At 71.2% G+C, this 111,560-nt stretch carries 86 protein-coding genes, 1 tRNA gene and 3 pseudogenes; 33 read left to right on the top strand and 57 right to left on the bottom strand.

What is annotated here, in order from left to right; genetic code table 11:
• Positions 1–171: 171 nt before the first annotated feature.
• Positions 172–1,275 (bottom strand): pentapeptide repeat-containing protein, encoded by a 1,104-nt coding sequence (locus ACIRPU_RS38610; protein ID WP_403876095.1) that lies wholly within the window; start codon positions 1,273–1,275, stop codon positions 172–174.
• A 328-nt stretch (positions 1,276–1,603) separates the two neighbouring features.
• On the opposite strand from ACIRPU_RS38610, the gene ACIRPU_RS38605 reads away from it, so the two are divergent.
• Positions 1,604–2,254, top strand: coding sequence for a tetratricopeptide repeat protein (locus ACIRPU_RS38605; RefSeq protein ID WP_403876092.1), 651 nt, complete (start codon positions 1,604–1,606; stop codon positions 2,252–2,254).
• Positions 2,255–2,410: 156 nt separating this feature from the next.
• On the opposite strand, the gene ACIRPU_RS38600 is transcribed toward ACIRPU_RS38605, so the two are convergent.
• Both ACIRPU_RS38600 and ACIRPU_RS38595 read right to left on the bottom strand, forming a co-directional pair.
• The gene (locus tag ACIRPU_RS38600; RefSeq protein WP_403876089.1) at positions 2,411–3,706 is read right to left on the bottom strand and encodes an MFS transporter; all 1,296 of its coding nucleotides are present in this window, start codon (positions 3,704–3,706) and stop codon (positions 2,411–2,413) included.
• Positions 3,703–4,242 carry an ArsR/SmtB family transcription factor gene (locus tag ACIRPU_RS38595; protein ID WP_403876086.1) on the bottom strand — a complete coding sequence of 180 codons (540 nt, stop codon included), beginning with the start codon at positions 4,240–4,242 and terminating at the stop codon, positions 3,703–3,705. Before ACIRPU_RS38595 ends, ACIRPU_RS38600 begins: the two co-directional genes overlap by 4 nt.
• Before the next feature lie 540 nt (positions 4,243–4,782).
• Here ACIRPU_RS38595 and ACIRPU_RS38590 point away from each other — a divergent pair.
• From ACIRPU_RS38590 to ACIRPU_RS38575, 4 genes and pseudogenes are all read left to right on the top strand, one after another.
• Positions 4,783–7,095: a beta-L-arabinofuranosidase domain-containing protein gene (locus ACIRPU_RS38590; protein ID WP_403876084.1), complete on the top strand. Its 2,313-nt coding sequence runs from the start codon at positions 4,783–4,785 to the stop codon at positions 7,093–7,095.
• Between the two features lie 168 nt (positions 7,096–7,263).
• Positions 7,264–7,584, top strand: a pseudogene (locus tag ACIRPU_RS38585) (DNA alkylation repair protein); the annotation flags it as partial.
• 275 nt (positions 7,585–7,859) lie between these two features.
• Positions 7,860–9,281, top strand: coding sequence for a lamin tail domain-containing protein (locus ACIRPU_RS38580; protein ID WP_403876081.1), 1,422 nt, complete (start codon positions 7,860–7,862; stop codon positions 9,279–9,281).
• Between the two features lie 315 nt (positions 9,282–9,596).
• On the top strand, positions 9,597–11,231 hold the full coding sequence (locus ACIRPU_RS38575; RefSeq protein ID WP_403876078.1) for an alpha/beta hydrolase: 1,635 nt from the start codon (positions 9,597–9,599) through the stop codon (positions 11,229–11,231).
• A gap of 312 nt (positions 11,232–11,543) precedes the next feature.
• On the opposite strand, the pseudogene ACIRPU_RS38570 reads toward ACIRPU_RS38575, so the two are convergent.
• Positions 11,544–13,146: pseudogene (locus ACIRPU_RS38570) on the bottom strand (FAD-binding oxidoreductase).
• A gap of 59 nt (positions 13,147–13,205) precedes the next feature.
• Between ACIRPU_RS38570 and ACIRPU_RS38565 the strand changes: the two are divergent.
• Both ACIRPU_RS38565 and ACIRPU_RS38560 read left to right on the top strand, forming a co-directional pair.
• Positions 13,206–13,952 carry a TetR/AcrR family transcriptional regulator gene (locus ACIRPU_RS38565; RefSeq protein ID WP_403876075.1) on the top strand — a complete coding sequence of 249 codons (747 nt, stop codon included), beginning with the start codon at positions 13,206–13,208 and terminating at the stop codon, positions 13,950–13,952.
• A gap of 262 nt (positions 13,953–14,214) precedes the next feature.
• Positions 14,215–15,726 carry an MFS transporter gene (locus ACIRPU_RS38560; protein WP_403876072.1) on the top strand — a complete coding sequence of 504 codons (1,512 nt, stop codon included), beginning with the start codon at positions 14,215–14,217 and terminating at the stop codon, positions 15,724–15,726.
• 163 nt (positions 15,727–15,889) lie between these two features.
• On the opposite strand, the gene ACIRPU_RS38555 is transcribed toward ACIRPU_RS38560, so the two are convergent.
• The 7 genes from ACIRPU_RS38555 to ACIRPU_RS38525 form a co-directional block, all read right to left on the bottom strand.
• Positions 15,890–16,390, bottom strand: coding sequence for a nucleotidyltransferase domain-containing protein (locus tag ACIRPU_RS38555; protein WP_403876069.1), 501 nt, complete (start codon positions 16,388–16,390; stop codon positions 15,890–15,892).
• Between the two features lie 103 nt (positions 16,391–16,493).
• Positions 16,494–18,110 (bottom strand): glycoside hydrolase family 13 protein, encoded by a 1,617-nt coding sequence (locus tag ACIRPU_RS38550; protein ID WP_403876066.1) that lies wholly within the window; start codon positions 18,108–18,110, stop codon positions 16,494–16,496.
• Between the two features lie 172 nt (positions 18,111–18,282).
• Complete coding sequence (locus tag ACIRPU_RS38545; RefSeq protein WP_403876063.1) at positions 18,283–19,158, bottom strand: carbohydrate ABC transporter permease; 876 nt, start codon at positions 19,156–19,158, stop codon at positions 18,283–18,285.
• Between the two features lie 19 nt (positions 19,159–19,177).
• Positions 19,178–20,140, bottom strand: coding sequence for a carbohydrate ABC transporter permease (locus ACIRPU_RS38540; protein WP_403876060.1), 963 nt, complete (start codon positions 20,138–20,140; stop codon positions 19,178–19,180).
• Positions 20,141–20,288: 148 nt separating this feature from the next.
• Positions 20,289–21,707: an ABC transporter substrate-binding protein gene (locus ACIRPU_RS38535; RefSeq protein ID WP_403876057.1), complete on the bottom strand. Its 1,419-nt coding sequence runs from the start codon at positions 21,705–21,707 to the stop codon at positions 20,289–20,291.
• A 371-nt stretch (positions 21,708–22,078) separates the two neighbouring features.
• Positions 22,079–23,089: a LacI family DNA-binding transcriptional regulator gene (locus tag ACIRPU_RS38530; protein WP_403876054.1), complete on the bottom strand. Its 1,011-nt coding sequence runs from the start codon at positions 23,087–23,089 to the stop codon at positions 22,079–22,081.
• A gap of 99 nt (positions 23,090–23,188) precedes the next feature.
• Positions 23,189–27,472, bottom strand: a complete 4,284-nt coding sequence (locus tag ACIRPU_RS38525; RefSeq protein ID WP_403876051.1) for a discoidin domain-containing protein — start codon at positions 27,470–27,472, stop codon at positions 23,189–23,191.
• Between the two features lie 548 nt (positions 27,473–28,020).
• On the opposite strand from ACIRPU_RS38525, the gene ACIRPU_RS38520 reads away from it, so the two are divergent.
• Both ACIRPU_RS38520 and ACIRPU_RS38515 read left to right on the top strand, forming a co-directional pair.
• Positions 28,021–31,449, top strand: coding sequence for a CARDB domain-containing protein (locus tag ACIRPU_RS38520; RefSeq protein WP_403876048.1), 3,429 nt, complete (start codon positions 28,021–28,023; stop codon positions 31,447–31,449).
• A gap of 375 nt (positions 31,450–31,824) precedes the next feature.
• A complete protein-coding gene (locus ACIRPU_RS38515; protein ID WP_403876045.1) occupies positions 31,825–35,100 on the top strand; it encodes a LamG-like jellyroll fold domain-containing protein in 3,276 nt (1,091 codons plus the stop codon).
• 98 nt (positions 35,101–35,198) lie between these two features.
• On the opposite strand, the gene ACIRPU_RS38510 is transcribed toward ACIRPU_RS38515, so the two are convergent.
• From ACIRPU_RS38510 to ACIRPU_RS38485, 6 genes are all read right to left on the bottom strand, one after another.
• Positions 35,199–37,562 (bottom strand): AbfB domain-containing protein, encoded by a 2,364-nt coding sequence (locus ACIRPU_RS38510; protein ID WP_403876042.1) that lies wholly within the window; start codon positions 37,560–37,562, stop codon positions 35,199–35,201.
• 123 nt (positions 37,563–37,685) lie between these two features.
• On the bottom strand, positions 37,686–38,720 hold the full coding sequence (locus ACIRPU_RS38505; protein WP_403876039.1) for an ABC transporter permease: 1,035 nt from the start codon (positions 38,718–38,720) through the stop codon (positions 37,686–37,688).
• Positions 38,717–39,679 carry an ABC transporter permease gene (locus tag ACIRPU_RS38500; RefSeq protein WP_403876036.1) on the bottom strand — a complete coding sequence of 321 codons (963 nt, stop codon included), beginning with the start codon at positions 39,677–39,679 and terminating at the stop codon, positions 38,717–38,719. The genes ACIRPU_RS38505 and ACIRPU_RS38500 overlap by 4 nt, the downstream gene beginning before the upstream one ends.
• Positions 39,672–41,231 (bottom strand): sugar ABC transporter ATP-binding protein, encoded by a 1,560-nt coding sequence (locus tag ACIRPU_RS38495; RefSeq protein ID WP_403876033.1) that lies wholly within the window; start codon positions 41,229–41,231, stop codon positions 39,672–39,674. The genes ACIRPU_RS38500 and ACIRPU_RS38495 overlap by 8 nt, the downstream gene beginning before the upstream one ends.
• A 76-nt stretch (positions 41,232–41,307) precedes the next feature.
• Positions 41,308–42,402, bottom strand: coding sequence for an ABC transporter substrate-binding protein (locus ACIRPU_RS38490; protein WP_403876030.1), 1,095 nt, complete (start codon positions 42,400–42,402; stop codon positions 41,308–41,310).
• Between the two features lie 607 nt (positions 42,403–43,009).
• Complete coding sequence (locus tag ACIRPU_RS38485) at positions 43,010–44,044, bottom strand: LacI family DNA-binding transcriptional regulator (RefSeq protein WP_403876026.1); 1,035 nt, start codon at positions 44,042–44,044, stop codon at positions 43,010–43,012.
• Between the two features lie 419 nt (positions 44,045–44,463).
• Between ACIRPU_RS38485 and ACIRPU_RS38480 the strand changes: the two genes are divergently transcribed.
• Positions 44,464–45,291 (top strand): alpha/beta fold hydrolase, encoded by an 828-nt coding sequence (locus tag ACIRPU_RS38480; RefSeq protein ID WP_403876023.1) that lies wholly within the window; start codon positions 44,464–44,466, stop codon positions 45,289–45,291.
• Positions 45,292–45,352: 61 nt separating this feature from the next.
• Here ACIRPU_RS38480 and ACIRPU_RS38475 read toward each other — a convergent pair whose 3' ends face one another.
• On the bottom strand, positions 45,353–45,814 hold the full coding sequence (locus ACIRPU_RS38475; RefSeq protein WP_403876020.1) for a GNAT family N-acetyltransferase: 462 nt from the start codon (positions 45,812–45,814) through the stop codon (positions 45,353–45,355).
• Positions 45,815–45,889: 75 nt separating this feature from the next.
• The gene (locus ACIRPU_RS38470; RefSeq protein WP_403876017.1) at positions 45,890–46,561 is read right to left on the bottom strand and encodes a hypothetical protein; all 672 of its coding nucleotides are present in this window, start codon (positions 46,559–46,561) and stop codon (positions 45,890–45,892) included.
• Positions 46,562–46,820: 259 nt separating this feature from the next.
• Here ACIRPU_RS38470 and ACIRPU_RS38465 point away from each other — a divergent pair, with 259 nt between their 5' ends.
• The 4 genes from ACIRPU_RS38465 (at position 46,821) to ACIRPU_RS38450 (ending at position 51,565) form a co-directional block, all read left to right on the top strand.
• On the top strand, positions 46,821–47,549 hold the full coding sequence (locus ACIRPU_RS38465; RefSeq protein WP_403876014.1) for an esterase/lipase family protein: 729 nt from the start codon (positions 46,821–46,823) through the stop codon (positions 47,547–47,549).
• 339 nt (positions 47,550–47,888) lie between these two features.
• Complete coding sequence (locus ACIRPU_RS38460; RefSeq protein WP_403876012.1) at positions 47,889–48,674, top strand: DUF5995 family protein; 786 nt, start codon at positions 47,889–47,891, stop codon at positions 48,672–48,674.
• A 618-nt stretch (positions 48,675–49,292) separates the two neighbouring features.
• On the top strand, positions 49,293–50,903 hold the full coding sequence (locus ACIRPU_RS38455) for a cation acetate symporter (RefSeq protein WP_403876009.1): 1,611 nt from the start codon (positions 49,293–49,295) through the stop codon (positions 50,901–50,903).
• A gap of 221 nt (positions 50,904–51,124) precedes the next feature.
• Positions 51,125–51,565 carry a hypothetical protein gene (locus ACIRPU_RS38450; RefSeq protein ID WP_403876006.1) on the top strand — a complete coding sequence of 147 codons (441 nt, stop codon included), beginning with the start codon at positions 51,125–51,127 and terminating at the stop codon, positions 51,563–51,565.
• A gap of 169 nt (positions 51,566–51,734) precedes the next feature.
• Here the strand turns inward: ACIRPU_RS38450 and ACIRPU_RS38445 are convergent, their stop codons facing one another.
• The 3 genes from ACIRPU_RS38445 to ACIRPU_RS38435 all read right to left on the bottom strand — a co-directional run bounded on the left by ACIRPU_RS38445 (position 51,735) and on the right by ACIRPU_RS38435 (position 54,802).
• Positions 51,735–52,775, bottom strand: coding sequence for a terpene cyclase (locus ACIRPU_RS38445; RefSeq protein ID WP_403876003.1), 1,041 nt, complete (start codon positions 52,773–52,775; stop codon positions 51,735–51,737).
• A gap of 119 nt (positions 52,776–52,894) precedes the next feature.
• Positions 52,895–53,902 carry an SDR family NAD(P)-dependent oxidoreductase gene (locus ACIRPU_RS38440; RefSeq protein ID WP_403876000.1) on the bottom strand — a complete coding sequence of 336 codons (1,008 nt, stop codon included), beginning with the start codon at positions 53,900–53,902 and terminating at the stop codon, positions 52,895–52,897.
• A 333-nt stretch (positions 53,903–54,235) separates the two neighbouring features.
• On the bottom strand, positions 54,236–54,802 hold the full coding sequence (locus ACIRPU_RS38435) for a hypothetical protein (protein WP_403875997.1): 567 nt from the start codon (positions 54,800–54,802) through the stop codon (positions 54,236–54,238).
• A 367-nt stretch (positions 54,803–55,169) separates the two neighbouring features.
• Here ACIRPU_RS38435 and ACIRPU_RS38430 point away from each other — a divergent pair, with 367 nt between their 5' ends.
• Together ACIRPU_RS38430 and ACIRPU_RS38425 are read left to right on the top strand one after the other, a co-directional pair.
• Entirely contained in the window at positions 55,170–55,598 is a 429-nt protein-coding gene (locus tag ACIRPU_RS38430) for a VOC family protein (RefSeq protein ID WP_403875994.1), read from the top strand.
• A gap of 308 nt (positions 55,599–55,906) precedes the next feature.
• On the top strand, positions 55,907–56,698 hold the full coding sequence (locus ACIRPU_RS38425; protein ID WP_403875991.1) for a VOC family protein: 792 nt from the start codon (positions 55,907–55,909) through the stop codon (positions 56,696–56,698).
• A gap of 310 nt (positions 56,699–57,008) precedes the next feature.
• Here ACIRPU_RS38425 and ACIRPU_RS38420 read toward each other — a convergent pair whose 3' ends face one another.
• On the bottom strand, positions 57,009–57,446 hold the full coding sequence (locus ACIRPU_RS38420) for an Lrp/AsnC family transcriptional regulator (protein WP_403876104.1): 438 nt from the start codon (positions 57,444–57,446) through the stop codon (positions 57,009–57,011).
• An 86-nt stretch (positions 57,447–57,532) separates the two neighbouring features.
• Here ACIRPU_RS38420 and ACIRPU_RS38415 point away from each other — a divergent pair, with 86 nt between their 5' ends.
• Both ACIRPU_RS38415 and nadE read left to right on the top strand, forming a co-directional pair.
• The gene (locus ACIRPU_RS38415; protein WP_403875988.1) at positions 57,533–58,441 is read left to right on the top strand and encodes an SMP-30/gluconolactonase/LRE family protein; all 909 of its coding nucleotides are present in this window, start codon (positions 57,533–57,535) and stop codon (positions 58,439–58,441) included.
• Between the two features lie 83 nt (positions 58,442–58,524).
• On the top strand, positions 58,525–59,355 hold the full coding sequence (gene nadE / locus ACIRPU_RS38410) for an ammonia-dependent NAD(+) synthetase (protein ID WP_403875985.1): 831 nt from the start codon (positions 58,525–58,527) through the stop codon (positions 59,353–59,355).
• 86 nt (positions 59,356–59,441) lie between these two features.
• Here nadE and ACIRPU_RS38405 read toward each other — a convergent pair whose 3' ends face one another.
• From ACIRPU_RS38405 to ACIRPU_RS38380, 6 genes are all read right to left on the bottom strand, one after another.
• Positions 59,442–60,362 carry an amidohydrolase family protein gene (locus ACIRPU_RS38405; protein ID WP_403875982.1) on the bottom strand — a complete coding sequence of 307 codons (921 nt, stop codon included), beginning with the start codon at positions 60,360–60,362 and terminating at the stop codon, positions 59,442–59,444.
• Between the two features lie 259 nt (positions 60,363–60,621).
• Entirely contained in the window at positions 60,622–63,831 is a 3,210-nt protein-coding gene (locus ACIRPU_RS38400; RefSeq protein ID WP_403875979.1) for a glycosyl hydrolase family 95 catalytic domain-containing protein, read from the bottom strand.
• 127 nt (positions 63,832–63,958) lie between these two features.
• A complete protein-coding gene (locus ACIRPU_RS38395; protein ID WP_403875976.1) occupies positions 63,959–64,660 on the bottom strand; it encodes a FadR/GntR family transcriptional regulator in 702 nt (233 codons plus the stop codon).
• 85 nt (positions 64,661–64,745) lie between these two features.
• Positions 64,746–65,786 carry an ABC transporter permease gene (locus ACIRPU_RS38390; protein ID WP_384120320.1) on the bottom strand — a complete coding sequence of 347 codons (1,041 nt, stop codon included), beginning with the start codon at positions 65,784–65,786 and terminating at the stop codon, positions 64,746–64,748.
• Positions 65,787–65,788: 2 nt separating this feature from the next.
• Positions 65,789–67,363, bottom strand: a complete 1,575-nt coding sequence (locus ACIRPU_RS38385) for a sugar ABC transporter ATP-binding protein (protein WP_403875973.1) — start codon at positions 67,361–67,363, stop codon at positions 65,789–65,791.
• A gap of 131 nt (positions 67,364–67,494) precedes the next feature.
• Positions 67,495–68,547: a sugar ABC transporter substrate-binding protein gene (locus ACIRPU_RS38380; RefSeq protein ID WP_403875970.1), complete on the bottom strand. Its 1,053-nt coding sequence runs from the start codon at positions 68,545–68,547 to the stop codon at positions 67,495–67,497.
• Between the two features lie 917 nt (positions 68,548–69,464).
• Here ACIRPU_RS38380 and ACIRPU_RS38375 point away from each other — a divergent pair.
• Together ACIRPU_RS38375 and ACIRPU_RS38370 are read left to right on the top strand one after the other, a co-directional pair.
• A complete protein-coding gene (locus ACIRPU_RS38375) occupies positions 69,465–70,316 on the top strand; it encodes a fumarylacetoacetate hydrolase family protein (RefSeq protein ID WP_403875966.1) in 852 nt (283 codons plus the stop codon).
• Between the two features lie 11 nt (positions 70,317–70,327).
• Positions 70,328–71,665 (top strand): L-fuconate dehydratase, encoded by a 1,338-nt coding sequence (locus tag ACIRPU_RS38370; RefSeq protein WP_403875963.1) that lies wholly within the window; start codon positions 70,328–70,330, stop codon positions 71,663–71,665.
• 163 nt (positions 71,666–71,828) lie between these two features.
• Here the strand turns inward: ACIRPU_RS38370 and ACIRPU_RS38365 are convergent, their stop codons facing one another.
• From ACIRPU_RS38365 to ACIRPU_RS38335, 7 genes are all read right to left on the bottom strand, one after another.
• Complete coding sequence (locus tag ACIRPU_RS38365) at positions 71,829–72,122, bottom strand: DUF1330 domain-containing protein (protein ID WP_403875960.1); 294 nt, start codon at positions 72,120–72,122, stop codon at positions 71,829–71,831.
• Between the two features lie 33 nt (positions 72,123–72,155).
• Positions 72,156–73,589 (bottom strand): MFS transporter, encoded by a 1,434-nt coding sequence (locus tag ACIRPU_RS38360; protein ID WP_403875957.1) that lies wholly within the window; start codon positions 73,587–73,589, stop codon positions 72,156–72,158.
• Complete coding sequence (locus ACIRPU_RS38355; protein ID WP_403876101.1) at positions 73,586–73,948, bottom strand: MarR family winged helix-turn-helix transcriptional regulator; 363 nt, start codon at positions 73,946–73,948, stop codon at positions 73,586–73,588. Before ACIRPU_RS38355 ends, ACIRPU_RS38360 begins: the two co-directional genes overlap by 4 nt.
• A 120-nt stretch (positions 73,949–74,068) precedes the next feature.
• Positions 74,069–75,151, bottom strand: a complete 1,083-nt coding sequence (locus ACIRPU_RS38350; RefSeq protein WP_403875954.1) for a DMT family transporter — start codon at positions 75,149–75,151, stop codon at positions 74,069–74,071.
• Complete coding sequence (locus ACIRPU_RS38345; protein WP_403875951.1) at positions 75,148–75,792, bottom strand: TetR/AcrR family transcriptional regulator; 645 nt, start codon at positions 75,790–75,792, stop codon at positions 75,148–75,150. Before ACIRPU_RS38345 ends, ACIRPU_RS38350 begins: the two co-directional genes overlap by 4 nt.
• Before the next feature lie 110 nt (positions 75,793–75,902).
• Positions 75,903–76,349, bottom strand: a complete 447-nt coding sequence (locus ACIRPU_RS38340; RefSeq protein ID WP_403875948.1) for a DUF6003 family protein — start codon at positions 76,347–76,349, stop codon at positions 75,903–75,905.
• A gap of 143 nt (positions 76,350–76,492) precedes the next feature.
• Positions 76,493–77,164 (bottom strand): beta-glucanase, encoded by a 672-nt coding sequence (locus ACIRPU_RS38335; RefSeq protein ID WP_403875945.1) that lies wholly within the window; start codon positions 77,162–77,164, stop codon positions 76,493–76,495.
• Positions 77,165–77,380: 216 nt separating this feature from the next.
• Here ACIRPU_RS38335 and ACIRPU_RS38330 point away from each other — a divergent pair, with 216 nt between their 5' ends.
• A complete protein-coding gene (locus tag ACIRPU_RS38330; RefSeq protein WP_403875942.1) occupies positions 77,381–77,611 on the top strand; it encodes a hypothetical protein in 231 nt (76 codons plus the stop codon).
• 89 nt (positions 77,612–77,700) lie between these two features.
• Here the strand turns inward: ACIRPU_RS38330 and ACIRPU_RS38325 are convergent, their stop codons facing one another.
• Together ACIRPU_RS38325 and ACIRPU_RS38320 are read right to left on the bottom strand one after the other, a co-directional pair.
• Entirely contained in the window at positions 77,701–78,072 is a 372-nt protein-coding gene (locus ACIRPU_RS38325; protein ID WP_403875939.1) for an STAS domain-containing protein, read from the bottom strand.
• Complete coding sequence (locus ACIRPU_RS38320; protein ID WP_403876098.1) at positions 78,069–79,334, bottom strand: PP2C family protein-serine/threonine phosphatase; 1,266 nt, start codon at positions 79,332–79,334, stop codon at positions 78,069–78,071. Before ACIRPU_RS38320 ends, ACIRPU_RS38325 begins: the two co-directional genes overlap by 4 nt.
• Positions 79,335–79,610: 276 nt before the next feature.
• Between ACIRPU_RS38320 and ACIRPU_RS38315 the strand changes: the two genes are divergently transcribed.
• Both ACIRPU_RS38315 and ACIRPU_RS38310 read left to right on the top strand, forming a co-directional pair.
• Positions 79,611–79,967 carry a PRC-barrel domain-containing protein gene (locus ACIRPU_RS38315; protein WP_384120278.1) on the top strand — a complete coding sequence of 119 codons (357 nt, stop codon included), beginning with the start codon at positions 79,611–79,613 and terminating at the stop codon, positions 79,965–79,967.
• Positions 79,968–79,992: 25 nt separating this feature from the next.
• The gene (locus ACIRPU_RS38310) at positions 79,993–80,166 is read left to right on the top strand and encodes a hypothetical protein (protein WP_355706427.1); all 174 of its coding nucleotides are present in this window, start codon (positions 79,993–79,995) and stop codon (positions 80,164–80,166) included.
• 62 nt (positions 80,167–80,228) lie between these two features.
• On the opposite strand, the gene ACIRPU_RS38305 is transcribed toward ACIRPU_RS38310, so the two are convergent.
• The 5 genes from ACIRPU_RS38305 to ACIRPU_RS38285 form a co-directional block, all read right to left on the bottom strand.
• The gene (locus tag ACIRPU_RS38305) at positions 80,229–80,687 is read right to left on the bottom strand and encodes an SRPBCC family protein (RefSeq protein ID WP_403875934.1); all 459 of its coding nucleotides are present in this window, start codon (positions 80,685–80,687) and stop codon (positions 80,229–80,231) included.
• A gap of 239 nt (positions 80,688–80,926) precedes the next feature.
• The gene (locus tag ACIRPU_RS38300; protein WP_403875931.1) at positions 80,927–82,063 is read right to left on the bottom strand and encodes a lactonase family protein; all 1,137 of its coding nucleotides are present in this window, start codon (positions 82,061–82,063) and stop codon (positions 80,927–80,929) included.
• Positions 82,064–82,321: 258 nt separating this feature from the next.
• Positions 82,322–82,395: transfer RNA gene (locus ACIRPU_RS38295), tRNA-Met, on the bottom strand.
• Between the two features lie 52 nt (positions 82,396–82,447).
• Entirely contained in the window at positions 82,448–82,741 is a 294-nt protein-coding gene (locus tag ACIRPU_RS38290) for a hypothetical protein (RefSeq protein WP_403875928.1), read from the bottom strand.
• Positions 82,742–83,009: 268 nt separating this feature from the next.
• Complete coding sequence (locus ACIRPU_RS38285; protein WP_403875925.1) at positions 83,010–84,509, bottom strand: long-chain fatty acid--CoA ligase; 1,500 nt, start codon at positions 84,507–84,509, stop codon at positions 83,010–83,012.
• A 150-nt stretch (positions 84,510–84,659) separates the two neighbouring features.
• Here ACIRPU_RS38285 and ACIRPU_RS38280 point away from each other — a divergent pair, with 150 nt between their 5' ends.
• Positions 84,660–85,859 carry a PucR family transcriptional regulator gene (locus ACIRPU_RS38280; RefSeq protein WP_384119198.1) on the top strand — a complete coding sequence of 400 codons (1,200 nt, stop codon included), beginning with the start codon at positions 84,660–84,662 and terminating at the stop codon, positions 85,857–85,859.
• A 328-nt stretch (positions 85,860–86,187) separates the two neighbouring features.
• Positions 86,188–87,417, top strand: a complete 1,230-nt coding sequence (locus ACIRPU_RS38275; protein ID WP_403875922.1) for a PP2C family protein-serine/threonine phosphatase — start codon at positions 86,188–86,190, stop codon at positions 87,415–87,417.
• 56 nt (positions 87,418–87,473) lie between these two features.
• Here the strand turns inward: ACIRPU_RS38275 and ACIRPU_RS38270 are convergent, their stop codons facing one another.
• The 5 genes from ACIRPU_RS38270 to mscL all read right to left on the bottom strand — a co-directional run bounded on the left by ACIRPU_RS38270 (position 87,474) and on the right by mscL (position 90,409).
• Entirely contained in the window at positions 87,474–87,947 is a 474-nt protein-coding gene (locus ACIRPU_RS38270; RefSeq protein WP_403875919.1) for a hypothetical protein, read from the bottom strand.
• 120 nt (positions 87,948–88,067) lie between these two features.
• Positions 88,068–88,925 (bottom strand): DMT family transporter, encoded by an 858-nt coding sequence (locus ACIRPU_RS38265; protein ID WP_403875916.1) that lies wholly within the window; start codon positions 88,923–88,925, stop codon positions 88,068–88,070.
• 86 nt (positions 88,926–89,011) lie between these two features.
• Positions 89,012–89,440, bottom strand: a complete 429-nt coding sequence (locus ACIRPU_RS38260) for a DUF3618 domain-containing protein (RefSeq protein ID WP_403875913.1) — start codon at positions 89,438–89,440, stop codon at positions 89,012–89,014.
• The gene (locus tag ACIRPU_RS38255) at positions 89,437–89,877 is read right to left on the bottom strand and encodes a phage holin family protein (protein ID WP_384119205.1); all 441 of its coding nucleotides are present in this window, start codon (positions 89,875–89,877) and stop codon (positions 89,437–89,439) included. The genes ACIRPU_RS38260 and ACIRPU_RS38255 overlap by 4 nt, the downstream gene beginning before the upstream one ends.
• An 82-nt stretch (positions 89,878–89,959) precedes the next feature.
• The gene (gene mscL, locus ACIRPU_RS38250; RefSeq protein WP_355706491.1) at positions 89,960–90,409 is read right to left on the bottom strand and encodes a large conductance mechanosensitive channel protein MscL; all 450 of its coding nucleotides are present in this window, start codon (positions 90,407–90,409) and stop codon (positions 89,960–89,962) included.
• Between the two features lie 222 nt (positions 90,410–90,631).
• Here mscL and ACIRPU_RS38245 point away from each other — a divergent pair, with 222 nt between their 5' ends.
• The gene (locus ACIRPU_RS38245) at positions 90,632–91,078 is read left to right on the top strand and encodes an excalibur calcium-binding protein (protein ID WP_403875910.1); all 447 of its coding nucleotides are present in this window, start codon (positions 90,632–90,634) and stop codon (positions 91,076–91,078) included.
• Positions 91,079–91,144: 66 nt separating this feature from the next.
• Here the strand turns inward: ACIRPU_RS38245 and ppk2 are convergent, their stop codons facing one another.
• Positions 91,145–92,110 (bottom strand): polyphosphate kinase 2, encoded by a 966-nt coding sequence (gene ppk2, locus ACIRPU_RS38240; protein WP_403875907.1) that lies wholly within the window; start codon positions 92,108–92,110, stop codon positions 91,145–91,147.
• 283 nt (positions 92,111–92,393) lie between these two features.
• On the opposite strand from ppk2, the gene ACIRPU_RS38235 reads away from it, so the two are divergent.
• Together ACIRPU_RS38235 and ACIRPU_RS38230 are read left to right on the top strand one after the other, a co-directional pair.
• A complete protein-coding gene (locus ACIRPU_RS38235) occupies positions 92,394–94,670 on the top strand; it encodes a catalase (RefSeq protein ID WP_403875904.1) in 2,277 nt (758 codons plus the stop codon).
• 85 nt (positions 94,671–94,755) lie between these two features.
• The gene (locus tag ACIRPU_RS38230; RefSeq protein WP_403875901.1) at positions 94,756–95,229 is read left to right on the top strand and encodes an MSMEG_6728 family protein; all 474 of its coding nucleotides are present in this window, start codon (positions 94,756–94,758) and stop codon (positions 95,227–95,229) included.
• A 270-nt stretch (positions 95,230–95,499) separates the two neighbouring features.
• On the opposite strand, the gene ACIRPU_RS38225 is transcribed toward ACIRPU_RS38230, so the two are convergent.
• The 5 genes from ACIRPU_RS38225 to ACIRPU_RS38205 form a co-directional block, all read right to left on the bottom strand.
• Positions 95,500–96,486 (bottom strand): CU044_5270 family protein, encoded by a 987-nt coding sequence (locus ACIRPU_RS38225; RefSeq protein ID WP_403875898.1) that lies wholly within the window; start codon positions 96,484–96,486, stop codon positions 95,500–95,502.
• Positions 96,479–97,096, bottom strand: coding sequence for an RNA polymerase sigma factor (locus ACIRPU_RS38220; RefSeq protein ID WP_403875896.1), 618 nt, complete (start codon positions 97,094–97,096; stop codon positions 96,479–96,481). Before ACIRPU_RS38220 ends, ACIRPU_RS38225 begins: the two co-directional genes overlap by 8 nt.
• A gap of 339 nt (positions 97,097–97,435) precedes the next feature.
• Entirely contained in the window at positions 97,436–99,904 is a 2,469-nt protein-coding gene (gene uvrA, locus ACIRPU_RS38215; protein WP_403875893.1) for an excinuclease ABC subunit UvrA, read from the bottom strand.
• Positions 99,905–100,149: 245 nt separating this feature from the next.
• Positions 100,150–100,293 (bottom strand): hypothetical protein, encoded by a 144-nt coding sequence (locus ACIRPU_RS38210; protein WP_171401420.1) that lies wholly within the window; start codon positions 100,291–100,293, stop codon positions 100,150–100,152.
• A gap of 194 nt (positions 100,294–100,487) precedes the next feature.
• A complete protein-coding gene (locus ACIRPU_RS38205) occupies positions 100,488–101,081 on the bottom strand; it encodes a cell envelope biogenesis protein OmpA (RefSeq protein ID WP_403875891.1) in 594 nt (197 codons plus the stop codon).
• 199 nt (positions 101,082–101,280) lie between these two features.
• Here ACIRPU_RS38205 and ACIRPU_RS38200 point away from each other — a divergent pair, with 199 nt between their 5' ends.
• From ACIRPU_RS38200 to ACIRPU_RS38190, 3 genes are read left to right on the top strand one after another with little or no spacing between them, the layout of a single operon-like run.
• Positions 101,281–101,790 (top strand): SRPBCC family protein, encoded by a 510-nt coding sequence (locus ACIRPU_RS38200; RefSeq protein ID WP_403875888.1) that lies wholly within the window; start codon positions 101,281–101,283, stop codon positions 101,788–101,790.
• On the top strand, positions 101,783–103,414 hold the full coding sequence (locus ACIRPU_RS38195; protein ID WP_403875886.1) for a phytoene desaturase family protein: 1,632 nt from the start codon (positions 101,783–101,785) through the stop codon (positions 103,412–103,414). Before ACIRPU_RS38200 ends, ACIRPU_RS38195 begins: the two co-directional genes overlap by 8 nt.
• Before the next feature lie 47 nt (positions 103,415–103,461).
• A complete protein-coding gene (locus ACIRPU_RS38190) occupies positions 103,462–104,361 on the top strand; it encodes an SDR family oxidoreductase (RefSeq protein ID WP_403875883.1) in 900 nt (299 codons plus the stop codon).
• Between the two features lie 10 nt (positions 104,362–104,371).
• Here ACIRPU_RS38190 and ACIRPU_RS38185 read toward each other — a convergent pair whose 3' ends face one another.
• Together ACIRPU_RS38185 and ACIRPU_RS38180 are read right to left on the bottom strand one after the other, a co-directional pair.
• A complete protein-coding gene (locus tag ACIRPU_RS38185; RefSeq protein WP_403875880.1) occupies positions 104,372–105,601 on the bottom strand; it encodes an aminotransferase class V-fold PLP-dependent enzyme in 1,230 nt (409 codons plus the stop codon).
• Positions 105,602–105,771: 170 nt separating this feature from the next.
• A complete protein-coding gene (locus tag ACIRPU_RS38180) occupies positions 105,772–107,130 on the bottom strand; it encodes a hypothetical protein (RefSeq protein WP_403875877.1) in 1,359 nt (452 codons plus the stop codon).
• Positions 107,131–108,135: 1,005 nt separating this feature from the next.
• On the opposite strand from ACIRPU_RS38180, the gene tap reads away from it, so the two are divergent.
• Both tap and tpg read left to right on the top strand, forming a co-directional pair.
• Positions 108,136–110,235, top strand: coding sequence for a telomere-associated protein Tap (gene tap, locus ACIRPU_RS38175; RefSeq protein WP_403875874.1), 2,100 nt, complete (start codon positions 108,136–108,138; stop codon positions 110,233–110,235).
• A gap of 4 nt (positions 110,236–110,239) precedes the next feature.
• Positions 110,240–110,798, top strand: a pseudogene (gene tpg / locus ACIRPU_RS38170) (telomere-protecting terminal protein Tpg).
• Between the two features lie 65 nt (positions 110,799–110,863).
• Here tpg and ACIRPU_RS38165 read toward each other — a convergent pair.
• Positions 110,864–111,166, bottom strand: a complete 303-nt coding sequence (locus tag ACIRPU_RS38165) for a hypothetical protein (protein WP_403875871.1) — start codon at positions 111,164–111,166, stop codon at positions 110,864–110,866.
• Positions 111,167–111,560: the final 394 nt, after the last annotated feature.

Here is a 111,560-nt window from a genome sequence, read left to right as displayed (position 1 = left end):
ACTCCAACGCATGCACCAGGCCATCCTCACCGTCGACCCCCGCCTCGACATCATCGCCGACCCCCACCACACCCCCACCTACGACCTCTACACCACCTGACACCAGGCCATAGAAACCTCACCGGACACCGGACACCGGACACCGGACACACCCGCGTCCGTGCGTCGGAGTCACGGCATGGACCGCAGTCGCGGGTGCTGCGTCGTTATCCCTGAGGGCTGGAGCAGCGGCGGAGGTTCGGGGCCGGGATCCTCGGTGACGACGACGCCCGCGGCCGAGTGGTCGAAACCAGCCGGCCAGCGCGTGTGCTCGCTGGCCAGCGCGCCGTTCAGACGTGCCTGGTGCAGGTCGGCCGTGCTCAGGTCGGAGCCGCGCAGGTCGGCCAGGCGCAGATCGGCGCGGCGGAAGACAGCGCCCCCCGCATCGGCCTTGCGCACGTTCGCCTCGCGCAGGTCGGCCTCGGTGAAGTCCGCGTCACGCAGGTCCGTTTCGACGAGTCGTGCGCCCCGCAGGTCGGCCAGTACGCAGCGGGCCCGGCGCAGGATCGCCGCCTTGAGGTCGGCGTGCCGCAGGTTGACCGCGACGAGGGACGCCTGGGTCAGGTTGGCGTGGTACAGACCCGCCGCCTCCATGCAGGATCGGTCGAGGTTGACCTCGTGCAGCCACAGCCCGTCGCAGTCGGCCCGGCGCAAGTCCGTGACGCCGAGGTTGACCCAGGACTGCTCCCGGGGTTGCAGCAAGAGCACGCCGAGCCCGGTCAACGCCACCTGGGCGTCGGCGGCCCGGACCTCCAGCGGCACGACGTCGTTGATGGGCACGTCCGCCGCTGGGGCTTCCCGTCCGGCGGGCGGCCAGGGCAGATGGGTACGCAGGTAGGCGGCCTGGATGGAGATGACGGCCTCGCGGTCGCGGGCGGAGTGCTCCGCGATCCGCCACAGCGCGTGGAGTCCGCCGATGCGCGTTTCCAGCTTGTCGCTGCCGAGTTGATCGACGGCCGTGCTGAACCGGTCGGTGACATAGCCCTCCTGGGTGGCGCGCAAGCCGTCCTGACTGACGCGCAGTTGCCGCCAGGTGGCGTAGGCGCCGAACAGCAGGACCAGGCCGCCGACGGCCTGGAGAAGTGTCGTTCGGACGTCGTTCACCGCTTTCAGCCGGTCCTGCGCGGCGACGCTCGCCCCGGCGAGATCGTGGTCGACCACCACACCCGGCAGGAGCACCAGCACCGCGCCCAGAACGGCAAGCCCCGCCGTCCCGGTCAGCAGAGTCGCGGTCACCCGATGCCTGACCAGCCGGGCGTGCCACGGCCCGCGCCCACGGTCCGGCTCCCTCATCCCCATCCCCACCCTCATCCCCATCCCCATCCCCATGGGCATGAAAGCGTAGGCGCAGCCCAGAAAACGATCAAGAAGCACGGATCGGCTCGGCGGCACCCCACTCCCTGGCGGCCCGACGAGCGATCACCCATGGCCGCCGGAAATCACCTCCGTCCCTGCCTTCGAGCTGCCCGCCGAGCCCATCGATGCGTTCCTGCCGCACCGGCACAGCGCCGACGCACAGCGCACAACAACGGCCCCCGCTTCGAACAACGCCTACGATCACGGCATGACTGCTGACGAGCGCATCGGGCAAGCCCAACTCCTATACGAGCGTGCCGTGTTCGGCGGCGACAGCGGTGCGCTGCCGTCCGCCGACCGGAGCCTCGACGAGGTGGAGGCGGACCTCGCACTCGCTCGCGGCCAGGTGATCCACGCCCGCTTCCTGGAGGAGCGGGTCGAGAATGCGCGGGAGCTCGAGCTCTTCGAGCGTGCGGCGGAGTTGTACGGGCGGCTCGGTGACGTGCGCGGCGAGGGCGAGGCGGTGTTCTGGGTCGGCGCTTTCCACCAAGTGGTCCGCGACGACGCCGACATCGCCGTGCCTTCCTTCGAACGCGCCCTCGACCTCGCCACCCGGGTCGGCGACCGGCTGACGACGTCGTACGCGTTGCGGCACCTCGCTTTCGCCGACCACATGCTCGGCAGCTTGGACGAGGCTCGTGCGCGCTTCGAGGAGTCCACCCGCCTGCGCCGGGAGCTGGGGTTCCTGCCGGGGGTTGCGGCGAACCTGATCGGGCTGGCCTATCTCGCCGCCCAGCAGGATCGGCGGGATGACGCGGCGGCGCTGCTCGATGAGGCGACGGAGTTGGCCGAGAGCACCGATTCCCACGGTGTGCTGCGCTGGGTGGCGGGAGCCCGCGAGGAGCTCAGCCTGCCGTGAGGGTCGGCATCGAGGACGCGTCGTACGTGCAGCTTCCGGGACCCGGATGCCGAGGACGACGAGGATCGACGGCCGGCACACCCGACTGACCTGGCCACTCGTCGTGCTCTGCGGGGGCCTGGGACCCGACTTGTCGTGATGGCTTCGCGGTAGGCGTCACGACAGGTGGGGTGCACTCTTCCGGGCGGGATCCTGGGATGCCGGGTGGTCCGGACCGTGGGCCGGGGCGGCGGCACGCAGCGCCGCTTCGACCCGGCGGTTGCTGGTCATGGTCGCCGTGACGGCGGTCATCGTGAGGAGGAGGCCGGCGGCGGCGTAGAGCGGGGTGCGTACGTCGTAGGTGGTGGCCAGCCAGCCGCCGAGGAACGCGCCGAACGGGGCGGCGCACATGGCGAGCATGCGGGAGGTGGAGGCGACCCGGCCCATCAGGTGGGCGGGGACGATCGTCTGTCGGAGGGAGGGGCCGAGCACCATCGTGGCGCCCATGCCCGCTCCGCAGACGGCGAGCGCGAGGCCGGCGACGTACGGGTTCGGAGCGGCGGCCAGGCCCAGGATGGCGAGTCCTTCGATGGCGGCCGTGCAGGTCAGTGCGGTGCCGGTGCCGAGTCGTCGGCCGAGGGAGGAAGCGATGCCCGCGCCGAGCAGGCCACCGGTGGCTTCCGCCGTGAGGAGCAGGCCGAAGCCGTAGGTGTCGATGCCGAGGCGGTCGTGCGCGAAGAGGGCGAGGACGGTCTCCACGGCGAGGAAGGCGATGTTCCCGACCGCCGGGCGGAGCGCGAGCCCGAGCAGCAGCCGGTCCCGGAAGACGTACGAGGCGCCGGCCCGCGCCTGCCGCAGCAGCGACTCGCGGGCCTGCGGTACGGGCCGGGGAGCGGTGGGCAGCGACCGTACGAGCAGTGCGGAGAGCGCGAACGACACCGCGTCGGCGAGCAGCGGAAACGCCCGCCCGAGCGCGAGCAGGGCACTGCCCGCAGGCGGTCCCGCGAAGCCGGACATGGCGGTCTGGGTGCCGCGCAGGCGGGAGTTGGCGCGCTCCAGCAGCGCGGGGTCGCGGCCGAGCAGGTCCGGCAGATAGGCCGTGGCGGCCGTGTCGAAGAAGAGTCCGCCGAGGCCGAGCAGGAAGGCGACGGCCGCGAGCAGTGCGATGCTCAGCACGTTGAGCGCGGCCGCTGCCGCCGGTATCGCGAGCAGCGCCGCACGCGCCGCGTCCGTGACCCACATCGTGCGCCGACGGTCCCAGCGGTCCACCAGCGCACCGCCGAGCACTCCGAAGAGCAGCCACGGCAGCGTCCCCGCGGCCGTGACGACGGCGAGCGCCATCGGATCGCGCGTCAACGTCAACGCGAGCAGCGGCAGCGCGGCATGCGACACCCCGTCACCGAGCGAGGACACCGTCTGCGCGGTCCACAGCCGCCCGAACCCGGTCGGCAACTTCCGAACGTCTGCGGTCACTTGGCGTCTCCTTCGGCCTGCCGGCGCGGCGCCGGGTGGAACAGTGCGAAGACGAGCGACGCGTCCGGCAGCGCCGGATCGGACAGCTCCCGGTATTCGTCCGCGAGTGCCTCCAGCCGCGCCCCCAGCTGTGCGAACTGCTCCTCGGTGAGCCGCAGATGCGCCATCCGCACGTGCCGCTCGCCGTCCGCCGGCGCCGCCTCCAGGTCCGCCACCGCATGCCGCATCAGCACATCCGGCCCTCCCTCGCCCGGATCCGGCAGCACGATCGCCCGCGCGGCCATGGCGTAGTACCGCTCGGTGACCCCCCGCACCTTCCGCGTGCGTACCACCTTCACCAGGCCGGCCCGCTCCAGCAGCCGCACGTGATAGCTGGAACTCCCCTTCGCGAGGCCCACCCGCTCGGCGATCTGCGTGATCGTCGCGGGCTCGAAGCGGAGCACGGCCATGATCCGGTGCCGCGTGAGACTGGAGACGGCGCGCAGCTGCTCGTCCGTGGTGACGTGGAACGTCTCGGGAAGATCATCGGTAGGCATGACTCCAATGGTCAACGTTTCTTGACCATTGCGCAAGGGGATTCCGTCCGAGCCTCCGAAATTGACTGTCCGGCAGGCGAGGCCTCCGCTCCCGCGTCTCCTTCTCGACCGCGCCCGACCCCGCACGCGGGCGACACGTTTGCCGCCGTGACGGCGATCCGCCGAAATCGCCGCACGAAGGGTGTTGACCGACTCGGTCGGGCGTCTATCATCCGTGCTGGCCGAAGAGTCGACCATCGTTCGATACCACGAACACGGCAGCACTGATGCGGTCGAGCCGCCCGCACCAGAACCGGAATCCGTGTCTGCGCCGCGCGTGCCTCGAAGTCGGGCGCGACCGGCCGGCACCTGTCCGGGCGACCAGGTGGCCGCCCGCGGGCCCGGGTTCGAGCACCAACGCCCCGAGAACGCGCACGCCAGCACGGCCCCGTCCATCAGGGAACGCTTCGAAACCCGCCGGCGGCCGCTTCCCGTGCGGACGCCCCGACCCGGGCGCCGATCGGGAGCCGGACGCTCCCTCGATCAAGGAACAGGTGAACGATGTCCTCCTCACTGAGCAGACGGCACCTCCTGCAAGCGGCCGGAGCCACGCTCGCCGCCTCCGCGGCCGGACCCCTCGTCGGCGTCTCTCCCGCCCGTGCGGCCGTCCCTCCCGCCCGCGCCGACATCGGGGTCTCCGCGTACTCCTTCGACTTCGGCCAGGTGCGGCTGACCGCGAGCCGGTGGCTGGACAACCAGAACCGCACCGCCGCCTATCTGCGGTTCGTGGACGTGGACCGGCTGCTGTACACCTTCCGCGCCAACCACAAGCTCTCCACGGCCGGCGCCGCCGCCGACGGCGGCTGGGACGCGCCCGACTTCCCCTTCCGCAGCCACGTCCAGGGACACTTCCTCACCGCCTGGGCGCAGCTGTACGCCGTCACCGGGGACACCGTCGCCCGTGCCAAGGCGGTCTACATGGTGGCGGAGCTGGCCAAGTGTCAGGCCAACGACAGCGCCGCCGGATTCGCCGGCGGCTACCTCTCCGGCTATCCCGAGTCCGACTTCACCGCCCTCGAACAGGGCACACTGAGCAACGGCAACGTGCCCTACTACACGATCCACAAGACGCTCGCCGGGCTGCTGGACGTGTGGCGCCTGATCGGCAGCACGCAGGCCCGGGACGTCCTGCTGGCTCTGGCGGGCTGGGTCGACACCCGCACCGGCCGGCTCACCGGCCAGCAGATGCAGGCGATGCTGGGCGTGGAGTTCGGCGGCATGAACGACGTGCTGTGCGACCTCTACCAGCAGACGGGCGACACGCGGTGGCTCACCGCCGCCCAGCGCTTCGACCACGCCGCCGTGTTCGACCCGCTGGCCGCCAACCTGGACCAGTTGGGCGGGCTGCACGCCAACACCCAGGTCCCCAAGTGGATCGGCGCCCTGCGCGAGTACAAGGCCACCGGCACCACCCGGTACCGGGACATCGCCACCAACGCGTGGAACATCGCCGTCGGCACCCACACCTACGCCATCGGCGGCAACAGCCAGGCGGAGCACTTCCGCGCGCCGAAAGCGATCGCCGCCTACCTGAAACAGGACACCTGCGAGAGCTGCAACACGTACAACATGCTCAAGCTCACCCGCGACCTGTACGCGCTGACCCCGGACCGGGCCGCGCTGTTCGACTTCTACGAGCAGGCGTGGCTGAACCACATGATCGGCCAGCAGAACCCGGCGGACGCCCACGGCCACGTCACCTATTTCACCCCGCTCAACCCGGGCGGGCGGCGCGGTGTGGGCCCGGCCTGGGGCGGAGGCACCTGGAGCACCGACTACGGCACCTTCTGGTGCTGCCAGGGCACCGGCCTGGAGATGCACACCCGGCTGATGGACTCCATCTACTTCCGCAACGACACCACGCTCACCGTGAACCTGTTCGTGCCGTCCGTGCTCACCTGGTCCCAGCGCGGAATCACCGTCACCCAGACCACCTCGTACCCGACCAGCGACACGACCACGTTGACCGTCACCGGCAGCGCCGCCGGATCGTGGGCGATGCGCATCCGCATTCCCGGCTGGACCACCGGCGCCACGATCAGCGTCAACGGAGTGGCGCAGAACATCGCGACCACCCCCGGCTCTTATGCCACCCTGACCCGCACCTGGGCGTCCGGCGACACCGTCACCGTCCGCCTGCCCATGCGGGTCGTGCTGCGGCCCGCCCCCGCCAACGCGAACACCGCCGCGGTCACCTACGGACCGGTCGTCCTGGCCGGCCACTACGGAGACAGCGCGCTCAGCACGCTCCCGCTGCTCGACACCGCCACCATCACGCGCACCAGCAGCACTGCGCTCGCCTTCACCGCGACCGCGAACGGCTCCGCCGTCGGCCTGGGCCCGTTCCACGACGCGCACGGCTTCAACTACACCGTCTACTGGAACACCGGCGGCATCGCCCCGGTACACCTCGTCAACGTGGGCAGCAACCTGGTGCTGGGCGTCAAGGACATGTCCACCGCCGACGGCGGTCTCGCCCTTCAGTGGACCGACAGCGGCACCGCCGACCACGACTGGGAGATGATCGACGACGGGACGGCGGTCCGTCTGCGGAACGTCAACAGCGGCAAGGTCCTCGGTGTGCTGAACATGTCCACCGCGGACAACGCGAGCGTGCTCCAGTGGACGGACAACGGCACCGCGGACCACCAGTGGACGTTGCTCGACCAGGGCGACGGCACCTACAAGATCCGCAATGTGCACAGCGGCAAGCTGCTCGCCATCGCGGGCAACTCCACCGCCGTCGGGGCCTTCGCGGTCCAGACGTCCGACGACGGCACCGCCGACAACCGGTGGCGCGTCGTGAGCGCCTGAGGGCGGGCCGCGGGATCCGTACGGCTGTCCGGCGCCGGGCCCGGACAGCCACGGCCGTCGTGCGTCCCGACGGCTCCCGACCGGCGGGCACGACCCCGGCGGGCACGACCGGGACCGGCTTCCCTCGTGGGTCGCGGGTCGTGGATCGTCGGCCTAGGCTGAGTCTCGACCACCGAACGCGTGGCGAAGAAGCCGGAGGGCCTCGACCTCGGAGGGCTGCTCGACGTCGTCGAGGCGGAGATGAAGGACGCCCCGGATCGTCTGGAGTGGGCGATGAACCACTGCCTGGCGCAGATCGGGATCGAGCACGCCGAGCTCCGCAGCCGTGCCATCGACATCGGTGAGCGCCTCGGGGTGCTCAAGGACTCCCCGACTCCCCCGGGCTGTACCCCGCCGTTCGCGCCCGTCTGGATCGACGAGAGGGTGCGCTCCCGGCACAGCGGTCAGCGGAGTGGGCGCCGGGCGGATCCACGGTCCTGTGACACGTGAGGCACAGCAGCGCGGCCTGGGTTCCCGTGGCCATGGCGGTCGGCGGCGGACGGGGCCTACCGGGCGACGCCCGCTGACGTGACGTCCGACGGCACGCAGGACCTCGTGGTGGCGAGCAACGGCAGCGACCAGGCGGACTTCGTCACCGGCTCCTGCGGCTGAGCTCAACCTTCGCCCGTCGTTCACCGGCCGTCCGACCCCACGGAGCGGTGCTGTTCGGCCTGCACCGGGACCGTCATGCCGCCTTGCCCATGACAACCTCGGGATGGAACTTCGTGACTGCACCGATCGCCCGCCGCCGGCGCCGTGGTCTCACCCACCTCGTCGTCGCCGGAGCGCTGCTGACCGTCGGCGCCCTGACCGGCGTCCCGGCGGCCCACGCCGCCGCCGCCGACGACATCCGCATCAACGAGGTCGTGACCACCGGCGACGTCAACGACTCGATCGAGCTGTACAACAAGGGCACCACCACGATCGACGTCTCGGGCTGGATCCTCAAGGACGACGACAACAGCTCCAAGTACAAGATCGCCTCCGGAACGTCGCTGGCACCGGGGGCGTACCGGGCGTTCGACGTCCACGACAAGTTCGGTCTGGGCTCCGGCGACAAGGCCCGCCTGTACCTCGCGAACGGCACGACCCTGGTCGACAGCTTCTCCTGGAGCGAGCACTCCGACCCTTCCTGGTCGCGCTGCCCCGACGGCACCGGCGCGTTCGGGAAGGCGGCCCTGACCCTCGGAGCGCCCAATGCCTGCGGCACCGGCGGCGGGAGCACGACCCCGGTGGCATGGCCCGGCAGCGGCACCGTGGCGACCGCGGACGCCTCCAACGTGTTCGGAGAGGACCTCAGCGGCCTCTACCAGGAGGGCAACGTGCTGTGGGGAGCGCAGAACAGCGGCAAGCTGTGGCGCCTGGTCCGTGACGGATCGGGCGGCTGGACCCCGGACCCGACCGGTGGCTGGTCCTCCGGCAAGTCCCTGCGCTTCCCGGGCGGTTCGGGAAGTCCCGACAGCGAGGGCGTCACCCTCACCGGCTCCGGTTCCGCCAACGGGGTGTACGTCGCGAGCGAGCGCGACGGCGATGCCTCCGGCACCAGCCGCCTGTCGGTGCTGAAGTACGACGTCGCCGCCAGTGGCTCCACGCTGACCTCCGGCAGGGAATGGAACCTCACCGCCGACCTGCCCTCGACCGGCTCCAACCTCGGCCTCGAAGGGATCACCTGGATCCCCGACACCTATCTGACCGGCGCCGGCTTCAAGGACGCCACCACGGGCACGGCCTACGACCCGGCCCGTTACGGCACGCACGGTGGCGGCGTGTTCTTCGTCGGCGTCGAGGGCACCGGCATGATCTACGGCTACGTCCTCGCCGACTCCGGCGCCTTCACCCGCGTCGCCTCTCTCGGCAGCGGCCTGTCCGGGGTGATGGAACTCCAGTGGGAGCCGCAGGCCGCTCGCCTGTGGGCCGTCTGCGACGACACCTGCGACGGCCGGCACCGCACCCTGACGGTCGACGCCTCCGGCACGTTCACCACCGCCGCCGTCTACGACCGGCCCAGCGGCATGCCCGACTACAACAACGAGGGCTTCGCCCTGGCCGGCGCCGACGAGTGCGTCTCCGGCTCCAAGCCCGTCTACTGGTCCGACGACACCAACGACGGCGGCCACGCCCTACGCAGGGGCGCCATCACCTGCTGAACCCCTCACTCACGTGGCCCCGACCCCGTCCCGGGCCGGGGCCACACCCCTGCCCCGCGTGGGGCGAGGAGGCCCGAGGCGGCCGCCCGACCGGGCGGGTCGCCGGGCGTCGGCGCGGTGCGCGCGATCCCGCGATCCGCCGTACGGCGACACCGCGCGCCTCGGAGACGACAACTTCCGCCGGGTGAGAGGAATTTCCGCGGAAAACCGGTCACGGCGGCACCTGTCGCGCCTTTTTCCCCTCTGTTCAGCTAGCCGGACTCACCTCGACCCGTGAGCACTCGGCTGTCGGCGAAACCCAGGGGGAAGGACACCATGACCACTCCACACCACATACCGAGACGCTTCGGGCGGCTCACCGTGCTCGGAGCCGCGTTGACGGCACTCGTGCTCGCCGGGACGGGGACGGCGACTCTCGCGACGGCCGCGTCGAAGACACCCGAGGCCCCGCCCGTGCCGTCGCTCACCTGGACCGACTGCCAGGGCGGCTTCGAATGCGCGAACGCCGACGTGCCGCTCGACTACCGCAGTCCGCGGGGCAAGACCATCACCCTCGCGGTGGTCCGGAAGAAGGCCGCGGACCAGACGAAGCGCAAGGGCACGCTGTTCATGCAGCCGGGCGGGCCCGGCAACTCCGGCGTGGACTTCGTGCGCAACAACTACGCGGACCTGCCGACCGCGCTCCGCGACTCGTTCGACGTCTTCGGTTACGACGTACGCGGTGTCGGGCGCAGCTCAGCGCTGACGTGCTTCGACGACGCGCGGTACACCCGGGCCGTCACGGAGGCGAAGGGCGTGCCCGGACCGGACGCCTACGGGCCGGCGCTGCGGGAGGCCGCCGAGTTCGACCAGGCCTGTGAGGACAACGCGGGCGAGCTGCTGCCGTACATCGGCACCGAGTACGTCGCCCGGGACATCGACCTGCTGCGTCAGGCCCTCGGCGAGCAGCAACTCACCTACTACGGGCGGTCGTTCGGGTCGTACATCGGGACGGTCTACGCGGCCATGTTCCCGAAGCGGGTGCGGGCCCTGACGCTCGACGGCGCCTACGACCCGGTCCACTACGCGAACCGCCCGTACGCCTACGACCGGCCGCAGTACCTGGCGCTGGACGGTGCGATGGGCCGCTTCCTGGACTGGTGCGCCGCCGATCAGGCCACCTGCGGGTTCGGCGACGGCGATCCGCGCGCGGCGTTCGAGAAGCTGAAGGCCGACCTGGACGCCAATCCCGTTCCGACCGCGAACGGCGGTCTGGCAAACGGTTACACACTGGTCTACCGGCTGATGTTCAACATCAACGAGGGCAAGGTCATCTGGCCTTCGTTCGGCGAGGCGCTGCGCAAGGCCCAACTGCGGGACAACACCTCCTTCCTGCTGCGGCCGCCGTCCCCGGCGAGCTTCGACTTCCTCGGTCCGAACGTGGCCGTCGAGTGCGTCGACCGGGACTACCCGCGCGACCTGCGCCTGCTGAAGCGCAACGTCACGGCGTACGCCAAGGCCGCGCCGCTGCTCGGCCCGGCGATGGCGTACGGCCCGCCGACGTACGACCACCAGCACGCCACCGCCTGCGTCCAGTGGCCGGGCGAGCGGGTCAGCCGCTACGACGGCTCCTACCGGGCCAAGGGCTCGGCGCCGATCCTGGTCCTCGGCACCACCGGCGACCCGGACACCCCGTACCAGGACGCGGTGGCGCTGTCGCGACGGCTCGACAACGCCTCGCTGCTGACGTTTGAGGCGGAGGGGCACACCGCGTTCGGGCGGAGCGCCTGCGCGACGGACGCGGTCATCGCCTACCTGGTCGACCTGAAGGTCCCGGCCACGGGCAAGACCTGCGCGGACGAGACCCAGCCGCCTTCCTCGACGCCGAAGGTGGCCCCGCCCGGCACGACGCTCGGTGAACTCCGCAACGGCGTCGACGAGCGCGTCGAACGCATCGGCGCAATGCGCTGACGGTGACGGGGCCGAGGTGCCGGCCGTTCGCGGTCGGCGCCTCGGCCCCGGCGGGACAACTGCCCCGCCTGGCTTGCTGAGTTGTGCAGAGATCAGAGTCGGCAACGGAAACGTAGGTGTCCTGGGCCGCTGGACGACACCGACCGAAGCCGGCGACGGGATTCGAACCCGCGTTTCCCGCTGAAGAGGCGAAGTATCCGGTGCCTGCGCACCTGCACGAACGCGACACTACCGAACCTCCCCGCCCCTGGCATCCGGGTTTCGGTCGCGGCCCAGGGGGGTGGCCACGACGGCCCGCCGCTCACCTGATGGTCAATCGCCCACGAGGACACCGGGGTTGAGGATGCCCTGTGGGTCGAGGCTCTGCTTCACCGCGTGCAGGGCCCGGGCGAAGGGCTCCGGGCGTTGCAGGTCGTAGTGGGGGCGGTGGTCGCGGCCGACCGCGTGGTGGTGGGTGATGGTGGCGCGGTGACGATGCAGAACGTCGCTCGCGACGGCCTTGAGATCGTCCCAGACCGCCACTTCGTCGCCGGGGCGGCCACCGGCGATCACGGTGAAGTAGGGGGCAGCGCCGTCGGGATAGGCGTGCGTGAGACGGCAGTTGACCATCGCGGGGTGCCCTGTCGCCTTCAGCGCCGCGGCGCCGACCTCGTTCCGGACGGCGTCGACCAGAGCGGGCAGCCGGTCCCATGTGGTGGCCGTCTCGAAGGTCTCGGCGACGGCGCCCATGCGGGCGAGCCCGTCCCGCAGGTACGGCATGCGCAGGAAGGCCGAGCGCCACGCGCCGACGGCCGTGTCCTTGGGCTCGCCCGAGCCGACGGGGTCGGGGCCCGTCCGCCCGGCGTGGGCGCGGGCCAGGTCCAGGGCCTGGCCGAGGCGGTCTTCCACAGGCGCCGTCGAGGACTCGAAGCCGAGGACGAGCACGGCGCGGCCGTCCCGCGCCGCACCGGACAGAGCGGCCTCGCCGGAGTCCAGCAGACGACAGTTGGCGGGCGCGAGGTCGGACTGGGCGAGTGCGCGCACCGCCGGCAGCGCGGCGTGGAAGTCGGTGAAGGACACCGAGGCGGAGGCCTTGTGACAGGGCCGTTCCTGCAAGCGCATCCAAGCCTCGGTGATGACGCCCAGGGCGCCTTCGGAGCCGAGGAAGAGGCGGTCGGGCGAGGGGCCGGCGCCGGAGGCGGGAAGCCGCCAGGACGTACTGGTACCGGCGGGGGTGACCACGTTCAGGGACTGGGTGAAGTCGTCGATGTGGGTGCGCACCGTGGCGTAGTGTCCGCCCGCGCGGGTCGCGAGCCATCCGCCCAGGGTGGAGAACTCGAAGCTCTGCGGGAAGTGACGCAGGGTCAGCCCGTGCGGGCGGAGCCGGCCTTCCAGCGCGGGGCCGAGGATTCCGGCCTGGACGCGGGCGGCGCGACCGACGGTGTCGATCTCCAGGATCCGGTCCATGGCCGACAGATCCAGTGACAGTACGGCGTGGTGGGCCTCGCCCCGGTATTCCACCCCGCCGACGACCGACGAGCCGCCGCCGTAGGGGACGACGGCGACACCGCGCTCACCGGCCCATTCGAGCAGGTCGGCCACGTGCTGGTCGCGGGTCGGGTGGGCAACGAGGTCGGGGATCCGGCCCGGTCGGCCGCGCAGGGCGCGCGACATCGCGGTAGGCCTTGCCCATGGCGTGGGCGGCACGGGGTTCCGGATCGTACGTCACGAGGGGGGCGAGGCTGCGCGGCACCTCGGCGGCGGGTCTGCCGATGCGCAGATCGGCCACCTCGGGCAGGGGCAGCGGCCGCGGCAGGGTGCCGGGGACCAGGGCTCCCAGCGCGCCGCATTCGGCGTCGTCCGGGTGGGCGTCGGCCCAGCCCCATCCCCACCAGGATCGGCTGCGGGTGGCGCGCGGTGCGGCGGCTCCGGACATGGGCGGGCTCCCTCATCGAACTTACCGGCAGGTAAATTACCTTATGGTAAATTCGGTCCGTGACAACCCCCCCTGCGACAACCCTCTCTGCGCGAGCAGGCACCAAAGGCGTCCCGCGAGCTGAGCGCGAGCGGCAGATCCTCGCCGCCGCGACACAGGAGTTCGGCCGCACCGGCTACGAGGGCAGTTCCCTCGCCGCCGTCGCGGCGCGCGTCGGCGTGACCAAGACGCTGCTGCACCAGTACTTCGGCACCAAGCAGGACCTGTACCTCGCCTGCCTCGTCCCGGCCGGCGACCGGATCCTGTCAGCCATCCAGGCCGCGATGCGGGCCACGCCGACGGCGGACACGGCCGTGCAGGAAACGGCCGCCGAGGGGCCCGCCGAGCGGGAACGCGCCAGTGACCGGCGCGCCGATGCGCCGGAGCCTGCGGCCGGCTCGGCCGCGCCGATCGCACGGTCCACACCTCTCCGGGTCATGCACGGCGTCTTCACTGCCCTCGAAGGACGGCGAGAGGCCTGGTTCGTCCTCTACGACACCTCGCTCCCCGCGGAGAGCGAGGCGGCCCGCCGTGCGCGGCACTACCGTGCCGCCATCGACGACTGCGCGGCCGTCGGCACCGCCGACGTGCTCCTGTCGGCCGAGTCCTTCGACTCCCTGGACGCCGACGCTCTCAGCCATGCCTGGCGGGGTATGGCCACCGCCCTGATCCGCTGGTGGATCAACCACCCCGACGAGTCCGCGGACGCCATGACCGAGCGCTGCGCCCGTCTGTTCACCGCCGCACGCGACGTACTCGGCCCCTAGGTCGGGTCCGGGTCAGGGCCGTGCATCCGTGGTCGGGTCCGCGTCGGAGTCGGGACGGAAACGCCCCTCGCCGGTGCACCGCAGGCGATCGGGGGCACTAGCTCCGGTATGCGCCGAAGGATCGATGCGGCTCAGAATTCACTCAGGCGAACAGCCGGGCGAACAGGGCGCCGGACGACGGCGCAGGCGTACCGGGTGCGCAGCGTGGCGCTTCCACCACCTGACCAGGTGCTCTCGGACGCGCCCGACGAGAGGAGGCCCTGTGACGGCGTCGGCGGCGGAGAGCCGGAACCCTGACGCTCAGGAGAGCGGGTCCGAGCGGGATCCGAACCGGTGGCGGGCTCTGTGGGTCACCCTGGTGGCCGGTTTCATGAGCCTGCTGGACGTGACGATCGTGGCGGTCGCCCTGCCCACGGTCCAGCGCGAGCTGCACGCCTCCGCCGCCCAGGTGCAGTGGGTGGTCTCCGGGTACGCCCTCACCTTCGCCCTCGCCCTGGTCACCGCCGGGCGCCTCGGTGACGCCCTGGACCGGCGCCGCATCTTCCTGCTGGCCCTGAGCAGCTTCGTGATCTTCAGCGCGGTCTGCGGCGCCGCCCCCGACATCACCTGGCTGGTGGTGGCGCGGCTCGCCCAGGGGCTGGCGGCCGGCTTCATGGCACCGCAGAACTCCGCGCTCATCCAGCAGATGTTCCGCGGCGCCGAAAGGGGACGGGCCTTCGGATTCTTCGGCGCCACCGTCGGCATCTCCTCCGCCGTCGGCCCGCTCACCGGCGGGGTCATCCTCGCCCTGGCCTCCGGTTCCGAGGGCTGGCGCTGGATCTTCTACGTCAACGTCCCCATCGGCGTCCTCGCCGTCCTGCTCGGCCGCCGGCTGCTGCCCCGCACCCAGCCGTCCGGGCGGGGACACGTGGACGTGCCCGGCGTCCTGCTCCTCGGCCTCGGCGTCCTCGCGCTCATGTACCCGCTGGTCCAGGCCGAATCCGGCGGGCTGGGCCGCCTGTGGTGGCTGTTCCTCCTCGGCGCCTCGCTGCTCGGCGTCTTCGTCCGGCGGCAGCGCCGCCTCGTCGCCCGTGACGCCCAGCCGCTGCTCGATCCTCGGCTGTTCACCACGGTGCGCGGCTACGCCGTCGGCGCCGGGGTCGGCACCCTGTACTTCATCGGCCTCAGCGGGGTCTGGCTGGTCTTCGCCCTCTTCTACCAGCGCGGGCTCGACTACTCGCCGCTGCGGTCCGGCCTCGCGGTGACCCCCTTCGCCATCGGATCGGCGAGCGCGGCCGTCGTCGCCGGCCGACTGGTGGACCGGTTCGGCCGGCTGCTCACGGTATGCGGCCTCACGGGTGTGATCGCCGGCCTGGGCGGCGCCGCGCTGGTGCTCCGCTTCGCGCCCCTCGGCATCGCCCCCTGGGCAACCGCCCCGCTCCTGTTCCTCGGCGGTGTCGGCGGCGGCTTCGTGGTCTCACCGAACATCACCATGACCCTGCGGGACGTGCCCGTGCGGATGGCGGGCGCGGCGGGCGGCGCCCTCCAGACCGGTCAGCGCCTCGGCGCAGCGGTGGGCACCGCGGCGCTGCCCGGCCTGTACTACCTGGTGCTCGGAACCGGCGACGACTACCGCGGCGCCCTCACCACCGCGCTGGTCGCCGCCTTGGCGGGCATGGGCGCGTCGCTGGCCCTCGCGACCGTCGACTGGCGGCGCGACGGGCGGACCCGCCGACCCCACGAGAAGTGTCCGGACGAGGTCGCCCACGATCCGTTGCACTCCCGCCAGTCCTGATCTGCGGGCCGCGTCGTCGTGGAGCGGGGCGAAGCGTCGCGCACATGACCGAGGTCGAGCCTCTCCAATGGCGCTCCGCCGCTGTGCTGGAGTCCTGCCGTCCTGCCGTCCTGCCGTCCTGCCGTCCTGCCGTCCTGCCGTGCTGCCGTGCTGCCGTGCTGCCTCAAGGGTCGAAGTGGGTGGCGATGCCGAACGTCCGGCGCAGGAGCTCCATGTCGTGCAAGTCGCGTCCGGTCGGCTCGTAGCCCTGGTGGAAGTGGACCTGTTGGTCGGCGGAGAGGCACGGGACCGTGCTCGTGCCGATGGTGCCGGTCACGAAGCAGGAGGCCGGGTAGCCGAACGGCCGCTCGGGGTCGAAGGAGGCCTGGGTGGCGGAGCCGTCGGCTGCGAACACCAGCGGGTGGAGGTCGATCTCCCGTCCGGTGGCGTCCGTGACGACGAACCGCACGGGCCGCCGGTCCAGGGTCTCGGCGAATCCCGCGGCCGCCAGGGCGGTCACCACGTCGGGCTCCTGGTCCAGACGGTGCATCAGGTCCAGGTCCCGGTGGTCGCGGGTCTGCTCGCCCACCAGGGCGTCGATGCCCCAGCCGCCCCCGATCCAGGCGTCCGCGCCCGCGCGCCGCAGCAGCGCCAGCACGGACAGCACGTCCTCGGCCGTCATCATCGCGGCAGCCTCGCGGCCCGGCGCGCGCGACGGCGGGTCCCCTCCCCCGAGCTGCGGGGGCGGGAAGGCACCGCCCCCGGCCCGGCGAGGGCGTGCGTCTCGCTCATGCGCGCAGCCAGATCGCGGTGTCGCCCGGCAGTCGGCCCGCCGCGTCCAGGGGGCCGCTGGCGAGCAGGACGTGCTCGTGCTCGGGGAGGGCGGCCGGGGCGGCGGCCAGGTTGACCACACAGACCAGGCCGGGCGCGCGGCGGAACGCGAGGACCCCGGCAGGGGCGGGCAGCCACTCCAGTGGACCGTCGCCGAGGCCCGCCTCGGTACGGCGCAGCCGCAGCGCGGTGCGGTAGAGGACCAGCATCGAGCCGGGGTCGGCGGCCTGGAGGTCGGCCGCGTACGCGGACCAGCCCGCGGGTTGCGGCAGCCAGGGTTCGGTGCGCGAGCCGAAGCCCGCGTACGGGGCGTCGGCGGTCCACGGCAACGGGACCCGGCAGCCGTCGCGGCCGGGGTCGGCGCCGCCGGAGCGGAAGTGCATCGGGTCCTGGATGCGCTCGCGCGGGATGTCCGCCTCGGGCAGGCCCAGTTCCTCGCCCTGGTAGAGGTAGACGGAGCCGGGCAGCGCGAGGGTGAGGAGGGCGGCGGCGCGGGCCCGGCGGGTGCCGAGCGCCAGGTCGGTCGGGGTGTCGTACGCCTTGGTCGCGAAGTCGAATCCGGTGTCCGCACGGCCGTAGCGGGTGACCGTGCGCGTCACGTCGTGGTTGCACAGCACCCAGGTGGCGGGCGCGCCGACCGGGGCGTGCTCGGCCAGGGTGTCGTCGATGGCCGCGCGCAGCCGCTCGGCGTCCCAGGGGCAGGCCAGGAAGTTGAAGTTGAAGGCGGTGTGCAGTTCGTCGGGGCGCAGGTAGCGGGCGAAGCGCTCGGCGTCCGGCAGCCAGACCTCTCCGACGAAGACACCGCCGTGGGCGTCGGCGACGCTCCGCCAGGAGCGGTAGATCTCGTGCAGTTCGTCGCGGTCGATGTACGGGTGGGGGTCGCGGCCCTCGACGAAGTCCGGCAGGTCGGGGTCCTTGGCCGGCAGGGCCGCCGAGTCGATGCGGACGCCGGCCACGCCGCGCTCGAACCAGAAGCGCAGGACGTCCTCGTGCTCCTCGCGGACCGCCGGGTGGGCCCAGTTGAGGTCGGGCTGCTGGGGGGTGAACAGGTGCAGGTACCACTCGCCGTCCGCGACCCGGGTCCAGGTCCGGCCGGCGAACTGCGACGGCCAGTCGTTGGGCGGCAGTTCGCCGTCCTCGCCGCGTCCGGGACGGAAGTGGAACAGCTTGCGTTCGGGGCTGCCGGGCCCGGCGGCGAGCGCGGCCCGGAACCAGGGGTGCTGGTCGGAGACGTGGTTGGGGACGATGTCGACGATGGTGCGGATGCCGAGGGCCCGGGCCTCTCCGATCAGCTTCTCGGCCTCGTCGAGGGTGCCGAAGGCGGGGTCGATGGTGCGGTAGTCGGCGACGTCGTAGCCGCCGTCGGCGAGCGGGGAGAGGTACCAGGGGGTGAACCAGATGGCGTCGACGCCGAGTTCGGCGAGGTAGGGCAGTCTCGCCCGTACGCCCGCCAGGTCCCCGGTGCCGTCGCCGTCGCCGTCGGCGAAACTGCGGGGATACACCTGGTAGATGGCAGCGCCACGCCACCAGTCGTCCGAGGGTGCGGGGGTCTTGTCGGGGTGCGGGGCTGCCACGTGACGGTCCTTTCGGGGCAGGGGTGGTTCTCCGCCGCCGCCCCGGACGGCGGGGCGTCGAGGACGGGGCGGCGGCGGAGGATCGGAAGGGGTGCCGACGGGCCGGGCGGGCGCGGCGCCCACGGCCGGCGGAGGAGCCGGGGGACGCCGGTGCCGGGAGGAGAGGTCGGGTTCAGCCCTTGAGGCCGCCCGCGGTCAGTCCGCTCATGATGTTGCGCTGGAAGAGCAGGAACAACAGCAGGGTCGGCAGGGACGCGATGGTGAGGGCGGCGATCAGCACGTTCTCGGGCACGCTGGTGGCGAGCGAGTAGATGCCGACGGCGAGGGTCTGGCCGGTGGGGTCGGGCAGCACCAGCATCGGCCAGAGGAAGTCCTTCCAGACGCCGACGACCGCGAAGATGGACACCACGCCGAGGATGGGCCGGGAGATCGGCAGGACGACTGACCACAGGACGCGCAGCGGGCCCGCGCCGTCGATCGAGGCGGCGTCCAGGAGTTCCTTGGGGATGGAGTCGAAGAACCGCTTCAGCAGGAGGATGTTGAAGGCGTTGGTCACCGAGGGCAGCCAGATCGCCCAGGGCGAGTTGAGCAGGTTGCGCTCGACGATCGGCATGTCCAGCACGGTGAGGTACTGCGGGACGACGAGGACGGTCGCCGGGATCATCAGGGTGACGAGCATCAGGCCGAGGATCGCCTTGCCGAGGACGGGCCGCAGCTTGGACAGGGAGTAGGCGGCGGCGACGTCCAGCACCAGTTGGAAGGCGAGCGCGCCGAACGCGTAGTACAGGGTGTTGAGGAGCAGGCGGGCGAGGTCCATCACCTCCCAGGCCCGCTGGTAGTTCTCCGGGTGGACGGAGCCGGGCACCCAGGTCGGGGGTGTCTGGACGGCTTCCTGGGTGGTCTTGAGCCCGCCGGACACCATCCAGTACAGCGGGCCGAGGAAGGCCAGCGTGAACAGGGCGACGACGAGCGCGAAGCCCAGCCAGTACAGCAGTCTGCCGCGTGGGCGGGCGAGGGCGGCGGGCGAGATGAGCGTGCGTGTGGACATGTCCGTGACTCCCCCGGTCCTACTCTTCCGCGGCACGGTTGAGCCTGGCGTACACGGCCGAGAAGACGGCCAGCGTGACGAGCAGGATCAGGCCGAGCGCCGCCGCGGCACCGTAGTTGTTGAAGTTGAAGGCGTACTGGTAGATCAGATAGACGACGGTCGTGGTGGACCCCTCGGGTCCGGCGCCGCCGGTCAGCAGGAACGGCTCGATGAAGACCTGCATGGTGGCGATGATCTGCATGAGCAGCATCAGCGCCAGGATCAGCCGGGTCTGCGGGATCGTCACGTGCCACACCTTGCGCAGCAGGCCGGCCCCGTCGAGTTCGGCGGCCTCGTACAGTTCGCCCGGGACGCTCTGGAGCGCGGCCAGGTAGATGAGGGTCGCGCCGCCCATGTTCATCCAGGTGGAGGCGACGACGACGGAGAGCATCGCGGTGTCGGGGTCCTGGAGCCACTGCTGGGCGGGTACGCCGAAGACGTCCAGCACCTCGTTGAACATGCCGTACCCGGGGTCGTACAGGTACTTGAAGAGCAGTACGGACGCGGTGGGCGGCAGCATGACGGGCAGGTAGACCAGGAGCCGCAGATAGCCCTGCCCGTGCCGGAACTCGTTGATGACGAGGGCCGTGACGAAGGGGACGGCGAAGCCCAGGACGAGTGCGAGGGCCGTGAACCAGAGGGTGTTGCGCCAGGCCTGGCCGAAGGCGGGGTCGTTCCAGATGGTGACGAAGTTGTCCCAGCCGGTCCAGCTGACCTGGCCGTCCTCGGTCTTCTGGAAGGCCAGCAGGAACTCGCGGACGATCGGGTACCAGGAGAAGAAGGCGAAGCAGAGCACCGCGCCGATGAGGAATCCGTGGGCGGTGACGTTGCGGCGCAGGGCCTTGCCGAGGCCGCCGGCCGGGGGCCGGACGGCGCCGGCGCGCGGCCGGCGGGGACGGCGTTCCTTGGCCGCCGGGTCCTGGGTGAGGGTGAGGGCCGACATGGGTGCTCCTCGGTCGGACTGCGGTGTCGCCTGACGGGACGGTCCGGATGCGTGACGTGGGCGGACGGGCGCCGGGCCCGCCGGGCGGGGGCGTGCCGTGGGCGCGCTCGCGAGCCGGGCGGCGGGCGACCGCCCGGCCCCGCGGGGGTCACTGGTTGGCGAGGACCTGGTTCACCTGGGTCTCCGCCGTCGACAGGAGCTTGTCGATGTCGGCGTCCTTGTCGGTGAGGATGCCGGACATCACGTTGTCGAGGACCTTGTAGATCTCCTGCGCCTTCGGGGGCTCGGCCTTGCCCGGGACCGGGTTGTCCATGAAGGCCTTGAAGTTCCGCACCGGCATGGTGGCGAACTGCTGACGGGCGGCGTCGTCCTTGGTCTTGCTGTCGTTCAGCCACAGGTTGGGCTGCGGGAGCCCGACGGGGAGGCTGTCGGCCTTGGTGCGCTCCCAGTCGTACTGTCCCTTGCCGACGGTGGTGAACTTGAAGTTGAGCCAGGCGATGGCGGCCTTGACCTTGTCGGGCGAGATGCCCTTCTTGATCATGTAGTTGTTGCCGCCGGCGAGGGTGTTCTTGCCGCCGGGGATCGGGCCCATGCCGAAGTTCTCGTACTTGGCGCCGAGTTGCTGCACCATGTAGGTCACGTCGTCGGGCGCGGCGAGGAACATGCCGAGCTTGTCGGTGGCGATCTGCTTCTGGAGGTCGCCCCACTTCAGCAGCTGGGTCTTGCCCATGGCGTCGTCGTCCCAGCGCATCGCGTGCAGGTTCCGGGCGACCTGCTTGCCGATCGCGTCGTTGAACGCGGCCTTGGTGCCGGAGGTGTCGACGACCTCACCGCCGAGGCTGTACATCTGCGCGGTGAAGTGCCAGCCGCCGGTGTTGCCGGCGCTGTACTCGCCGAAGCCGGCCACGCCGCCGCCGAGTCCGGCGATCTTCTTGGCCGCCGTCCGGACGTCCTCCCAGGTGGCGGGCGGGGTGTCGGGGTCGAGGCCGGCCCGCTCGAAGAGCGAGCGGTTGATGAGCAGGCCCATCCGGTAGTTGCTGGTGGGCAGGCCGTAGAGCTTGCCGTCCTTCTTGAGGGAGCCGAGGACGTCCGGGTCGACGTCCTTCAGCAGCGGCACGGTCTTGTCGTTGACGTAGGCGCTGATGTCCTGGGCGCCGTCGTTGTCGAGGACCTGGTCGAGGTCGGTGAAGTAGGTGTAGAACACGTCGGGTTGGGACTTGGCCTTGAGCATCGCGGTGAAGCGCGGTGGTTCCAGGCACTGGCCCGGGGTGGAGCGGCCCCGCACGGTGACGTGGGGGTACGTCTTGTTGAACTCCTTGACGTCCTCGTTCCACTCCTTGAGCTCGGCCTTCTTGGCCGCCGGCGGCATGCAGTCGATGGTGATGGTCACCTTGGTCCTGGGGTCCAGCGGCGCGGCGGGGTTGGCGTTCGCGCTGTTCCCGTCGCCGTCGTCTCCGTCGTCGCCGCTGCTGCTCGTGCCGCAGGCGGCGAGCGCCGTCAGCGTGAGAGCGCAGACGAGGGTGACCGCGCCGGCGCGGCGGGTGCGGCGGAACCGAGCTCTTCTCATGGGTGGTCCCCTTCGGGCATGAACGTGGAAGGCGCCCCCTCACCCGTACGAGGTGGGGCGCCGCACACTCAATCACCGCCAACAAGACTGCGCAATATCCCGCGCTGATTTCGTAATTGCTTGACAGAGCAACGCAGATGGACCGGCCCGCACCCGGCGATTCGCCGCAAGTCGATGTCGAATACGGAACATTGCGTACCGCTTCCCGGACCGGCGCCGCCGGATCGGCATCTCCGGATCGGCATCTCCGGACCGGCGCCTTGGGACCGGCGGTGACATGACGCGGCCGGCCCACGAAGATCCGTGGGCCGGCCGATGACGCCAGGGGCGCGGCTTGCGCGAGGGGCGCGCGCTGTACGGGACGGGTCCCGTCAGTCGCGCGGCGCCTGGGCCGTCGAGCCGCGAACGACCAGCTCGGGCTCGAACAACAGCTCGCCGGGCGGAACCTCGCCGCCCTGGATCTGGGTGCACAGCAGGTCCACGGCGGCGCGCCCCATGGCCTCGATGGGCTGACGCACGGTGGACAGCGGCGGTTCCGTGCAGTTCATGAAGGCGGAGTCGTCGAAGCCGACGACGGACACCCGCTCGGGCACCGCGAGGCCGCGCCGCCGGGCGGCCCTGATGGCCCCGAGGGCCAGTGGGTCGCTGGCGCAGATGATGCCGGTGACTCCGCGGTCCAGCAGGCGCGAGGTGGCCGCCTGGCCGCCTTCCAGGGAGAACATCGAGCGCTCCACCCGGTCGTCGGAGAGCGGGGAGCCGGCCGCCTCTGCCACGGCCTGCGCGGCGGCGAGCTTGCGCCGGGAGGGCATGTGGTCGCGGGGCCCGAGGACGACCCCGATGCGCTCGTGGCCCAGCAGGGAGAGGTGCCGCCAGGCCTGTTCCACCGCGACGGCGTCGTCGCAGGAGACGCAGGGGAAGTCCAGTTCCTCCACGGGCGCGTTGATCAGGACCACCGGGATGCGCCGTTCGGCGAGCTGCCGGTAGTGGTCGTGCGGGGCGTCGGCCTGCGCGAACAGCCCTCCGGCGAAGACCACGCCGGAGACGTGCTGCTGAAGGAGGAGATCGACGTAGTCCGCCTCGGAGACGCCGCCCTTGGTCTGGGTGCACAGGACGGGGGTCAGTCCCTGCTGGGCCAGCGCGCCGCCGATGACCTCGGCGAGCAGCGGGAAGATCGGGTTCTGGAGCTCCGGGAGGACGAGTCCCACCAGGCGGGCGCGTTCGCCGCGCAGTTGGGTGGGGCGCTCGTAGCCGAGCACGTCCAGCGCGGTCAGTACCGACTGACGGGTGGTCTCGGAGACCCCCGGCTTGCCGTTGAGCACCCGGCTGACCGTGGCCTCGCTGACCCCTACCTTCTTGGCAACCTGAGCAAGTCGTCGCGTCATGGGCGCAAGGTTAGCGCAAGCCACGCAAGCGGCTTGCGCCAACCAAGGCCTCAATGTTCAGTTTCCGTCAGGATTCATTAACCTCTTGCAGGTCGGTGATCAGGGATTGATGTTGATCTTGAAAGTGGAGGTGGTGTTCCGGATGTCCACGGCGTTGCCGTTCAGGCGCAGCCCGTTGAACGTGACCTCGCCGACCGCCGGACCCTGCTCGGGCTCGGGCAGCTCGTTCGCCCACAGCCCGAAGCCCGACTTGGCGTCGTAGGTGTCACCGCTCTTGCGGGCGCCGCTGATCGAGATGTCGGTGAGCACGGTGTCCTTGATCGGGTTCACCGGCCGGCCGCCGACGTACTGCGTCTGGAACATGATTCCGGAGTACGTCGGGTCGACGATGTCCACGTCGTTGATCCGGATGCCCTGGAACACCTTGGACGCGGAGAACAGCCAGATGCCGGGGAAGGTCTGGGAGCCCCAGAAGTGCCCGCCGGAGCGGACCACGGAGACGTTCTCCACCGTCGTCGGGTCGGTGCCGAAGCCGTTCATCGGGTAGCCGAAGTCCAGCGAGCTGACGGTGATGCCGGAGTAGACCAGGGTGTCGGCGATGTGGATGTTGCGGAAGGTGTTGTGGTACCCGCCGTACACGGCGATGCCCGCGGCCCGCCAGGTGAGCAGCGAGGTCAGGTTCTCGTAGAGGTTGTCCTTCATGTCGGCGCCGCCCGCGTCGATCGCGGAGAACAGCGCGAAGCTGTCGTCGCCGGAGGCTCGGGACTCGTTGTTGACGACGTGGTTGTCCGTGGACCCGTTGGTCATGTTGACGCCGTCGGCGAAGGTGTCGCGGATACGCGCGTTGCTGACCGTCATCCGGTCGGTGTTGGCGCCCCAGTACAGGCAGACCATGTGCTCGGTCCAGGTGTCGTCGATGACGATGTCCGACACGTTGGCGAAGTCGAACACCTTGCCCGGCCCGTCGATGCGCGAGGTGTAGTTGCCGAAGTAGGCGAAGCCGCGGAACGCGGAGCCCTTGGCGCTCGCCTCGGCCCGGAAGCCGACGTCGGTGTTCTCCTGGCCGACCGGGGCGTGGAACTGGGTGTACCAGGGTCCGGCGCCGACGACCTGCACTGCCTTGCCGTACACCTGGAACTTGGCGGACGTCTGGTAGTCGCCCGGCGGCAGGTAGACGCCGGTGAGTGTGCCGGTGGTGTCCATGCGGACCCGGTCGAGGGCGTTCTGCACGTCCTGGTGGGTGAGGCCGGCCGGGACGGCGTACGCCGCCGGGTCGGGGTTGGCGACGGGCGCGACCTGCTCCAGGCTGACGAAGTCGATCGCGTAGCGCGAGGTGTTGGCGGCGTCCTTCTGAAGCCGGATCTTCGCACCGGCCGGGACCGTCTCGCCCAGCATCAGGTGCGCCTCGTCGTAGATGTGCCGCGGGGCGCCCGCGGACGGCGCGTTGCCGGGCGAGGCCTCGGCGCCGTACAGCCAGGCGTACCGCGAGGTGAGCGGCAGGGACTTGCGGAAGGTGCCGTCGACGTAGACGTTCAAGGTGGCGTCGGTGCCGCCGCCGCCCGGGGCGTCGGGAAGGGAGAAGCGGGTCACCAGGGTGTTGGTGGCCGCCCGGGTGGTGAACTCCACGTACTCGCCGGTGCCGTTGAGGGTGACGGCCCTGCGACCGGACGCCTCGCCCGCGAGGTCGCCGACGGTGCGGTTGGGGCCGACGGTGGTGGCGCCGCCGCCCGTGGCGCCGTCCTCCGCCTCGTACAGGTCGTACGGCATGTCGGCGCCGCGTCCGACGAACAGGGACTGCTCGACGGTGTTGTTCTCCCGCTTCACCGGGAGTTCGTTGCCGTCGGCCGCGACCGTCGCGCGCACCGTGTAGGTGCCGTCGGCGGCGGTCCAGGCGCCGAGGGTGACCGGCGCGGTGGTGGCACCGGCGGCGATCGCCCCGTCATGGGAGCCGGTCAGGGTGCGGACGGTCGCCCCCTTGGAGTCGACCAGGGCGAGGGTGAGGGCGTGGCCGCCGCCCGCCGAGGCGACGGTGCCCTGGTTGCGCACGGCGACCCGGAAGGTGACGGTGTCGCCCGCGGCCGGACCGGACGGGGACGTGCTGACCACCGGGACCAGGTCGGAGCTGCTGACCGGGCGCACGGTGAGCGCGGCGGGCGCCGTGTAGGTGTTGTTGGACTCGTTCTGCTCGATCACCGCGCCGCCCTCGTCGGCGACGGCGCTGAGCTGGTACGTCCCGGTCTCACGGGCGCCTATCGAAGCGCTGACGGTGGTCTGCGCGCCGGCGGCCAGGGGGCCCACGGCGGCGGTGGCGACCTTGGTGCCGTTCAGCCGCAGCGCGAGGCCGCTGGCGGGCGCGGCGGTCTCGCCGCTGTTGCGGACGGTGGCGGACAGGGTGATGGCGTCCGACTCGACGGGCGAGACCGGCGAGGCGGTCAGCGAGGTGACCTCCAGATCCGGGTTGGGCGCGGCGGTGCCGATCACCTGGAACTCGGCGATCTGCCCGGCGGGGGCACCGGAGTTGGCGGTGAAGCGCAACTGGACGTCGGCGACGCGTGCGGCGACCGGGACGGTCACCGTGTTGCCGCTCGCCGGGCTGAAGGCGTAGTCCTTGGCGGCGACCAACGAGGTGTAGCCACTCGCGGACTGCTCACGCCCGAGCACCTGGACGGTCTGGGTGCGCGGGCCCCAGGAGCTGTCCGGGTTGAGGCGCAGGACCAGCGAGGTGACGTCGGCGTTGGCGCCGAGCTGCACGGTCAGCGTGGCGGGGTGCCCGGAGCCCTCCCAGTAGGTGGCGGTGGAGTTGTCGTTGGCGTTCTCGGCCACGAAGGTGTGCACGGTCGATGAGGCGGTGACGGGCCTGCCGACCGCGAGGTTGGAGCCGGGGCCGGAAGTGCCGGTCCGGGTGACGGAGTTGCTGTTCCCGGAGACGTTCCCGGCGGCGTCCTTCGCCCGCACCACGTAGGACACGGTCACGGTGGCGGGGCGGTTGTCGGTGTACGTGGTGACGTTGCCCGCGACCGTGGCCAGCAGGCTGCTGTTCGCGTACACCTCGTAGCCGGTGACGGCGGTGTCGTCGGCGGAGGCGTTCCAGGTCAGCCGGATCTGCCCGGCGGCGGGCTCGGTGAACGCCAGGTTCGCCGGAGCGGTGGGCGCCTGGGTGTCGCCGGTCGCGCCGCGGCGGGTGACGGTGTTGCTGTTCCCGGAGACGTTCCCGGCGGCGTCCTTGGCGCGGACGAAGTAGGAGACCGTGGCGCTCGCGGGCCGGTTGTCGGTGTACGTGGTGGTGTTGCCCGCGACCGAGGTCAGCAGCTCGTTGTCGGCGTAGACGTCATAGCCGGTGACGGCGGTGTCGTCGGTGGAGGCGTTCCAGGTCAGCCGGATCTGCCCGGTGGCGGGCTCGGTGAACGCCAGGTTCGCCGGAGCGGTGGGCGCCCGGGTGTCGCCGGTCGCCGGGCCGTAGACCTCCAGCTCGGACAACTGGGCGGCGGGCCTGCCGGTGTTGGCGGTGACCAGGACCCGGACGTGGCGGGTGGTGGCGGTGTCGAAAGTGATCGTCACCGTGTTCCCGTCGGCCGGGGCGAACTGGTAGGCCCGCGAGGCCGTGAGGTCGGTGAAGTCGGTCCCGTCGGCGCTGCCCTGGATCTTCAGGGTCTGGGTGCGGGCGCCCCAGCCGTCGGGCAGTTTCAGCACCACCCGGTTGACGCCGAGGGAGGAGCCGAGATCAACCCGGATCCACTGCGGGAGTTCGTTGTTGCGGCTCTCCCAGTAGCTGGCCTTGTCGCCGTCCGCGGCGTTGGCCGGCACGTAGGTCTCGGTGTGGCTGCTCGCGGTGAGGGTGTGGCCGCGGGCGAGGTCGGTGGAGGACTCGCCCGCCGCGTGCACCACCAGTTCCGAGAGCTGGGCGGCCTGCCAGCCGGTGTTGGCGGTGATCTCGACCCGCACATAGCGGGTCTGGCCGGCCGGGAAGGCCACCGTGACGGTGTTGGCCGAGCCGAGGCTGAAGGTGTAGGCGGCGGACGCTTTCAGGGTGGTGAAGCTCGTGCCGTCGGCGCTGCCCTGCACGGACAGGGTCTGGCTGCGGTTCTCCCAGGACGCGGGCAGCTTCAGCACGACCTCGTCGACGCGGGCGGTGGAGCCGAGGTCGGCCTGGACCCATTGCGGCAGGTTGCCGTCCGCGCTCTGCCAGTAGGAGCCCTGGTCCCCGTCGGTGATGTTGCGGGCGGCGTATGCGGAGTGCGAGCTGCTGGCCGCGGTGGGCCGTCCGGCAGCGAGGTCGGGGCCGCCGGCCGCCGAGGCGGTGGTCAGTGACGACACGCCCAGCATCAGCAGGCTGGTCGTGAGGACGGCGGCCATGGCCCGCCATCCCCTGCGCTTGGGTCTCATCTCTCCCCGATCTCCGTCCCGTCCGCCGTGGCGCGGCGGGACACGGTTGGTGGATGGGTGGTTCGACGGCGCACCGGACACGCCTCAATGTGCGGGACAGGGCACCGCTTTTGCGTGAATCGCTCAGAGAGTTGCAGACGGACAGGGGTTCGTCCACCGTCGGGACAGGGGCCGACTCCACCCGTTCGACCCCGGGTAGCCCTGCACAGGGGCCGGGGCAGCGACTTTCGTGCGGGCTTTCGCGATAACGCAAGCGGATCCGCAAGGAACGCAAGCCGCTTGCGTGTCAACTCCCGCTACTGCCAGGACCGTTGACAAAGTGGAGACACGCTAGAAACCTGTGGGCGTACTTTCCGCAAAGAATCGACTGTTCAACTCAATTCGCGTGCACGGCTGGCTTCCCCCATCTCGGGCCGGCCCTCTCGGGGCCGGTCCCGCCCTCTCCGCCCCGCACCTCGCACTCTCCCGCGCCTCCCCGCACCTCCCCGCACCTCCGGGGCCGACCCGCCGTGCCCTCCCCCGTGTTCATCGACCGAACAGAGGACCTCATGAGTTGGAGACCACCGGGCCGTCGGCCCGTGACCGGCGCGGTCGTCGCCGCGCTCCTGTCGACCGGCCTGCTTCCGCTGGCCTTCGCATCCCCCGCCCAGGCGGCTCCCGCCGCGGGCGACGTCAACCTCTCCCTCGGCCGCCCCGCCACGGCGGGCGGCGCGCACGCCGAGTACCCCGCCCGCAACCTCACCGACGGCGTCCAGGCCTCCTACTGGGAGGGCCCGGCGGGGTCCTTCCCGCAGTGGGCGCAGGTCGACCTCGGCGCGGCCCGGGAGGTGGACCGGGTGGTGCTCAAGCTCCCCACCGGGTGGGGCAGCCGTAACGAGACCCTGTCGTTGCAGGGCAGCGCCGACGGCTCCGGCTTCAGCACGCTCGCGGCCTCGGCGGTCCGCGTGTTCGACCCCGCCCAGGCCAACACGGTGTCCCTCGCCCTCGCCGCCCCGGCGGACGTGCGGTACGTCCGCGTCAACGTCTCCGGCAACACCGGCTGGAACGCCGCGCAACTCTCCGAGCTGGAGGTGTACGGCGAGGACGGCGGCACGGACCCGGGCGACCCGCCGCCGGCCGGCACCAACCTGGCCCGCAACAAGCCGGCCGAGGCCACCTCCACCGCGCAGACCTATGTGGCCGCCAACGCCACCGACGACTCCGTCGCCACGTACTGGGAGGCGGCCGGTCATCCCTCGGACCTCACCGTCAAGCTGGGCGCCGACGCCGACGTGAGCGGTGTGGTCGTCAAGCTCAACCCCGACCCGGTGTGGGCGGCCCGCACCCAGACGATCCAGGTCCTCGGCCGACAGCAGTCCGCGAGCGGCTTCACCTCACTGGCCGCCGCCAAGTCGTACTCCTTCAGCCCGGCGAGCGGCAACACGGTGACCGTCCCGGTCAGCGGCCGCTGGTCCGACGTACGGCTGCACTTCACCGCCAACTCCGGTGCGCCCGGCGGGCAGGTCGCCGAGTTCCAGGTCGTGGGCACCGCCGCGCCCGCCCCCGACCTGACGGTCACCACCGTCGACTGGACGCCGGCCGCGCCCAGCGAGCGGGACGCGGTCACCGTCAAGGCCACCGTGCGCAACGCGGGCACCGCGCGCTCCGCCGCCACCACCGTCGACGTCAGCGTGGAGGGCACGGTCGCGGGCAGCGCCGCCGTTCCGGCACTGGACCCGGGCGCCTCGGCGACCGTGGACGTCGCCACCGGCACCCGCCCGGCGGGCAGTTACGGCGTGTCGGCCGTCGTCGACCCGCGGGGCGCCGTCCCGGAGCTGGACGACAGCAACAACAGCCGTACGGCCGCGAACAGACTGGTCGTCACCCAGGCTCCCGGTCCCGACCTGGAGGTGCGCTCGATCACCACCAGCCCGGCCGACCCGGCCGTCGGCCAGGCCGTCTCCTTCACCGTCGCCGTGCACAACCGCGGGATCAGCGCCGCTCCCGCCGGCTCGGTGACCCGGCTCCGGGCCGGCTCGACCACCCTGAACGGCACCACCGGCCAGGTGGCCCCCGACGCCACCGTGAACGTGGCGATCGGCGGGACCTGGACGGCCACCGCGGGCGGGGCGACCCTCACCGCGACCGCCGACGCCACCGGGGTCGTCACCGAGACCGACGAGAACAACAACGTCCTCGCCAAGTCCCTGGTGGTCGGGCGCGGCGCCGCCGTGCCCTACACCGAGTACGAGGCGGAGGACGGGCGGTACACCGGCGCCCTCCTCACCACCGACGCCCAACGCACCTTCGGACACACCGACTTCGCCACCGAGTCATCGGGCCGCGAGTCGGTCCGGCTCACCTCGACCGGCCAGTACGTGGAGTTCACCTCGACCGACGCGGCCAACTCCCTCGTGGTGCGCAACTCCGTCCCGGACTCCGCGTCCGGCGGCGGCGCCGACGCCACCGTCAGCCTGTACGCCGACGGCGCCTTCGTCCAGAAGCTGACCCTGTCGTCCAAGCACAGCTGGCTGTACGGCACCACCGACGACCCCGAGGGCCTGACCAACCGGCCCGGCGGTGACGCGCGGCGCCTGTTCGACGAGTCCCACGCGCTCCTGTCGAAGAGCTACCCGGCGGGCACCGTGTTCCGTCTCCAGCGGGACGCGGGCGACTCGGCCGCCTTCCAGGTGATCGACCTGGTCGACCTGGAGCAGGTGGCTCCCGCCGCGTCCAAGCCGGCCGGCTGCACCTCGATCACCGAGTACGGCGCCGTGCCCAACGACGGCCTCGACGACACCGACGCCCTCCAGCGGGCCGTCACCGCCGACCAGAACGGCCAGATCTCCTGTGTGTGGATACCGGCCGGTCAGTGGCGTCAGGAGCAGAAGATCCTCACCGACGATCCGCTGAACCGCGGGCAGTTCAACCAGGTGGGCATCCGGGACGTCACCATCCGCGGCGCGGGCATGTGGCACTCCCAGCTGTACACGCTGACCCCGCCGCAGGAGGCGGGCGGCATCAACCACCCGCACGAGGGCAACTTCGGCTTCGACATCGACTCCAACACCCAGATCTCCGACATCGCCATCTTCGGCTCGGGCACCATCCGCGGCGGCGACGGCAACGCCGAGGGCGGCGTCGGTCTCAACGGCCGCTTCGGAACGGGCACGAAGATCACCAACGTGTGGATCGAGCATGCCAACGTCGGAGTCTGGGCGGGCCGCGACTACTCCAACATCCCCGAACTGTGGGGCCCCGGCGACGGGTTGGAGTTCACCGGGGTGCGCATCCGCGACACCTACGCCGACGGCATCAACTTCGCCAACGGCACCCGCAACTCCACCGTCTACAACTCCTCCTTCCGCAACACCGGCGACGACGCGCTCGCCGTGTGGGCCAGCAAGTACGTGAAGGACACCTCGGTGGACGTCGGCCACGACAACCACTTCCGCAACAACACGATCCAACTGCCCTGGCGGGCCAACGGCATCGCGGTGTACGGCGGTCACGGCAACACCATCGAGAACAACGTGGTCTCCGACACCATGAACTACCCGGGCATCATGCTGGCCACCGACCACGACCCGCTGCCCTTCACCGGGGAGACCCTGATCGCGGGCAACGCCCTGTACCGCACGGGCGGCGCGTTCTGGAACGAGGACCAGGAGTTCGGCGCGATCACCCTGTTCGCGCAGGGCCAGGACATCCCGGGCGTCACCATCCGGGACACCGAGATCCACGACTCGACGTACGACGGCATCCAGTTCAAGACGGGTGGCGGCGCGATGCCGGGAGTGAAGATCACGAACGTGCGCATCGACAAGTCCAACAACGGCTCCGGCATCCTCGCGATGAGCGGCGCCCGCGGCAGCGCCACCCTGTCCGGCGTGACGATCACCGGCTCGGCCCAGGGTGACGTCCTCATCGAACCGGGCTCGCAGTTCACGATCACCGGCACCCCGAACGGGGCGGCGGGGCGACGCGACGCCTACTGAGCACGCCCGGTGGGCCCCCGGCAGCGGGGGCCCACCGCCTCGCAACCTCTGCGCTCCACCACTCCGGAACCAGGCCCCCATGCCGAGTCGTCGTGGGTCGCGGCCCCGCGTCGAACTCACGCCCCCAAAACCGCCCTTGACGCGTACCGAACCCCCCGCGGCGCCTCGTGACGGCAGGGCGACAGAGTGCTGCGCGAGGTCTGGACACTCCCCTGTGCGCGTGCTGTCATACCGCTGTCACAGAATTTCCAACGTTGAAAAGGCCGCCCGACCGAGCGTCCCGTCACCGGTGTGCAGTTGTCCTCCCCGGGCTCCCCGCCAGGAGCCCTCACGCCCGCCGGGCGTGGTCACGGCCTCCGTACGAGGAAGGGCTCGATGACACGACACGACACCCGCCCCAGAGCCAGAATGTGGGCGCTGCTCGCCGCGGTGGCCCTGCTCCTGCCCCCGAGCGGGCTGCTTCCCACCGCGGCGGCCGCGGAGCCGCCGAGCGGCGCGTCGGCCCCCGCCGCCGAACAGGCGGCCGTCGAGACACACGGGCTGAAGGGCGAGTACTTCAGCATGTCGGCGCCCGGCGCCCGGGACTTCGACCGACTCGGCGGCACCCTCCTCGACCCGCAGATCAACTTCTCCGGACTGACCGGCACCTTCCAGGAGTTGACCGGCAGGACCGAGCACACCACCGCGCGCTGGACAGGCCGGATCGAGGCACCGGCCACCGGTGACTACACCTTCCACGCCATCGGCGACAACGGCTTCCGGCTCTTCATCGACGGCGAGCCGGTCATCGACCACTGGGTGGGCGACTGGGACCGCGAGCAGACCAGCGCCGCCGTCCGGCTGACCGCCGGCGAGCAGCACGACTTCCGTCTGGAACTGTTCCAGGACACCGGCGGCGCCAACATGTACCTGCGCTGGTCGACGCCGACGATGCCCAAACAGATCGTGCCGATGTCCGCGTTCACCCCGCCGGCCGACTTCGAGGTGTACCCGGTCGAGATGTCCGTCGCCGAGAACGGGCGGCGGCTGCGCGCCCGGTTCGAAGGCAGGGTGGGCCGGCTCCAGGGCCTCAAGGACCATCTGAAGGTCGAGGCCGACACGACCGCCATGCCGATCGAGGCGGTGACGGCCGTCCCCGGTGATCCCGCCTCCCTGTACGTCGACCTCGCGGAGCCGATCCAGAAGAACCAGCTGGTCAGGGCCTCCTACGACGGTGAAGGCGGACTGACGGCCGACGGCGAGAGCGTGCCGAAGGTCATCCGGTACGCCGACAACGCCTCCATCCACCGGCTCACCACCGAGTGGGGTGACGCACTCGACGCCGAGCACCCGCTGCCGGAGTACCCGCGCCCCCAGCAGGTGCGGTCCAAGTGGCGGAACCTCAACGGCCCTTGGCAGTTCGGCGCGGCCGAGGCGGGCGAGCAGCCGGACTTCGGGAAGAAGCTCGACGAGAAGATCATCGTGCCGTTCCCGGTCGAGTCCCAGCTGTCCGGCCTGGAGCGGCACGAGGACCACATGTTCTACCGCAGGCTCGTCGACGTCCCGAAGAGCTGGAAGGTCGGCAAGGGCGGCCGGGCCAACCGGCTCAAGCTCAACTTCGGCGCCGTCGACTACCAGGCGAGCGTGTACGTGAACGGCACGAAGGTCACCGAACACACCGGTGGCTACAACGCGTTCGGCGTCGACATCACCGACGCCCTCAAGGCCGCCGGCCCGCAGGAGGTCATCGTCGCCGTCACCGACACCGGAGGCGCCGACCAGCCCACGGGCAAACAGTCCACGAACCCGGGCGGCATCTTCTACACCCAGACGTCCGGCATCTGGCAGACCGTGTGGATGGAACCCGTGGCGCCGGCCTCGATCGAGGGCATCGTCACCACGCCCGACATCGACACCGGCACCCTCGCGGTGACCGTGAACTCCGAGAACGCCTCCCCCACCGCCAAGGTCCGGGCCGTCGCCCGCGACACCCGCGGCAAGGTCGTCGGCAAGGTCACCGGAGCCGTCGGCGAGGAACTGCGCCTGCCGGTGGCGAAACAGCATCTGTGGAGCCCCGACGACCCCTACCTCTACGACCTCGACGTCACGCTCACCGACGGCAGGTCCACCGACCGGGTCGGCAGCTACTTCGGCATGCGCGAGGTCGGCATCGAGAAGGTGGGCGGGTTCGAGAAGCTCGTCCTCAACGGCAAGCCGATCTTCTCCCTCGCCACGCTCGACCAGGGATTCTGGCCCGACGGCCTCTACACCGCGCCCAGCGACGAAGCCCTCGCCTTCGACCTGAAGGCGCACAAGAGGCTGGGCTTCAACGCCGTCCGCAAGCACATCAAGGTCGAACCGCAGCGCTGGTTCTACCACGCCGACCGGCTCGGCCTGCTGGTCTGGCAGGACTTCGTCTCCGGGAACCTCACCGACGAAAGCGGCCGGAAGGCGTTCGTCGACCAGGGCGAGGAGATCGTGCGCCAGCACCACGACTCGCCCTCCGTCATCGGCTGGATCGTCTTCAACGAGGGCTGGGGCGAATGGAGCCGTGAGGAGACCGGCCGCATCGCCGAGTCCGTCCAGGCCGCCGACCCGTCCCGTGTCGTCAACGCCCACAGCGGTGTCAACTGCTGTAACTCCAAGGGTGACTCGGGCAAGGGCGACATCATCGACCACCACGACTACAACAACACCGACCCCGCCTTCCCCGACGACGGCCGGGCCGCGATGGACGGCGAGCACGGCGGCTTCGTCCTGCGCACCCCGGGCCACATGTGGCCGGGCGCCCCGACGGTGATCTACAGCGGCGTCGAGACCAAGGAGGAGCTGACCCGCAAGTACGTCGAGAACACCGAGCAGTTCTATGTCGAGCAGGCCGGCGCGGAACTGTCGGGTTCGGTGTACACGCAGGTCACCGACCTGGAGAACGAGCTGAACGGCCTGTACACCTACGACCGACGCGAGATCAAGGTCGATCCGGTCCAGGTGCGGAAGGTCAACCGCGAGGTGATCGCCGCCGGCGCCGCCGCGGGCCGCGAGGGCCCGCTGAAGGGCGGCGGGCACTGGAGCCTCGACGAGGGCACCGGCACCACCGCGCGGGACGAGGGCCCGAACGCCAGGCCTCTCACGCTCCGCGAGGGCGCCTCCTGGACCCCCGGCGTCAGCGGCAGCGCCCTGAAATTCGACGGCCAGAAGCAGTACGCCGAGTCCGCCGGACCCGTGCTCGACACCAGCGGCAGCTACTCGGTGTCCGCCTGGGTGCGGCTCGACGCGATCCCCGGCAACTACGCCACCGCGGTCAGTCAGGACTCCCGCGCCCCCGTCAACTCCTTCTACCTCCAGTACGGACACGGCACGTTCGCCTTCAGCACGCCCGGCGAACACCGCGCCCAGGTCGCCGTCGCCGCGGAGACGGGCCGCTGGTACCACCTGGTCGGCGTGCGGGACGCCACGAGCAACCAGATCCGGCTGTACGTCGACGGAAAACTCGCGGCGACGGCCACCGGCGGCTCCGCACTAGCGAGCACCGGTCCACTGACCGTGGGGCGCGCCCACTGGAACGGCGCGAACGTCGACTTCTGGAACGGTGCGGTCGACGAGGTCCACGCCGTGGACCGGGCACTGACCACAGAGGAGGTGACCGCCCTCCACACGGTGGAGAACCCCTAGGTCGTGTCCGCGAAGTGGTGGGTTCACCCAGGGTCCCGGTGGCGGGAGGAAGGTCTCCCCCGCCGCCGGGGCCGCTGCCTTCGCCGGTCACTGCGGGGTCATGGCGCCCAGGGTGTCTCCACGGACCATGTGGTGTCCTCGGTGAACAGGGCGGGACTGTCCCAGGTGTGTGTGCCGCCCGGGGTGGCCAGCCACAACTCGGCGTTGTAGTGGCGCAGATACTGCTCGGGGAAGTTGTACGCCGACAGCCGCACGACGCCGTTCGCGCCCCGCACGGGGCAGAAGGTGGCGTCGGCCCGGAACACGTCGGTGCTGCCGGACTCCTTGTACACGCGGTACTCGCGGTGGCGGAGGTACTGGCCGGGGTAGTTGCGCGACTCGAAGCTGTAGCAGCCGCTGTCGGCCAGGCCGGAAACGATCTTCCAGGTGGCGTCGTTCTTCAGCAACGCGTCGCTGCCACCGGTGACGACGTCGGTGAAGCCCGCGCCGTCCCTGTGGCGCAGGTACCGGTCGGTGTAGCCGGGTGTCGTCACCCGCAGGGACCTGTACTGGCCGACGGGCAGGGTGACCGGGGTGGTCGAGGCCTGGGACGCGTCGATGAGCGCGCGGTTGGCGGCCCTGACCCGGGCCTCGTCGACCTTGACCACCTGACGGTCGTAGGTCAGCAGGCCGTTGGCCTCGTTCTCGACGTCGGTGATCTCGGTGTAGACCGACGCGGACAGGCCGCGCGGCATGCGCACCTCGCGGATCGCGTCCAGCAGGCCCACGAACCGGTTGTCGAGGTGGGCGAGGTCGGGCTGGTCCTCGTAGCTGAAGCCGCCGCCCGGGTACCACTCGTGTCCGGCGACCTTGAACCCGAGCCCGCCGAACTCGCCGAGCACGGCGGCCCGGGTGGCGGTGGGCACGGTGGTGCCGGGACCCACGTAGACGTGATGGTCGACCACGTCGCCGTTGCCGCCGTCCACGGAGCCGCAGCAGTTGGCGCCGCTCATGTTGTTCACCAGGCGTGTCGGGTCGTACGCCTTGACCTTGGCGGCGATGCGGGCCTGGTCGTACTGGCCCCAGCCCTCGTTCTGGTCGACCCACATCACCAGGGAAGGTGAGCTGCGGTGCTGGTCGATGACGCGGTCGTACTCGGCCTCCCACTGGGTGCGCGCCGCGGTGTCGGGGGTGCGCAGGTCCATGGCCGGCATGTCCTGCCAGACGAGCAGGCCGAGCCGGTCGGCCCAGTAGAACCAGCGCTGCGGTTCGACCTTGATGTGTTTGCGGACCATGTTGAAGCCCAGGTCCTTGTGCTTCTGGAGGTCGTGCTTCAGGGCCGCGTCGGTGGGCGCGGTGTAGATGCCGTCCGGCCAGTAGCCCTGGTCGAGGGTGCCGGTCTGGAAGACGAACTTCCCGTTGAGGACCGGGCGTTGCATGCCCCCCACGCCGGCCAGGCCGATGGTGCGCATGCCGGTGTAGCTGCCGGCCGAGTCGACGGTGGTGGTGCCGGAGAGCAGGTCGGCCCTGACGTCGTAGAGGAACGGGTCGTCCGGGCTCCACAGGTGCGGGTTCGGGACGGGCACGGTGAACTCGGCGCCGACGGCGCCGGTGGCCGTGCCCACGGTGACGCCGCCGGTGGAGACCGTGACGCGGGCCTGGTGGCCGCTGGTCCCGGCCCCTCGGACGGTCACCTTGAGGCGGCTGTTCGCCGGGTCCGGGACCAGGTCGAGGCGGCTGATGTACGCGGGCGCGGTCGGCTCCAGCCACACCGTCTGCCAGAGGCCGGACGCGGCGGTGTAGAAGATGCCGCCGCCGGCGTGCGGGGTCACGTCGTTGATGCGCTGCTTGCCGACCGCCTGGGAGCCGGTCTGGGTGGGGTCCCAGACCGAGACGACGAGGGTGTTGGCGCCGCCGTTCAGCAGGTCGGTGATGTCGTAGGAGAAGGCGTCGTAGCCGCCACTGTGGGCGGCTCCGGCCTGGCGGCCGTTGACCCAGACGGTCGTACGCCAGTCGGCGGCGCCGAAGTTGAGCTGGACGCGGCGGCCGTTCCAGTTCGACGGGACGGTGAAAGTGCGCTTGTACCAGAGCTTGTCGTTCTGGCTGATCTTGCGCTGGATGCCGGAGAGCGCGGACTCGGCGACGAACGGGACCCGGATCTGTTCGGTGAACGAGGCGGGCTGTCCGGCGTCCGCCGAGGTGACGGCGAAGTCCCAGATGCCGTTGAGGTTGGCCCAGTCCGGGCGGGTCAGTTGCGGGCGCGGATATTCGGGGAGGGGGGTGTCGGTGGGGACCTGGTTCGTCCACGGGGTGGTCATCGGCGACGGCTTGGGCGTCCACGCCTGCGCGGCGGCGGCCGCGGGGGCGGTGGCCGTCAGTGCCGTGCCGCCGACCAGGGTGAGCGCGGCGAGCGCGGTGGTGGCCCACCGCCCTCGCCGCCTCAGCCAGGCGAACGGCTTTCGGCCTGCGGGGACTCGACGCATCGTGCCTCCTTGACTCGTGGGGTGGGGAGACGTGCGCGTGCGGCAGGCGGCCGGGGGAGATCCGACCGCCTGGGGCTTGTTCGGGGCTGGTTCGGGGGCTGCTCGGGGCTGGTTCGGGGCTGGTCACATGAGTTGTCGGCGGCGGCCGAGCCAGGTCTGGGCGATGACGACCACCGCCAGGAACGCGCCGCTGACGACCTGCTGGTAGGAGGAGTCGAGCGAGCCGATCTGGTTGATGACGTTCTGGATCACCTTCAGCAGCAGGACCCCGACCAGCGAGCCGCTGACGTAGCCGAGCCCGCCGGTCAGCAGGGTGCCGCCGATGACGACGGCGGAGATGGCCTCCAGTTCCATGCCGCTGCCGAGGATGGTCACGCCGGAGGCGAGCCAGGCGGCGTTGAGGGCGCCCGCCAGTCCGGTGAGCAGTCCCGACAGGGCGTAGACGAGGATCTTGGTGCGGGCCACCGGCGCACCCATCAGGGCGGCGGCGTCCTCGTTGCCGCCGACCGCGTAGACGTGCTGCCCGAAGCGGGTCCGGCGCAGGACGACGGCTCCGGCGACGAACAGGGCCAGTGTGATCCACACCGGGTTGGCGAGGCCGAGGGTGCTGCCCTGGCCGAGCTCGGCCAGGAAGGAGTCCTTGCCGATGAGATAGGTGTCGGCGCCCTCGTCGGTGAGCGCCAGCATCAGTCCGCGCGCGCCGAGCATGGCGGCGAGGGTGACGATGAAGGGCGCGAGGCGGGAGCGGGCCACCAGCAGGCCGTTGACCACGCCGATCAGTCCGCAGACCGTGAGCGGCAGCAGCAGGGCGACCAGCGTGCCGTGGCGCGATCCCCAGGCCGCCAGGACGCCGCCGAGGGCGAACAGGGAGCCGACGGACAGGTCGATTCCGCCGGTGATGATGACGAAGGTCATGCCGAGGGCGACGATCGCCAGGAAGGCCGAACTGGTCGCCATGTTGCCGATGTTGTCGCCGGTGGCGAAGGAGTCGAAGGAGAACGACGCCACCAGGGACACGATCAGCAGGACGGCGAGCGCGCCGTGCTGCTGGACGAGGGCGCTCAGGCGTTCGGAGCGTACGGAGCCCACCGGGCGGGCGTCCTTGGGCGGTTCGATGCCGGCAGTGGTCACGGGTGCGTCCGTGTTCGTCGTGGTCAACGCCGTCCCCGTCCCCGTGCCGCGTAGACCGCGGCGACGATCACGATGGCCTGGGCGATCTGGGTCCAGGAGGGTGGTAGATCGTGCTTGATGAGGGTGGCGGTGAGGAGCTGGATGAGGACGGCTCCCGCCACGGTGCCGCCGATGTTGACCCGGCCCCCGGTCAGCGGGGTCCCGCCGACGACGACCGCGGTGATGGCGGACAGCTCCATCAGGTTGCCCAGCGAGGTGGGATCGCTGGCCTGGAGACGGGCGGTGGCCAGTACGCCCGCGACCGCCGCGAGGAGCGCGCAGGCGACGTACACGGTGATCAGCACGCGGCGCACGGGCAGGCCGGCGAGCTGGGCGGCGGGGCGGCTGTCGCCGATGGCGAGGAGCTGGCGTCCGAAGGTGGTGCGGCGCACCACGAACGCCACCAGCAGGGCCAGGGACGCGGCGATGAGGATCAGGTAGGGGATGCCGAGGACGTCGCCCGAGCCCAGGGAGGCCAGCGAGGGGTTGCGCAGGTCCTTCAGCTGCGGCAGCAGCACCAGGGCGACTCCCCGGCCGCCGACCATGAGCGCCAGCGTGGCGACGATCGGCTGCACCCCGACGAACGCGACGAGCGCGCCGTTGGCCAGCCCGACCGCCGCGGCGAACAGCGCGACCGCCAGCAGCGCGGGCAGCAGACCGTAGCCGAGGTAGAGGGCGGTCACGGAGGCCGCCAGCGCCATCACGGCGCCCACCGACAGGTCGACGCCCTCGGTGCCGATGACCAGGGCCATGCCCAGGGCGACGATGACGACGGGGGCGACCTGGACGGCCTGGGTGCGGAAGTTCTCCGCGGTCAGGAAGTGCGGGGTGATGAGGGTGTTGACGCCGAGCAGCGCCGCCACACCGGCGTAGACGCCGTAGGCCTGGAGCCATCGCAGGACTCGGGTCCTGTCCAACGGAGCGCTGCGGAGGGCGACTTCAGCCATCGACGTTCGCCTCCTCGCCGGCGTCCCGCGTGGGGGTGTCCCCGGCGATGGTCCGCATGAGCCTGTCCTCCGTGACGTCGTCGCCGGTCAGCTCGCCGACGACGGCGCCGTCCTTCAGTACGACCACGCGGTCGGACCCTTCGATGAGTTCCTCCAGGTCGGAGGAGATGAGCAGGACGCCCAGGCCGTCGGCGGCCAGTTCGTCGACGAGTTTCTGCACTTCGGCCTTGGCGCCTACGTCGATGCCCCGGGTGGGCTCGTCGAGCAGCAGCACCTTGGGGTTCATCGCGAGCCACCGGGCGAGCAGCACCTTCTGCTGGTTCCCGCCGGAGAGTTCGCCCACCTTCTGGTGCGGTGAGGACGCCTTGATGCGCAGCCGCTCGATGAAGGTGTCGACGACGTTGTCGACGCGGGCCTCGGAGACCAGACCGAAGCGGGAGAGCCGGGGCAGCACGGCCAGCGCGATGTTCTCGCGCACCGACAGACCGGGGACGATGCCCTCGCTCTTGCGGTCCTCGGGCAGCAGGCTGATCCCCGCGCGGATGGCCGCCGGGGTCGAGCCGGGGCGCAGCGGCACACCGGCCACCGTGACGCCGCCCGAGCGTGCGGGCAGCGCGCCGGCGATGGTCTTCGCGGTCTCGGTGCGTCCGGAGCCGAGCAGTCCGCCGAGGCCGACGACCTCGCCGGGACGGATGTTCAGGGAGACGCCGTGCAGCTTGTGCGGGACCGTCAGGTCCGAGGCGGTGAGCACCGGTTCGGCGTCGGCCGTGCCGTGGTCGCCGGTGAACTTGGTGAGGCCCTCCGCGCGGACCTCCCCCAGGTCCCGGCCGAGCATCGTGGACACCAGGGAGAGACGGTCGAGGTCGGCGAGCCGGCCGTGGTGCACCCGTCGGCCGTCGCGCAGGACGGTGACGGTGCCGCACACGGCGTACAGCTCGTCCAGGCGGTGGCTGACGTAGACGACCGCGATGCCGGCGTCCCGCAGGCCCCGGATCACCGAGAACAGGGTCTCGACCTCACGCGGTTCGAGGGAGGAGGTCGGTTCGTCCATGACGACGACGCGCGCCTCGGTGGCGACCGCGCGGGCCAGGGCGACCATCTGCTGGGCGCCGACCCCGAGGGTGCGCAGCGGCCTGCGGACGTCCACCCGCACCCCGTAGGTGCTCAGGGTCCGTTCGGCCTCGCGGTTCATACGGCCCATGTCCAGCACGCCGAACCGGTTGCGCGGCTCGCGGCCGAGGAACAGGTTGCGGGCCACGCTGAGCAGCGGGATCAGGTTGACCTCTTGGTAGATGGTCGAGATTCCGGCCTTCTGGGCCTCCAGCGGGGTGGTGAAGGAGGCCTTGCGGCCCTGGAAGACGATCTCGCCGGCGTCGGGCCGGTACACGCCGGTGAGGAGTTTGATGAGGGTCGACTTGCCGGCGCCGTTCTCGCCGATCAGGGCGTGGACCTCACCGGCGCGCAGGGTCAGGTCCACGTCGTCCAGAGCCCGGACGCCGGGGAAGGTCTTGCTCAGTCCGCGGACGGCGAGCACTTCGGCGGGGGGTGCCACCTGTGCCTCCAGGATGCGATGCAGGAAGTGACGGAGAGCGGGAGGGGCCCACGGCGGGCGAGCCCCTGACGGCCGGTCAGTAGGCCCTGCCGATCCCTGCCTTGGCGTTGTCCGTGGTGTAGGCACCGTCCTCGATGACGATGTCCTGCGCGACGCTCTCGCCCTGGGTGAAGGTGTCCAGCGTCTGGAAGGCCAGCGGCCCGAAGCGCGGGTTGGACTCGACGACGCCGCTGATCCAGCCGTCCACGACGCCCTGGACCGCGTTGCGGGTGCCGTCCACGGTGACGATCTCGACGTCGCCCGCCTTCTTGCCGGCGCCCTTCAGCGCGGCTACCGCGCCCAGGCCCATCTCGTCGTTCTCGGCGTAGATCCCCTTGATGCCGGGCTTCGACTGGATGAGCTGCTCGGTGACCTGCTGGCCCTTCTCGCGGGCGAAGTCACCGGTCTGCTCGAAGACCACCTTCAGGTCCGGCGCCTTCTCGGCGATCCGGTCCTTGAAGCCCTTGGTGCGTTCGGTGGTGACGTTGTTTCCGGCCGAGCCGAGCAGGATCGCGACTTCGCCCTTGCCGCCGGTCGCCTCGATCATCTGGTCGGCGGCGCGCCGGCCCTGCTCGACGAAGTCGGAGGCGATGAAGGAGACGTAGTCCTTGCAGGCCGTGGCGTTGATCTTGCGGTCGATCGTGACGATCGGGACCTTCTTGGCCGCGGCGGCCTGGAGCACCGGGTCCCAGCCGTCGGAGTTGAGCGGGGCGATGACCAGCAGGTCGGCGCCCTTGGCCAACAGGTCCTGGACGTCGCTGATCTGCTTGGAGAACTGCGACTGGGCGTTGGCCGTCAGCAGCTTGACGCCCCGCTTCTTCGCCTCGTCCTTGATGGACTGCGTCTCGGCGATGCGGAACGGGTTGGCTTCCTTCTCGGACTGGGAGAAGCCGACGGTGGCGTTCTTGAGGTCCGACTTCTCACCGCCGTAGGCGTCGACGGTGCAGGTCTTGCCGCCCGGCGCGGGCGAGGCGACCCTCTGCGCGGCGTCGGCGGCCGCCGAGGACTTGGTGTCGCTCGACGTGTCGTCCTCCGACTTCGCACAGGAGGTGGCGGTCAACGCCACCGCCGCGGCCAGGGAGACGACCACGGGACGGGCGAGAAGACGACGACGGTGGGTGGTGCGCTGCATGGTGACCCCGATCCGGACGACGCTGAAAGGACACTGGGGAGGTGGTGAACGAGCAGAGGTCGAGCAAGGTGAGGAAGGTCGGGCCGTAGTCGAGCGGTAGCTGAGCAGTAGCCGTGCGATGGCCGAGCAGTGGCCGTGCCGAGAAAGGTGCTTCTCCCCTGACGGGAAAGGTCGTTCGACCCGCCGCACAGTGGTTTTTACATCGTTGGAAGAGCGCTGTAAACCCCCTGTGCACGCACTGTGCGAGGCTCGCCACGAGCGAGTCGGAGAACACCAGCCGCCTCTGCGGTCTCAGGAGTGGCGGTGGGGAACGCGGCACGGCCGCGGAATCCAGGTGCCTCGCGGCACCGTCGGGGCAACAACGCGCTCACGAAGTCGTCCCGCCCGCGACCACGCCGGTCACGACCGCACACGCAAAGAGCAAAGCCAGTCAAACAAGATGGAGTTGGCGAATCGCCCGACTTCGGACGCCAGAAGGCGGGTGACTGGCCAGCCAACATGGTAGGCAGGGATGGACACTTGACCACACTGCCGAGGCGACGGGCGGGTCACGCAGCCTTACGAGGGTTCGGGCGACGGGTCGTTCACACATGCACCGCCCCGGAAGTCACCCGCGGCCGTCGCCGCTCGCCGCCGCCCGCCCCAGGGTGCTCTCCCGCTCCACGAGGCTGTACTCCGCCCGGACGCGGCGCGGCTCGGGCGCCTCGTCGCCGCCGAGCCGTGCCAGCACCGACTCGACCGCGAGACGTCCGATGGCCGCCTTGTCCGGCGACACCGACGTGAGGGTCACCGCGCCGAAGCGTCCCTCGACCACGTCGTCGAAGCCGACGACGGCGATGTCCTCGGGGACGCGCAGTCCCCGTTCGTGCAGGACGCGCATCGCGCCGATGGCCATCGGGTCGTTGTAGGCGAAGACCGCGTCGGGGCGCCGTCCGGAGTCCAGGATGCGGGTCATGGCGGCCGCCCCGTCCGCGTGCCCCCACCCGTCGGTGGCGGCGACGAGCCCGTCGTCGGCCGGGAGGCCGGCCGCGGTGAGCTCCTCGCGCCAGCCGCGTACGCGCAGTTGCGCGGGCTCGCTGCGCCCGCGCCGGGCGCCGATGAAGGCCACCTCCCGCCGCCCGAGCCCGTTCAGATGCCGGACGGCGGCGCGGGCGGCGGCGACGTTGTCGATCGCGATGTGGTCGTACGGCAGGTCGTAGTCGCGTTCGCCGAGCAGCACCAGCGGTACGTTCTCCGCCCGGTCACGCAGGTCCTCGGTCTCGAGCTCGATGGGGCTGAGGATGAGGCCGTCGATGACCCGCGCCCGGAATCCCTGGCTGACCAGGATCTCCTGCTCGCGGTGCCCCCCGGTGTGGTCCAGCAGCACGATGTACTCGTGCGCGGCGGCGGCGTCGATGACGGCGGCCGCCAGCTCGGCGAAGTAGGGGTTGCCGAGTTCGGGTAGGGCGAGCGCGATGATGCCCGTGCGCCCCTTGCGCAGATGCCGGGCGGCCAGGTTGGGCCGGTAGCCGAGCACGTCGATGGACCGCTGGACACGCTCGCGCATGGCGGGTGTGATGTGTTGGTAGTTGTTCACCACGTTGGAGACGGTCTTGATGGAGACCCCCGCGTGCGCGGCGACGTCCTTGAGGCTGACCCGCACGGCATTCCCTTTCGCAGCGTCCCGACGGATCGACGGCCGGTGCGGCTACGGGGTCGTCACCGTGGGCGAGCGCCGAGCCCCCATGCTTGACTTTTACAACGTTATACAGGCGTTCTCGCCACACTGACAAGGCAGGTGCCGCACGGCGCTCGCACGGGGCGCACGCGTCCGCCCGGCGGGCTGTACCAGGACGTCCGCGGCTCCTGCCGTGTTCCGGCCTCATGGCCGACGCGCCCCGCGTCTGCCCCTCGACTACAGTTTCCCCTGAGACGTGCTCCCAACGGTCGCCATTCGCCGCTGCCCTGGCCGTCGGCCTCACGTGCGCCCGTTAGCCGGGCGCTGCACGGTTCTCGACAACCCGATTCGAGCATCGAACCCGCCCGCCGCGGAGTTCCGGAACAGCACGAGAGGGAAAAGCCATGCCCTTTGCTTCCGCCAAGGACGGCACGGACATCTTCTTCAAGGACTGGGGCTCGGGACAACCGGTCGTGTTCTCCCACGGCTGGCCGCTCACCTCCGACGCCTGGGATCCGCAACTGAAGCTGATGGCGGACAACGGATTCCGGGCCATAGCCCACGACCGGAGAGGCGGCGGCCGCTCAGGACAGAGCTGGGACGGCAACAACCTCGACACCTACGCCGACGATCTCGCCGCGGTCATCGAGAAACTCGACCTGCGTGACGTCATTCTGGTGGGACACTCCACCGGCGGCGGCGAAGTGACGCGCTACATCGGGCGACACGGTTCGAGCCGGGTCGCCAAGGCCGTCCTGCTCGGCGCAATCCCTCCGCTGATGCTGAAGACGGACGCGAATCCGGAGGGGCTGCCGATCGAGGCCTTCGACGAGATCCGTGCGGGCGTGGCAACGGACCGCTCCCAGTTCTACAAAGACCTCAGCGCGGCCTTCTACGGCGCCAACCGTGACGACTCGACCGTCACCCAGGGAACTCGCGACGAGTTCTGGCTGTGGGGAATGACCGTGGGCATCAAGGGCGCGTACGACTGCGTCAAGGCATTCTCCGAGACGGATCTCACCGAGGACCTCAAGAAGATCGACGTCCCGACGCTGATCGTGCACGGGGACGACGACCAGATCGTGCCCATCGTCGCTTCCGGAGACAAGAGCTCGAAGCTGGTCAAGGACGCGGTGTACAAGGTCTATTCAGGTGCGCCCCACGGATTGGCGATGGTCCCGAAGTTCGCCGAGCGGTTCAACAAGGACCTCCTCGAATTCGCACGCGGCTGAGCTACGGAACTCTGGGCTACGGAACTCTGAGCCACGGAACTCTGGGCTACGCAACGCTGGCCTACGGAACAAGGGCGGGCACGACCAGATCTCGCTCGAAGACGGCCATGGCCCGGCCGGGGCCGTTGTAGTCCTCGACGATTCGCGCCTCGAAACCGAGGCTGCGATGGAAGGCGATCGAGCCGGTGTTCGCGACAGACGTGATCGCCTTCAACCGCCGTGCGCCATGACGTTCCGCCGCTTCGGCGAACGCCGCGTACAGAGGACGCCCGAGACCCGTGCCTCGGGCGTCGTCCCGTGTGGCGATCAGATGGACGTACCCCGTGCCTTCCGGCGTGACGAATCCGAAGACGTACCCACGGATTCCGTCCTCGGCTCGGGCGACCAGGCAGGTGGGACCGAACTCCCGTACCAGTGCCAGAAGGTGCAGTGAGCGAAGGTCGCGTTCGCCCCAGTAGCGGGCGTGATCGGTCAGGACCTGGTGGAAGTCGGCGACGCCGGCCGGCGCGATCTGTATTTCCATGACGACGATCGTCGCAGGCGCGTCGACTCACCGCGGGCGAAGGTCCGCACAGGTCGGGCGAGTTCGGCGACCTGCTCAGCGTCCCGGCCGCCGGAAGTGGGCGTAGGGCGGGTACGGCTTGAAGCAGATCAGCACCTCCAAGGGGTGTCCGCCGCCGGGTTCCTGGACCAGCGTGGGAAGCGCCGCCATCAGAGCCGAGTGGCCTTGGGTGACACCCTTCCGGCGCGGGCCCCAACCCGCCGCGTGGGCAAGGCAGGTGGCGGTCTCGGCGAAAAGCTCCCGGTCGCCGAAGAGGAAGAACGTGCGGGCGTACGTGGCGTGCCGCAGCTCACCCCGGGAGTCGGCCCGCCTCCCGCGCTCACGCCATCCGGCGGCATCCCTGGCCGTGCGTTCCTCGTGGGTGCCGACGGTCAGCGGAGTGCCGTTCACCAGCTTGCGCCGCAGCTCGGGCCACTTGCTGGGACGCAGGCCGAGCGTGTCGTGGACCAGGACGAGGTCGACCGGCGTGCCGACGCCCTCGTCGGGCGGAAGGCCGTCGCGCAGCGGCACGTGGACGATCGTGTGCCGGGAGTAGGCGGCGAAGGAGAACAGACCGGCGAGCCGGCTCAGCCCGTCATGGTCGCCGAGCAACATGCCGATGGGCTCGGGGGCCCGTAGCGACGTGTGGCGAAGGGGCTTCCTCGGCTGGACGACACGGTGCTCGTGCGGCCCGGTCCGGGGCCTGAACTGTTGCAGCCTCAGCCGCATACGGAGTACCTCATCGCCACAGGATCGCGGGCGCCGCGACCCCGGGCAACGGAGATTCCGCCCGGCAGCGACCAGCGCGTCGTGACGTCGCCCCCGGGTGGGAGACCACTTCGAGCGGCTGCCGACCAGCACGAAGGGCTCCACGAGCCGGGTCGGCCGGCGTCACCGCGTACACCGGTGATTTCGCTGATTGCGCCCTCCTCCGGCGCCAGGACTCTGGTCAGGTCCCAGCCACCCGCATCCTCGTCAGGAGGGCTTCATGCGTCATGCCCCGCGCCGGCTCCTCGGTGTTCTCGCGGCCGCCACCCTCGCGTTCACCCTGTTCTCCGCAGCGCCGACGGCCGTCGCCACCACGGCCACCACGACCGCGTCGGTCGCCTCCGCCGCCCAGCCGCTGTCGACGAGCACGCCCGTCGTCTTCGTCCACGGATACACCGGCAGCGCGTCCAACTGGACCACCGCCATGAGCGTCTTCCGGCTCAACGGCTGGTCCAGCTCCAATCTCTTCGCCTACGAGTACAACTCCTACGGCAACAACATCACCAACGCGCAGGGTCTCGCGACCTACGTCAACACCGTGAAGGCGCGGACCGGCGCGAGCAAGGTCGCCATCGTCAACCACTCGATGGGCGGCCTGGTCAGCCAGTACTACCTGAAGGTCCTGGGCGGCAACACGAGCGTCAGCCACCTCGCCTCGATCGCCGGCGCGAACCACGGAACCACCTATGCCGGCGCCTGCCTGATCTACACGACCTGTCAGCAGATGTACCCGGGCTCGTCGTTCATCGCCCAGATCACCGCGGGCGACGAGACGCCGGGCACCACCGCGTACGCCACCTGGTACTCGGCGTGCGACGGCGTCATCATCCCGTACACCAGCACCCGACTGGACGGCGCGACGAACAACAACGTGCTCTGCCAGACGCACATCGGCTACCTGACGGACACGGTCGTCCTCGGCCAGATCGCCGACTTCGTCGCTTCCTGACCCCACCGCAAGAACAGCCCCGCACGCCCCGTTCCCGGCATCGCACCCGCCGGGAACGGGGCGCGTGGCATGGGCGGGTCACCCGGCGTCACTCGGCGCCGGCGGCGAACCGGTCGGTGTCGCTACGTCGGACCGGACGGCCCGGGCGGCTCCCGGGGGTCACGGCCGTAGGGCGCTTCCCGTAGGGCGGTTCCCGTAGGCGCTTCCCGTAGGGCGGTTCCCGTAGGCGGTTCCCGTAGGGCGGGGCCCCTCCCCCGTGTGCGGTGGTATGACGGGGCTGTAATCGGCGCCGCGTACGGAGTGCGGGCCGAACGACGGGACCACACAGGGGAGTTGGGCATGGCGGCAGAGAACATCGACGAAGTCGTGGACGGGCTTGCCGGGATCGTGCGGGAGGCCGGCCGCACCGGTGACCGGATCGGGTACTTCGCGGCACTGTACCGACAGGTGACTGTCGAGATCCGCACGGCCATTCACGGTGGGGTGTTCGACGACGGCGCCCGAATGGACCGCTTCGACACGCTCTTCGGCAACCGCTACTTCGACGCGTACGACGCCTGGCGTCGTGACCGGAGCGGGCCGCGTTGTTGGCGCGAGACGTTCCGACTGCTCGACGACGCCGACACCATCATCGTCCAGCACCTGCTCCTCGGCGTGAACGCGCACATCAACCTCGACCTGGCCATCGCCGCCGCGCGGACCGACCCGGGCGAGAACATCCACGCCCTGCGGCGCGACTTTCTGCTGATCAACGACATCCTTGCGCGGGTGGTGCTGGCCGTGCAGGAGTCCGTCGGGGCCGTGTCGCCACTCATGTCGCTGCTGGACCAGGTCGGAGCCCGCACCGACGAGCGGATCCTCGACTTCAGCGTCCGCCAGTCCCGCGAGGAGGCCTGGTACAACGCCGTCCTGCTCGCCGGCCAGAACGAAGAGGAGCGCGAGGCCACCATCGAACGGCTCGACGTCCGGGCCGCCGTGCTCGCACGGCTGATAGCGCGACCGGGCGGCCTCGTCCGGCCGGCCCTGCATCTGATCCGGAACACCGAGAGCGACGACGTGCCGGCCGTCATCACTCATCTGAACAACGCCATGAAGCGCCCGTCCACCCGACGGGCGACGGAGTGAGGCCCGACGGATTCCGAGAGAATCGCCCGGTGACTGTATCCATCGACCGTAGTCGGTCCCTCGAGGAGCTTGAACGTGATCGCCGGCAGCCGCCCCCGCCCGACGCCACCCGTCTCATCGCGACGGCGCATGCCCTGCGAAGCCGGCCGGTCGGGACGCTGACCGTTGAGGACCTGCGCCTGCTGATCGGCTCGGACCGGGCGGGTCCGCCCAAGTCCGCATCAGTCGTCGCGACCGGTCGGGGCGTCGGCACGTAACTTCATCCGTCCCCAGGCTCTTTGACGGACTGGCGGGCATGGTCCACCTGCGCCGGCCGAACCCGACGAGTGCGGCGCTGTCCAGGAACTTCCGTTTCATACGCGTAGGTTGGCCGTGAGGGCTGTCGCGCACGAACGCGGGGGGAGGGCCGGCGAGGCGGGCCTGTGCCGCCACACAGCCCCGCCGTGGCCCCGCTGTGCCACCGCCTCCCGCGTGCCCGGCCCGCTGTACGCGGCCCCGGCCGGCTGATGGCATGACCGGCATGTCTTCCGCACCCCCTCCACCGCCAGGCCCGGACGCGCCGAAAGCCCCGTCCGCTTCGACGACTTCGTACGCGGCACCAGCACCGGAGCGCCGAGCATGAGCACCGGCGACGGACATTCGCTCGCTGTCGTGGTCTTCCTCGTCTTCGTCGCGGTGTCCCTGCTGATGTGCGGGCTGGCGGCGGCCGACCTGGACGACCCCGAGCACTTCTACGCGGGCGGCAGCGCCTCCTTCGGTCCGGTCGGCAGCGGACTCGCCATCGCCGGGGACTACATCTCCGCGGCCACCCTGCTCAGCACCACGGGCTCGGTCGCCCTCGACGGCGCCGACGGCGCCCTCTTCGCCTGCGCCACCGTCGTCTCGCTCTACCTGGTCATGCGGATCCTGGCCGAACCCCTGCGCCGCGGCGGCGTGTTCACCCTGGGGGACTTCTTCGCCGACCGGCTCGGCGACCCCTCCGTACGCCGCGCTCTCGGCGTCGCCACCCTCGTCGTCCTCACCCCGCTGCTGCTGGTGCAGCTCTCCACCGCGGGTCACATCATGGTGGCCATGTTCGGCCTCCCCGACGGCGCGCTCACCGGCTGCACCGTCGCCTGCGGGACGCTGATGGTCTGTTACGCCGCGTTCGGCGGGATGCGTGGCATCGGTTACGTACAGGTCCTCAAGGTCGGTGTCGTGCTGAGCGCGGTGCTGCTGGTGGCCGGGCTCGTCCTCGCCCGGCACGGATGGTCACCGGCAGGCCTCTTCCACGCCGCCCAGGACCGCTCCGAGGCGGGTGCCGACTACGCGCGCCCCGGACTGCACTTCGGCCACTCCTTAGCCGGGCGCCTCGACCTGGTCAGCTTCGAGACCACCCTCCTGCTCGGCGCCGCCTGTCTGCCCCACCTCACCATGCGGCTGTACCCGCTGCGCGACGCCCGTACCGCTCGCCGTGCCGTCGGGTGGGCCGTGGGGCCCGTCGCGGTGGTGTGCGCCGCGGTGGTGGTGGCCGGACTCGGCGCCTGCGCGCTGATCGGCCGGGACCTGCTGCGGGCCGCCGACCCCGGGGGAGCGACCGCGCTGCTGATGCTGACGGGCGCGCTCGACCCGGTCGCCGGTGGAGCCCGGCACAGCATGGTGTTCGCCGCCGTCGCCTGCGCCGTCTTCGTGACCACACTCGCGGCCGTCGCCGGCATCACCCTGGCGGCCGCCTCCAGCCTCGTCCGCGACTTCGGCGGAAGAGCGGTCCACGCAACCACGCGCCGCTCGCCCGGCGGTGAGATCCGCCGGGCCCGGATCGGCATCGTCCTGGTCGGAGCCGCCGCCGTCGTGCTGGCCGTGATCGTCCAGGACCGCGGCCGACTGACGCTGATCTCGCTGTCGTTCACCGTCGCGGCCTCGGTGCTCGCTCCGGTCCTGCTGTACGCGCTCTTCCTGCCCGGCCACACCGCCACCGGTGCGCGCTGGACCGTCTACGGGACCCTGCCGCTGATCGCGCTGCTCCTGACGGGGTCGCCCGCCGTATCGGGCACGCCCGTCGCGCTCTTCCCCGACCGCGACTTCCACTGGTTCCCGCTCCAGACCCCGGGGCTGATCACCATCACCGCGGGCTTCCTGCTCGGTCTCATCGGTCGCACCCGCCCCGAGGTCGCGCGAGAATCCTGGCACCACCGGACGAGAACCATGCGCGGTGACGCACGCAGCCCCGACGCTGCGGGACGCTCCTGAGCCTCGTCCGCCGCCGCTCGACGAGCACGTGGGAGGCGACGGCACCGCCCCTCGCCCCCGGCCCGTGATCGGCAGTCGCGCGCCTGAGCCGCCGGGCCGTAGCGGGTGCCCTCGCCTTCGCCTTGCCCGGCCGCGATCCCGGAGTCGGAATTGACCACCGCTCACCTGGTTGCCGAGGCCCTGGTGCGCGGGGTGGCGGCTGGGCAGGCTAGTTTGCTCGGGTGAGTCTCCTTGATGATGTGGCTGAGCGCGACGGCTGGCGCTGCTGGGTGTGCGACGAACCGGTCGACCCCGACAAGTCGGTGAACGACCCGCAGGGGCCCAGCGTTGACAGCCGGACCGCCGACCGGAAGGCCAAGGTCGCCGAGCGGCTCGCGCACCGCGGGTGCAACAGCCGCAAGGGCGCGGTCAAGGTGGTCATCGCCTGGCCTGACCGCTTGTACGTGGTCGAACCCGCGCCGCTGATCACCGTGGCCGCGAGGCTGGAGCGCAAGGGGGGCCGCGAGATGGTGGGCCGTTGTCCGACCAGGAAGGACGCCCAGGAAGCGGCGGACTGGCTGGTGGACAGGTTCTCCCGACTGGCGCCGGGGCTGCCGGTGACCGCCGACGTCGAGGCGGGCGGCGGCCAGTTCCTCGTCATCCTGGCCACCGGCCGACGCTGACCGGGGATCAACAGCGCACACTCGCGTCGAGGTGAACCGTCGGCCCTTACCCAGGGCCGGCACGGAGGGCGTTCCTCACTGCGGGGCCGGAGCCCCTTTTCGGGCCCCGGCCGCGTGCTGGTGAGCTCTCACGGTGGTGGAGTAATGCCTGCGGCGTTGGCCTGGCGGGTCAGGAGGTGCCCCGGGCGGGCGGGCCGGGGGGCGGGGTGTGCAGGATCTGGTCGAGGTAGCCGGGACCCGGCGCCGGGACGACCTCGTGAGCGGTGCGGTAGCGGAGCGTCTCGGTCTGCCAGGCGTGGTAGCCGCTCATCCACGCGGTCATGATCTGGAGGTAGGTGTCCACGGCGGCCCGTTCCTGGTGGCGCAGTCCGAGCTGGGCGCACAGGGCGGGTATCTGTGCGGCGAGTTCCTGGAACCGCCGGACGCGCCGGTCCACTTGGTGGGCCGCGGCCGTGACTGCCTCGGCGCGGGTGAGGTGGCGGGCGTGTTCGAGGACGAGGACCAGGTTGTCCATGTCGCCGCGGGCTTCTTCCTTCTCCAGGGAGTACACGTCGTTGCACATCAGGGTGACGTCGATGGCCGTCTGGCGCATGATGCGCAGCTGGGGTGAGTGGAAGGCCGCTGCGGGGACCGTGATGCCGGCGGCGCGTTCACCGAGGGAGAGGGGCAGGTCGGTGGCGGCGGTGCCGCGACGTACGTGGAGGTAGGTCTCCATGTCGGCGGGGGTGCCGCGGAGGCGACCTATCGCTTCGTGGGCCTGTGCGGCGAAGTAGTACTCCCATTCGTGTGCGGTGCGGGCGGTCCAGGCAGGGTGGGCGCCGCGGGTGCCGCGAGCCCGGATGTCGGCGAACGCCGCCGTGCAGGGGTCGGCGTCTGCGGGCGGGGTGGTGCCGTGCGCGATGTCGATCAGCTGTTGGCACACGCGGGTGGTCCGGTCAGGGTCCCTGCCGAGCGGGCCATCGAACTGGTCGTCGAAGACGAAGAAGAAGCCCATCGCGTCCGCGCACAGGTTCAGGGCCGCGCCCCGGGCGTGGGGGAAGCCGAGGGCGGCCAGACGGGGCATGTCCCAGGAGGCGTACCAGGCGGCGGAGCGGTCGTCCGCGACCAGGCCGAGGCGGCGGACCCATGCCAGGTTGTGCCGGCGGGCCTCGTCGAGCCCGGGGCTGACCCCCGCGACGGCGGGGAGGTCGAAGTCGATGTCTTGGGGCACGGAATCCTCCCGGTGTTCATGGAGTGCAGCACGGTCGGGGCGGGTGGTGTCTCGGCCCCGCCCAGCGCCCAGCGTGCTCCGCCACACCGACGGGTCTCAGTCCTTGAGGTCGCCCGGTCTCACACATCGCCAGGGCCGTAGTGGCGTTCGTCCCCCGCGGCCGGGTCCGGGGCCGGGGTCGCGAGGTCAAGCGCGAGCGGCTCCGCGCCGCCGACGCCGAGCCGTTGGAGGGAGAAGGCCATGGACGCGCTGACGCTCTGTGGTGTGCGGAACGCCTCGGTGCTGCGGATGGCCGGCAGTTGCTCCCGGATCGACTCGGGCGTGGGGTCCTCCTTCCACAGCACTCCTTCGGTGGCGCCCAGGAAGATCCGCCCGACACGGCGGCCTGCCGCGTGCAGAAGTTCCCCGGTACAGGGCACGGACTCGTGGGCCAGGAGGGCCACCACGGACGCGACGAGATGGGCGGGGAACAGGTCGGTGAGCAGGTCGGTCATCGATTCGTCGCCCTGGAGCGCTTCGAGGGACATACGGGTGGCGGCGATCGGTACGACCGCGTTGACCTTGATGCCGTACGGAGCTCCTTCGGCGGCCAGCGAGGTGGTCAGCCCCAACACGCCGCCCTTGCCCGCGGCGTACACGCTGAGTCCGGTATCGCCGAAGAGGGCGTCGGAGCACGTGTTGACGATCCGCCCGTACCGGGACGCGACCATGTGCGGCCATACGGCCCGCACCATGTTCAAGGTCCCGCCCACATGGGTGTCCAGCACACGTCGGCACTCCTCGTCGGAGAGCTCCCCCAGCGGACGCATGATCGAGATCCCCGCGTTGTTGACCAGGCCGTCCAACCGCCCCCAACGCTCGACCGCGGCCCGGGTCAGCGCCCGGGCGCCGTGCACGGTGGCCACGTCGTGGACGTCCGCCACCGCCTGCCCGCCCAGCAGCCGTATCTCCTCGGCCACCGCGTGCGCGGGCGACGGCGACGCCCCACGCCCGTCGATCCCCGTGCCCACGTCGTTGACGACCACCCTCGCGCCCCGCGCCGCGAGGACGAGGGCGTACTCCCGGCCCAGCCCGCGACCGCCGCCCGTCACCACCACCACGCGATCTTCGAAACGGATTTCGTCCACCTCGCCACCACCTTCCCGGAAGACGTGCGATCCCCGCACACCCTGCCCCGAGAACGGCGATCCGGGCAGGGAGCGCGGGAACCGACCCGACGCATCCGCACCCGCCACACGTGCCACCGACCGCTCCGGCACGCGCCGTTGCACGGAAGGGCGTCCCTGTGGCCCCGGCGGCCTCCGCGCGCCGAACTACCGAACCGCTGTACCGCCGAACCGCTCAAGTGGCTGGCTTCGTTCCCCGACGTTTTCGGGCCCGTTCACCGTGAGGTGGACGGGCCCGTTCGCGCCCTGCGCATGCTCATGCGCGGGTTGCGTGTTCGCGCGACGCTCGCGTGGTTACAGGGCGGCCTTCTTCGCGCCGGAGAACGCGGCGAACGCGCCGATGGCGAGGAACAGGAAGGTCATGGCGTCGGCCGTCTCGCTCCAACCCTCGGTCAGCAGGTCGAAGTGCTCGGTGAACAGCGAGGTCGCGGAGACGCCGATTTCGTCGGCGCCGATCATCGCGATGCCGATGAGCTGGCCGAGATAGACCGCGCCGAGCGACAGCAGGGCACTGACCACGGGCAGCACCGGGTTGGTGCCGCCGACCTTGCCGGCCGCGAAGCCGATGAGGAAGCCGACGCCGACGGCCGCGTAGCCGATCTCGTACTCGGTCGCGCCGACGATCCCGCCGTAGACACCAGCGGTGACCAGGGCCACGACGACGGCGACGACCAGGCCCAGGGCGAGGTTGTGGCGGGCCGGCGCGGCCGGGGGCGCGAACGGGGCCGGAGGAGGCAGGGCGACGCCGGGCTGCTGGGCGTAGGGGTTGCCGTCGGTGGGCTGCGGTGCACCCGGTGCGCCGGCGGCGGGCTGCTGGGCGAACGGGTTGCCCTCGGACGGCGGCGGAGCTGACTGGGCCATGACAGGATCCCCCCACGGGACTGATGCGACGAGTGCTGTGGTGTGTGCGCACGAGTGTGCGACAAGACGCCGAACACTAGCAGGCACGGCGACGCTGTTCACCAGGGATTACCTGGGGGATTCCGGGTGGGAATCGGCCGACGAGTCCGCGCCGGAGGTGTGGGAATCCGTGAGGGATGCCGCCGGGAGTCGCGGCCGGAGGTCGGCCCGGGTCGTCTCCCGCAAGGCCTTACGCCGTAGCCTTCGTATCGGTGTCGTACCGCTCTCGCGCCCCTTCCGGATCAGTGGCGGGACCCTCGAATTATGGGGTTGCGAGCCGATCCGCCTTGGAAAATGAGCGGCAGAGTCACCTTGGTATGGTGCGCCGATGTCAGCGATCAAAAAGTTCCAAGTCACCTTCGACTGCGCGGAACCCGAGCGCCTCGCTCGCTTCTGGTGCGAGGTGTTGGGGTACGTCGTACCGCCGCCTCCGGAGGGGTTCGACACTTGGGACGATTTCAAGCGCTCGCAGCCACCTGAGCAGCGGGATTCATGGTTTGCCTGCAGTGATCCCTCAGGTGTGGGCCCACGGCTGTACTTCCAGCGCGTCCCCGAAGGGAAGGCCGCCAAGAACCGGCTGCATCTTGATGTGCGGGTGGGCACCGGGCTTGTGGGTGAAGAGCGACTGGCCGCGCTTGAGGCGGAGTGCGCACGACTGGTCCCGCTCGGCGCGATACACGTGCGAACGCTGTATGACGGCAATGATTCGTGCATCCCGATGCAGGACATCGAGGGCAACGAGTTCTGTATCGACTGAGCATCTTGAGTGGTGAAGCCGTCCAAGTGCCAAGCCATGGCGGCGCGTGGTTTGGCGGGCAGCTGGAGCAGCAGGGAGAGCACCCGGCGTTCTTGCCAGGCCCGGCTACCAGGGTTCCTGTTCCCGGCCTGCCCCGCCGGGGACGGGTTCCCGCACAACCGGGGTGAGCCGGGGCGAGCCGGGGTGAGCCGGGGTGGGAGCTCCATGCGGGTGAAATCGTTGTCCTGCCCGTGGTCGTGCGCGGACGGCACCGGGGAGGGTGGGCATCGTGGCCCCCGGCCCGGCCCATCCGTCGTACAGGAGGACCCATGCTCGGCACCGACTTCATTCTCGGATCACCCAACTGGCTGGACCTCGGCAGCCCCGACACCGACGCGGCCGCCGCGTTCTACAGCGCGGTCCTGGGCTGGCAGTTCGAGTCCGCCGGGCCCGAGGCGGGCGGGTACGGCTTCTTCCAGATCGAGGGGAAGACCGTTGCCGCCCTGGGGCCGCTCAGCGAGGAAGGAGCGAGGTCTGCCTGGATGGTCCATTTCAAGACCGAGGACATCCAAGGAACGGTGTCGGCCGTCACGGCCGGCGGCGGGAGGGTACGGACACAGCCCATGGACGTCATGGGCGAGGGCTGGCTGGCACAGGCCACCGACCCGCAGGGCGCCGAGTTCGCGCTCTGGCAGCCGGGGAGGACCGCAGGGCTGGGCCTCACGTCCGAGCCGGGCGCGCTGCTCTGGGTCGAGCTCCACGTGCCGGACCCCGTCGCGGGCATCGGCTTCTACCAGGGCCTCTTCGGCTGGCGCAGCCAGGACATGCAGACGCCCGGCATGACGTACCGGGTGCTGAGCGTCAAGGACGGCGAACAGCAGGCCGCCTCGTTCGGCGGAGCCGCGCCGATGAGTGACGGCGCGAACGGTGGAGTCGAGCAGCCTCGTTGGGTGCCGTACTTCCACGCGACGGACGTCGACGCCACGGTCACCGCGGCCACGGCGAATGGCGGGTCCGTGCTGATGCCGGCGGCGGACGTCCCCGACGTCGGCCGGATCTCCTGGCTCGCGGACCCCTTCGGCGCGGTGTTCGCGCTGCTGAAGCCCGACCCTCGGATGTGACGGAACGGGCCGCGGCGGGGCAGCCGCGGACGTCGAGCAGGCCGGCAGCCCCTGATTCGGCCTGCGGCGCGCCCACGCGACCACCCCGCCGCCGCGCCCACCCGCCGACGCCGTACTCGCGGCGACGGCCATCCGGCCCCACACGCCCGCCCCCCGGCGTCACCCGTCACCCGTCACCCGTTACGTGTCTGAACGCCGGCATCCATGGCGGGTCGGAGAGACACCGGGATCAGGCAAGAGCCCCTTGTGGTGACAGCCAAGCCCTGTAACCGGACGCCGCGTCGGCGGTCACCGCGGTCGCGCGGTTCGTCTACCCCGCGTCCAGTGGCCGTTCGAAGAACGTCTCCAGGACCACGGTCGCCTGTGTCCCGCTGACCCCGTCGATCGCGTACAGACGGCGCAGTACGTCCTGGAGCTGCTCCGTACTCGCCGTGCGCACCTTCACCAGGACCGCCGCGCTGCCCGCGATGACGTGGGCCTCCTGGATCTCCGGTACGGCGGCGAAGTCCTCGGCCCGGTCGCCCATCCAGGCCGTCGAGTCGATGAGCACGAAGGCGAGGACCCCGCGGTCGAGGGCCGCGGGGTCCACATCGATCGTGGTGGCCCTGATGACTCCGTGCTCCCGCAGCCTGCGCACGCGTTCATGGGCCGCGCCCGCCGACAGCCCTACGCCCTTGCCCAACTCGGCGTAGGACCGGGTCGCGTCCATCTGGAGCAGTGCGATCAAGCCGCGGTCGATGTCATCTATCGGCTTCATGCTTTGACCATATCCTGTTCGGTGATCTACGTGTTACGTTGAATCAGATCCTGATCAGCATATGTGAGGGGACACGCATGCCCGCCGATGGCCTGTACGAGATCCTGGACGACCGCTTCCGTACCGGACGCTGCACGAGCGGCGACGGCAGGTTGGAGGTGCTGCACAGCGACTGCCGTTGGGCGGAGGGTCCGCTGTACCTGCCCGCCTGGCGCCAGTTGATCTGGAGCGACATCCCGAACGACCGCATCCTGCGCTGGGACGAGGCCACCGGGACGGTCGGAGTCTTCCGTGACCCGGCCGGACACAGCAACGGCAACACCCTCGACCGGCAGGGCCGCCTGGTCACCTGTGAGCAGGGCAACCGCCGGGTCACCCGTACCGAGCCGGACGGCACGGTGACGGTCCTGGCCGAGCGTTTCGAGGGCAAGCGGCTCAACAGCCCGAACGACTCCGTCGTGCGATCCGACGGCACTGTCTGGTTCTCCGACCCGGACTTCGGCATCACCAGCGACTACGAGGGCCATCGGGCCGAGTCCGAGATCGGTGCCTGCAACCTCTACCGGATCGACCCGGCGACGGGCCGGGTGAGCCTCGCCGCCGACGGCTTCGACGGGCCCAACGGCGTCATCCTGTCGGCGGACGAGAAGCGGCTGTACGTGTCCGACTCGCGAGGCGCCCGCATCTACGCCTTCGACGTCCACGACGACGGCACGCTCTCGGGGCAGGAGGTCTTCGCCGAAGCGCGAGCGGGCGTCCATTTCGACAACATCCGCCTGGACGACCGGGGCCGCCTGTGGGCGGCCGCCCTGGACGACGGCGTTCACTGCTACGACCCCGACGGCACCCTCATCGGACGGCTCCGGGTGCCGGAGTCGGTCTCCAACATCACCTTCGGCGGGCCGAAGAACAACCGTCTGTTCATCACCGCCACCACCTCGCTGTACTCACTGGTGATGTCGGTGACGGGAGCCCCCCGCGTCTGAAGCGCATAACTGATCTACCGGCGATCCTCCCCGTCCCCGAGGGGCGGGGCGCCGCACCATGTGAACCGGAAACAGGAGCAGATGTGAACGAGCCGGCCTCCCTAGCCCTTCAGCAGGAGATCGCCCGGGAACTCGAGGTCGCCGAGACCTTCGAGGTCGAGGCGGAGATCGAGCGCCGGGTGGCCTTCCTCACGGAGCGGCTGACCTCCACCGGTCTGTCCTCCCTCGTGCTCGGCATCAGCGGCGGCGTCGACTCCACCACCGCCGGCCGGCTGTGCCAGCTCGCGGTCGAGCGAGCCCGCGACGCCGGGCACGAGGCGCGGTTCTACGCGATGCGGCTGCCCTACGGCGTCCAGGCCGACGAGCACGATGCCCAGCTCGCGCTCTCCTTCATCAGGTCCGACCAGGTGCTGACCGTGGACATCAAGCCCGCGAGTGACGCCGCGCTCGAGGCCGTACTGGGCGCCGAGGTGAACTTCCGCGACGTCTACCACCAGGATTTCGTGCTCGGCAACATCAAGGCCCGACAGCGCATGATCGCCCAGTACGCGGTGGCCGGCGGGCACCACGGGCTGGTCGTCGGCACCGATCACGCCGCCGAGGCGGTCTCCGGCTTCTTCACCAAGTTCGGTGACGGCGCGGCGGACCTCGTCCCGCTGTCGGGCCTGACCAAACGCCGGGTGCGAGCCGTGGCGGACGCGCTGGGGGCGCCGGCCGGCCTGGTGCACAAGGTTCCGACGGCCGACTTGGAGACCCTCGATCCGGGCAGGACCGACGAGGACGCGCTCGGGGTCGCCTACGACGACATCGACGACTTCCTGGAGGGCAAGCCCGTGGACGAGGGCGTCTTCAGGAAGATCGTCGACCGCTACCGGCTCACGGACCACAAGCGCCGACCGCCCTTCGCTCCCTGAGGCCTCAGCAGCCCGCAGGCCCGGGAAACGCATATGCACGTTAGGGCAGGTCGTTCAGTCGTTCCTGAGGGGCCAGGACGTCCCTGTCAGAGGCCGAACAGCTCCGCCGCGTTGTCGTGGCACACCGCCCGCAGCCACTCGTCCCCCAGGCCCAGCCGCTCCAGGACGTGGAGCTGGTGCACGTACGGATAGGGGATGTTGGGGAAGTCGGAGCCGAGCAGGACGCGGTCGCCGAGCCCGGCCAGCCGGGGCAGGGCCCGGCGGGGGAACGGCATCAACGCCTCGGCGAAGTCGGTGAACGCCATCGTCGTGTCCAGCCGCACCTCCCCATACCGCTCGGCGAGGCCCAGGAACTCCTCGTACTCGGGCATCCCCAGATGCGCCACGACCAGTCGCAGCCGGGGGTGGCGCGCCAGCACCCGCGCGATCGGCTCGGGGCCGGTGTGCTTGCCGGGTGCCGGCCCGGAACCGCAGTGGATGACGACGGGGATCCCCGCCTCCGCCAGCAACCCCCATGGCTGATCGAGGAGTTCGTCGGCCGGGTCGTACGCCCCCACCTGCACATGCGCCTTGAACACGCGCGCGCCCGCCTCCACGGCCTCCCGGACGTACGTCTCGACGCCCGGTTCGGGGTAGAGGGTGGCGGTGTGCAGACAGTCGGGGGTGCGGCGGGCGAAGTCGGCAGCCCAGCCGTTCAGCCATCGGGCCATGCCCGGCTTGTGCGGGTAGAGCATCGCGGTGAAGGCCCGTACCCCGAACTCCCTGAGCAGGGCCGTTCGTTCCGTCTCCTCGTCGCGGTAGGTGATCGGCCACTCGAGCCCGCCGGTCCGCGGGCCGAGCGCGTCGAAGTAGGCCCAGACCTTGCGCAGGACCCGCTCGGGCATGAAGTGCGTGTGGACGTCGACGAGACCGGGAAGACCGAGTCGCCCCCAGAAGCGGCGCACCTCCCCGGCCTCCTCCCCCACGGAGGCGGGTTCGGCGGTGCCACCAGGGTCGACGGGTTCCATGCGGTGATCATCCATGGGGCCCACGATCGGCCCGGGTGAGGCGCCGGGTCCACTCCTTTGCGCGCGGATTCCGTGAGGGATCCGTCACCAGCCCCCCGGCCGTGTGGACCGGGGTCGGCACGAGCCGTCCGCGGCCGGGAGGTGGAGGTCGGGGTCCGGCCCTGCCGACGGCCCGTGCCTCTGCGCTTCGTGGGGCGGGGCGGCTGTCGGCGGACGGCCGTCGGCCTGGCCGGCGCGCGGCGGGAAGCCGGTGTCGCCGTCACGGCTTGGCCGGCTTCACCCTCCTGTCGACGCCGTTCACCCGTACGGTGACGTCCTTCCGGTTCCGCGCCCGGTCGGCCACGATCTCGTAGGACGTCACCTCTCCGTTCCGCCAGGCACAGCTGACCTCGTAGCCGCCCCGGGCGCGCAGCCCGGTGAAGGATCCCTCGGCCTTCCAGCCGTCGGGCAGCGCGGGCAGCAGGTCGATGACTCCGTCGTGGCTCTGGAGGAGCATCTCGGCCACCGCGCCCGAGATACCGAAGTTGCCGTCCATCTGGAAGGGCGGGTGGTTGCAGAACAGGTTGGGCAGCGTGTTGTAGGTCAGCAGTCCGCGCAGCATGATCTGGGCGCGCCGTCCGTCACGGAGGCGGGCGAAGAGGGCTGCCCGCCAGGGCCAGGTCCACGAGCGGCGGCTGTCGCCCGACACCGTCGCGGCCGTGAACGGGACGCCTTCCTTCTCGCCGCACCGTGCCTTGAGGGAGACGAGGGCGGCGGCGGCGAAGTCGGGCGTCCTGGGGGTGATCTGGCGGCCCGGGTAGACCGCGAAGAGGTGCGAGGTGTGGCGGTGGATGTCGGTGGGACTGTCGATGTCCTCCTGCCACTCCTGGAGCTGACCCCACCGGCCGATCTTGTTCGGCGCGAGGCGTGCCTGCAGGTCCGCGACCTTGGCCCGGTAGGCGGGATCCGCCTTGAGCACCGCCTCGCAGTCGAGGTAGTTCTGGAACAGGTCCCAGATGATCTGCTGGTCGTACATGACGCCGTCCTCGCGCGGCCCGTGCTCGGGGGACCAGCCGTTCGGCGCCACGAGGAGTCCGTCCTCGCGCTCCTCGAGATGGTCCTCCCAGAACTCGCAGATCTCCTTGATCATCGGGTGGGCGACGGTGCGGAGATAGGTCAGGTCCTGGGTGAACGCCCAGTGCTCGTAAAGGTGTTGGGCGTACCAGGCGCTCGCGACGGTGTTCCACTCCCACGAGTTGCCGCCGAAGATGCTCTGGCTGGTGCGGGCCGTCCAGCCGCGCGTGTCCTTGCCGAAGGCGTTGCGGGTCGCCACGCGGCTGGGCACGGCCACCTGCTCGATGAACCCGACGAGCGCCTCATGACACTCCGACAGGTTCGTCGTCTCGGCTCCCCAGTAGTTCATCTGGACATTGATGTTGGTGTGGTAGTCGGACGCCCAGGCCGGCTGGTTGCTGTCGTTCCACAGGCCCTGGAGGTTGGCGGGCAGGCCGTTCGGGCGGGAGGAACTGATCAGCAGGTACCGGCCGTAGTCGAACATCGTCTGTTCGAGTGTCGGGTCCTCCCCGCCCGCCGCGTAGCGCGCCAGCCGGGCGTCGGTGGGCAGGGCGACGACGGCCGCGGCGGAGGCGCCCCAGGCGACCGAGACCCGGTTCATGAGGGCGCGCGTCTCGGCGATGTGCCTGTCGCGCAGCTCGTCGTAGGGCCGGGCGGCCGCCTTGGCGAGCGTGCCGGCGACGATCGGTTCCGGTGCGGCTCCGCGCCATCCGGCGGCGGCGTCGAGCTTGTAGTCGGTGCGGGCGTCGAGGAACAGGGTGAGCGTCGTGCAGCCGCTGAACCGGAGCACCGGCCCGTCGGCGCCGAGCTCGCCGTCGGCGTGTACGGCCCGGACGGTGCACGCGTGCTTGAGCCCGTTGCCCATGACACCGCTGAACGCGATGCGTCCGGCGCCGGCGTCGACGGTCGTCGGGGCCTGGTCCTGCGCGGACGTCAGCGAGATCGCTCCGGAGAGTCCCCCGGCGTCGTCCGACGTGTACCGGAAGACCATGACGTCCGCGGACCGGCTGGCGAAGGCCTCCCGCAGGACGCGCTGTCCTGGCGCGCCGAAGCGGGTGACGTGGAGGCCGTCGACGAAGTCGAGGGTGCGCCGGTAGTCGACGACCGTGCGCTGAGCGCGGGTGTCGAAGCCCTCGCCCTCCAGCGCGATCTCCGCGATCTGGAGGCCGGTGGAGGACGCGCCGGGGGTCAGGGTGAGCCGGTAGACGCGGTAGGCCGTGCGGTGGGCGAGGGTGAAGGTCCGGGTCTCGCCGCGGCCGGCGAAGGGCGTCCCCGGCTGCTGCGTGTCGAGGGTCGTCCAGGCGGTCCCGTCCTGCGACGCCTCGAGCGTCCACTGTCGGGGATCGTCCCGCGGGCGGTCGGGGGCCGCCGTCAGCGTGTACGAGGTGACGGCGACCGGGCGGGGCAGGTCGGCCTGCCAGACGACGGCCGGTGCGGCGCCGTCGACCCGCCAGACGGTGGCCGGATCGCGGTCCGCCGAGCGCGAGATGTCCGTGGCCCGGGACCCGGGCCGGGCACCGGATCCCTGGGAGTGCCCGCTCGGCGACGACAGGTACACCGAGCCGTCCCCGCGGAGGTCGACGCCGGCCAGGCCGATCTCGCTCACCTGGAAATGGCTGACGCCCGCCTCGGGGACGAAGTCGAACCGGTAGAAGCGGTAGGCCGCGGTGTCGGCGCAGGCGAATTCCTTGGTCTGGAAGCGGCTCTCGAAGGGCGCCGGCAGGGTGCGGCTGTCCAGCGTGGTCCAGGTGGCGCCGTCGGCGGAACCGGAGAACGTCCACTCCCGCGGGTCCCGCTGGGGCACGTCGTCGGCGCTCGTCAGACGGTAGGAGGCGACCGCGACGGGGGCGGGCAGTTCGACCTGCCACCGCACCTTCGTACCGGGCCCCTCGATGCACCACTTGGTGCTCGATTCGCCGTCATACGTCTTGTCGACGCCCTCCGACGCGGAGGACCTGTACGGTCCCCCCGGAGCCGTGACCGTGGCCTTCGGGCGGGAAGCGAAGGTGACGACGAGGTCGCCGAAGTCGCGGTACGAGCCGAAGCCGGTCATGCCGGTGTCGAAATCGCTGTCCGGTTTGCCGGCCAGGGCGTTGTCGTAGTCGTTGACGCCGCCCCACAGGCTCTGTTCGTTGAACTGGACGCGCTCCTCGTAGGGATCGGCGAAGAGCATGGCGCCGAGCCGTCCGTTGCCGATCGGCAGGGCCTGCGACTGCCAGTCCGCGGCGGGGACGGAGTACTTCAGCGCCTTGCGCGACAGGGTCGGCCACTGGACGCCCGCCGACGCGTGGGCCTCGGCGGCGACGGCCTGTCCGGTGGCGGTTATGCCCGTCAGCTGGGTGGCCAGAGGCGCGACGGCGAGAGCACCACCGAACTTGAGGATGCTGCGTCTCTGCGGTTGCGATTCATTGATCACAGTAAGATCTCCCGGCCTATTCATCGGCTCTTTCACGGAAGGAGAAGCGGCCACATCGACATCCGTCGAGGGCGTAGGCGTCACCAGCCATCCTCACGGGAGGATAGATCGGATGTCTAGAGGGCGGTCAGCCCTCCGCTGACGGTCCGTCCGCGTCGACGTGGCTCGCCGCGAGCCAGTGCTCGACGGCCGCCACATGGACCGTCGCGGCGGACACCGCCAGCAGTGCGTCACGCGCCACGAGCGCGCGGAGGATCTCGTCGTGTTCCGCGTGCGCGCGCTCCACGGCGCGCCGCGCCCGGCTCCCCCGCACGATGCGGACCCGCTGGGTACGGGTGGAGAGGACGCGCAGCAGCATGGACAGCACGGGGTTGCCGACGGCTTCGACGATGCGCAGATGGAAGGCGATGTCGTGGGCGACGAACTCGTCGACCGTGGCGGCCGCCCGGGACCGTTCGAGAATGGCGCCGAGTTCTTCGAGGTCCTGGGCGGTCAGCAGAGTGGCTGCCAGCCCGGTCGCCGGCGGCTCCAGCAGTCTGCGCACCTGCAGCAGTTGAAGGGCGGTCCGCCCGTGGGAGACGTCGGCGGCGAAGGACATCGTCTCGAGCAGGAGGTGCGGCTCCAGGCTGGACACATAGGTGCCGTCGCCCTGCCGGGCGACCAGGATGCGCATGGCGGTCAGCGCGCGGACCGCCTCACGCAGCGAACTCCGCGACAGACCGAGCTGACCGGCGAGCGCGTCCTCCTTGGGCAGGCGCGAGCCGGGCGCGAGTTCCCCCGCGACGATCATCGCCTTGATCTTCTCCATCGCCTCGTCCGTCAGTGCCACGAGGGGCGCCTCTCCGTCCCGAAGGAACACGACGGGGCTCCGCGCGGACCCGGAGCGGGCCCGCGCGATGCCCCGAGTACCGCGTCTACTCCTGCTTCTCGCCGGAGGCGAAGCGGGAGATGATCAGCGCGACGATGATGATCGCGCCGTTGAGGAACTGGTTCCACAGCGGCGGTACGCCCGCCAGTGTCATGACGTTGACGACCAGTTGGAGGGTCAGCACACCGGTGAGCGCGCCGAACACCGAGCCCTTGCCGCCGTTGAGGCTGACCCCGCCGATGACCGTCGCGGCGAACACCTGGAAGATCCAGCCGCTGCCCTGGGTGGCGGAGATGGAACCGTAGTGGCCGCTGTAGAGGATGCCGGCGAACGCGGCCAGCAGGCTGCCGATGATCAGGACGACCCACACGATCCGGTCGACCCGGATGCCGGCGGTCCGGGCGGCCTCCGCGTTACCGCCGATCGCGTACAGCGCCCGCCCGTGCCGCAGCCAGGCCAGCGCGCACCCGCCGACGGCGAACAGCACCGCGCAGATCCAGATGGCGGCCGGGACGCCCAGCCAGGAAGCCTTGCCCAGGTAGGTGAAGGAAGGGGGCAGATCCACGATGGACTGGCCTTCGGAGAGGGCCACTTGGAGTCCGCGCAGCATGGTCAGCCCGCCGAGCGTGACGATGAACCCGTTCAGGCGCAGCTTGAGGATGAGGAACCCGTTGAGAGCGCCGATCGCCACCCCCACCAGGAGGCAGAGCGGGATCGCCGTCCACTGCGGGAAGAGCCCCAGTCCGTCGAACCGGCCGCCGCTGGTGGGCAGGACGAGCCATACGGCGATGACGGGCGCCACCCCGATCGTGGACTCCAGGGACAGGTCCATCCGGCCGACGATCAGGATCAGCGCCGTGGCCAGGACGAGCAGGCTCAGCTCGGTCGACTGCTGGGCCACGCCGATGAGGTTGTCGGAGGTGAGGAAGGCCGGAGAGACGATGAACCCGATCAGGCCCAGCACGAGGATGGCCGGGACGAGGGACAGTTCACGGAAGCGGCCGAGATCGAGTCCGCGCCGGCTGCCCTTGGCGGTCGTCTGCGCCACGCTCGCTGCGGGGTCGGTGACATCGGTGGTGGCGGACATGACTACCTTCCGTGCTCTTCGGTGTCGGCTGCTGCGGGGGTACCGGCGACGCCCTCCATGGCGGCGACCATCTGATCGTCCTTCCAGCCGCGGTCGAACTCCGCGACCACGCGTCCGTGGAACATGACGACGACCCGGTCGCACACCCTGAGGTCGTCCAGTTCGTCGGAGACGATCAGCGCGGCCTTCCCGGCTTCGGCGACCCCGCGGATCCTGGCGAGCAGGAACTCCTTGGACTTGACGTCCACTCCGTTGGTGGGTCGGATGGCGACCAGGACATGAGGGTCTGTGGCCAGGGCCCGGGCCACGACGACCTTCTGCTGGTTGCCGCCGGAGAGCGCGGAGACCGGGGTGCCCGCACCCGGCGTCTTGATGTCGAGATCGCGGATCATGCGCTGGGCGAAGGTCCTGGTGCGGGCCGGCAGGACGGTGCCGAACGGGCCGAGCTGGTCGGTGACGGTGAGGGTCGCGTTCTCGGCCACGCTGCGATGGTGGACGAGACCCTGCACGTGGCGGTCCTCCGGCACCAGGCCGACGCCCGCGGTGAGGGACGCCGGGACGCTGCCGGTACGGACGGTCCGCCCGTCGACCGAGATCCGGCCTCGCTCGGCCCGGTGCAGCCCGGCGACGGCCTCGCCCACCTGGACGTTGCCGCTGGCGGTGGCGCCCGCGAGGCCGACCACCTCACCGGTGCGGACGGAGAGCGACAGGTCTCGGCACGTGCCGGACAGGGTCAGTCCGTCGACGGTCAGGAGCTCCTTGGCGCCGGCCGGGGAGGCCGTCCGCGCGTCGTCGGCACTCGTCGTCGTGGCGGACTCGCCGGTCATGGCCTCGACCAGCTCGTGCTTGCCGAGTCCGGCCACCGCCGCGGTGCGGATGTGGGCCGCGTCGCGGTACACGGTGACCGTGGCGCACAGGTCGTAGACCTCTTGCAGATGGTGGGAGATGAAGAGGAAGGCGACCCCCTGCCGTTGGAGGTCCCGGAGCTTGTCGAAGAGCCGGTCGATTCCGCGGGCGTCCAGCTTGGCCGTCGGCTCGTCCAGGACGATGAACCGGGCGCCGAACGACAGGGCCCGTGCGATCTCGACGAACTGCCGCTGCTCCACGGTGAGATGCCTGGCCCGGACCGTGGGGTCGACGTCCACTCCGTACTCGCCGAGGAGCTGTTCGGCGCGCCGGCGCAGTTCCTTCCAGCGGATGGGGCGCAGCGCGGCGTCGCTCTGCCGGTTGAGGAAGAGGTTCTCGGCGACGGTCAGATCGCCGATGATCGTGGACCGCTGGTAGACGCAGGCCACCCTGGACCGCCAGGCGTCGATGTCGCCGAAGGCGGGCGCCGGTTCGCCGGAGAAGCGCAGGGTGCCGGTGTCGGGCTGCTGGAGCCCGGTGAGGAGGGACACGAGCGTCGACTTGCCCGCGCCGTTGCGTCCGACCAGGGCGTGCGACTCGCCCGCGGCGACGGTGATGCGGGCGTCGCGCAGTGCGACGGTGGCGCCGTACCTTTTGCTGATCCCGGTCGCCTCGGCCACCGGGGCGCGGCTCACGGGGCCTGTCGCCGGGGCGGTCGCGGAGTCCGCCATGGTGAGTACCGTCCTTCTGGTCCGGATGCGGGGGTACGGGCGTGGTGGGGGCGGGGCGGGGCGGAGCGACGAGGCGGGCGGAGGGACAAGGTGCGCCGGCCCCTCCGCGTGCGTGCCCTCGGGGTGGGTCGCTAGCCGACGTTGTTGCCCCACAGCGTCTTGTCCTCGACGTTGTCCTTGGTCACCAGCGGGGCGGGCAGCTGGTCCTCGAGCCCGTTCGGGATCTCGATGATCGTGGAGTCGTGGTCGGTCTTCCCGGCCTTGAACGTCTTGCCGTCGGCCGCGGCCTGGGCGTAGTACAGCGCGTACTTGGCGTAGAGGTCGGCGGGCTGGGAGACGGTCGCGTCGATCTGCCCCTTGCGGATCGCGTCGAACTCCTGCGGGATGCCGTCGTTGGAGATGATCGAGATGTGCCCCTTCTGGCCGGCCGGCTTGAGCAGCCCCTTCTGCTCCAGCAGGGCCAGGGTCGGCTGCAGGAACACTCCGCCCGCCTGCATGTAGACGCCGTTCAGGTCGGGGTGCTGGGCGAGCAGGCTCTGGAGCTTGGCCGAGGCCACGTCGCCCTTCCAGTCGGTGGGCAGCTCGAACACCTTGATCTTCGGGAACTTCTCCTTCATACAGGCGGCGAAGGCCTCGGAGCGGTCGCGCCCGTTGATGGAGTCTAGGGCGCCCTGGAGTTCGGCGACCTTGCCCGTGCCGCCGAGCTGCTTGCCGAGGAACTCGCAGGCCTTGGTGCCGTACGCCTTGTTGTCGGCGCGTACGACCATGTAGACGTCACCCTTGTCGGGGCGGGTGTCGACGCTCACCACGGGGATCTTCTTCGAGGCGAGCGTGTCGAGCGTGGAGGCGATGGCGCCGGTGTCCTGTGGCGCCATGACGACCGCCTTGGCGCCCGTGTTCTGGAACACCTGCACATTGGCGACCAGTTTGGTGACGTCGTTCTGCGAGTTACTGAGCGGCAGCGCGTTGACGCCGTCGGCCTTGACGTCCTTCTTCACGTAGTCGGCGTAGGAGTTCCAGAAGTCCGAGTCGGAGCGCGGCAGGTCGATGCCGATGGCAGGCTTGTCCGCGCTGCCCGCCGCACCCGAGCTGGTGCTCTCGCGGTTGCATGCGGTGACGAGGGCGAGCGTCACGAGGACGGCGCCGACGGCTGCGGCGGCGGAGCGGGTGCGAGCGAGCTTCATGGCCGTGTGTTTCTCCTTAGCCAGGGCAGGGCGGTGCGCGGCGGCGGCAGAGGCGTCCGTGCCCGGTGGGCGGGGCGAGAACGCCAACCGTGAGGGTGGCTGCCGAGGGTGTGCGCGGACCGAGCCGGCGGGGATGGGATGAGGGTGAAGTCGAGGGCCGAGAAGGCGGAGCTGAACAGCCGAGAGCAGACAGTGAAGCTGATTCCTCCGATGTATCCGGGACGACGTGGACGTTACGACGGCGTTGCCGACGTTGACAAGGGTCCCGTCCCCAACGATTTCCACAGCGTCACCCGGCGTGCGGTCACCAGCCCGACCGACGACCTTCCTTGCCTCTACCCGAGCCTGACTGAGCTGCGCTGACTCCCCGCCGTCCACCCGGGGCGCGACAGATTCGGGAGTTCACGATTCGGCATAGTCCCGGTTCGGAAGCGATGTCCGGACCCCCTCTCGTCCGTCGCCGCCGCGGCGGACGTGCCGAGCAACTCGGCGGCCCGGAGGCGGTGGCGGCGTCTCGCCACCGATCCGCGGCGGGTCTTCGGTCCGCCGCGCGACAGGACCGGCGGGCATTCGTCCGACGGCCCGCGCCCGGCCGGCGAGACCGCCCCGACGAATGCCGACAAGTCTCTGCGGACTTCCATGGGAGCGGCCGGATCGCGCAGGATACATCCGAGGACTGCATTGCCCGGACGCCCATCAGCCCTTACAGTCACGGAGTCGTCATTCCTCCGATGAATGTGGGTCGAGTCCAGGCCGTGCGCGTGATCCGGCCGGTGACCTGTGCAGAGAGGCCGGCCCGGCTCGCCCGGCGGCTCTTCGCGGCACCGGGCACGGGGCACGCGGTACGGGCACGGGGCCCCGGAAGCGCACTCGCGGAGGAAACACCCATGAAGCCCCCATGGCAAGGGAGTTGCTCAGTGAAGCTGCTACGCGTCGGTCCCCCGGGAGAGGAGCGGCCCGCGGTCCGCGTCGACGACGACCGACTGCTGGACCTGAGTTCGGTGACCCCCGACATCGACGGCGTCTTTCTCTCCTCGGGCGGTGTCGACCGGGCGCGTGCGGCGGTCGAGGCCGGCGATCTGCCGGAGCTCGACGCGGAGGGCCTGCGTGTCGGCGCGCCCGTCGCCCGGCCGGGGAAGATCGTCTGCGTCGGTCTGAACTACCGTGACCACGCCGCCGAGACCGGGGCCGCGATCCCGGCCCGTCCGGTGGTCTTCATGAAGGACCCGGGCACCGTCGTCGGCCCTCGTGACGAGGTGCTGGTCCCGCGCGGCTCCCGGAAGACCGACTGGGAGGTCGAGCTCGCGGTCGTCATCGGACGGCGCGCCCGCTATCTGGCGGGTCCCGGGGAAGCGCCGGAGGTGATCGCGGGATACGCGGTCAGCCATGACGTCTCCGAGCGCGAGTTCCAGCTCGAGTACTCGCCGCAGTGGGATCTCGGCAAGTCCTGCGAGACCTTCAACCCGCTCGGCCCGTGGCTGGTCACCGCCGACGAGGTCGCCGACCCGCAGGACCTGGGGCTCCGGCTGACCGTCAACGGCGTCAAGCGTCAGCACGGCCACACCCGCGACATGATCTTCCCGGTCCACCACCTCGTGTCGTACCTGAGCCGGTACATGGTTCTGGAGCCGGGTGACGTGATCAACACGGGTACGCCCGCGGGCGTGGCCCTCGGCCTGCCCGGCACCCCCTACCTGCGTCCCGGCGACACCGTCGAACTCGAGATCGACGGGCTCGGCGGCCAGCGGCAGACCTTCGGCCAAGCGTGAAAGGCACCCCCTTGTCTGCAACCCCCGCCCGGATCATCTCGGTCGACACCTACGACATCCGCTTCCCGACCTCCCGGGAACTGGACGGCTCCGACGCGATGAACCCGGACCCCGACTACTCCGCCGCCTATGTGGTGCTGCGCACCGACGCCGACGACGGGCTCGAAGGCCACGGCTTCACCTTCACGATCGGGCGCGGCAACGACGTCCAGGTCGCGGCGATCGGCGCCCTGCGCCCTCACCTGCTGGGCCGCTCCGTCGAGGACCTGTGCGCCGATCCGGGATCGCTCAACCGCGATCTGATCGGCGACAGCCAACTGCGCTGGCTCGGCCCCGAGAAGGGCGTCATGCATATGGCTATCGGGGCGGTGGTGAACGCGGTGTGGGACCTGACCGCCAAGCGGGCCGGGCAGCCGCTGTGGCGTCTGCTCGCGCACGCCGATCCCGAGTGGCTGGTCTCCCAGGTCGACTTCCGCTACATCGCCGACGCCCTCGCCCCCGAGGACGCCCTGACCCTGCTGCGGGACGGGCGCGCCGGGCTCGCCGAGCGCGAGGCGGCCCTGCTGGAGCTCGGCTACCCCGGGTACACCACCTCGCCGGGCTGGCTCGGCTACTCCGACGAGAAGCTGACCCGGCTCGCCAAGGAAGCGGTCGCGGACGGCTTCACCCAGATCAAGCTCAAGGTCGGCGCCGACCTGGCGGACGACATCCGGCGGCTGCGCACCGCCCGCGCCGCCGTCGGTGACGGCATCCGTATCGCCATCGACGCCAACCAGCGCTGGAACGTCGGCGAGGGGATCGAGTGGGTCCGGGCCCTCGGGGAGTTCGACCCGTACTGGATCGAGGAGCCCACCAGTCCGGACGACATCCTCGGCCACGCCGCGGTCCGCGAGGGCGTCGCGCCCGTGAAGGTCGCCACCGGCGAACACGTCCAGAACCGCATCGTCTTCAAGCAGATGCTCCAGGCCGGCGCCCTCGACGTCCTCCAGATCGACGCCGCCCGCGTCGGCGGCGTCAACGAGAACCTGGCGATCCTGCTGCTGGCCGCGAAGTTCGAGGTGCCGGTGTGCCCGCACGCCGGCGGTGTGGGGCTGTGCGAGCTGGTGCAGCACCTGTCGATGTTCGACTACGTGGCCCTGTCCGGCACCACCGAGAACCGGGTCATCGAGTACGTCGACCACCTCCACGAACACTTCGTCGCACCGGTGGTGATCCGCGACGGCCACTACACCGCGCCGCTGTCCCCCGGCTTCTCCGCCGCGATGCACCCCGGCTCCCTCGCCGAGTACCGCTACCCAGACGGCACCTTCTGGGCCGCCGACCTCGCCGCAGGGGACCAGCCCTCATGACCGGCGTCTGGGGCCTGACGGCTGTCGTGACCGACACCGCCCTCATCGCCATGGACGGCGGTATACAGGGACTCCGGCTCCCGCCCGGCCGCCACCCGGCGCTCCCAGGTGCCGTCGAGCGCCCAGTTCCGCAGAGGCTCGATCCTGGCCCACCGGGCATCGGTCAGTCGATGCCTTCGACGATGCGGAAGTCGCGCTCGACGCCGTCGGCGAGGGCGACCAGCGCTTCCTGGTAGGCCGCACTCTCGCGCGCCGCGACGGCCTGCTCGAAGCTGTCGAACTCGATCAGGACGGTGCGCTCGGCGATTCCGGCCTCATACGCCACGACCCGACTACCGCGGGAGAGGACCCGACCGCCCCCGGCCTTGACGGCCGAAGGGGCCAGCTTGTTGTAAGCAGCCAGCTTCTCGGGGTCTGAAATGGTGCGGTAGACGCTGACCCAGTAGCCCTTGGGCATGGAACCTCCAGTGGTGGGATGAGTGCATCTGACTTACGGGTTGGTCTCGGACGAGCGTCGGCGGGCGGGAGCGAGGCTCGCCAGCGTCGTGATCGCCATGGCGCCGATGCCGACCAGCGCCGCGGTGGTGTAGGCGCTGTCGTCGGGGAAGAGGTGGCCGGGGCCGGTGCCCGCGGCGAGGATCAGGCCGCCGATGGCGCTGCCCAGGGAGTACCCGACGCTGCGGACGACGTAGTTGAAGCTCATGGCGCTCGACGTCTCGCTCCTGGGGGTGACGGCCAGGATGACGCCGGGCATCGCGGCCGAGAACCCGCCGACGCCGAAGCCGAGCACGCCCATCGCCGCGAACAGTTCGGCCAGGTCCGACCGGGCCGCCGCGAACAGGGCGAACCCGCCGCCGACCACGACGGCGCTGCCGGCCAGGAGCAGGGGATCGGCGATCCGCGTCCGGACTCGCGGCGTGAGCTTGCCGGCGACGAACCCCAGCACCGAGAACGGGATGAGGACCAGCCCGGCGACGAAGGTCGTCAGCCCGAAGCCGTAGCCGGCCCCGTGCGGCGTCTGCGCGTACCGGGTGATGAGCGTGAGCAGGAGGTACATGCCGATCCCGCCGACGAACATGGCGAGGTTCGCCCCGGCGACCGCCGGGTGCCGCACCGCCCGCACATCGACCAGGGGCGTCGTGCTGCGCAGCTCGATGACGGCCCAGACGCAGAGCAGCACCGCCGCGACGACGGCGAGGCCCGCCGCCACGGCGAGGTGCCGGCTCCACAGATTCCGTTCGCCGGCGAGGAACAGCACCAGCAGCAGCGCGGCGGCCAGGACGACCGCGCCTGCCACGTCCACGTGGGCGGAGCGGCCTTCGGGAGCCTCGGGCATGGAGCGCCACGCGGTCAGGAGGGCGGCGGCGGTGACGACCAGGCCGAGGCCGTAGGCGGCCCGTACCCCGCCGAGTTCGGCGAGCAGTGCGGCCAGCGGGTAGCCGACGCCGGCCCCGATGATCGAGACCACCGAGATCAGGGCGATCACGGCCGCGCTGCGCTCCTCGGGGAGGTGGTCCCGGGCCACGCCCATCATCAGTGCCGTCAGCCCGAGCCCGACGCCCTGGGCCGCCCGGCCGGCCAGCAGCCACGCGAACGGCAGCGGCAGCACGGTGAGCGCGCTGCCGGCGACGACGACCGCCAGCGTGGCGAGGATCGTGGCCCGCCGGTGCGGGCCCGCTCCGAGTCGGCCCAGGACCGGCGTGGCGACGGCGCCGCTGAGCAGCGCGACGGTCAGCGTCCACTGCGCGCTGCCGAGCGAGACGTGGAACGAGGTGGCCACGCTGGTGATGAGCGGCGTCCCGAGACTGGCGACCGCCGCCACGACCAGGGCGATGAACATCAGGGCGGGGACCAGCAGCCGTGCCTCGGAACGCGCCGCCGGGAACGCCTTCACCGGGACCCCGCCGACCGGCTGCCCGGTCACTGCTTCGGCCTTTCGCGGTCCTGGCTTTCGAGCTCTGCCAGATGCTTCAGCGCCGGAAGGGCCGCCACCAGCGCCTCGACCTCGTCGCCGGTGAGCTCGCCGATCAACCGCTCGAACGCGTGGACGCCCGCCTGGCGCCGCGTCCGGACATAGGAGGCGCCGGCCTCGGTCAGGCACACCAGCGTGACCCGCTTGTCGGACGCGTCGCCCCGCCGCTCGACGAGGCCGGACTCCTCCATCACCCGTACCAGGGCGGTCATCGCGGGCTGGGTGACGCCCTCGACCGCGGCAAGATCGGTGATGCGCTGCGGGCCGGTCCGGTCCAGGGTGGCCAGGGTGGCGGCGGACGTCAGGCTCATGTCCCGGGGCAGGCGTCTCGCGGCCCTGGTGGCCAGGCCGTAGAGGGCTGCCCCGATGGCGGCGGACGCGCCAGGAGCGGTGTCTTGACGACTCATGCTCGAAGCATAACGCTTTTATATTCATAGTTTATGGAAATGGTGGACTGCCTCGGACGGCCTCGACCGCTGGGAGCCGGTGACGTCGCGGTGCGCTGCCGCATCGACTTCAAGTACACCCTCGGCCTGGAGACCGTCTCGGGCAGTCCGAGCGACGGCCGGCGCGGCACTGCGCGGCAGCGCGGTCGCCCGGGTCGGCGTGGTGAGGACGGCGAGACAGCCGACGACCAGGGCGATGCCGGTCCAGCCGAGCAAGGGCAGGCGTTCGCCGACGACCAGGACGGCGAGCACGGCCGCGACGGCGGGTTCCAGCAGCGAGAGCGTGGTCGCGGTGCTCGCCGGTACATGTGCGAGGCCCCAGCCGAACAGGACGTAGCCGATGAACATGGGGACCAGGGCCATGTAGGTGCCGACGGCCGCGTGGGACCAGGAACCGACCAGAGGGGCGCCGGTGGACAGCAGCACGGGGACGAGCAGCAGGCCGCCCAGCCCGAAGACGGCGCCCATGGCCGCGCCGGAGGTGACCCCGCGGCTGATCAGACGGTGGGCCACCCAGGAGTACAGGGCGTACGTGAAACCCGCCGCCAGTCCCAGTCCCACGCCGAGCACGGTCGAGCGCACCGACCGGGCCCCGGCGCCGGAATGTGCCTGGGCCGCTTCGGCCACGCACAGCAGAACGGTTCCCGACAGGCCCATGGCCGCGCCGGTCGTCCAACGGCGCGTGAGGCGGCGTCCGTCCACCAGTCGTTCGATCACGGCCGACGCGAGAGGCGCGGAGCCGATCGACACCACCGTGCCGGCGGCCACACCTGCCATCCGCATGGAGGTGTAGAACGCCAGCGGGTAGGCCGCCACCGCCAGCGCGCCGAGCACGACCACCCCGCGCTGCGCGCGCAGCTCGGACATCTCCCGTGCGATACGCGGGGCGGCGACGAGGGCTTGGAGGAGTCCGCCCAGGCCCATGGCGGCGGCACCGATCGCGAGGGGACCCACGGCTGGGGCGAAGGTCGCGGCGGTGCCCGTGGTGCCCCACAGCACCGATGCCACGAGCACGCACAGCGAGCCCGCGCGCACCGAGCCGACCGCAGGTCCGCCGGACCGCGTCACAGCCGGTCCAGCAGGTTCGCCGCCATGGTCCGCGCATGCTCCAGTCGGGTACCCGCGCCCTCCAGGCCGGCGCGTGCCATCGCGCCCTCCAGCAGGAACGACAGCTGCTCCGCCATCGCGCCGGCCTCCTCGGGCCGGCCGGGCAGCAGTTCCCCGAGATGCCCGCGGAGCAGGGACTCGACCTCCTCCTTGTGCCGGCGCACCACGTCCCGCCCGTCGTGCCCGGCGGGCAGTTCGGCAGCCGCGTTCAGCAGGCCGCACCCCCGGAAGCCGTGCTCGTAGGCGAAGGCGGCGTGATCGGCGTACGCGTCGAAGACGGCCAGTACCCCGCCGCGACCGTCCCGGGCCTCCTCGAGCCGGTGCCGGTACATGCCCAGCCACTCCTCGTGCCGCGCATCGAGGTAGGCCATCACCAGGTCGGCCTTGGACGAGAAGTTGTTGTAGAGGCTCATCTTCGCCACGCCCGCCTCGGCGGTGATCGTGTCGATCCCCGTCGCCGTCACGCCGTCCGCGTAGAAGCGGCGCGCGGCGGCGGCGAGCAACCGCGTGCGCGCCTTACCGGGCGCCTTCGCGGGCCCCTTGCCGGACGCCGTCCCGGACGCCTTGCCCGGTCGCGGCGCAGCGGCGGGGGTGTCACTCATTCTGGATTCCTCCCACTTCTAGGTAGGTCAGTCTACCTAGAAATGGGCCAGCGGGTGTGCCGCGCCCAGGGGAGGAACCCTCCGGAGACGGAGCCGCTTCACACCCTCGCTCAGGCCGGCCGCCGGTCACCTGCCGCGGCGGCGGCGCCGGTCACGGTCGCGGGATCGACGCCGGTCAGTTCCACGATGCGGTGCGGCGGCACGCCGACGGCCAGTGCCCGCCCGATCAGATCGTCCCTGCCGCCGGCGCAGTCGCGGTAGGCGAGCAGTTCCTCCTCGACCCGGGCGTGCGCGGCCGGCGCCAGGTGATGGCGCACACGGTTCAGTTCCTCCTCGTTCAGCGGGACCGGCAGCCGTTCCGCTCCCTCGGGAACGGCTTCCCGCTCCTCCGGCGGCACGAGTCGCAGACGGGGGGAAGCCGCCGTGGTTCCCTGAGCGTCCAGCCACGCGCGTACCGCCGTGGTGTCCATGCAGGCGAGGTCACCGACGGCGGACGGTGCCACGCCGAGCGCCACGGCGGCGTCGTCCAGCAGAAACAGGTAGGCCTCGTCGGTCATGCTCGGCTCCTTGTCGACGGGAGACATCCGGCCACCCAGGTCGGGGGCCGATCGACGTCCCTCTACCCCACCACACCCGGATTACCGTCGGCCCATTGCCGTCGGCCCGCCCAGCCGCCTCACCGACCCGTCGCTCCCAGCCGTCAGGGGCCGGAGCCCCGGTCCACCGCACGGTGCACCACCAGGCTCTCCACCCCGTACGACAGCTCGGTGGTGACGTCGTCGGGAGGCGGGTGGTAACGGCCCGCGCACACCGAGAGGTTGACGATGAGGTAGGCGTGCCACGAGGACCCGACACCCCGTCCGTCGGCGAAGACCCGCTCCCCGTTCAGCGACCAGACCACGCTGCGCCTACCGAACGTCACGCTCATATCGATGACGCCACCGGGGCGGACGGCTGTGTCGCGCACGTAACTGTGGCCCTCGCGTACGTGGTTGCTCAACTCCAGGAGGTCGGCGTTGTCCGGGTGGTACTCGAACACGTCCACCTCGTTGCCGCCGTCCCGCCAGGTCCAGATCGCCGGCCAGGCGCCCAGCCCGGTGGGCAGGCGCACCCGGGCGTCGAGCCGGTCCCCGGTGCGGACCATGAAGCCCTCGGCGCTCTCCTCGGTGGTCAACAGGCCCGCGTCCCACAGCCCGTCGGCTCTGCGCGTGGCGCGGAACGTACCGGTGCGGGAGTGCGAGGGGTCGGCGGTGAGGTGGTCCAGTTTGTTGTCGCCGGGGTTGGTGGGACCGCCGTCGGGATAGGCCCACGAACGGCCCGCCACCCACTGACGGTCAGAGGAGAAATCAGCTGTGAAGACGACTGCGCTCACCCGCGGGCTCCCTCTGTCGCCGGGTACGGCATCACATGTCGGATTTCTCCCCAGAGACACCTCGGCCATGCGGCGCCCGGATTCGCGCGACGCGCGATTCACCCGTTCGGCGTAAGGCACGCGCGGCGCGCGGAACCGGACGGCATCCGTACCGGCCTTCGCCGCTCCGCCGTAGGCCCGCATGCGCTCGTTCGACGAAGGGCGCACGCTGTTGGCATGGGCCTTGCGCACCCCGTCGTGATCTATCCGCCCGCCGAGGACGGCGGGCGACGGGTGCGCGCCGGTGACCACTTCCTGGGCATGGCGTACGGCCTGCTGGACATCGCCGAGTTCCTCCGGGAAACCGGATTGGACGACGCCGACGAGGCCTACGTCGAGTCGTCCGCCCTCATCGAGTGGCGAGGCGGCGGCCCGAAAACCTGGCAGCACGACCCGGACCACGGGTGAGCACGTCGCCGGGTGCCCTCGGGATGCCGGACGGCGAGGTCGTGTGTTTCGCCCCGCGCGGGTCGGGCGGCCCCGGCGAGCGGGTCCGGTCACGTCGTGGGCGGGGTGGCGGCCGGGGGATGCGGCTCCCAGGCCTCGGCGAGACTGCCGTAGACGGTGAAGATGGCGCCGGCGCCGGTGATGGTCAGCAGGCGCAGCATCTGCGCGGGCGGTGCGGCGAGGACGAGCCGACTGCCGGTCTCCTGGGTGTGGCGACGAAGGCGTAGCAGGGCGTTGAGGCCGGAGGAGTCGCAGAACGTGACGCCGGTCAGGTCGAGGATCGCGGTGCGGTGGTCGCGGAGGACGCCCTCCACGGTGCGGTGCAGGACGTCGGCGGTGTTCAGATCCAGGTCACCGGCCACGGTGAGGGCGGTCGTCCGCTCCCGGATGTCGGCGACCTCGACGCGCAGGCCGGAGTTCATGACTGGCTGCTCCCGTCGTGGGTGCTGTGCGCGGTGGACGGATCGGCGGCGGCCGACAGTCCCGTCAGGGTCGCCGCGGACGCGGTGTCGTCCACGGCGGGGCCGAGCCATTCGCACATCAGGACGGTGGCGTCGTCCTGGAGTTCTCCGTCGTGATAGTCGAGGACGGCCTGGATGAGACGGCGCAGGGTCTCGGGGACGGGCAGGCCGTCGGCCTGCCGGCGGATGAGGAAGTCGGTGAAACGCTCGAGGCCGAACTCGCTTCCGCCGGGGCTGCGGGCCTCGGTGATGCCGTCGGTGCAGAACACGACGCGGTCTCCGGGCTGCAGTTGTTCGCGGCAGACGGTGCTGGCCAGCCCCAGGCCGGTGCCCATGGGATGGGCCGGAGGGCAGTGCAGGTGGCTGCTCCAGCGATTGCCGCGGATGATGATCGGCGGCTGGTGGCCGCGGTTGACCCAGCTCAGCACGCCTGTGCGGGTGTCGAGCGTGGCGAGGATGCCGGTGACATAGCGGCGCTGCCCGTACTGGTCGATCAGGGCGGCTTCCACGGCTTCGCCCTTGGCGACGAGGCCCGCGCCCTGTCGGCGGGAGTTGCGGCAGGCTCCCAGTGCCAGGGCCCCGCACAGCCCGGCCGCGGTGTCATGCCCCATCGCGTCGAAGAGCGTCAGATGCACGAGGGGACCGTCAAGGGCGTACTCGTACACGTCGCCGCTGATCCGGTGGGCGGGTTCCATCGACGCGGAGATCACGACCCGCCCGTCGGCGTACGTGCTGGGCGGCATCAGGTTCCACGCCATCTCGGCCGCGATGTTCAGCGGCTCGGTCCGCACCAGCCGGGCCAGGGTGTCGCTGGAGGTCCGTTTGGCGGTGATCAGGAGCGCCACGAGGGCGGCGAGGCGGTCCGCGTCCTCACGGGCGCGCGCGTCGTCGACGACGGACCGCACCCGCAGCAGCCCCAGCCGCTCGGTGCCGTCCACCAGCGGCACCCACCAGTCGGCTCCTCCCGTCTCCTGCGGTGCGGCGGACATGAGCCGGCCGTACTGGTAGGCGCGCCCGGGAGCGGTGCCCTCGATCCGGATGTGTTCTCCGGTGTCCGGCGGGGCCCCGTCCGGTCCGATGAGCAGGTGCAGCGCATGCCGTGGGAGATCGGCCACGTAGATCCACACAGCGGTGAAGCCCGCGGCCAGGGCGCATTCGCCGGCCTTCGTCGGCAACTCGTCGAGAGGCATCAGATGGCCGGCGTCCAGCAGACCGGCGAGCATCGCCCGCCCACCCGCCTCGCGGTCCACGTCCACGGCCCTCCTCCCCTTCCGACGGAAGCGGCTGCGGAATCCTCCTGCGGCTCCGGGTACCCCTTCGCGGCCCAGGGACGCGGGCGCCGGCTACGCCCACGGCGACGCGGGCTCGCGCGGTCCCCGGCGCTCCCCCGCCGTAGCGTTCCGTGGCGCGCCCCGTAGAGCTCCCTCAGGTACGGCGGTGGCGTGTGCGCATGACATCGGAGACGCGAACGCGGGTACCCGCAGCTGCGGAGGTAGCTCATGTTCGAGGCAAGCGATATCCGTGAATGGCGCGGCCATGACGTGGTGGACCCGCAGGGGCACAAGATCGGCGTCCTGGAGTCGGTCTACGTGGACACCGGGACCGACATGCCGTGCTTCGCCACGGTGACGGTCGGTCTTCCCACCCGTCGCCGCCTGGTGTTCGTGCCGCTCCTCGGGGCGACGGTCGGTCCGGGCTATCTGAAGGTCGCCCACGACAAGAACGCGGTGAAGAAGGCCCCGTCGATCGACCTCGACGGCGAACTGCACGCCCCGGAGGAACCGAAGGTCTTCGCGCACTACGAACTGGACTACGCGCCGGGCGTCGGCGGCGAACGACGCCTCGCCCGCCGCTGACACACCGAGGCCGCCGGGAGAGCCAATGAGCCTGTTTCTGTTTCTGATCCTCGTCGCCCTCGTCCTGGGCATCATCGGATTCGCGGCCCACGGGCTGTTCTACCTGCTGATCATCGGCGCGATCGTGCTCCTCGCCGATCTCTGCTATGCCGCGGTCCGCTTCCGCCGTGGCGGACGGAAGCACCGTATCGCCCGCTGACCTGCCGCACCGCCGTCGTTCGGCGCGGCAGGCCGGGCGCCCGCGACGCGTTCAGTTCGCCGTCAGCGCGGCGCGATCGCCGCCTCGGCCGCCGCCTTGATGCGGGCTCCGAAGCCGGGAGCGTCCTTGCGGGCGGCGGTGAGCGCCAGGCCGACGAGGACCTTGCCCAGCCCGTGGCCTTCGAGGACGTTGAAGATACGGACCCGGGTTCCGCCGCCGGGCAGCGGCTCCAGGTCGTAGCCGCCTTCGCGTACCGTCACGCTGTTCTTCGACGCCTCGGCCCAGCGGATCTTCGCCGGGGCTTCGAGTGCGGTGATGCGGAACTCCCTGGCGGTCTTCATCCCGGCGTCCTTGACCGTGCTCCGGAAGACGGTGCCCACCGTGGTCGGGGCGTCGGGAATCCGCTCGATCTTGAGCACCCGGGGACTGAACTGCGGATCGTTGCGCCCGTCGGCGAGGTAGGCGAACACCTCCTCGACAGCCCGATCGACCTCCACCGTCGCTTCGAACTGTCCTGACATGAGCACTCTCCATCCGTCGAGTCGCACGCGCGCGAAGGCCACGCCGTACCGCCCGTCATGTCGTGGCGGCGCCGCGACCCCATGGGACCACCGAACACCCCGCGCGGCAATCGGCAATGCTCCGCGGGGCGGGTGCGGCAAGGAGCACGGACACCTGTGCGAGCCGGGCGCGGGTTCGGAGAAACGCCCCGGGCACGCGGTGAGCGGGCCCGGGGCGATCTGCCGCGGAGGCAGCTTCGTTACACCGCGGCGATGCCCTCCATGCCGGATTCGGCGAAGGCGGGCAGACCTGTGACCGTCGTGACCTTGGTGAGGGCGCCGTCGCGGCCGACGCGGAAGCCGTCGACCGTGCCGGAGGTGGCGTTCTGGACGTAGACGAACCGGTCCTCGGCCACGGCGATGTCGATGACCCCCTGGGACTTCGCCGACGGAGCGGTGGCGATGCCGGCCTCGTCGGTCAGGGCGAGCCGGCCGTGCCGGTCCATCCGGTAGCCGGTGACCGTCGAGTTGCCGGTGTTGCCGCCGTAGAAGAAGTCGCCCGCCCGCTCCAGCCAGCACAACGTGTCCTGACCATTGGGCAGTGGCTTCTGCACGAGCTCCAACGCACCGCTGTGCCGCACCCGGTAGGTGCTGACGGTCGACTCGCCGGCCTCGGCGACCAGCATGCGGCCCGCTCCGTCGAAGGCGACGGCGAACGGAACCATGCCCGCGGATTTCGTCACCACGGGTTTCGCCGCCGGGCGACCGTCGCGGCCCACCGGGAAGACCTCTATGGTGTTCGCCGACTTGGTCGTGACCACCAGGTTCCGGCCGTCCGGCGTGAACGCGACCTGGCCCGGCGAGCTGCTGAACAACGGCACGCGCCCGTTCTCGAGGCCCAGGCCGCGCTTCGATCCGCTCAGTGGCTTCAGCCCCTTCGCGGTGATCCTGTATCCCTGGACGCTGCCGGCGCCGCCCGCGTTCAGCACGTACGCCAGGTTGCCCGAGACCGCGATGCCCGCGGGGAACTCTCCTCGCGTCGACACGGTCTGTCGATCCGTCAGCTGCTGGCCGTGCACCGCGAAGGATGTCAGCGTGCCGCTGCCCGCGTTGACCGCCAGCAGCCGGCCGGAACGCCCGTCGTAGACGAGACTCCCCTGCGAGGCGAGGGAGTCGGTGGGCGCGTCGACCTGGTCCCCGCCCCTGCCTCCGGTCGCGTACTCCCCCGCGGCGGTCAGCTTGCCGTCGTCGCCCCGGCGGAAGACATGGATGGTGTTGCCCGCGAGCTCGTTGCCCTGGACGAAGACGGCGTGGTCGGCCTTCGAAACGGTGACGGTCGGTGAGACCTGGCCCGCGGAGGCGACGTTGACCGTTGCCACCACGGCAGCGACAGCCACCGTGCCACCTCCGAGAACCGTCATCCTCTTCTGAAGCTTCGACCTGCGTTTGTTGTGCCTGCTCACGTGCGGCTCCTCGACTCCGGGGGGCTTGCGTGACCAGAGTTGCCGAAGTGACAGCAGTGGTGAAGGTGTCCGAGGTTCACGTCAGAGTCCCGTAAGAACCGCGCCGGGACGGTTCGGGCCGCCGAGGCCCGTCGACGACACGCCCCGGAGCACGACGCGGGCCCGCCGCGTGTGCGACGGGCCCGGTCTTCGTGGCCGAGGCGGGATGTGAACCCGCGACCTCTGGGTCATGAGCCCAGCGAGCTGCCTACCTGCTCCACCCGGCGACCTTCACTGCAGGACGCCGGGGACGTGGCGGGCCGAGGATGTGACGGGCCCTCAGGCGTTGGCGTGGCGGCGCGCGGCCGTCCGACGTGGGGCGGCGTGGTGCACGGACCGGCCCTCGCCGGCCGTCTGTTGACGCCACAGCCACAGCGAAGTCACCGACAGCAGACCGGCGAAGACCACCAGGAAGAGCACCGACACCCACATCTGCCGGCTCCCGGGGTCCTCCCATCCCGTCCACACGGCCGATGCGGCCCACAAGGCCGCACCGCCCGCGTAGACAGGGCGGACGCGCCGCAGCTGCCGCACGGCACGCACGGATTCGACGTGATCAGTTTTCTGTGCCATGTGGGCCCAGGTACCCCGATCCGCGCTCTTCATCAGCACTCGGACGGGGACGCGGCACGGACTGGTCGGTCGTGGCGCCGGATCACGCTGGGATGTCGACGTCGGCCGTCCGGTCCTGGGCACGGGAGCCGCTGTGCAGGACGACGGAAAGTCCCCGCGTCCGAGTGCCGTCCGGCAGCTGCCAGGAGCCGGCGACGTGGCCGATCGCCCGCGGGGGCGTGGGGGCAGCGTAGTCACCTCCCGCGCCGACTCCTCCGCGGCCTCGGTCTCAGCCCCGGCCCGGCCCGACGGGCGCGGTGATCTCCCGCTTGAGGATCTTGCCGCTGGGGCCGGTCGGCAGGCTGTCCACGAGCCAGACCTCACGCGGGTACTTGTACGCCGCCACCCGGCTCTTGACGAACTCCCTCAGCTCCTCCGGCGTGGCATGGGCGCCCGGGCGCAGGACGACGGCGGCCGCGATCTCCTCGCCCAGATGGCTGTGCGGCACGCCCACCACGGCGGCCAGGGCGACGGCCGGGTGCTCGTGCAGGACCTCCTCCATCTCGCGCGGGTACACGTTGTAGCCGCCGCGGATGATCATGTCCTTCTTGCGGTCGACGATGTACAGGTAGCCGTCCTCGTCCTGGCGCGCGAGGTCGCCGGAGCGCAGCCAGCCGTCCGGGATGGCCGTCGCCGTCTCCTCGGGGCGGTTCCAGTAGCCCTTCATCACGTTCGGGCCCCGCACGACCAGTTCCCCCACCTCACCCGGGGCGACGTCCTGGCCCTTGTCGTCGAGGAGCCGCACCCGCACGTCCCGGATCGGGGTGCCGATGGAGCCGGGCTTGCGCGGCCGGTCGGGGTGGTTGAAGGTGACGACCGGGCTGGTCTCGGACATGCCGAAGCCCTCCAGCACCGCACAGCCGAAGCGCCGCTCGAAGCCGTGCAGGACCTCCACCGGCAACGAGGCCCCGCCGGATATGCACATCCGCAGCGTGGACACGTCCACCTCCGACGGGTGCTGGAGCAGCGCCGCGTACATCGTGGGCACGCCCTCGAAGACCGTGGCCCGGTCGCGGGCGATGGCGTCCAGCACGGTCTGCGGTGCGAAGCGGGGGATCAGGGTCAGGGAGGCGCCGGCGCGGACGGCCACGCTCATCGTGCAGATCTGGCCGAAGATGTGGAACAGCGGCAGACAGCCCACCACCACGTCCTCCGGTGTCATGCGCTGGACGTGGACCGTGTTGACCTCGGTGTTGTGCCGCAGCCCGCCATGGGTGAGCGTGGCCCCCTTGGGGCGGCCGGTGGTGCCGGAGGTGTACAGGAGCACGGCCACGTCGTCGACGCCCGTCTCGGCCGTCTCGGGCAGCGGCTCGTGCCCGGCCAGCAGTGCGGCGAAGGCCGCGGGCTCGACGGCCAGGTGCCGTACACCGGCGGCGGCAGCGCCTTGGGCGCCTTCTCCCGGCGCCTGGTGCCATTCGAACAGCAGCACCGCCCCGGAGTCGTCGAGGTGGTACTCGGCCTCCCGCGTCTTCAGCAGCGGGTTCATCGGTACGACGATCCCCCCGGCGCGGAGCACGCCGTAGTACAGGACGACGAACTCGGGAACGTTGGGCAGCATCAGGGCGACGCGGTCCCCCGGCCGCACGCCCTCGGCCCGGAGCAGCGCGGCGGCGCGGGCGCTGCGCTCGTCCAGCTCCGCGTAAGTGGTGACCTGCTCGCCCAGGCGCAGCGCGGGTCGTCCCGGCTGCCGCTGTGCCGTCTCCACCAGGAACTGCGCCAGATTGGCCATGAGCCGCCTCCACGAACGTCATCGTTGAAATCCGTCGTTCACCTCCGCGACATCGTGCTGCCACACACGGCGACGGGCCATGGGCGGCAGGACAGCGCCACCCCTCCCGGATTGTCCCGGGGAACAAAACGATGGCGTTAAGCTGCGGGAATGGAGATCTCGGGCGTGGCCGCGGCGCTTCATTCCAGACTTCCGGAACTGGGTGAGCGGATCGCGCAGCGTATCCGCTCGGACGTCGACGCCTACGACGAGGAGTCGCTGATCCCCTTCGACTCGCTGCGCCGCTCGTGCACCGCCAACGCGGACCTCGTGCTGAGCCACCTCGGTCACGCGGACGCCCCGGATCCGAGCCCGGCCCGCGAGACCGGCCGGGTGCGCGCCGAGCAGGGCGTGCCGCTGGCGGACACCCTGCACGCGTACCGGGTCGGCTTCGAACTGCTGTGGACGGAGATCCTGCTGGAGTCACGTACGCATCCCGAGGTCTCCGACGACCAGTTGGTGTCCCAGTCCGCGGAGATCTGGGCGTTGTTCGGCGTGTACGCGGAGGCGGTGGCGGCGGCCTACCGGGAGACCTCCGCCGAGTTGACCTCGCAGGGCCACGCCCGGCGCTCGGCACTGGTGGAGGCGCTGTTCACCGGCGTCATCGCCGACCGGACCACACTGTGGGAGGCCGCCCGCGAGCTGGGCCTGCCCGAGCACGGCCCCTACGCGGTGGCCGCGGCGGCGGCCGGCGCTCCCGGCGAGGAGCCGATGGCGGGCATCGAAGCCGTGTTGCGTCAGGCCCAACTGGCTTCGGCGTGGCGGCTGTTGCCCGACCATCAGATCGGTGTGATCGCCCTGCCCACGCCGGCGGCGGAGAGCGCCTGTCTGCGTGTCCTGCGGCAGGCCCAGGCCCGCGTGGGCGTCAGTCCGTGCTTCCACTCCCTGCGGGACACTCCACAGGCGCTGCGCTTCGCTCGCCTGGCCGTGGCCGGGCTGCGGGGCACCGGTCCCGGTGTCGCGAGGTTCGACGACAATCCGCTGGCCATGGTGGTGGCCGCCGCTCCGGCGGAGGCGGCGCACCTCGTGGGAGTGGTCCTGCAACCCCTGGTCGATCTCCCGGTCGCGGAGCGAGCTCGTCTGTTGGACACCCTGGAACACTGGTTCGGCGCCGCCGGCTCGGCCACGGGCGCGGCCCGGGGCCTCTTCGTCCACCCCAACACGGTCCGCTACCGGCTGCGCCGTATCGAGGAGTTGACGGGCCGTTCCCTCTCCGACCCGCGTGCGGTGGCCGACATCGGCGCGGCGCTCCTGGCCGTCCGTAATGCCGGCGTCGGACCGGGCGAACAGCCGCCGCCCGCACCGGACTGACCCCGGCTCACTCCGGTCAGCTCCCCGCTCCGCCCGGTGCCGGCCCACCGCCGACGATCGGAGCGGCGTCCGCGACCCCGGCCGTCGGGCCCGCCCGCGCGGCGGGAGAACCTCGCGGAGGGAGATGAGGCCCCGGGCCGACCACCCTTTCGGGCGGCTTCCGCCGCAGGTGAGGAGGACGCCTCCAGCCTTCGGCCACGGCCGATTGCGCCGTCCGCGATCGGGGAACGCGTCGGTCTCGAGAGACGCGGTTTCCAGGCCCCGCCGCGATCTCCCTTCTATCGTGGAACGGCACAGTGCGGCTCGGCACCGAGACAGGCGGCAGGACATGCGGAAACCCCTGATCGACTATGTGGCGGTCTTCCGAGCCCTTCCCGGCATGGTGGCCCTCCTCACCCCCGACCTGATCTACGCGGACGCCAACGACGACTTCCTGCGGCTGGCCGGACGCACCCGCGAGCAGCTCGTCGGCCGGTACATCTTCGACGTCTTCCCGGAGAACCCGAACGACCCGGCCGCGGCCGGCATGCGGGAGACCCGGGAGTCGATGCTGCGGGTGGTCGCCACCGGCGAGCGCGACACGATGGCGCTGCTGCGCTACGACATCGAGGACTCCGACCGGCCCGGCGTGTGGCGCGAGCACTACTGGAGCCCGGTGAACGCGCCCGTCCACGGCCCCGACGGGCACGTGGCGCTGGTCGTGCACCGGGTCGAGGAGGTCACCGAGCTCATCCACGCCCGCGGCGGCCCGAACGGCGGGGCGCGGGCCCGGGTGCTGGAGGCCGATCTGTACACCCGGGCCCGCGAGCTGCAAGAGGTCAACGAACGGCTCCGCCGGGCCCACGCCCATGAGCGGGAGGTCGCGCTGGCCCTCCAGGCGGCGATGCTGCCCGCGCCCGGCCCGACCGGGCCGCACGCCGCTGCCGTGCGCTACCGGCCCGCGGTCGGCGCGCTGAACGTGTGCGGCGACTGGTACGACCTGGTCGACCTGCCCGGCGACAATCTCGCGGTCGCCGTCGGCGACGTCGTCGGGCACGGCCTCGCGGCGGCCTGCACGATGGGACAGCTGCGCAGCGCCCTGAGCGCCGCCTGCCGCGTGGCCGACGGCCCGGCCCAGGCCGTGGAGGCCCTCGGCCTGTACGCCCGCTTCGTCGAGGGCGCCGAGGCGACCAGCGTCGTGACGACCTTCATCGACTGGGACAGCCACACCATCACCTACAGCTGCGCCGGCCATCCACCGCCCGCCCTCGTGCACCACGACGGGACCGTCACCTTCCTCGACCAGGCCACCGATCCCCCGCTGGCCGCCCGCCCGGAGCACCTCCCCCGCCCGCAGGCCCGCACCGGCTTCGCCGAGGGCGCCACCCTCGTGCTGTACACCGACGGCCTGATCGAGCGGCGCGACGAGGACATCGACGCGGGACTGGCCCGGCTCGCCGCTTCCCTCACCCACCACAGACACTTGACCCCCGAACCCCTGGCCGACGCCCTCCTCGCCGACCTCCTCCCCACCACCGGCACCACCGACGACACGGCCCTGATCGTCCTACGCCTGTGACCGGCCCTCCCGACCAGGCTCTGCCGCGGGACGTCGAGGGTCTCCCTCCGTTGCCGTCAGGCGAAAGGGCCGGACGCGTCGCGGGTGCCGGGGGCGTCGGGGGTGGCTGTGTGATCGGGGTGGTCGCGGGTGCGGCGGGCTTCCTTCAGCTCCGCCTCGTAGAGGTGGTCGCGCCCTTGGGCGAGCTGTCGCACCGCCTCGCGTTCCAGCTGCCGGAACACGCGGTAGTACGTCCCGTCGTAGGCTTCGACGATTTGGAACGTCCAGTGTCCGGGGATGACGTTGCGCCCCAGGATCTCCGTCTCGACGCGATCGGCCCAGGTCTCGTGGCCCGCGCTGCGCAGCAGGGCGATCGCACGGTCCAGTTCCAGGTCCGCGGTGCCGGTGAGCTGGTGGAACGAGTAGAGGTGCCCACGGGCCCGCTCGACCGTCTCCAGCGCTTTGGACAGTGAGCCGAGCGCTTCCACCGTCTCGTCGCCGACGCCCGGGGGACGCCGGTGCTCATGGTCCGGCCCGTGGAGGTCACCCATCTTCGCCACTTCCTTCGCGCCCGGGACTGCCGACCTGTCCGGACCAGCACAGCACGGCACGGGCGGCGGCACCGTCCGTGCCGTCCGGATGCCCGATCGTCGCACCCGTTCGAGCCGGGCTCAGCGCACGACGTCGACGAGGTGGGGCACCACCCGGGTGAGGCGCACCACGGCCCAGAGGATGAGGATTGCGCCGATCGCCTCGGGCAGCAGCCACCAGCCCGTACGGATGCTCTCGTCGAAGAGCGCCACGCCCAGCAGGAGGCTCACGGCCGCGTCACCGATGGTCAGCGCGGGCTGAGACGCGACCAGGGGGCCGGCTTGCAGGGCGTTCTCCAGCAGCAGGAGGGCCAGGACCCCGGTGAGCGCGAATCCGTAGGTCTGCCAGGCGGTGAGGAACGCGGGCAGGCCGTCGTCGGCGAGGCGTCCCGTGGCCGACTTCAGCAGGGCGGCGGTCAGGGCGTTGCCGACCGCCGCGGCCGAGGCCAGCGCGGCGGCTCGGAACAACGGGGAGGAGGCGGAGCGCGCGAGGAGGAACGCCACGGTCATCGCTCCCAGGGTGAGCGCCAGGACCGGGATCCAGCGCGCCATGGAGGCCTGCTCCCGGCTGCCGGAGGGGGCTGCCGCCGCCAGGAGCACGGCCAGTCCGGCCACCACTGCCCCGACCGCCCACCAGCCTTCCGACGACAGCCGGCGGTGCATGAGGGGCACCGCCAACAGCAGCGCGAAGGGCAGCTCGAGGATGAACAGGGGCTGGACCAGCGCCATGGGACCGTTGACGAGGGCCAGGGCCTGGAACACCGCGGCGCCGATCACGCCCGCGATGCCGATCGACCAGGCGGGCCGCCGCACGAGGGCGCGCAGCAGCCGTACTCCGCCGCCCTGTTCCACCGTGGCGGCGGCCTTGCGCTGGAACGCCGTGCCCACCGCGTTGCTGACGGCGCCGAGGACGGCGAAGACCACGGCGAGCACCATCATGACTCCACCTCGCCCGACTCGCCTGCCCTAGTTCGGCGAAGGGCGCCGCCGCCCGGTGGGGCCGACGGCGCCCGTCCCGCCGTCTGCTACTTCTTGCCGCGGCGCAGCAGCAGGTAGGCGAGGGCCACCGCCGCGGCGGCGCCGATGAGGGCGCCACGGTGGTCGCGCACCTGTCGGGGCGCCTTGTCCTGCCACAGCTGCTCGGCCTGCCCGGCCCTGGCCCTGACCTGGACGGCGGCCGCGGCGGCCGTGTCCTTGACCGGGGCGGGCACCTTCTCCTCCAGCAGATGGGCCGCCTCGGTCGCCTTCGTCCTGGCCTGCTCGGACAGATGCGCCGCCGTGGTGCCGGCCTGTTCCTTCAACGCGGTCGCCTTCTCCTGCGCGCGGGCCTTGACGTCCGTCTTCGCGGCGAGGGCCTCGACCGTCTCGCCGAGTTCGTGGCGGGTCTGCTCGACCTGTCGGCGCAGTTCTTCGGGGTCGGCCGCGGTGGGCTCGTCGTGGGGTGGCTGGGTCATCGTCGTGCACTCTCCTTGATCTCCGACACATCGGCTTTCACGCTGTCGACGGTCCGCTCGGGCACCGGTGGGGCGGCCGCGCCGACCTGCTTCTTGCCGGTCAGGGCCAGCACGGCGGTGATCACCGCCAGTACGGCGGTGACGATCAGGGCCGCGGCCCATACCGGGAGCGGCACCGCGATCGCGGCGATCGCGGTGGCGACCAGCGCCTGAAGGGTGAGGAAACCGAAGAGTCCGGCTCCGCCGAACAGTCCACCGCCCTTGCCGTAACGCTTGCCCTTCTCGACCATCTCCGCCCGCGCGAGCTGCATTTCGCCGCGCACCAGTTCGGTCAGCTGCTGCGAAGCGCGTTGCACCAGGTCGCCGACCGAGTCACCGCCGTCGGCGGTCCGCGCGCCGCGCTCGCCGTCCGTGCCGTACCGTCCTGCTTCAGCCATCGCCTTCACCCCTTCCTCTTGGTGCCGCACCGGGTACCCGGTGACCGGCGGGAAAGACATCCCCGCTGCGAACGGGGACGCGTCAGGCCTGCGCCCGCGTCTCCCCCGCGCCGACTGTGTCGGGAAGGGGCACGAGGTCACTCGTGCAGAACCCGCAGCGGCGCGCCTGGGCGGGCACCGGGTTCAGGCACTCGGGGCAGTCCCGCTTGTCCGCCTGGACGTCCTGGTGCGGGGCGAAGCGTTCGTGCAGCTTGTTGATCGGCAGGACGACGAGGAAGTACAGGACGCAGGCGATCAGCAGAAAGCTGATGACGGCGTTCACGAAGCTTCCGTAGGGGAAGACCGTCCCGCCGACGACGAAGGTCCTGCGGCTGTAGTCGCCCGTCGCACCGGTGGTGAAGCCCACGACCGGGGTCAGGAACGCCTTCACGAAGCCGTTCACGAGTGCGGTGAACGCCGCGCCGATCACGATGCCCACGGCCAGGTCGACCACGTTCCCGCGCAGAATGAAACTGCGGAAACCCCCCAGCAGATCCCTCACGGTCCACTCCGTTCCTCTCGGCTTCGCCCGGCCGCTCGCGAGGTCGCCCGGCCGCGGCGGTCTGTGGTCGTCTTGCCGCGCCGCCGCCGCTCACACCACCGTCGGCGGCCCGGCGGATCGGGGGGCCCACTCGGATGGCCGCTCGCCCCGCGCGACGGCGCCGGTCGTTGCCTAGCGTCGAAGCGACGGCCACCCGGCCGAGAGGAGACACCCATGCCCCATCGCACCGTCGTCGCGGGCATAGCCGCGACGATCATGATCTTGGCTCCGCTGTCCGGAGTCGCCCACGCCCAGGACCTCGACTGCCGCGACTTCACCTACCAGGAGGACGCTCAGGCGGAGTTCGACCGGAACACCGGCGACCCCAACCGCCTCGACGAGGACCAGGGAGCGGACGACGGCATCGCCTGCGAGGTCCTCCCTCACCGTCCGCTGCCCACGCTCGTTCCCCCCACGAGCATTCCCGCGCCGGTCCCGACCGGCGTGGCGCCGGCGACGACTCGTCCCGCCGCGCTGCCCAGCCTCGGTGTGCGGGGCGGCGTCGGCGGCGCCGTGACCGCGGGACCGTCCGGCTGGGACGTCGGCTTCGGCGTCGGCCTGGCGGCGGCGGGCCTGCTGGCCGGCGCCGCTTGCGTGAGGCGGCGCCGACACCGCGTCTGACCGGCCCGCCGTGGGCCCCGCCCGCAGCCCTGTGCGCGCCGCGGGCCGACGGACCCGCGGCCCGCTTCAGGAGTTCGTGCCGTCGGGATGCCGTCCGGGGCCCTGGGTCCGGTTGGTCAGCGGAGTCGGCGACAGGACGGTGTCCTCTTCACCCGGCTCCAGGAGGGTGGCGGCGGCGCCGACGATCAGGGGGTCGGGACTGCCGACCGCTTCGGCGTCCTTGGCGGCGTAGTCGATGCGATGCAACAGGATGCGCATGGCTTCGAGGCGGCCCCGGCGCTTGTCGTTGCTCTTGACGACCGTCCAGGGGGCGTGCGCGGTGTCGGTGACGCGGAACATCTCGACCTTGGCGGTGGTGTACTCGTCCCAGCGGTCGAGGGAGTCGAGGTCGGTCGGTGAGAGCTTCCACTGGCGTACGGGGTCGACCTGGCGGATCGCGAACCGGGTCCGCTGCTCGGCCCGGGAGACGGAGAACCAGAACTTCACCAGGAGCACGCCGTCCTCGACGAGCATCTCCTCGAAGAGCGGGCACTGTTTGAGGAACAGTTCGTACGACCGTTGCGTGCAGAAGCCCAAGACCCGTTCGACGCCTGCCCGGTTGTACCAGGAGCGGTCGAAGAAGACGATCTCACCCGGCCCGGGGAGATGGTCGACGTAACGCTGGAAGTACCACTGGCCCTTCTCCCGGTCCGTGGGCTTGCCCAGGGCCACGATCTTCGCGCCGCGAGGGTTGAGGCGCTCGGTGAATCGCTGGATGGTGCCGCCCTTGCCCGCCGCGTCCCGTCCCTCGCAGATCACGACCAGACGGGCGCCGGTGTCAGTGACCCAGCGCTGGAGTTTGAGCAGTTCGATCTGGAGGACGCGTTTGGTGCGCTCGTACTCCTTGCGGCTCACCTTGCGGTCGTAGGGGTAGTTCTCCCGCCACGTCGTGATCGGCTGACGCTCGCCGTCGAGCAGCACCGGCTGTTCCGGTCTGCGGTCGTCCACCGTCAGCCCGTCGAGCAACCGGGCCTCGACCTCTTCACGCTCCATCTATTCCGCGCCTCCTTGAAATGCGTCTCCCGCGCCTGCTGGGTTCCGTGCCGACGGCCGCCTCAAACGCGCAGGTACGCGTCCCGGCTCGCCCTGCGACGACCTGCCGGAAAGCCGTTTGGTCCGGCCCGGCGCGGAAACCCCGATGGTTCGACCGAACCCGGCGACACGAGGTTCACCCCATCGGTACGCGCCTGGTGCGCTGCCCTCCGGGTCGTGAGAGCGTGACACACCAAATGTTCTTTTTATGCATTTTCGGTTCATATCGGAGGACTGTCATCCCATGAGCGAGACCAATCCCCTCAAGCGGGCGGCCCAGAAGATCACCGACAGCCTCCAGGGGGACGGCGGGAAGCCGGAGGACGGCATTCCCGGCAAGCCCGCGCCCGAGTCCCCGTCCCTCGCGGAGCCGACGGAGCCCCGCGATCCGCTGCCGCCCAAGCCGGACCAGAGCGGCCCCGACACCGTGTCGCCGACCGGGCAGCCGACGGGCGCCGACCAGGCCCGCACGGCGCAGTCCGGCAGCTATCTCACGACCGCCCAGGGCACCCGGCTGCACGACACCGACCACTCGCTCAAGGCGGGTCCCCGAGGGCCGGTGCTGCTCCAGGACCACCATCTGCGCGAGAAGATCATGCACTTCGACCACGAGCGCATCCCGGAGCGCGTGGTCCACGCCCGGGGCGCCGCGGCGCACGGCACGTTCCAGAGCTACGGCACGGCGGCCTCCGTGACCAAGGCGGCGTTCCTCGCCGAGGACGAGGAGACGCCGGTGTTCGTGCGCTTCTCCACGGTGCTGGGGTCGCGGGGCTCGTCCGACACGGTGCGGGACACCCGGGGATTCGCGACGAAGTTCTACACCAGCGAGGGCGTCTTCGACCTGGTCGGGAACAACATGCCCGTCTTCTTCATCCAGGACGCGATCAAGTTCCCGGACATCATCCACGCCGGCAAACCGCACCCGGACCGGGAGATCCCGCAGGCGCAGAGCGCGCACGACACCTTCTGGGACTTCGTCACCCTGCACACCGAGGCCACCCACCACACGCTGTGGAACATGTCCGACCGGGGCATCCCGCGCTCGTACCGGACCATGGAGGGCTTCGGCGTCCACACGTTCCGCCTGGTCAACGCCGAGGGCGCGACCACGCTGGTGAAGTTCCACTGGAAGCCCAAGCTGGGTGTGCACTCGCTGGTCTGGGAGGAGGCGCAGATCATCAACGGCGTCGACCCCGACTTCCACCGGCGGGACCTCGCGGACGCCATCGAGGCGGGCGCGTACCCGCAGTGGGAACTGGGCATCCAGACGTTCCCCGACACCCCGGACCAGATGTTCGAGGGCATCGACCTGCTGGACCCGACGAACCTCGTGCCCGAGGAGCTCGCGCCCGTGCAGCCGGTCGGGCTGCTGACCCTCGACCGCAACCCGTCGAACTTCTTCGCCGAGACCGAGCAGGTCGCCTTCCACGTCGGCCATCTCGTCCCGGGTGTCGACATCACCGACGACCCGCTGCTCGCGGGCCGGCTGTTCTCCTACCTGGACACCCAGATCACCCGCCTGGGCGGCCCCAACTTCCCGCAGCTGCCCATCAACCGCCCGCACGCCCCCGTCAACGACATGCAGCGCGACGGCCTCCACCAGACGGCCGTGCACCGAGGGGTGGCCCCCTACCGGCCCAACTCGCTCGACGGCGGCTGTCCGTTCCTCGCGGGGGCGGACACCGGGGCGTTCATCGAGACGCCGGTGCGCGTACCCGAGAGCACCAAGGTCCGCGAGGCGCCCGAGTCGTTCGCGGACCACTTCAGCCAGCCGCGCCGGTTCTGGCTCAGCATGTCCCCGCTGGAGCGCGAGCACATCATCGGCGCGTACACCTTCGAGCTCGGCAAGTGCTACGAACAGGCCATCCGGGAGCGGGCCTTGCAGGTCCTGGCCAACATCGACCCGGAGCTGTGCAGCGAGGTGGCGACGGGCCTCGGACTGCCGGCGCCCGCGCCCACCGTGCCCCTCGCCGACGTCGAGCCCAGCCCGGCCCTGTCGCAGCTCGGCCGTAGCTGGCCGACGGACGGCCGCGTCATCGGCATCGTCGTCGGCCCGGACGGCGACCTGGACGGCGTACGCGCCGTGCGTGAGGCGGTCGTCGAGGGCGGCATGGTCCCGCTGGTCGTCGCCCCGGCGGGCGGCGTGCTCGGCTCCGGCGAGGGCGCGGTCACCGTGCAGCGCACGTACGGCACCGCGCGGTCCGTCGAGTTCGACGCGGTGCTGCTGGCCGGCCTGCCCGGTGTGGGCGGCGACGCGTACGGCGCCCGCGACGCCAAGGCGTTCCCCGCGGCCGCACCGCAGCTGACGGGCGACCCCCGCGTCACCCTGCTGGTGTCCGAGGCGTTCCGGCACGGCAAGGCCGTGGGCGCCTGGGCGGGCGGCGAAGCGGTCCTCGAAGGGGCCGGAGTACCCACCGGCGCGCCGGGCGTGGTGGTCGGTGACACCGGTACGGCCGCCCTGGAACAGCTCGTCCCCCTGTTGGGCGAGCACCGCGCATGGGACAGGTTCACCGCGGCCTGAGCGGTCCGGCCGGGGCGGCAGCCGTGGATCGGCGTGCCGCCCCGGCCGTGTCGTGGAAACGCTTCCGGCATACGGGGGTTGGACCATGCAGACGTTTCTGCCGTACCCGGACTTCACCGAGTCGGCGGCCGCCCTGGACGCGCGCCGACTGGGCAAGCAGCGCGTCGAGGCGCTCCAGGTGCTGCGCGGGCTGACGGTCGTCGGCTACGGATGGCGCCACCACCCGGCGGTGCGCATGTGGACCGGGTACGAGGAGGCGCTGGTGCGCTACGGCCTGGAGGTCTGCGGTGTGTGGACGGCGGCCGGACGTGCGGACACCTGCGCCGCCTCGCTGGTGACCGGCTTCGCCGGGCGGCCGGCCGGGGTCCGCACCCAGGAGCGGCTCGCCGAGGCGGGCGAACTGCCGCCGTGGCTCGGCGATCCCGCGTTCCACCGCAGTCACCGGTCGGCGCTCGTGCGCAAGGATCCCGAGTTCTACGCGGCCCTGTTCCCCGGTGTGCCCGACGATCTCCCGTACGTCTGGCCGACCTCCGACCGGACCGCTCCCCGCGAGGAGTGAGCCCCCTCCTCCCTCTGCTCCCCCTCACACGGACCCGCCTGACCACAGTGGCCGGGCCCTCCAGCTTTTGACCCTGCCGGCCGGTGCCGACGACCTGCGGACGTACACAGCGGCCCGTCACCGCCTGGCACTTGAGCTGCGAGCGGGACCGCGCGACCTCATCGCCGACATCACGGACTGAACGCCGGAGGAGATCAATACCGGCGTCGCCCTCCGGACCGAGTGGGGACGCCGTATCGACAGCGGCCGCGCACCAACGAAACGGTGGGGCTATGGGCGCTGCTTCATCCGGTCAACGATCGCCCAGTCCACCACGTGTGACAGCTGGATGTACGTCTTGTCGCCGGACGCCGAAGTCCGTTCGTCGCGGAAGCCCAGGAATGCATAGGATTCCGGGTCGAAGATGAGGTACTTGCCTTGCGCGAACGGGCTCTCGGGGTAGGAAATCCCGACTCCGGTGCGCCCGGCGGAGTCCTTCACTCCCGGAACTGCCTTGACGCCAGGCACCAGGGCCAGCGCCTTGTACGCGGCGGGACGCAGCCCCTGGGGCAGCACCGGCCATTTCAGGAGCTCACCGAGCATGAAGTAGGCATGGGACCATTCCACTGCGCTGAAGTCGCTGATCGAGCTGCTGGACGGTCCGCCGCCGACGATGTCCGGAATGAGTTTCTTCGGGTCGGTGGGCAGCTTCTTCAGCTTGCTCCACTCCCGGGGCGGCCACACGCTCTCGCCCTCCTTCAAGGGCTCCTCCCAGATCACCCGGCCGAGTTCCATGGTCAAGGAGCGCTTGGAGCCGTCCACCGAGTCCCAGCTCACGTCCTCGTAGGTCTTGACCGCGCCGGTCTTGCGTTCCGTCTCCTTGATGATCCGCTTCGAATAGATGAACTGGTCGTCGCGCGGCGCCACAGGCTTCTCGTACGTGCCCGTCTGCGCTGCCGCCCCGTTCAGCACGGTCACGGCACTGACGTTAACCATCCTCGGGGTCGCCGTGCCCGATACGCCGGCGGCACGGTCGGGGTGATCGCCCTCGTCGGTGCCGCCTTCAGTGATCAGTACCGCCGTTCCCGTAGCCGCGACGGCGATCACCGCGGCTGTCGCCAGGCGGAGCGCGTGGCGACGGCTGGGGGCCGCGTCGGACTGCTGCTGCGCGCGTGCAATCGCGTTGAGCAGTCGGTGGCGGGCCTTCGCCCGGGCCGGGTCGGTGAGCGGGGCAGCGTCCGTGTCCCAGACCCGCAGGAGTTCGAGTTCGTCAGTCATGGCCGGGTACCTCTCGCAGTGTCGTCGGATCGGATCCGCCCAACGCTTCGCGTAGCTTGCCGCGAGCCCGGTGCAGCCGTGATCTGACCGTGCCGATGGGGACGCCGAGGGCCTGGGCCACCTCCTCGTAGCCGAGACCACCCCACGCCACCAGCAGTAGCACGTCCCGGTGCCGTGCGGGCAGCGCGGCCAGTGCCGCTGCCAGCTCGCGCCGTACGGCCTGTGCCCCCACCCGGGCCGCGGCACGGTCGGCCAGCGGCTCCTCGTGATCGGCCGGGGTCGGGATGCGGGCCATGGCTTTGAAGCGGCGGCCCTCGGCCCGCCGGTGTCGGCCGACCAGGTTGGTCGCTATACCGAACAGCCAGGGCCGGGCGCCGTCGCCCGGGGCCCGCGAGGGGTTGTACCGGTGCCGGTGCTGGAAAGCGGTGGTGAAGGTCTCTGCCATGAGGTCGTCGGCCGGCTCGCCACCGAGCCTGCGGGCCAGATAGCGATGTACCTCGTCCGCGTATCGGTCGAAGAGCACGGCGAACGCTTCGGGCTCATCCCGGGACCGCTCAATCACCGAGGCATCGCTCTCCACCCCCGCGCGGACGCCTGGCTCGACGGTCATCGGGGCTCCTCTCGTAGGGAACATGCTTTGAAGGCTGGGTTTCATCTCTCCTTCGCCGCTCGCCTCCGGCGAGTTCCCTCGGGCCTCTCACAGCTGGAGCTCCCGAACGGCGACCTCAGGATCCGGCGGAGCGATCTCGACCACTGGCGCAACGACCGTGAGGACGCCGCCTGATGGAGACCACGACGTGAAGGTCTAGATCCTCACCTACAACGGCGCTCGGAAGACCACGTACGCCGTGCGCTGGGCGGTTGCCCAGGCCGCCCTCCGCGCTGCATGGCCAGGCGCGACCCTGCGCCTCTAACCCGGCTGACCGGTGCTCAGCCCCTCGCGCCGTCGTCAGGAGCGCGCGAGCCGGGCCGCGAGATAGGGCGCGGTGGCGCTGCGGCGGGCCCTCGCCACCTTGGCCGGCGGGCCCGCAGCGACCACCCGCCCGCCCGCGTCGCCGCCGCCCGGCCCGAGGTCGATGACCCAGTCGGCGGTGGCGATCGTGCCCAGGTCGTGCTCGACGAGGACGACCGTGTTGCCGGCGTCGACGAGCCGGTGCAGCTGTCGCAGCAGCAGCGCGATGTCCGAGGGGTGCAGCCCCGCCGTCGGCTCGTCGAGCAGGTAGAGCGCGTGCCCGCGGCGGGCTCGCTGCAGTTCGGTGGCCAGTTTGATGCGTTGCGCCTCACCACCGCTGAGTTCCGTCGCGGGCTGGCCCAGCCGCAGGTACCCCAGTCCCACCTCGCGCAACGTCTCCAGACTGCGGGAGGCGGCCGGGACGGCGGACAGGAACTTGGCGGCGGCGTCGACGGACAGCGCCAGCACTTCCGCGATGTTCTTGCCGCGGTAGGTGACTTCCAGCGTTTCGGCGTTGTACCGGGCGCCCTGGCAGGTCGGGCACGGTGCGTAGGTGCCGGGCAGGAAAAGCAGTTCCACCGCGACGAATCCTTCTCCCTGGCAGGTCTCGCACCGCCCTTCGGGCACGTTGAAGGAGAACCGCCCGGCCGAGTAGCCGCGCGCCCTGGCCTCGTCCGTCGCCGCGTACAGCTTGCGCACCGCGTCGAACATGCCCGTGTACGTGGCCAGGTTGGACCGGGGGGTGCGGCCGATGGGCCGTTGGTCGACCCGGACCAGCCGGTCGAACGACTCGACCCCCTCCGCGTCCTGCACGTCGACCTCCAGCTGCGCCTCGTCGGGCTCCTCGGGTACGAGTCCGAGGTGGCCGCGGACGACCTCGGCGAGCACCTGCGTCACCAGCGTCGACTTACCGGACCCGGACACGCCCGTCACCGCCGTCAGTACGCAGAGCGGTACGTCGACGGACACGTCGCGCAGATTGTGGCGGGAGACGCCGCGCAGGTGCATCCAGCCGTGCGGTGTGCGCGGGCGGTGATCGAGTGGCTGGGCGCGCCCGAACAGGTACTGGCTCGTGGCCGACTCCCCGACCCGCTCAAGACCGGCGACCGGGCCGCTGTACAGCACGCGTCCGCCGCCCTCGCCCGCGCCGGGGCCGATGTCGACCACCCAGTCCGCCCGCCGTACGACGTCCATGTCGTGCTCCACGACGAACAGCGAGTTGCCCGCCGCCTTGAGGCGGTCCAGCACGTCCAGCAGCGGTTCCGCGTCAGCCGGGTGCAGGCCCGCGGAGGGTTCGTCGAGGACGTAGACGACGCCGAACAGCCCCGAGCGCAGCTGGGTGGCGATCCGCAGGCGTTGCGCCTCGCCGGGCGACAGTGTCGTCGAGCGGCGCCCGAGGTTGAGATATCCGAGGCCCAGATCGAGCAGTACGTCGACCCGCGCGACCAGATCTCCGCAGATCCGGACCGCGACCTCGGTCGTCTCCCCGGACCGGGCGGTCGACGTGGTGGCGTCGGCCTCGGACCGCCCCGCGACGGGCCGCAGCAGCGCCACGACCTCGGTGAGCGGCATCGCGTTGATCTCGGCGATGGAACGTCCGGCGAAGGTCACGGCGAGCGCCTCGGGCCGCAGTCCGCTGCCGTGACATTCGGGGCAGGGCACACTCCTGACGAACCGGAGCGCCCGTTCGCGCATCTTCTCGCTCTTGGAGTCGGCGAGGACGTGCATGACGTGCTTGCGGGCGCTCCAGAACTTGCCCTGGTAGCCGTAGTCGACGCGGTCCTCCTCCGGCTCGATGTACACGGAGGGCTGCTCGTCCGTGTACAGCAGCCAGTCCCGGTCCTTCTTCCGGAGCCTGCGCCACGGTCGGTCGATGTCGATCCCCAGGCCGTTGACGACGCTGCGCAGGTTGGCGCCCTGCCAGGCGCCCGGCCAGGCGGCGATCGCCCCCTCGCGGATGCTCAGCGAGGGGTCCGGGACGAGCAGGTCCTCGGCGACGTCGTGCACGACGCCCAGTCCGTGGCACTCCAGGCAGGCGCCGGCGGCGGTGTTGGGTGAGAACGACTCGGCTTCCAGCCGTGCGGCCCCGGGCGGATAGGTGCCGGCGCGGGAGTACAGCATGCGCAGCAGATTGGACAGCGTGGTGATGGTGCCGACCGTCGAGCGCGAGCTGGGCGACCCGCGTCGCTGCTGCAGGGCCACGGCGGGTGGCAGTCCGGTGATTTCCTGCACGTGCGGTGCGCCGACCTGCTGCAACAGCCTTCGGGCGTACGGTGCCACGGACTCGAAGTAGCGCCGCTGGGCTTCCGCGTAGAGCGTGCCGAACGCGAGCGAGGACTTCCCCGAACCGGAGACGCCGGTGAAGGCGACCATCGCGTCCCGCGGAACGTCGACATCGATGTTCCGCAGGTTGTTCTCACTGGCGCCCCGGACATGCACGAAGGAGTCGCTCGCGTCCTTGTTCACCGTTCCTGATTACCTGATCGCGCCAAAAACCGCGCGACGGGCGCCGTCACCGCCGCTCACGGCGCGCTCCCCAGTGATCGCATCCGTCGCGTCGGCCACAGACTGGAGCCGGGTGAGGATCCGGTGCCAGGTGCCGTTCCGCTGCCACCGGCGGAACAGGTCGTAGACCCGGCCCCAAAAGACCTACGGTGACAAGGTGTTGACGTGTGATCGAAGCTGATGCTCCCCTGGGGCCACCGTCGGCGTCAGCGACGCGTCCGCAGGCGGGCCAGCAGGCCGCGCGCCTGGGCACGACGGCGCGGATCGGCCGCCGCACGGCGCGCCTGTTCCATCGTGCGCCGCCCCTGGGGGCTCCTGGCGAACTCCTTGATGCGCTGGATGACGCTCATCTCTTTGTCCTCCCCTTGTCTGACGGTGGGTCGCCCCTTCCGGTCGTCCGGCTACCCCCGAACGCGCCGATCAGGCCGGTCGATTTGCCGACCGGGCCGACCGGGCCGACCGGGCCAGGCGAGTCCCTCCGGTCACTCCGTTCCCTCGGGTCGCTGGGGTCCCTCGGTCCGCTCCCTCCCCGTCGGCTGTCCGTTCACGCCGCGCGTCCCCTCGCCGCCGTCGTCCGCGCCGGCGTGGCCGTGGGGCGGGCGCCCGCGGCCTGGGGGCGGGCGGCGCGGACCCGGTAGGTCGTCTTCGTCGGGTCCGCGACGGGATCGCCGACCGTGATCCGGCCGGCCGCGTACAGCTCGTCGCACTCGCTGGCGGACAGCGCCACATAGCAGCCTCCCCGGCCACTGTCGGCGTCGAGCGGCCGCCAGTAGCCGTACACACGGCGTCCACTGGCGTGCTCGGTGACGAACACGGGTGTACGCGGATCGGAGAGGACGCGCAGTACGTCGGTCCCGGCGCGGCCAGGCGAGGCGCTGGGGCGGGGCGGGTGGGCCGAGCGCCTGTCCCGGGCCGCGCCGCCGTCGTCCGGGCGGGCCGCACGCGGCGCCGGACCCGCGGCCGGTCGCGCCCTCTCCTCGCGGCCGATCGGGAGCGGGAGCGGGCCGCGCTGGCGCGGCACGCCGGCCGCCGTGCCGACCGCGCCCGCCGCGCCGGGCACCTCCTCGCTCCGACGCCACCAGGGATGCGCGTCGGAACGTACGTCGAGGATCTGCGGCTGGACGGCGGTGGGCGGCATGATCGGTGACCTTTCCTCGGCAGGGACATGAGACCGACTACCCGGCTGAGGCGAAGTTGATCTCATGTGGGGGCATCCTTCATGACGGCACTGACAACGGGCGGGTTCATCGGCGCCGCCGCCCGACGCTCCCGGCGGTTGACCTCCAGCGATACGGGCACTCGGCGAGCCACGTGTCAGCGACTACGGGAGGTGCGCGGTGGCGGTACGGCATCGGCTCGTGAAGGCGAGTCCGCAGACGGTGTGGGACGTCCTCGCCGACGGCGACCGCTACTCGGAGTGGGTGGTGGGCACGTCGTCGACCCAGGAGATGACGGGCGAGTGGCCGCGCGTGGACGCGGAGATCGCCTACGAGATCCGGGTGGGGCCCCTCAAACTGACCAACGAGACGGTCGTACGGCGCTGCCGGAAGCCGGACGTGCTGGAGCTGGAGGCGCGGGCCGGCGTGCTCGGCACGGCGCGGATCGCGTTCGAGCTGCGGCCGTGGGGCCGGTACTGCCTGGTGATCCTGGACGAGCATCCGTTGCAGGGCGTCGGCGGGCTGCTGCACAACGCCGGCGTGGAAGTGGTGACCCAGCTCCGCCACCGGGCCCTGCTGGGCCGGCTGGCGAAGGTGTGCGAGTCCGACGCCCGCGGCGAACGGCCCGACGACGCCCGAAAGACGCCCGCGGCGGCGCGCTCGCACGCCGTGGGAGGCGCCGATGCCTGACGCGGTGGTGATCGGCGCCGGACCCAACGGGCTGGTGGCGGCGAACCTGCTGGCGGACGCGGGCTGGAGCGTGGAGGTCCTCGAGGAACAGCCCGAGCCCGGCGGCGCCGTACGGCACGACCGGTCGGTGGATCCCGAGTTCGTCAGCGACCTCTTCAGCTCCTTCTACCCGCTGGCCGCCGCCTCACCGGTCCTGACCAGGCTGCGACTGCACGAGCACGGACTGCGCTGGAACCATGCGCCCAGTGTCGTGGCCCATCCCCTCACCGACGGCACCTGCGCGGTCCTCGACCGCAGGCTCGACGTCACCGCCCGCTCCCTCGACGCCTTCCACGGCGGAGACGGGGCCGCCTGGCGCCGCCTGCACGCGGTGTGGGAACAGCTCCGCCCGGACATCCTCGACGCGCTGTTCACCCCGTTCCCGCCGGTGCGGGCCACGGCCCGGCTGGCGGCCAAGCTGCGCGCCGCCGGCGGTCTGCGACTGGCCAGGACACTGGCTTTGCCGGTGCGGCGGTTGGGCGAGGAGGAGTTCGGGGGCGAGGGCGGCCGGCTGCTCCTGGCCGGCAACGCGCTGCACGCCGATCTCGCTCCGGAGGCCGCGGGCAGCGGTGGTTTCGGCTGGTTGATGGCCATGCTCGGCCAGTCCTACGGCTTTCCCGTGCCCGTCGGCGGCTCCGGCGCCCTCACCGAGGCCCTGGTCAGGCGGCTGCGCGCGCACGGCGGCGTTCTGCGCTGCGGGCAGCGGGTCAGCCGGATCGTGGTCCGGGACGGGCGGGCGGTGGGGGTGCGCACCACCGCCGGGGAGCAGGTCGGCGCAGGCCGCGCGGTGCTGGCCGACGTCTCCGTCCCCGCGTTGTACGGCGCGCTGGTGGAGCCGGAGCACCTGCCGTCCCAGCTGCTGTCCGACCTCGAGCGTTTCCAGTGGGACTTCGCGACCTTCAAGGTCGACTGGGCACTGAACGGGGCGGTGCCCTGGCAGGCCGAGACGGCGCGTCGGGCCGGGACCGTGCACCTGGCCGACGGCCTGCACGAGCTCACCCGGTTCGCCGGCCAGCTCGCCATGCGTCAGGTTCCCGACCGGCCCTTCGCCCTGTTCGGCCAGATGACGACCTCCGATCCCGGGCGCTCCCCCGCCGGCACCGAGTCGGCCTGGGCCTACACCCATGTGCCCCAGCTGGTCGAGGGCGACGCCGGCGACGAGGGGCTCACCGGCGCCTGGGACGCGAGCGAGCAGGAGCTCATGGCCGACCGGGTCGAACACCAGGTCGAGCGGTTCGCTCCCGGCTTCCGGTCCCTGATCCGCGCCCGCCGCGTCCTCGCCCCGCCCACGCTCCAGTCCCTCGACGCCAATCTGCACGGCGGCGCGATCAACGGCGGTACGACCGCGCTGCACCAACAGCTCCTCTTCCGCCCCTTGCCCGGCAGCGGGCGCCCGGAGACCCCGGTGCGTGGGCTGTTCCTGGCCTCCGCGGGCGCCCATCCCGGCGGTGGCGTCCACGGCGCGCCGGGCGCCAACGCCGCCCGCGCCGCGCTGCGCCGGCACCTCCCGCCCGGCGGGACGTTCGTACAGCGGGCGCTCGCCCGCCGGGACCGCACCGGCGCGAGGAAGCCGCCTGCCGGCTGACCGGACCGGTGCCACTCCCCCCGAGGAGCCGACGAACGGAGCACGCCGTGCATGACAGTCCCCTCCAAGACCGCACCGTCGTGGTCACGGGAGCCGCCCGCGGGGTGGGAGCGGCGCTGGCTCGGGAGCTCGCCGGGCGCGGTGCGCGCCTGGCGCTGATCGGCCACGAGGGGGCGGCGCTGCGGTCCGTGGCCGCGTCGCTGCCCACTACCGCGCTGGCCGTCGAGGCCGACGTCACCGACGGCGAGGCGCTGGAGCGGGCGGCCGGGACCGTCCGCTCACGGCTGGGGCCGCCCTCGGTCGTCGTCGCGAACGCGGGGATCGCGGAAGGCGGCCCGTTCGCCTCGGCGGACATGGCCTCCTGGCGGCGGGTGATCGACGTCAATGTCACGGGCAGCGCCCTGACGGCACGTGCCTTCCTGCCGGACCTGGTGGAGACGGCGGGCTACTACCTCCAGATCGCTTCGCTGGCCTCGATCGGGGCCGCTCCCCTGATGAGCGCCTACTGCGCCTCGAAGGCCGGCGTGGAGGCCTTCGCGCACGCGCTGCGGGCCGAGACGGCCCACCACGGTGTGGCCGTCGGCATCGCCTACCTGAACTGGACCGATACTGACATGATCCGGGACGCCGACCGGCACGCGGTGCTGCGTGAGCTGCGCGCCCAGATGCCTCCGCCCGCCCGACGCGTCTACCCGGCGGAGTTCGTGGCGACGCGCCTGGCCATTGCCGTGGAACGCCGGCGCACCGCCGTCTACGTCCCGGCCTCGCTGCGCCTCGTCCAGGTGACGCGTGCCGTGCTGCCGGCCCTGGTCGTACGCCGGGCCCGTCGCGCGCTGCCCCGGCTGGAGGCCGCGGATGCGTTGCGTCCCACCGGCCCGCTCGGCGCCGGCGGCGCGGCCGACGAAGCGGCGGCGGCCCAGCGGCGCGGCACCCCGAACGAGCGGTGAGCGCCGGGGCCTACGCTTCCCCCGCCTCGCGGGCCCACTTCTCGACAACGGGTACACAGCTCTCGGCGAAGTGCTCGTAGTCGTCGGGGGTGTTGTAGACATGGGCGGACAGCCGGAGGTAGCCGAGTCCGTCGAAGCTGGTGAACGCGGCCTCCACGCCCAGTTCGGCGGTCGCCCGGTCGCGCAGGGCGTCCGCCGCGACCCGGCTCGCGCCCAGGCCATCGGGCAGCCGGACCAGCCGCATCCCCGGCACGGGCATGCCGACGTCGACGGAGTCGGCCGGGGTCCCGGCCCGGGCGAAGGCCTCCGCCACGACACGGGCGCCGTGGTCCGCCAGTTCGTCCATGTACCGGCGGGCCGTGTCCCAGCCCCAGGTGTCGTCGATGAAGTCCAGCGCGGCGGGCGCGGCCAGGAAGCCGGTGGCGTCGAGCGTGCCCTGGTGGTCGAAGCGGTCCGGGAACGGTTCCGCGGCGCCCCAGGAGTCGATCAGCGGGTGAAGGTCCGCCCGCAGCGGGCCGTGCGCGACGAGCGCCGCCGTGCCGCGCGGGGCGCACCCCCATTTGTGGAGGTTGCCGACCCACGCGTCGCAGACCAGGCCGTCCAGGGGCGCGGCCAGCAGACCGGGGGCGTGCGCGCCGTCCACGAGCAGGGTGATTGCGCGCCGCGCGGCCTCGGCCCCGACGCGTTCGACCGGCAGCAGCCGGGCCGTCGCGGAGGTGATCTGGTCCAGGACGATCAGCGCGACACCGTCGTCCACCTGCGCCATCACCGCTCGGTACGCCTGCTCGGCGTCGGCCGCCAGAGGCACCCGGGCGGTGCGTACGCCGGTCCCCCAGCGGCGGGCCAGGCGCTCCGCGCCCATGGTGACGGCGCCGTAGCCGTGATCGGTGACCACGATGTCCCCGCCGGGCCGGGCGGCCAGCGCGGCGTAGACGACACTGGCCCCGGCGCTGGCGTTCGGCACGAGCGCCAGGTCCTCCACGTCGGTCCGCAGCCGACCGGCCACGGCCGCGCGGGCGGCGGCGATCCGGCCGGGCAGTGCCGGGAACCACGCGACCGGGGCGCGTTCCATCTCCGCCCGCAGCGCGTTCTGCCGCTCCTGCGCCACCCGTGGGACGGCGCCGAACGAGCCGTGGTTGAGGTGCCGCATGTCCGGGTCGAGCGTCCAGGCCTCCCGCGCGGGCCGCCCGTCGGGCAGCGTCAACGGTCGGGGCACGGTGACGACTTCGCCCTCGTTCACGGATCTCCTCGGATCGTCCCTGGTCGGATGCCCTGCCGACGCCGGGCGGGGCCACGATACCCAGGCGGGCGGGGACCCCGGACGGAGGTCCTCGGGCCCTCGGAACGCGCGGAAAGAAGCCCGGAAGCTTGCCGCAGTGATGCCCGGCCCGCGTTGCCCGGAGCCCCTGTTCAGCGGGAGACGGGCGGGAGGGCGCGCTCGAGGAAGTCGAGCCGGACCTGGCAGGGCAGGGTGCTGTCGAGGCCGAGGGCGGTGCGGATGGAGTCGGTGCTGACCTCGCGGGGGATCTCCAGGCGGCGTTCGGCGTCGCCGATGATCTCACCGATGGTGTGGTGGGCTGTGCGGGGGTGGTGGCGGATGAGCCAGTCGAGCATCTTCGTCACCGGCGTCGTGATGCCGTAGAACGTCGCGGGCCCGCCGATGGAGCTGTCGAGTTCCTTGCCGTAGGCGAGTTCGTCGAGGACGGCGTGCAGAACGGTCGCGGCCAGGTCGTGGGCGTCGATGATGCTGTCGGTGTCTGCGGCCACGCTCAGGGCGAGTTCGTCGGCGATCTCTTGGACGGCACTCGCGGTGCGGAAGCGCAGTGCCCAGCGCTTGCGCCAGTCGGGACGCTCCCACAGGGTGCCGAAGAATCGGCGTGCCAGGCGCTGGCGCAGCTCGGCCAGGCCGATCGACAGGTCGCTGTCACCGGAGTCGAGCTTCGCGGCCGCGCTCTCCGGGGAACGGTCGCGTTCTTCTGCCCAGTCCTGGGCCACGGGGCGTGCCCAGAGGCTGCGGCCGCTGACCGCGGCTTGGGGCGGGGGCACTTCGCGTTGGTCGCGGGCGATGTAGGCGCGCAGGGTGGAGGCCGCGATGCCGCCGATCTTCGCCATCTCCGGCACGCCGATGAGCTGGTCGGCGGCGAGTTCGGGTGCGGACAGGCGCACCACGCACTGCGACAGCGGCCGTGCGCCTGCGCGCCGGCGCGCGGCCCACAGGGCCAGGTGGTCGTTCCACGGGTCGGGGGGCGGGGCGTCGAGGTCGAAGTTGGCGACTTTCAGCAGGCGGCCGCCGCCGGGGTGAGTGTTGTCGTCGAGGAGGTCGGCGGCGGTGATGGTGGTGGCTGCTTTGACCGGCCGGCGCTCGAAGCGTTCGCTGGGGGCGTCCCAGACCTGGTCGGGCCGGTACCAGGTGGTGCCGTCCCACCAGTAGCCGCCCTGGCGGAACAGCAGCTGCGGCCCCCACCAGCTGCTGTGCCAGGGCGAGGCGTCCTGGTCCCGGACCAGGAGAACGGTCCGGCCGTGTTCGGGGTGGTGGTGGACGACCCAGGCGAGATCGTGGCGGATCGGATCGGTGGTGAAGGCGATCCAGGCCCCCTTGGTGTCGGCGACCTTGTCCCAGCGCCCCCAGGTTCCTCCCTCTTCGTGGCGTCCGACGGCTTCGATCGCGGCGGGGTCGTCGACCGGGATGTGGCCGTCGTCGACGAAGGGCAGGCCGGGGACGGGGTGGTCGGTGTGCAGGCCGTTGGCGACTGGCTGAAGACGATGCATGAGTGTTGCACTCCTCGAATTTTAAGTGCTGTAGATGCTTACAGCACAAGCGATGCCCTCGTGGCAGCACCGCCAAACCCCCTTGCATGAGGTCAAGTTGGCGACAGCTCAGACAGAGACGCCTGCGCCGCCCCGCGCACCCCGGCAATAAGGGCGGCTTGAGCGCGCATCGCAGGTGAGCTGATCGCGCTGAAGTCGTTCGTCAACGGCGATGAGGCGAAGCACCGGCAGGAAGGACCGTACCGCGACGCCTGGCGTGACGGTGGAAGCGCCTCCCGCCTTCCGGTTCGAGATTCGGCCGAATCCGGTTCCGCTGAACGGACTTGAGGGGAGGTGCTTGGCGAGGGTGGCACACAAGCGCGCGGAAGGAGACCGGACGAAGAAGGTGATGCCTGGAGCCTCGGAAGGGATAGGGGCCGTAGTGGTGGCTGCCGTTTCGCCAAGGTTCAGTCGTTGCATCCTCTGGCGAGGTAAACCCTGGTCCTCCTCATTGCACCCTTCCGGTGAAGGCCCAACTACGAGGCGATCTCTCCCACAGTTGACGTGGCGGCCCCGAGCCGTCACACCCTTCCTCGCTTGCCTCCCGGCCTCGGATGGCCGTCAGACGGATGTCGGGGCGACAGCAAGGCATGTCCTTCAGGCAGGTTTGGAGGCGGCGCACAACTTGGCTGCCGCTTCCATGCCTCTGCGAACGCCGGCCCGCCAGATGGTTCCCGTAGTGGTGACCTCGGCGGCGAGGCGGCCATAGAGGCGCCCAGCACGGCAACTTCACCTTGATCGACATCACCGGCGGCAACAACCTGCAGCTCCACGTCTGCCCGTCTTCTCCGTACCACCCCCACTTCGAACTGCTCCAGTGAGCTCGTGCGAGCGTATGAGCAGCAGGCGCGAAGCTCACCCAGGCTGGGGACTCGCCGCCCTCGGACTGGAATGATCTGGAAAGGGCTAAACAATGGGGTAAGTTTGTAGTTAAGCTGGATTTCGGTCTTGAGTGAAGGTGCGGCCATGGCATCTGAGGAAGAGCTGTTCGCGTCCGTCGACGCTCTGCTGAACGAGGAGCCGCATCTGCCGCCTCCGGCCGAGCGTGCCCGGCTGCGTGAAGCCGCCGGCATCACCCAGGCCCGCCTGGCCACCACGCTGAAGACCACGACCCAGTCGGTGAAGAACTGGGAGAACGGCCGCAGCGAGCCGAAATCACCGCGCCTGGACGCCTACCAGCGACTGCTGAACGGATGGGCGGCGAAGTACCCAGCCCCCGGTGCAGCCCCGGCTGCCGCGACGACGCCGCCGGCCTCCACCCTGCCGGCCGCGTCCGGGGTCGAGACGGCAAACGCTCCCCAGGCTCCCGTCGTTCCTACTGCGGCACCGGCGCGTCCCGCCATCCGGCCCGCCGCGGCATCACAGCGTCCGGCCGCGAGGAAGGCGGCGCAGCCCGCCGTCGATCCGCGTTTCCCGCACGGCCCGCTGGCAGTGCTGGACGGTGACGGCTGCGCGTACGGCACGGACGGCATCGTGCTCGACTGCCCCGCGACCACCGTGGTGGAGCTCGTGGAGTGGACGCTGCGCGAGTCCGGTCTCGGCGCGCCGCGCCTGCACCGCAACGGCAAGGACAGCGACCCGCTGATCGCCCTCACCGCGTCCGCTGCCGTGAAGCTCGGCCTGCCGGAACGCCTGGAAGGCCACGAGCAGCGCCGCTCGCTGCGTCTGCCGGAGGACCATCCTGTGGTCAAGCAGGTGGCAAAGGCGAAGTGGCGGCTCACCCAGCGTGGATTCGGTCCGTGGGCGCGGATCTACCGCAAGGCCCAGGGGCGTGAGCGGCAGTGCGTGCAGTTGGCGATCCTGTCCTGGGACGCTCTGGATGAGCGGTCCTGGCCCGCAGTCACGGACATGGAGCCGGCCGACGTCGCCCGCGTCCTCGGCGTCTACGCCACCCGCGTCATCACCCCGCGCGGCTCCACCGCCGTATCGGGCCTTGAGCTGATGACGGCGCTGCGGCCACCCACACGCGCCACGCAGGACCCCGCCACCGGCAACTGGGTGCCCGGCCACAACCCCGGCTCGCTCGGGACGGAGCCGATGGACCCGGCGCCGCCGGAGGCCACCCCCGAGCACCCCGTCGTCGTGGAGTCCGGCTGGAGCGGCGGGTTCCTGAACGAGGAGGCCTACCAGTGGGTGCGGGACGTCGATCTGCTGACCGACGAGGAGTGCACGCTGCCTTACGCGGTCGGCCTGGACCTCAACACGGCCTTCCTCGCCGCCGCCGCCCGCCTGGTCGTCGGCCTCAGCGCACCCGACCACTTCCGCGCCCCGACGTTCAACCCGAAGATCCCCGGCTCCTGGCTGGTCGACCTCTCCCACGTCGAGGTGGACCCGCGCCTGCCCTCGCCCTTCACACCGGACGGCACCCGGCCGACGGGACCCGCCTGGTACCAGACGCACACCGTCGCCTACGCCCAGGAGCTCGGCTACAACGTCGCCCCGCTGGAGGCGTACCTGCGCCGGGAAACCGGCGCGTACCTCGATCCGTGGCACGACCGGCTCAAGAACGCCTACGTCGACACCCTCGCCGACCTCGGCGTCACCAAAGACCTCGCCGACACCGAGTTCCTCGCCGCCATGGAGCGACACAAGGACGTCGACCCGGCCATGGCGGCTGTCCTCGCCGCGATCAAGGCCACCGTCAAGGGCGGCATCGGCAAGCTGCGTGAGCGCCCCCAGGGCAAGGGCTATAAGGAGGGCGAGCGGTGGCCGGCCCTCCAGCGCCCCACCTGGCGTCCGGATATCCGTGCCGCCGTCATCTCCAAGGCGCGGGTCAACATGCACCGCAAGCTCACCAACATGGTGAAGCTGACGGGCCTGTACCCGCTGGCGGTGCTGTCCGACTGCGTCGTCTACCCCTCCCCCGGCGCCAGCCCGCTCGACTTCCTCCCCTACGCCGCCTCCGGCAAGCCGCAGCCCGGCGGGTTCCGCCTCGGGCCCACACCTGGCCTGGCGAAGCTCGAGGGCGTCCAGTCGATGCTGTGGGCGGTCGACCTCATGGAGAAAGGGCTGAACCCGGCCCGCCACATCGAGGGCGGCGACGCCGTCCTCGACGAAGGAGAATAGGGCCGTGGCGGAGATCGAAGACGCCATTGAGCGGGCCGACCGGGAGAGCTTCACCCGCGAGCCGCCGAAGACGTTGAAGGGCCGGATCGGCTTCCTGATCCGGCAGTTGGGCAGTGCGAAGGCCGTCGCGCAGGAGATCGGGGTCACCGCCGACTCCGTGAACCGCTACCGCCGCGGCGCCCGCAAACACGCCCGCCCCGACGTCGCCGCGAAAATCGACGACGCCGTACGCGCCCGCTGGCAGCCCCTGGTGCGTAAACGCCGGCAGAAGCAGGCCGCCACCACACGCGGCATCACGGTGGAGACACGGGCCCGCTTCGGCTACACCGCACCCATCGGCACCACCGACGACGGACGCCTCCGCCGGCTCACCGTCCATCTCCCCCCCGGTCTACGCACAGCGCCTCTTCGACGCCCGCGAGGCCGGGGCCAGCGACCAGGAGATGCGCGGGATCATCGCCGAAGGCTTCAAAGACGTGTATTTCCAGGACGGCGGAAGCCGCGCCACCGGACTCACCGACGTCGCCATCACCGACATCGACTACCTCGACCTCGGCTACTGAGTCCTGTTCCCCCTGCCGGTAACGGGACAGCGTGGACTGAGCGCTTCAATCGGCGGATGAGCGCTTCACCTGGCGAGTTGGTCGGTGAAGAGCAGCCACCGCCAGCGTCGGCGCTCCGTGACGACAGCCGCGGCGGCCAGCATGGTGACGGGAGCCGCCGCCCAAGCGGGCCAGGCAAGCCACGAGGAGGTCACAGCCGCAGCGAGTTGGAGCAGCACCAGCAGTATCGTGGCCCAGCCCGGCACCGCGATGATCACGTTTGCCTTGTCCCCCGAGGTGGACAAGGCCGTCGGAAGACCGATCAGGACCACCACGGACAGGACGGCAAGCAGCCATGAGTGGCTGGCCAGGGCCCAGGGAGTGGCCACCCACGCGACAAGTTCCGTTGCGAAGCGCAGAGCGGACGCAGTGCGGTCGTCGGGTCGTCCCAGGGTCGTTTCTCCACCAGCAGCGTCGGTCACCTGCGGACGATCTCACAACGCGCGGCCAGCTGCCAGGAGTTCGGGACGTCGCCATCGCGTCGCAATCGCCCATACGGCTCGCCCAGCCGGGACGCGCGGGACGCTACGCGGTCCGGTTGGCGAAACCCGCCACCTCAAGGGCTCAGTCACAGGTGGTCGCCTTCATCAAGTTGCTGATGAAGTTCACCACCTTTTGCAAGGCCCGGCCTAGGAGTTGTCTTCAAATGTCACGCCCACATCAGGAGCGATGCGAGGGTGACGGCTGCCTGGTAGGACTCGGCGGTCTTGTCGTAGCGGGTGG

Origin of the sequence: Streptomyces sp. NPDC102259, from assembly GCF_044766465.1 — a bacterium.
Lineage (GTDB): Bacteria > Actinomycetota > Actinomycetes > Streptomycetales > Streptomycetaceae > Streptomyces.
Note: the sequence above shows the minus strand (reverse complement) of the source record. Positions and strands in the feature narration are given on the sequence as shown.

What these genes read in the sequence shown, in the direction of transcription:
- ACIRPU_RS38415 (WP_403875988.1), top strand. Translation starts at nt 57,533, where the DNA reads ATGCCCGCCGATGGCCTGTACGAGATCCTGGACGACCGCTTCCGTACC.
- ACIRPU_RS38460 (WP_403876012.1), top strand. Translation starts at nt 47,889, where the DNA reads ATGGCGGCAGAGAACATCGACGAAGTCGTGGACGGGCTTGCCGGGATC.
- ACIRPU_RS38425 (WP_403875991.1), top strand. Translation starts at nt 55,907, where the DNA reads ATGCTCGGCACCGACTTCATTCTCGGATCACCCAACTGGCTGGACCTC.
- ACIRPU_RS38475 (WP_403876020.1), bottom strand. Translation starts at nt 45,814, where the DNA reads ATGGAAATACAGATCGCGCCGGCCGGCGTCGCCGACTTCCACCAGGTC.
- ACIRPU_RS38390 (WP_384120320.1), bottom strand. Translation starts at nt 65,786, where the DNA reads ATGTCCGCCACCACCGATGTCACCGACCCCGCAGCGAGCGTGGCGCAG.
- ACIRPU_RS38245 (WP_403875910.1), top strand. Translation starts at nt 90,632, where the DNA reads ATGCCCCATCGCACCGTCGTCGCGGGCATAGCCGCGACGATCATGATC.
- ACIRPU_RS38595 (WP_403876086.1), bottom strand. Translation starts at nt 4,242, where the DNA reads ATGCCTACCGATGATCTTCCCGAGACGTTCCACGTCACCACGGACGAG.
- ACIRPU_RS38380 (WP_403875970.1), bottom strand. Translation starts at nt 68,547, where the DNA reads ATGAAGCTCGCTCGCACCCGCTCCGCCGCCGCAGCCGTCGGCGCCGTC.
- ACIRPU_RS38530 (WP_403876054.1), bottom strand. Translation starts at nt 23,089, where the DNA reads ATGACGCGACGACTTGCTCAGGTTGCCAAGAAGGTAGGGGTCAGCGAG.
- ACIRPU_RS38315 (WP_384120278.1), top strand. Translation starts at nt 79,611, where the DNA reads ATGTTCGAGGCAAGCGATATCCGTGAATGGCGCGGCCATGACGTGGTG.
- ACIRPU_RS38430 (WP_403875994.1), top strand. Translation starts at nt 55,170, where the DNA reads ATGTCAGCGATCAAAAAGTTCCAAGTCACCTTCGACTGCGCGGAACCC.
- tap (WP_403875874.1), top strand. Translation starts at nt 108,136, where the DNA reads ATGGCATCTGAGGAAGAGCTGTTCGCGTCCGTCGACGCTCTGCTGAAC.
- ACIRPU_RS38205 (WP_403875891.1), bottom strand. Translation starts at nt 101,081, where the DNA reads ATGCCGCCCACCGCCGTCCAGCCGCAGATCCTCGACGTACGTTCCGAC.
- ACIRPU_RS38285 (WP_403875925.1), bottom strand. Translation starts at nt 84,509, where the DNA reads ATGGCCAATCTGGCGCAGTTCCTGGTGGAGACGGCACAGCGGCAGCCG.
- ACIRPU_RS38540 (WP_403876060.1), bottom strand. Translation starts at nt 20,140, where the DNA reads ATGTCGGCCCTCACCCTCACCCAGGACCCGGCGGCCAAGGAACGCCGT.
- ACIRPU_RS38195 (WP_403875886.1), top strand. Translation starts at nt 101,783, where the DNA reads ATGCCTGACGCGGTGGTGATCGGCGCCGGACCCAACGGGCTGGTGGCG.
- ACIRPU_RS38525 (WP_403876051.1), bottom strand. Translation starts at nt 27,472, where the DNA reads ATGAGACCCAAGCGCAGGGGATGGCGGGCCATGGCCGCCGTCCTCACG.
- ACIRPU_RS38325 (WP_403875939.1), bottom strand. Translation starts at nt 78,072, where the DNA reads ATGAACTCCGGCCTGCGCGTCGAGGTCGCCGACATCCGGGAGCGGACG.
- ACIRPU_RS38275 (WP_403875922.1), top strand. Translation starts at nt 86,188, where the DNA reads ATGCGGAAACCCCTGATCGACTATGTGGCGGTCTTCCGAGCCCTTCCC.
- ACIRPU_RS38575 (WP_403876078.1), top strand. Translation starts at nt 9,597, where the DNA reads ATGACCACTCCACACCACATACCGAGACGCTTCGGGCGGCTCACCGTG.
- ACIRPU_RS38545 (WP_403876063.1), bottom strand. Translation starts at nt 19,158, where the DNA reads ATGTCCACACGCACGCTCATCTCGCCCGCCGCCCTCGCCCGCCCACGC.
- ACIRPU_RS38435 (WP_403875997.1), bottom strand. Translation starts at nt 54,802, where the DNA reads ATGGCCCAGTCAGCTCCGCCGCCGTCCGAGGGCAACCCGTTCGCCCAG.
- ACIRPU_RS38270 (WP_403875919.1), bottom strand. Translation starts at nt 87,947, where the DNA reads ATGGGTGACCTCCACGGGCCGGACCATGAGCACCGGCGTCCCCCGGGC.
- ACIRPU_RS38555 (WP_403876069.1), bottom strand. Translation starts at nt 16,390, where the DNA reads ATGATGACGGCCGAGGACGTGCTGTCCGTGCTGGCGCTGCTGCGGCGC.
- ACIRPU_RS38500 (WP_403876036.1), bottom strand. Translation starts at nt 39,679, where the DNA reads ATGGCTGAAGTCGCCCTCCGCAGCGCTCCGTTGGACAGGACCCGAGTC.
- ACIRPU_RS38255 (WP_384119205.1), bottom strand. Translation starts at nt 89,877, where the DNA reads ATGGCTGAAGCAGGACGGTACGGCACGGACGGCGAGCGCGGCGCGCGG.
- ACIRPU_RS38235 (WP_403875904.1), top strand. Translation starts at nt 92,394, where the DNA reads ATGAGCGAGACCAATCCCCTCAAGCGGGCGGCCCAGAAGATCACCGAC.
- ppk2 (WP_403875907.1), bottom strand. Translation starts at nt 92,110, where the DNA reads ATGGAGCGTGAAGAGGTCGAGGCCCGGTTGCTCGACGGGCTGACGGTG.
- ACIRPU_RS38470 (WP_403876017.1), bottom strand. Translation starts at nt 46,561, where the DNA reads ATGCGGCTGAGGCTGCAACAGTTCAGGCCCCGGACCGGGCCGCACGAG.
- ACIRPU_RS38520 (WP_403876048.1), top strand. Translation starts at nt 28,021, where the DNA reads ATGAGTTGGAGACCACCGGGCCGTCGGCCCGTGACCGGCGCGGTCGTC.
- ACIRPU_RS38210 (WP_171401420.1), bottom strand. Translation starts at nt 100,293, where the DNA reads ATGAGCGTCATCCAGCGCATCAAGGAGTTCGCCAGGAGCCCCCAGGGG.
- ACIRPU_RS38510 (WP_403876042.1), bottom strand. Translation starts at nt 37,562, where the DNA reads ATGCGTCGAGTCCCCGCAGGCCGAAAGCCGTTCGCCTGGCTGAGGCGG.
- ACIRPU_RS38180 (WP_403875877.1), bottom strand. Translation starts at nt 107,130, where the DNA reads ATGCATCGTCTTCAGCCAGTCGCCAACGGCCTGCACACCGACCACCCC.
- ACIRPU_RS38605 (WP_403876092.1), top strand. Translation starts at nt 1,604, where the DNA reads ATGACTGCTGACGAGCGCATCGGGCAAGCCCAACTCCTATACGAGCGT.
- ACIRPU_RS38480 (WP_403876023.1), top strand. Translation starts at nt 44,464, where the DNA reads ATGCCCTTTGCTTCCGCCAAGGACGGCACGGACATCTTCTTCAAGGAC.
- ACIRPU_RS38365 (WP_403875960.1), bottom strand. Translation starts at nt 72,122, where the DNA reads ATGCCCAAGGGCTACTGGGTCAGCGTCTACCGCACCATTTCAGACCCC.
- ACIRPU_RS38465 (WP_403876014.1), top strand. Translation starts at nt 46,821, where the DNA reads ATGCGTCATGCCCCGCGCCGGCTCCTCGGTGTTCTCGCGGCCGCCACC.
- ACIRPU_RS38225 (WP_403875898.1), bottom strand. Translation starts at nt 96,486, where the DNA reads ATGACTGACGAACTCGAACTCCTGCGGGTCTGGGACACGGACGCTGCC.
- ACIRPU_RS38330 (WP_403875942.1), top strand. Translation starts at nt 77,381, where the DNA reads ATGGGCCTTGCGCACCCCGTCGTGATCTATCCGCCCGCCGAGGACGGC.
- ACIRPU_RS38355 (WP_403876101.1), bottom strand. Translation starts at nt 73,948, where the DNA reads ATGAGCCTGACGTCCGCCGCCACCCTGGCCACCCTGGACCGGACCGGC.
- ACIRPU_RS38220 (WP_403875896.1), bottom strand. Translation starts at nt 97,096, where the DNA reads ATGACCGTCGAGCCAGGCGTCCGCGCGGGGGTGGAGAGCGATGCCTCG.
- ACIRPU_RS38340 (WP_403875948.1), bottom strand. Translation starts at nt 76,349, where the DNA reads ATGACCGACGAGGCCTACCTGTTTCTGCTGGACGACGCCGCCGTGGCG.
- ACIRPU_RS38490 (WP_403876030.1), bottom strand. Translation starts at nt 42,402, where the DNA reads ATGCAGCGCACCACCCACCGTCGTCGTCTTCTCGCCCGTCCCGTGGTC.
- ACIRPU_RS38260 (WP_403875913.1), bottom strand. Translation starts at nt 89,440, where the DNA reads ATGACCCAGCCACCCCACGACGAGCCCACCGCGGCCGACCCCGAAGAA.
- ACIRPU_RS38405 (WP_403875982.1), bottom strand. Translation starts at nt 60,362, where the DNA reads ATGGAACCCGTCGACCCTGGTGGCACCGCCGAACCCGCCTCCGTGGGG.
- ACIRPU_RS38290 (WP_403875928.1), bottom strand. Translation starts at nt 82,741, where the DNA reads ATGGCACAGAAAACTGATCACGTCGAATCCGTGCGTGCCGTGCGGCAG.
- ACIRPU_RS38590 (WP_403876084.1), top strand. Translation starts at nt 4,783, where the DNA reads ATGTCCTCCTCACTGAGCAGACGGCACCTCCTGCAAGCGGCCGGAGCC.
- ACIRPU_RS38345 (WP_403875951.1), bottom strand. Translation starts at nt 75,792, where the DNA reads ATGAGTGACACCCCCGCCGCTGCGCCGCGACCGGGCAAGGCGTCCGGG.
- ACIRPU_RS38230 (WP_403875901.1), top strand. Translation starts at nt 94,756, where the DNA reads ATGCAGACGTTTCTGCCGTACCCGGACTTCACCGAGTCGGCGGCCGCC.
- ACIRPU_RS38455 (WP_403876009.1), top strand. Translation starts at nt 49,293, where the DNA reads ATGAGCACCGGCGACGGACATTCGCTCGCTGTCGTGGTCTTCCTCGTC.
- ACIRPU_RS38310 (WP_355706427.1), top strand. Translation starts at nt 79,993, where the DNA reads ATGAGCCTGTTTCTGTTTCTGATCCTCGTCGCCCTCGTCCTGGGCATC.
- ACIRPU_RS38535 (WP_403876057.1), bottom strand. Translation starts at nt 21,707, where the DNA reads ATGAGAAGAGCTCGGTTCCGCCGCACCCGCCGCGCCGGCGCGGTCACC.
- ACIRPU_RS38280 (WP_384119198.1), top strand. Translation starts at nt 84,660, where the DNA reads ATGGAGATCTCGGGCGTGGCCGCGGCGCTTCATTCCAGACTTCCGGAA.
- ACIRPU_RS38515 (WP_403876045.1), top strand. Translation starts at nt 31,825, where the DNA reads ATGACACGACACGACACCCGCCCCAGAGCCAGAATGTGGGCGCTGCTC.
- ACIRPU_RS38305 (WP_403875934.1), bottom strand. Translation starts at nt 80,687, where the DNA reads ATGTCAGGACAGTTCGAAGCGACGGTGGAGGTCGATCGGGCTGTCGAG.
- ACIRPU_RS38385 (WP_403875973.1), bottom strand. Translation starts at nt 67,363, where the DNA reads ATGGCGGACTCCGCGACCGCCCCGGCGACAGGCCCCGTGAGCCGCGCC.
- ACIRPU_RS38320 (WP_403876098.1), bottom strand. Translation starts at nt 79,334, where the DNA reads ATGCTCGCCGGTCTGCTGGACGCCGGCCATCTGATGCCTCTCGACGAG.
- ACIRPU_RS38265 (WP_403875916.1), bottom strand. Translation starts at nt 88,925, where the DNA reads ATGATGGTGCTCGCCGTGGTCTTCGCCGTCCTCGGCGCCGTCAGCAAC.